The 111072-nt window shown below is 60.4% G+C and carries 104 protein-coding genes, 1 other RNA gene and 4 pseudogenes (2 of these 109 only partly in view); 62 read left to right on the plus strand and 47 right to left on the minus strand.

What is annotated here, in order from left to right; all coding sequences use genetic code 11:
• The 6 genes from pal to ybgC form a co-directional block, all read right to left on the minus strand.
• Positions 1-473 carry the 5' portion of a peptidoglycan-associated lipoprotein Pal gene (gene pal, locus A3C3_RS0116835; protein WP_022715753.1) on the minus strand. It extends 55 nt beyond the left edge of the window, so 473 of the gene's 528 nt are visible here — the first part of the coding sequence; its start codon is at positions 471-473; its stop codon lies off the left edge, out of view.
• Between the two features lie 155 nt (positions 474-628).
• A complete protein-coding gene (gene tolB / locus A3C3_RS0116840) occupies positions 629-1939 on the minus strand; it encodes a Tol-Pal system beta propeller repeat protein TolB (protein WP_028739716.1) in 1311 nt (436 codons plus the stop codon).
• Positions 1940-1960: 21 nt separating this feature from the next.
• Complete coding sequence (locus tag A3C3_RS0116845; protein ID WP_022715755.1) at positions 1961-3088, minus strand: hypothetical protein; 1128 nt, start codon at positions 3086-3088, stop codon at positions 1961-1963.
• An 8-nt stretch (positions 3089-3096) separates the two neighbouring features.
• Complete coding sequence (gene tolR, locus A3C3_RS0116850) at positions 3097-3552, minus strand: protein TolR (protein ID WP_022715756.1); 456 nt, start codon at positions 3550-3552, stop codon at positions 3097-3099.
• A gap of 19 nt (positions 3553-3571) precedes the next feature.
• The gene (gene tolQ / locus A3C3_RS0116855) at positions 3572-4291 is read right to left on the minus strand and encodes a protein TolQ (RefSeq protein WP_022715757.1); all 720 of its coding nucleotides are present in this window, start codon (positions 4289-4291) and stop codon (positions 3572-3574) included.
• A gap of 389 nt (positions 4292-4680) precedes the next feature.
• Positions 4681-5136, minus strand: a complete 456-nt coding sequence (gene ybgC, locus A3C3_RS0116860) for a tol-pal system-associated acyl-CoA thioesterase (RefSeq protein ID WP_022715758.1) — start codon at positions 5134-5136, stop codon at positions 4681-4683.
• A gap of 115 nt (positions 5137-5251) precedes the next feature.
• Between ybgC and A3C3_RS0116865 the strand changes: the two genes are divergently transcribed.
• The 6 genes from A3C3_RS0116865 (at position 5252) to A3C3_RS0116890 (ending at position 10659) form a co-directional block, all read left to right on the plus strand.
• The gene (locus tag A3C3_RS0116865; protein ID WP_022715759.1) at positions 5252-6472 is read left to right on the plus strand and encodes an NAD-dependent epimerase/dehydratase family protein; all 1221 of its coding nucleotides are present in this window, start codon (positions 5252-5254) and stop codon (positions 6470-6472) included.
• A gap of 2 nt (positions 6473-6474) precedes the next feature.
• A complete protein-coding gene (locus A3C3_RS0116870) occupies positions 6475-7332 on the plus strand; it encodes a glycosyltransferase (RefSeq protein WP_022715760.1) in 858 nt (285 codons plus the stop codon).
• A complete protein-coding gene (locus A3C3_RS0116875; RefSeq protein ID WP_022715761.1) occupies positions 7329-8228 on the plus strand; it encodes an NAD-dependent epimerase/dehydratase family protein in 900 nt (299 codons plus the stop codon). Before A3C3_RS0116870 ends, A3C3_RS0116875 begins: the two co-directional genes overlap by 4 nt.
• Before the next feature lie 56 nt (positions 8229-8284).
• Complete coding sequence (locus A3C3_RS0116880; protein ID WP_028739718.1) at positions 8285-8881, plus strand: 5-formyltetrahydrofolate cyclo-ligase; 597 nt, start codon at positions 8285-8287, stop codon at positions 8879-8881.
• Positions 8882-8884: 3 nt separating this feature from the next.
• A complete protein-coding gene (locus tag A3C3_RS0116885) occupies positions 8885-9709 on the plus strand; it encodes a TIGR00282 family metallophosphoesterase (protein WP_022715763.1) in 825 nt (274 codons plus the stop codon).
• A 110-nt stretch (positions 9710-9819) separates the two neighbouring features.
• Positions 9820-10659: an MBL fold metallo-hydrolase gene (locus tag A3C3_RS0116890; protein WP_022715764.1), complete on the plus strand. Its 840-nt coding sequence runs from the start codon at positions 9820-9822 to the stop codon at positions 10657-10659.
• Positions 10660-10699: 40 nt separating this feature from the next.
• On the opposite strand, the gene A3C3_RS0116895 is transcribed toward A3C3_RS0116890, so the two are convergent.
• Positions 10700-11203, minus strand: a complete 504-nt coding sequence (locus tag A3C3_RS0116895) for a pyridoxamine 5'-phosphate oxidase family protein (RefSeq protein WP_022715765.1) — start codon at positions 11201-11203, stop codon at positions 10700-10702.
• Positions 11204-11378: 175 nt separating this feature from the next.
• On the opposite strand from A3C3_RS0116895, the gene A3C3_RS0116900 reads away from it, so the two are divergent.
• Entirely contained in the window at positions 11379-12125 is a 747-nt protein-coding gene (locus A3C3_RS0116900; RefSeq protein ID WP_022715766.1) for a YebC/PmpR family DNA-binding transcriptional regulator, read from the plus strand.
• Positions 12126-12310: 185 nt separating this feature from the next.
• Here A3C3_RS0116900 and A3C3_RS0116905 read toward each other — a convergent pair whose 3' ends face one another.
• Both A3C3_RS0116905 and A3C3_RS0116910 read right to left on the minus strand, forming a co-directional pair.
• Complete coding sequence (locus A3C3_RS0116905) at positions 12311-13312, minus strand: LLM class flavin-dependent oxidoreductase (protein ID WP_022715767.1); 1002 nt, start codon at positions 13310-13312, stop codon at positions 12311-12313.
• A gap of 127 nt (positions 13313-13439) precedes the next feature.
• Positions 13440-15758 carry a methyl-accepting chemotaxis protein gene (locus A3C3_RS0116910; protein ID WP_022715768.1) on the minus strand — a complete coding sequence of 773 codons (2319 nt, stop codon included), beginning with the start codon at positions 15756-15758 and terminating at the stop codon, positions 13440-13442.
• A 235-nt stretch (positions 15759-15993) separates the two neighbouring features.
• Here A3C3_RS0116910 and ruvC point away from each other — a divergent pair, with 235 nt between their 5' ends.
• From ruvC to A3C3_RS0116950, 7 genes and pseudogenes are all read left to right on the plus strand, one after another.
• Complete coding sequence (gene ruvC, locus A3C3_RS0116915) at positions 15994-16506, plus strand: crossover junction endodeoxyribonuclease RuvC (protein WP_022715769.1); 513 nt, start codon at positions 15994-15996, stop codon at positions 16504-16506.
• A gap of 231 nt (positions 16507-16737) precedes the next feature.
• Entirely contained in the window at positions 16738-17148 is a 411-nt protein-coding gene (locus A3C3_RS0116925; RefSeq protein WP_022715770.1) for a type II toxin-antitoxin system VapC family toxin, read from the plus strand.
• Positions 17149-17160: 12 nt separating this feature from the next.
• Entirely contained in the window at positions 17161-17775 is a 615-nt protein-coding gene (gene ruvA, locus A3C3_RS0116930; RefSeq protein ID WP_022715771.1) for a Holliday junction branch migration protein RuvA, read from the plus strand.
• A 76-nt stretch (positions 17776-17851) separates the two neighbouring features.
• Positions 17852-18892, plus strand: a complete 1041-nt coding sequence (ruvB, locus tag A3C3_RS0116935; RefSeq protein ID WP_022715772.1) for a Holliday junction branch migration DNA helicase RuvB — start codon at positions 17852-17854, stop codon at positions 18890-18892.
• Positions 18893-18991, plus strand: a pseudogene (locus tag A3C3_RS46120) (metallophosphoesterase); the annotation flags it as partial.
• A pseudogene (locus A3C3_RS47100) lies at positions 18976-19242 on the plus strand (NUDIX hydrolase); the annotation flags it as partial. The pseudogenes A3C3_RS46120 and A3C3_RS47100, both read left to right, overlap by 16 nt.
• Before the next feature lie 45 nt (positions 19243-19287).
• On the plus strand, positions 19288-19851 hold the full coding sequence (locus tag A3C3_RS0116950; protein ID WP_022715775.1) for a DinB family protein: 564 nt from the start codon (positions 19288-19290) through the stop codon (positions 19849-19851).
• Here the strand turns inward: A3C3_RS0116950 and A3C3_RS0116955 are convergent.
• The 5 genes from A3C3_RS0116955 to A3C3_RS0116975 all read right to left on the minus strand — a co-directional run bounded on the left by A3C3_RS0116955 (position 19848) and on the right by A3C3_RS0116975 (position 27992).
• On the minus strand, positions 19848-21227 hold the full coding sequence (locus A3C3_RS0116955; RefSeq protein ID WP_022715776.1) for a virulence factor family protein: 1380 nt from the start codon (positions 21225-21227) through the stop codon (positions 19848-19850). The genes A3C3_RS0116950 and A3C3_RS0116955 overlap by 4 nt on opposite strands.
• A complete protein-coding gene (gene mprF / locus A3C3_RS0116960; RefSeq protein ID WP_028739719.1) occupies positions 21224-23827 on the minus strand; it encodes a bifunctional lysylphosphatidylglycerol flippase/synthetase MprF in 2604 nt (867 codons plus the stop codon). The genes A3C3_RS0116955 and mprF overlap by 4 nt, the downstream gene beginning before the upstream one ends.
• A gap of 251 nt (positions 23828-24078) precedes the next feature.
• On the minus strand, positions 24079-26205 hold the full coding sequence (locus A3C3_RS0116965) for a mechanosensitive ion channel family protein (protein ID WP_022715778.1): 2127 nt from the start codon (positions 26203-26205) through the stop codon (positions 24079-24081).
• 152 nt (positions 26206-26357) lie between these two features.
• The gene (gene gnd, locus A3C3_RS0116970; protein ID WP_022715779.1) at positions 26358-27377 is read right to left on the minus strand and encodes a phosphogluconate dehydrogenase (NAD(+)-dependent, decarboxylating); all 1020 of its coding nucleotides are present in this window, start codon (positions 27375-27377) and stop codon (positions 26358-26360) included.
• Positions 27378-27497: 120 nt separating this feature from the next.
• Positions 27498-27992 carry an SRPBCC domain-containing protein gene (locus A3C3_RS0116975; RefSeq protein ID WP_022715780.1) on the minus strand — a complete coding sequence of 165 codons (495 nt, stop codon included), beginning with the start codon at positions 27990-27992 and terminating at the stop codon, positions 27498-27500.
• Between the two features lie 56 nt (positions 27993-28048).
• On the opposite strand from A3C3_RS0116975, the gene A3C3_RS0116980 reads away from it, so the two are divergent.
• Positions 28049-28372 (plus strand): ArsR/SmtB family transcription factor, encoded by a 324-nt coding sequence (locus tag A3C3_RS0116980; RefSeq protein ID WP_022715781.1) that lies wholly within the window; start codon positions 28049-28051, stop codon positions 28370-28372.
• 48 nt (positions 28373-28420) lie between these two features.
• Here A3C3_RS0116980 and A3C3_RS0116985 read toward each other — a convergent pair whose 3' ends face one another.
• The 5 genes from A3C3_RS0116985 to A3C3_RS0117005 form a co-directional block, all read right to left on the minus strand.
• Complete coding sequence (locus tag A3C3_RS0116985) at positions 28421-29614, minus strand: MFS transporter (protein ID WP_022715782.1); 1194 nt, start codon at positions 29612-29614, stop codon at positions 28421-28423.
• 131 nt (positions 29615-29745) lie between these two features.
• Positions 29746-30669 (minus strand): LysR substrate-binding domain-containing protein, encoded by a 924-nt coding sequence (locus A3C3_RS0116990; protein ID WP_022715783.1) that lies wholly within the window; start codon positions 30667-30669, stop codon positions 29746-29748.
• 257 nt (positions 30670-30926) lie between these two features.
• A non-coding RNA gene (gene ssrS / locus A3C3_RS43750) (6S RNA) lies at positions 30927-31085 on the minus strand.
• 59 nt (positions 31086-31144) lie between these two features.
• A complete protein-coding gene (locus A3C3_RS0117000; RefSeq protein WP_022715785.1) occupies positions 31145-31522 on the minus strand; it encodes a cell division protein ZapA in 378 nt (125 codons plus the stop codon).
• Between the two features lie 15 nt (positions 31523-31537).
• Positions 31538-31813 carry a DUF4164 domain-containing protein gene (locus A3C3_RS0117005; RefSeq protein WP_022715786.1) on the minus strand — a complete coding sequence of 92 codons (276 nt, stop codon included), beginning with the start codon at positions 31811-31813 and terminating at the stop codon, positions 31538-31540.
• Positions 31814-32152: 339 nt separating this feature from the next.
• Between A3C3_RS0117005 and tkt the strand changes: the two genes are divergently transcribed.
• From tkt to A3C3_RS0117040, 7 genes are all read left to right on the plus strand, one after another.
• Positions 32153-34126 (plus strand): transketolase, encoded by a 1974-nt coding sequence (tkt, locus tag A3C3_RS0117010; RefSeq protein WP_028739720.1) that lies wholly within the window; start codon positions 32153-32155, stop codon positions 34124-34126.
• A 62-nt stretch (positions 34127-34188) separates the two neighbouring features.
• Positions 34189-35199, plus strand: a complete 1011-nt coding sequence (gene gap, locus A3C3_RS0117015) for a type I glyceraldehyde-3-phosphate dehydrogenase (protein WP_022715788.1) — start codon at positions 34189-34191, stop codon at positions 35197-35199.
• Between the two features lie 190 nt (positions 35200-35389).
• Positions 35390-35845: a GNAT family N-acetyltransferase gene (locus tag A3C3_RS0117020; RefSeq protein WP_051154486.1), complete on the plus strand. Its 456-nt coding sequence runs from the start codon at positions 35390-35392 to the stop codon at positions 35843-35845.
• 283 nt (positions 35846-36128) lie between these two features.
• Entirely contained in the window at positions 36129-37991 is a 1863-nt protein-coding gene (locus A3C3_RS0117025; RefSeq protein WP_033419703.1) for a potassium/proton antiporter, read from the plus strand.
• Between the two features lie 71 nt (positions 37992-38062).
• The gene (locus tag A3C3_RS0117030; protein ID WP_022715791.1) at positions 38063-39262 is read left to right on the plus strand and encodes a phosphoglycerate kinase; all 1200 of its coding nucleotides are present in this window, start codon (positions 38063-38065) and stop codon (positions 39260-39262) included.
• A gap of 224 nt (positions 39263-39486) precedes the next feature.
• On the plus strand, positions 39487-40512 hold the full coding sequence (locus tag A3C3_RS0117035) for a class I fructose-bisphosphate aldolase (protein WP_022715792.1): 1026 nt from the start codon (positions 39487-39489) through the stop codon (positions 40510-40512).
• Between the two features lie 280 nt (positions 40513-40792).
• Positions 40793-41710 carry a PhzF family phenazine biosynthesis protein gene (locus A3C3_RS0117040; protein WP_028739721.1) on the plus strand — a complete coding sequence of 306 codons (918 nt, stop codon included), beginning with the start codon at positions 40793-40795 and terminating at the stop codon, positions 41708-41710.
• On the opposite strand, the gene A3C3_RS46125 is transcribed toward A3C3_RS0117040, so the two are convergent.
• On the minus strand, positions 41707-41871 hold the full coding sequence (locus A3C3_RS46125) for a hypothetical protein (RefSeq protein ID WP_022715794.1): 165 nt from the start codon (positions 41869-41871) through the stop codon (positions 41707-41709). The two genes, A3C3_RS0117040 and A3C3_RS46125, sit on opposite strands and share 4 nt — an antisense overlap.
• A 171-nt stretch (positions 41872-42042) precedes the next feature.
• On the opposite strand from A3C3_RS46125, the gene A3C3_RS0117050 reads away from it, so the two are divergent.
• The 3 genes from A3C3_RS0117050 to rcdA all read left to right on the plus strand — a co-directional run bounded on the left by A3C3_RS0117050 (position 42043) and on the right by rcdA (position 44426).
• Positions 42043-43323, plus strand: coding sequence for an MFS transporter (locus tag A3C3_RS0117050; RefSeq protein ID WP_022715795.1), 1281 nt, complete (start codon positions 42043-42045; stop codon positions 43321-43323).
• A gap of 21 nt (positions 43324-43344) precedes the next feature.
• Complete coding sequence (locus A3C3_RS0117055; RefSeq protein ID WP_022715796.1) at positions 43345-43533, plus strand: DUF1192 domain-containing protein; 189 nt, start codon at positions 43345-43347, stop codon at positions 43531-43533.
• Positions 43534-43910: 377 nt separating this feature from the next.
• Positions 43911-44426 (plus strand): protease adaptor protein RcdA, encoded by a 516-nt coding sequence (rcdA, locus tag A3C3_RS0117060; RefSeq protein ID WP_022715797.1) that lies wholly within the window; start codon positions 43911-43913, stop codon positions 44424-44426.
• A gap of 553 nt (positions 44427-44979) precedes the next feature.
• Here the strand turns inward: rcdA and rpmE are convergent.
• On the minus strand, positions 44980-45201 hold the full coding sequence (gene rpmE, locus A3C3_RS0117065) for a 50S ribosomal protein L31 (protein ID WP_027508080.1): 222 nt from the start codon (positions 45199-45201) through the stop codon (positions 44980-44982).
• Positions 45202-45393: 192 nt separating this feature from the next.
• Here rpmE and A3C3_RS0117070 point away from each other — a divergent pair, with 192 nt between their 5' ends.
• Positions 45394-47196, plus strand: a complete 1803-nt coding sequence (locus A3C3_RS0117070) for an ABC transporter transmembrane domain-containing protein (protein ID WP_028739722.1) — start codon at positions 45394-45396, stop codon at positions 47194-47196.
• A gap of 3 nt (positions 47197-47199) precedes the next feature.
• Here A3C3_RS0117070 and A3C3_RS0117075 read toward each other — a convergent pair whose 3' ends face one another.
• Positions 47200-48417, minus strand: a complete 1218-nt coding sequence (locus tag A3C3_RS0117075) for an adenylate/guanylate cyclase domain-containing protein (protein WP_028739723.1) — start codon at positions 48415-48417, stop codon at positions 47200-47202.
• Between the two features lie 235 nt (positions 48418-48652).
• On the opposite strand from A3C3_RS0117075, the gene A3C3_RS0117080 reads away from it, so the two are divergent.
• Together A3C3_RS0117080 and A3C3_RS0117085 are read left to right on the plus strand one after the other, a co-directional pair.
• Entirely contained in the window at positions 48653-49636 is a 984-nt protein-coding gene (locus A3C3_RS0117080) for a Bug family tripartite tricarboxylate transporter substrate binding protein (protein ID WP_022715801.1), read from the plus strand.
• A 66-nt stretch (positions 49637-49702) separates the two neighbouring features.
• Positions 49703-49891 carry a YegP family protein gene (locus A3C3_RS0117085; RefSeq protein ID WP_022715802.1) on the plus strand — a complete coding sequence of 63 codons (189 nt, stop codon included), beginning with the start codon at positions 49703-49705 and terminating at the stop codon, positions 49889-49891.
• Between the two features lie 30 nt (positions 49892-49921).
• On the opposite strand, the gene A3C3_RS0117090 is transcribed toward A3C3_RS0117085, so the two are convergent.
• The 6 genes from A3C3_RS0117090 to A3C3_RS0117115 form a co-directional block, all read right to left on the minus strand.
• On the minus strand, positions 49922-51559 hold the full coding sequence (locus A3C3_RS0117090) for an FAD-binding dehydrogenase (protein WP_022715803.1): 1638 nt from the start codon (positions 51557-51559) through the stop codon (positions 49922-49924).
• Positions 51560-51732: 173 nt separating this feature from the next.
• The gene (locus A3C3_RS0117095) at positions 51733-52764 is read right to left on the minus strand and encodes a peptidoglycan -binding protein (RefSeq protein WP_022715804.1); all 1032 of its coding nucleotides are present in this window, start codon (positions 52762-52764) and stop codon (positions 51733-51735) included.
• Positions 52765-52767: 3 nt separating this feature from the next.
• On the minus strand, positions 52768-53862 hold the full coding sequence (locus A3C3_RS0117100; protein WP_022715805.1) for a hypothetical protein: 1095 nt from the start codon (positions 53860-53862) through the stop codon (positions 52768-52770).
• A 114-nt stretch (positions 53863-53976) separates the two neighbouring features.
• Positions 53977-54777, minus strand: coding sequence for an inositol monophosphatase family protein (locus tag A3C3_RS0117105; RefSeq protein ID WP_022715806.1), 801 nt, complete (start codon positions 54775-54777; stop codon positions 53977-53979).
• Between the two features lie 197 nt (positions 54778-54974).
• Complete coding sequence (locus A3C3_RS0117110) at positions 54975-56054, minus strand: tetratricopeptide repeat protein (RefSeq protein WP_028739724.1); 1080 nt, start codon at positions 56052-56054, stop codon at positions 54975-54977.
• A 10-nt stretch (positions 56055-56064) separates the two neighbouring features.
• On the minus strand, positions 56065-56718 hold the full coding sequence (locus A3C3_RS0117115) for a thiamine phosphate synthase (protein WP_028739725.1): 654 nt from the start codon (positions 56716-56718) through the stop codon (positions 56065-56067).
• 107 nt (positions 56719-56825) lie between these two features.
• Here A3C3_RS0117115 and A3C3_RS0117120 point away from each other — a divergent pair, with 107 nt between their 5' ends.
• Positions 56826-57590: a sulfite exporter TauE/SafE family protein gene (locus A3C3_RS0117120; protein WP_028739726.1), complete on the plus strand. Its 765-nt coding sequence runs from the start codon at positions 56826-56828 to the stop codon at positions 57588-57590.
• An 80-nt stretch (positions 57591-57670) separates the two neighbouring features.
• Entirely contained in the window at positions 57671-57931 is a 261-nt protein-coding gene (locus A3C3_RS0117125) for an ArsR/SmtB family transcription factor (RefSeq protein ID WP_022715809.1), read from the plus strand.
• A 160-nt stretch (positions 57932-58091) separates the two neighbouring features.
• On the opposite strand, the gene A3C3_RS43755 is transcribed toward A3C3_RS0117125, so the two are convergent.
• Positions 58092-58265 carry a YdcH family protein gene (locus tag A3C3_RS43755; RefSeq protein ID WP_022715810.1) on the minus strand — a complete coding sequence of 58 codons (174 nt, stop codon included), beginning with the start codon at positions 58263-58265 and terminating at the stop codon, positions 58092-58094.
• Positions 58266-58493: 228 nt separating this feature from the next.
• Between A3C3_RS43755 and A3C3_RS0117135 the strand changes: the two genes are divergently transcribed.
• The 7 genes from A3C3_RS0117135 (at position 58494) to ggt (ending at position 64174) form a co-directional block, all read left to right on the plus strand.
• Entirely contained in the window at positions 58494-58697 is a 204-nt protein-coding gene (locus A3C3_RS0117135; RefSeq protein ID WP_027508067.1) for a YdcH family protein, read from the plus strand.
• 19 nt (positions 58698-58716) lie between these two features.
• The gene (gene purE, locus A3C3_RS0117140) at positions 58717-59211 is read left to right on the plus strand and encodes a 5-(carboxyamino)imidazole ribonucleotide mutase (RefSeq protein WP_028739727.1); all 495 of its coding nucleotides are present in this window, start codon (positions 58717-58719) and stop codon (positions 59209-59211) included.
• Positions 59208-60272 (plus strand): 5-(carboxyamino)imidazole ribonucleotide synthase, encoded by a 1065-nt coding sequence (locus A3C3_RS0117145; protein WP_022715811.1) that lies wholly within the window; start codon positions 59208-59210, stop codon positions 60270-60272. Before purE ends, A3C3_RS0117145 begins: the two co-directional genes overlap by 4 nt.
• Before the next feature lie 157 nt (positions 60273-60429).
• Positions 60430-60555, plus strand: a complete 126-nt coding sequence (gene ykgO, locus A3C3_RS0117150) for a type B 50S ribosomal protein L36 (RefSeq protein WP_003582204.1) — start codon at positions 60430-60432, stop codon at positions 60553-60555.
• Positions 60556-60668: 113 nt separating this feature from the next.
• Positions 60669-61283, plus strand: coding sequence for a tetratricopeptide repeat protein (locus A3C3_RS0117155; protein ID WP_022715812.1), 615 nt, complete (start codon positions 60669-60671; stop codon positions 61281-61283).
• A gap of 66 nt (positions 61284-61349) precedes the next feature.
• Positions 61350-62360, plus strand: a complete 1011-nt coding sequence (locus A3C3_RS38615) for an alpha/beta hydrolase (RefSeq protein ID WP_022715813.1) — start codon at positions 61350-61352, stop codon at positions 62358-62360.
• A 68-nt stretch (positions 62361-62428) separates the two neighbouring features.
• Complete coding sequence (gene ggt, locus A3C3_RS0117165) at positions 62429-64174, plus strand: gamma-glutamyltransferase (protein ID WP_022715814.1); 1746 nt, start codon at positions 62429-62431, stop codon at positions 64172-64174.
• A 12-nt stretch (positions 64175-64186) separates the two neighbouring features.
• Here the strand turns inward: ggt and A3C3_RS0117170 are convergent, their stop codons facing one another.
• A complete protein-coding gene (locus A3C3_RS0117170; RefSeq protein ID WP_022715815.1) occupies positions 64187-64894 on the minus strand; it encodes a hypothetical protein in 708 nt (235 codons plus the stop codon).
• A gap of 158 nt (positions 64895-65052) precedes the next feature.
• On the opposite strand from A3C3_RS0117170, the gene A3C3_RS38620 reads away from it, so the two are divergent.
• Both A3C3_RS38620 and A3C3_RS0117180 read left to right on the plus strand, forming a co-directional pair.
• On the plus strand, positions 65053-66123 hold the full coding sequence (locus A3C3_RS38620; protein WP_022715816.1) for a helix-turn-helix domain-containing protein: 1071 nt from the start codon (positions 65053-65055) through the stop codon (positions 66121-66123).
• 70 nt (positions 66124-66193) lie between these two features.
• Positions 66194-67168: a threonine ammonia-lyase gene (locus A3C3_RS0117180; RefSeq protein ID WP_022715817.1), complete on the plus strand. Its 975-nt coding sequence runs from the start codon at positions 66194-66196 to the stop codon at positions 67166-67168.
• 17 nt (positions 67169-67185) lie between these two features.
• On the opposite strand, the gene A3C3_RS0117185 is transcribed toward A3C3_RS0117180, so the two are convergent.
• Positions 67186-68103 carry a LysR substrate-binding domain-containing protein gene (locus A3C3_RS0117185; RefSeq protein WP_028739728.1) on the minus strand — a complete coding sequence of 306 codons (918 nt, stop codon included), beginning with the start codon at positions 68101-68103 and terminating at the stop codon, positions 67186-67188.
• A 115-nt stretch (positions 68104-68218) separates the two neighbouring features.
• On the opposite strand from A3C3_RS0117185, the gene A3C3_RS0117190 reads away from it, so the two are divergent.
• Together A3C3_RS0117190 and A3C3_RS0117195 are read left to right on the plus strand one after the other, a co-directional pair.
• Entirely contained in the window at positions 68219-68647 is a 429-nt protein-coding gene (locus A3C3_RS0117190; RefSeq protein ID WP_022715819.1) for a tautomerase family protein, read from the plus strand.
• Positions 68644-69192 carry a DUF4865 family protein gene (locus tag A3C3_RS0117195; protein WP_022715820.1) on the plus strand — a complete coding sequence of 183 codons (549 nt, stop codon included), beginning with the start codon at positions 68644-68646 and terminating at the stop codon, positions 69190-69192. Before A3C3_RS0117190 ends, A3C3_RS0117195 begins: the two co-directional genes overlap by 4 nt.
• A gap of 1 nt (position 69193) precedes the next feature.
• On the opposite strand, the gene A3C3_RS0117200 is transcribed toward A3C3_RS0117195, so the two are convergent.
• The 3 genes from A3C3_RS0117200 to A3C3_RS0117210 form a co-directional block, all read right to left on the minus strand.
• Positions 69194-69829 (minus strand): LysE family translocator, encoded by a 636-nt coding sequence (locus tag A3C3_RS0117200; protein WP_022715821.1) that lies wholly within the window; start codon positions 69827-69829, stop codon positions 69194-69196.
• 114 nt (positions 69830-69943) lie between these two features.
• Entirely contained in the window at positions 69944-71383 is a 1440-nt protein-coding gene (gene pyk / locus A3C3_RS0117205) for a pyruvate kinase (RefSeq protein ID WP_022715822.1), read from the minus strand.
• Positions 71383-71850, minus strand: a complete 468-nt coding sequence (locus A3C3_RS0117210) for a DUF1036 domain-containing protein (protein WP_022715823.1) — start codon at positions 71848-71850, stop codon at positions 71383-71385. Before A3C3_RS0117210 ends, pyk begins: the two co-directional genes overlap by 1 nt.
• Before the next feature lie 218 nt (positions 71851-72068).
• On the opposite strand from A3C3_RS0117210, the gene A3C3_RS0117215 reads away from it, so the two are divergent.
• The 4 genes from A3C3_RS0117215 (at position 72069) to A3C3_RS0117230 (ending at position 74708) form a co-directional block, all read left to right on the plus strand.
• On the plus strand, positions 72069-72860 hold the full coding sequence (locus A3C3_RS0117215) for an N-formylglutamate amidohydrolase (protein WP_028739730.1): 792 nt from the start codon (positions 72069-72071) through the stop codon (positions 72858-72860).
• Positions 72861-72871: 11 nt separating this feature from the next.
• Positions 72872-73177, plus strand: coding sequence for a DUF1244 domain-containing protein (locus tag A3C3_RS0117220; protein WP_022715825.1), 306 nt, complete (start codon positions 72872-72874; stop codon positions 73175-73177).
• Between the two features lie 90 nt (positions 73178-73267).
• Positions 73268-73531, plus strand: a complete 264-nt coding sequence (locus A3C3_RS0117225) for a DUF2312 domain-containing protein (RefSeq protein ID WP_003585771.1) — start codon at positions 73268-73270, stop codon at positions 73529-73531.
• 355 nt (positions 73532-73886) lie between these two features.
• Positions 73887-74708, plus strand: a complete 822-nt coding sequence (locus A3C3_RS0117230; RefSeq protein ID WP_022715826.1) for an alpha/beta fold hydrolase — start codon at positions 73887-73889, stop codon at positions 74706-74708.
• Positions 74709-74817: 109 nt separating this feature from the next.
• On the opposite strand, the gene A3C3_RS0117235 is transcribed toward A3C3_RS0117230, so the two are convergent.
• The 3 genes and pseudogenes from A3C3_RS0117235 to A3C3_RS0117240 all read right to left on the minus strand — a co-directional run.
• Positions 74818-76641, minus strand: a complete 1824-nt coding sequence (locus A3C3_RS0117235; protein WP_028739731.1) for a peptidoglycan L,D-endopeptidase MepK — start codon at positions 76639-76641, stop codon at positions 74818-74820.
• Between the two features lie 179 nt (positions 76642-76820).
• A pseudogene (locus A3C3_RS48605) lies at positions 76821-77036 on the minus strand (helix-turn-helix domain-containing protein); the annotation flags it as partial.
• A gap of 74 nt (positions 77037-77110) precedes the next feature.
• Positions 77111-78368: pseudogene (locus A3C3_RS0117240) on the minus strand (sigma-54-dependent transcriptional regulator); the annotation flags it as partial.
• Positions 78369-78575: 207 nt separating this feature from the next.
• On the opposite strand from A3C3_RS0117240, the gene A3C3_RS0117245 reads away from it, so the two are divergent.
• The 10 genes from A3C3_RS0117245 (at position 78576) to A3C3_RS0117290 (ending at position 89973) form a co-directional block, all read left to right on the plus strand.
• Entirely contained in the window at positions 78576-80429 is a 1854-nt protein-coding gene (locus A3C3_RS0117245; protein WP_028739733.1) for a M3 family oligoendopeptidase, read from the plus strand.
• 291 nt (positions 80430-80720) lie between these two features.
• Positions 80721-81881 (plus strand): aminodeoxychorismate synthase component I, encoded by a 1161-nt coding sequence (locus tag A3C3_RS0117250; protein ID WP_022715830.1) that lies wholly within the window; start codon positions 80721-80723, stop codon positions 81879-81881.
• Positions 81878-82504, plus strand: a complete 627-nt coding sequence (locus tag A3C3_RS0117255; RefSeq protein WP_022715831.1) for an aminotransferase class IV family protein — start codon at positions 81878-81880, stop codon at positions 82502-82504. Before A3C3_RS0117250 ends, A3C3_RS0117255 begins: the two co-directional genes overlap by 4 nt.
• Positions 82505-82593: 89 nt before the next feature.
• Positions 82594-82878, plus strand: coding sequence for a YciI family protein (locus tag A3C3_RS0117260; protein ID WP_022715832.1), 285 nt, complete (start codon positions 82594-82596; stop codon positions 82876-82878).
• Positions 82879-83088: 210 nt separating this feature from the next.
• The gene (locus A3C3_RS0117265; RefSeq protein ID WP_022715833.1) at positions 83089-84543 is read left to right on the plus strand and encodes a homospermidine synthase; all 1455 of its coding nucleotides are present in this window, start codon (positions 83089-83091) and stop codon (positions 84541-84543) included.
• Positions 84544-84712: 169 nt separating this feature from the next.
• Positions 84713-85075, plus strand: a complete 363-nt coding sequence (gene omp10 / locus A3C3_RS0117270) for an outer membrane lipoprotein Omp10 (protein WP_022715834.1) — start codon at positions 84713-84715, stop codon at positions 85073-85075.
• 206 nt (positions 85076-85281) lie between these two features.
• Positions 85282-87219: a 5'-nucleotidase C-terminal domain-containing protein gene (locus A3C3_RS0117275; protein ID WP_022715835.1), complete on the plus strand. Its 1938-nt coding sequence runs from the start codon at positions 85282-85284 to the stop codon at positions 87217-87219.
• A gap of 85 nt (positions 87220-87304) precedes the next feature.
• Positions 87305-88375, plus strand: a complete 1071-nt coding sequence (hemH, locus tag A3C3_RS0117280; RefSeq protein WP_376774929.1) for a ferrochelatase — start codon at positions 87305-87307, stop codon at positions 88373-88375.
• 128 nt (positions 88376-88503) lie between these two features.
• A complete protein-coding gene (locus A3C3_RS0117285; protein ID WP_022715837.1) occupies positions 88504-89514 on the plus strand; it encodes an SPFH domain-containing protein in 1011 nt (336 codons plus the stop codon).
• A 3-nt stretch (positions 89515-89517) separates the two neighbouring features.
• Positions 89518-89973, plus strand: a complete 456-nt coding sequence (locus A3C3_RS0117290; RefSeq protein ID WP_022715838.1) for an NfeD family protein — start codon at positions 89518-89520, stop codon at positions 89971-89973.
• Here the strand turns inward: A3C3_RS0117290 and A3C3_RS0117295 are convergent, their stop codons facing one another.
• The gene (locus A3C3_RS0117295) at positions 89974-90966 is read right to left on the minus strand and encodes a KpsF/GutQ family sugar-phosphate isomerase (protein ID WP_022715839.1); all 993 of its coding nucleotides are present in this window, start codon (positions 90964-90966) and stop codon (positions 89974-89976) included.
• Between the two features lie 145 nt (positions 90967-91111).
• On the opposite strand from A3C3_RS0117295, the gene A3C3_RS0117300 reads away from it, so the two are divergent.
• Positions 91112-92686: an outer membrane beta-barrel protein gene (locus tag A3C3_RS0117300; protein ID WP_022715840.1), complete on the plus strand. Its 1575-nt coding sequence runs from the start codon at positions 91112-91114 to the stop codon at positions 92684-92686.
• A 2-nt stretch (positions 92687-92688) separates the two neighbouring features.
• Here the strand turns inward: A3C3_RS0117300 and galU are convergent, their stop codons facing one another.
• A complete protein-coding gene (galU, locus tag A3C3_RS0117305; protein ID WP_022715841.1) occupies positions 92689-93576 on the minus strand; it encodes a UTP--glucose-1-phosphate uridylyltransferase GalU in 888 nt (295 codons plus the stop codon).
• Positions 93577-93779: 203 nt separating this feature from the next.
• Between galU and A3C3_RS0117310 the strand changes: the two genes are divergently transcribed.
• Together A3C3_RS0117310 and A3C3_RS0117315 are read left to right on the plus strand one after the other, a co-directional pair.
• The gene (locus A3C3_RS0117310) at positions 93780-95003 is read left to right on the plus strand and encodes a lytic murein transglycosylase (RefSeq protein ID WP_022715842.1); all 1224 of its coding nucleotides are present in this window, start codon (positions 93780-93782) and stop codon (positions 95001-95003) included.
• Between the two features lie 88 nt (positions 95004-95091).
• On the plus strand, positions 95092-96303 hold the full coding sequence (locus tag A3C3_RS0117315) for an SGNH/GDSL hydrolase family protein (protein ID WP_028739734.1): 1212 nt from the start codon (positions 95092-95094) through the stop codon (positions 96301-96303).
• 194 nt (positions 96304-96497) lie between these two features.
• Here A3C3_RS0117315 and A3C3_RS0117320 read toward each other — a convergent pair whose 3' ends face one another.
• From A3C3_RS0117320 to gltB, 3 genes are all read right to left on the minus strand, one after another.
• Positions 96498-97952 (minus strand): glutamate synthase subunit beta, encoded by a 1455-nt coding sequence (locus A3C3_RS0117320; protein ID WP_028739735.1) that lies wholly within the window; start codon positions 97950-97952, stop codon positions 96498-96500.
• A 19-nt stretch (positions 97953-97971) separates the two neighbouring features.
• The gene (locus tag A3C3_RS46480; RefSeq protein ID WP_022715844.1) at positions 97972-98145 is read right to left on the minus strand and encodes a hypothetical protein; all 174 of its coding nucleotides are present in this window, start codon (positions 98143-98145) and stop codon (positions 97972-97974) included.
• 64 nt (positions 98146-98209) lie between these two features.
• Complete coding sequence (gene gltB / locus A3C3_RS0117330; protein ID WP_022715845.1) at positions 98210-102931, minus strand: glutamate synthase large subunit; 4722 nt, start codon at positions 102929-102931, stop codon at positions 98210-98212.
• 524 nt (positions 102932-103455) lie between these two features.
• On the opposite strand from gltB, the gene A3C3_RS0117340 reads away from it, so the two are divergent.
• Positions 103456-104508 (plus strand): threonine aldolase family protein, encoded by a 1053-nt coding sequence (locus A3C3_RS0117340; protein ID WP_022715847.1) that lies wholly within the window; start codon positions 103456-103458, stop codon positions 104506-104508.
• 13 nt (positions 104509-104521) lie between these two features.
• Here the strand turns inward: A3C3_RS0117340 and A3C3_RS47935 are convergent, their stop codons facing one another.
• On the minus strand, positions 104522-104650 hold the full coding sequence (locus A3C3_RS47935) for a hypothetical protein (protein WP_267285075.1): 129 nt from the start codon (positions 104648-104650) through the stop codon (positions 104522-104524).
• A gap of 209 nt (positions 104651-104859) precedes the next feature.
• On the opposite strand from A3C3_RS47935, the gene A3C3_RS0117350 reads away from it, so the two are divergent.
• Positions 104860-105345 carry a BA14K family protein gene (locus tag A3C3_RS0117350; RefSeq protein ID WP_022715849.1) on the plus strand — a complete coding sequence of 162 codons (486 nt, stop codon included), beginning with the start codon at positions 104860-104862 and terminating at the stop codon, positions 105343-105345.
• Between the two features lie 36 nt (positions 105346-105381).
• Here A3C3_RS0117350 and A3C3_RS0117355 read toward each other — a convergent pair whose 3' ends face one another.
• The gene (locus A3C3_RS0117355; protein ID WP_022715850.1) at positions 105382-106245 is read right to left on the minus strand and encodes a LysR family transcriptional regulator; all 864 of its coding nucleotides are present in this window, start codon (positions 106243-106245) and stop codon (positions 105382-105384) included.
• Between the two features lie 95 nt (positions 106246-106340).
• Here A3C3_RS0117355 and A3C3_RS0117360 point away from each other — a divergent pair, with 95 nt between their 5' ends.
• Positions 106341-107345 carry a bile acid:sodium symporter family protein gene (locus A3C3_RS0117360; protein WP_022715851.1) on the plus strand — a complete coding sequence of 335 codons (1005 nt, stop codon included), beginning with the start codon at positions 106341-106343 and terminating at the stop codon, positions 107343-107345.
• A gap of 69 nt (positions 107346-107414) precedes the next feature.
• On the opposite strand, the gene A3C3_RS0117365 is transcribed toward A3C3_RS0117360, so the two are convergent.
• Complete coding sequence (locus A3C3_RS0117365) at positions 107415-107882, minus strand: Hsp20 family protein (RefSeq protein ID WP_028739736.1); 468 nt, start codon at positions 107880-107882, stop codon at positions 107415-107417.
• 404 nt (positions 107883-108286) lie between these two features.
• On the opposite strand from A3C3_RS0117365, the gene A3C3_RS0117375 reads away from it, so the two are divergent.
• On the plus strand, positions 108287-109261 hold the full coding sequence (locus A3C3_RS0117375) for an alpha/beta fold hydrolase (protein WP_022715852.1): 975 nt from the start codon (positions 108287-108289) through the stop codon (positions 109259-109261).
• A gap of 12 nt (positions 109262-109273) precedes the next feature.
• Here A3C3_RS0117375 and hisN read toward each other — a convergent pair whose 3' ends face one another.
• Both hisN and A3C3_RS0117385 read right to left on the minus strand, forming a co-directional pair.
• Positions 109274-110047 carry a histidinol-phosphatase gene (gene hisN, locus A3C3_RS0117380; RefSeq protein ID WP_022715853.1) on the minus strand — a complete coding sequence of 258 codons (774 nt, stop codon included), beginning with the start codon at positions 110045-110047 and terminating at the stop codon, positions 109274-109276.
• 253 nt (positions 110048-110300) lie between these two features.
• Positions 110301-111072, minus strand: the 3' portion of a protein-coding gene (locus tag A3C3_RS0117385) for an N-formylglutamate amidohydrolase (protein WP_022715854.1). Its footprint extends 110 nt past the window's final position; the window shows 772 of its 882 coding nt (coding positions 111-882); the start codon falls outside the window, past its right edge; the stop codon is at positions 110301-110303.

Consider the following 111072-nt stretch of genomic DNA (forward strand, 5'->3'; position numbering starts at 1 on the left):
GAAATATCGTCGCAGACGGCGACCGGGCGTTCCTTGCCGTAGGAGATCGTCTTCATGCGCTGAGCCGGAACGCCGCGCGAAGCAAGGTAATCCTTGGTGGCGGCAGCACGGCGGGCGCCGAGAGCGAGGTTGTATTCGCGCGTGCCGCGTTCGTCGGCATGGCCTTCGACGGTGATCGCATAGTTCGGGTAGCGAGCCAGCCACTGTGCCTGGCGGTCGAGGGTCTGGGCAGCGTCGGCACGGATCGAGGTAGAGTCAGTGTCGAAGAAGATGCGGTCGCCGACGTTGACGGTGAAGTCCTGAGCCGAACCCGGCGTTGCGGCACCTGCACCGAGGCCGAGCTCGCCAGCACTGTTCGGCGTCTTCTTGTTGGCGCAGCCAGCAAGCGCCAGACCGGCAACGAGTGCGATCATGACAGGGTTGCGGGCGAAATTCTGCATACGGCTCATTGCCGGGGTGTGAATTCGGCTCATGGCCGGGTCTCCTTGCGATTTATCAGGGTTGCCGGACTGTAACCGTACTCGGTTAATCGGCGCTCAAGAATTATGGTTAATAAATTATTGATTGTCCCTGCATCGGCCAATTCCAGCACTTTGCGGCGACAAGAAGGCGAAATCCGGCTCATCCACTACTCAAGCAGCGGCGACCAGGCCGGGTCAGATGCGTAGGTCGGCGTCTTGATGACCTGCTCGTTGTAACCCGTCAGATCGATCGAATAGAGCTGCGGGCCGCCTGCACCGGCCGGCTGGCGGAAGAACATCAGCACACGCCCGTTCGGCGCCCAGGTCGGGCCTTCGTTGTGGAAGCCCGTAGTCAGGATGCGCTCGCCCGAACCGTCCGGCTTCATGACGCCGATCGAGAATTTCCCGCCCGATTGCTTGGTGAAGGCGATCAGATCGCCGCGTGGCGACCAGACCGGCGTCGAATAGTTGCCGTCGCCGAAGGAGATACGCGTCTGGCCGGAGCCGTCGGCATTCATCACGTAAATCTGCTGCTTGCCGCCGCGGTCGCTTTCGAAAACGATCCGGCCGCCATCCGGCGAATAGGATGGCGAAGTATCGATCGCGGCTGTCGACGTCAGGCGCGTCGTCGTGCGCGAGCGCAGATCCATCGTGTAGATATTGGCGTTCCCTTCCTGCTGAAGGCTCATCACCACTTTTTGGCCATCCGGCGAGAAGCGCGGCGAAAAGGTCATGCCCGGGAAGTTGCCGACAACTTCACGCTGTCCGGTTTCGAGCTGCAACAGGTAGACGCGCGGCTGCTGGTTGGCGAAGGACATGTAGGTCACTTCCTGCCGGTTCGGCGAGAAGCGCGGCGTCAGAACGAGGTCGCTGCCATCGGTCAGCGTGCGCACGTTGAAGCCATCCTGGTCCATGATCGCGAGCTGGCGTTTGCGCTGCTGCTTCGTGCCAGACTCGGAGACAAAGACGACGCGGGTATCGAAATAGCCCTCTTCGCCGGTGATCTGCTTATAGATCGCATCGGCAATGATGTGGGCAACGCGGCGCCAGTTTTCCGGCTGCGTATAGAATTGCTGGCCGGTCATCTGCTGACCGGCGAAGGAATCCCAGAGACGGAACTCGGCGCGAAGACGGCCATCGCCTTCCTGCGTGACGCGGCCGGTGACGAGCGCCTGCGCGTTGATGACCTTCCAGTCCTCGAAACGCGGTGCCGCATCGGGATTGGAAATCTTCTCGATGAAGGCGTTCTTGTTGATCGGCGCAAAGAGGCCGGAGCGCTGCAGATCGGCGGCGATCACCTGAGAGACCTGCGCGCCCATGTCGCCTTGCAGGAAATCGGTAATGGCGATCGGCAGCGGCTCGACGTTACCCTTGTTGATGTTGATCTCGACAAGCGCGTGCGCAGGCGTCGCGATAGCCGCTGTCACAGCCATGCCGAGAGCCACCATGAAGGCGCGGATGAGGGAACACTTGGTCATGAGGAGCAAGCCTTTCAGCATTTAAAGGGCCATCTGACTGGGGTCGAAGTTCACGATGACTTCGCTCCACGCGTCATATTTGTCTTTCGGAAGGTTGGTGAACGGCGCAGACCGTTTGACGGCACGATAGGCACCGCCGGCAAGTGCACGGCGTGTGGATTCGTTGCCGCCGGTCGCTTCGACCTCGGGATCTCCGATGATCTCGCCATTCTCGTCCAGCTTCATGTGGACGGTGATGCGGACCTGGTCCATGTCCGCAAGGCCGGGAATGATCTGCCAGTTGCCGGCAATCGCATTACGCAGTGCATCCATCTCGCTCATGCTGAGCTTGGCGCCGGTGTTATTCGACTTCTTGGCGCCCAGAGAAGCGACTTCGGTCGAGCGCTTGGCGCCGCCGTTGGAAGGCTCCTGCTTGTTCAGCAGTGCTGCGATGTCGTCGGCGTTGAAATCGCTCTGCTTCGAGGACGAGGCCTTGGCCTTTTCCTGGGCCTTGTCGGCTTTCTTCTTGTCCGGCTGCTTGTCGGCCGTCTTCTGCTGGTCCTGCGTTTTTTCCGGCGGCTTTTCAGCGGGTTTCTGCTCGGGCGGCTTCACCTGCGGCTTGGCGACCGGCGTCGGAACGTTGTCCGGCAGCGCTTCGGCTTCCGGCTTCGGCGGCTCGGCCTGTTCGGCAGGCATTTCTTGCGGCTTCGGCGGGGTCGGCGCAATTTCCGGCTTGGTTTCCGGAATCGATGCGACTTCCTTCGGCTCATCGACCACGGTGTCCTCCTTCATGATCTCCTTCACCTCGTTGGGGACGGGATCATTCTGGGGAAGCGGCTTCTCGGCGGCTTTGGGCGCGGCAGTGCTTTCGTTGTTGTTGGGCTTGGCGTTCGGGATCGGCGGCGTCTTCAGATCGATCTTGTTGTCGCCGAGGTTTTCGGCGTCTGCAACATCAGCGGGTTTTGACGTCGGCTTCGGCGCCGGCTTGTCGTTGGGCTTTGCCGTCTTGTCACCCTGCTGCATCTGGGTGATGGATTCGACCGGCACCAGATCGACCGGCATCGCTTCGAAATCATCGACCTTGAACGATTCCGGCGAACCAATGGTCACCAGAGCCGCGGCGAGCACCAAGCCGTGCAGAACAGCAGATGTGACGACGCTGGTCTTCATCTTGCTTTCTACTGGTCCTTCTTCTGCTGCGTGACGAGACCGATATTCTTGAAGCCCGCGCCCTGGATGCGCGCCATGACGTCGGCGATCACGCCGTAGGGCGCCGTCGCATCACCACGCACGAAGATGCGTTCATTGTAGCCGGTGGTCGCGATCGCTTCGAGCTTGGCGGCGATCTCTTCGGCCGGGATCGGCGTTTCCTGCAGGAACACCGCACCGTCATTCTTGACGGAAATGGTGATCGGCTGCGTTTCGGAATTGAGCGCCTTGGCTTGCGTTTCCGGCAGGTCGATCGGCACGCCGACGGTCATCATCGGGGCCGCCACCATGAAGATGATGAGCAGCACGAGCATGACGTCGACGAGCGGCGTCACGTTTATCTCGGAAATAACGCCTTTGTTCCGGCCACCACGGCGGCGGCGTCCTCCGCCTCCGCCGTTATTGCCTCCAACAGCCATACCCATAATCGTGTACTCCGTTGGTTTACTGCGCGGCCTGACGCGGCTGCAGCTTCTCGTCGATCTGGCGCGAAAGTATGGCGGAGAATTCGTCCGCAAAGCCTTCCATGCGGCCAGAGAGTTTGCCGGCATCCGCGGAGAACTTGTTGTAGGCGATAACCGCCGGGATAGCTGCAACGAGGCCGATCGCAGTGGCGAGAAGCGCCTCGGCGATACCGGGGGCAACGACTGCGAGATTGGTCGACTTCGAACCGGCGATTGCCTGGAACGAAGTCATGATACCGACGACCGTACCGAACAGACCGATGAACGGACCGGCCGAACCGATCGTCGCGAGCGAGCCGAGGCGGGCGGAAAGATATTCGGTCTCACGGGCGAGCGTCACATCCATTGCCCGGTCGATACGCATCTGCAGGCCGATCGGCGAGCGTGCGCCGCGCTCGAAGGACTTCTTCCACTCGCGCATGGCTGCGACGAAGATCGAAGCAAGCCCGGTATTGTTGCGTTCGGAAAGTGTCCTGTAGAGCTCTTCCAGCGACTGACCCGACCAGAAAACCTGTTCGAACTTGTCGAACTGGCGCCGGGCACGCCCATAGGCCAGATATTTGTCGATGACGATCGCCCAGGTCCAGACGGAGGCTGCTATCAGCCCGAGCATGACCAGCTTGACGACGATGCCTGCCTGCATGAACAGCGACCAGAGGCTGACGTCGGCCGTTGCTGCTGCCAATCCTACTTGTTCCATTTATCAAAATCCCCGAATCCAAACGCCCGGTGCTTGACCGGGCGGCGCAGAAAGTGATCTCGCAAGAATTGCTTGGCGACCGCCGCCCAAAGCCCTGGTCAAGCTTAAAGGTCTTCTTCCGCCTTCCTTGCCGTCAAATTTGGTCAAAGGAAGGCGTGCACCGCACAATCTCCGACTTTCAGAGTAAGACACTATTATGGTTAATAGATCGTTAGTGCCAGAGTATGACCGCAAAGCTTTACCAACTGAATTTTTCTTCCCGGCTTGGCACGAAGAGACCGAAGTCCGACGACGGAATACCGCGCAATCCTTGCAACGCCGAATTCCTTCACATAAATCATGTTTTTAAGGCTTGCGTTTGGTCGTTCCTGCGTGTCTCGGATGCATCTTCAGCCCTCCTGCGTCTCGATTTGCATCTGCTTTGCCAGCGCCTCGGGCAACCGCCGCGGTCTTCCCTTCGCGTTGATGACGGCAATGATGACCTTGGCGGCGATAAGCGGCGTTTCGCCACGGCGGATGTCCTGTTGCAGCACCATCTTCGCGCCGCCTGCCTTCTCGGTGCGCGTGACGATGGTAAGAACATCGTCCATGCGCGCCGGATTCCTGAAGTCGATCTCCATGCGGTGAACGACGAAAACGAGCCCTTCCTCGTCGGCTGTGATCAGCTCGCGCTGCTCGACGCCCAGGCAGCGAAGATAATCGGTGCGGCCGCGCTCGAGGAAATGCAGATAGCGCGCGTGATAGACGAGGCCGGAGAAATCGGTGTCTTCGTAATAGACGCGCTGGATCAGTTGGTGGCCCGTCTCCGTCAGTGCGCCAGAAATCGAAAAGCCGTTATCCGACATAATTTTCTCCAAACTCGCATGCCTGTTGGCGAGGCGCAGCAATGCCCTAGCTTTGAACAATCGTCACAGTACTTGAGTATTCCCGATAGTGGATGAACATGCAGGAGGCAATGCGATGAAGATTGCGGTGATGGGCGGAGATGGGTTCATTGGCTGGCCGACATCACTGCATCTCTCAGACGCGGGGCACGACGTCCACATTCTCGACAATCTCTCGCGGCGCTGGATCGACACCGAACTGGGCGTGCAATCGCTGACGCCGATGGATTCCATTCAGGAGCGAACCCGCATCTGGCATGCCGAAACCGGGCGGCGCATCCATTTCAATCTGATCGACCTCGCCAAGGACTACGAGCTTCTCAAGAAGTGGCTTGCCGAAAACCGGCCGGACGCCATCGTCCATTTCGCCGAGCAGCGCGCAGCACCCTATTCGATGAAGAGCGACCGGCACAAGAACTACACCGTCAACAACAATGTCAGCGCTACGCATAACCTTTTGAATGCGCTCGTCGAATTACAGCTCGACGCCCATCTGATCCACCTCGGCACGATGGGCGTCTACGGCTATTCGACCGTCGGCGCCGCGATCCCAGAGGGCTACCTGACCGTCGGCGTCGAAACGGCGGATGGCGACACGGCGCAACAGGAAATCCTCTATCCGTCCAATCCCGGCTCGATCTACCATATGACGAAGTGCCTGGATCAGCTGCTCCTGCAGTTCTATGCGAAGAACGATGCGCTGCGCATCACCGACCTGCACCAGGGCATCGTATGGGGCACACACACGGAGCAGACCTGCCGCCATCCCCAGCTGATCAACCGTTTCGACTATGACGGCGATTACGGCACCGTGCTGAACCGCTTTCTCATCCAGGCCGCGATCGGCTACCCGCTGACCGTGCACGGCACAGGCGGTCAGACGCGCGCCTTCATCCATATCCAGGATTCGGTTCGCTGCATCGAGCTTGCGCTGAAGAACCCACCTGCGCGCGGCTCCCGTGTCGAGATCTTTAACCAGATGACCGAGACGCATCGTGTGCGTGACCTTGCCGAGATGATCTCCAGGATGAGCGGCGCGAAGATCGCCTGGCTTCCCAATCCGCGCAAGGAAGCGCCGGAAAACGATCTGATCGTCAGGAACGAGAAATTCCGCGATCTGGGGCTCGATCCGATCACGCTCGAGGCGGGCTTGCTCAGCGAGATCGTCGACGTCGCCAGGAAATTCGCTTACCGCGTCGACCGCTCCCGCGTTCCTGCCGTCTCCGCGTGGACGAAGGACATCGCCGCCACGATCGACCGCGACCCGGAAGGCAAGCGGCTGAAATCGGTGTCGTGAGCATGGACGTGACCGAGACCGGAGCGGCCACCTCATTAGAAGGCTCGCCTCAGCGCCACGCCTACATCACCCTCGTCACGAATGCCGACTATGCCAAGGGTGCGACCGCGCTTGTGCGCTCCCTGCGGCTCACGAAAACGTCGGCCGATATCGTCGTGCTGCATACCGGCGGCGTTGAGGAAAGCGCCCTCGCCCCGCTTGGCCATCTTGGCTGCCGCCTCATCGCAGTCGCGCACCTGCCGCTTTCCAGCGCCTTCAACGAGCGTCATGCCCGCGGCAAGCTTCATTCCGCCGCCCCCTTCACGAAGGGCCGCAAGCCGGATTTTCATTCGCCGCTCGACAATTTCTGCAAGCTGCGCCTCTGGCAGCTGACCGAATATGAGCGCACCGTCTTCATCGATGCCGATGCTATCGTTTTGAAGAATATCGACAGACTCTTCGGCTACCCCGAATTCTCCGCAGCACCGAATGTCTATGAAACGCTTGCCGACTTCCGCCGCTTGAATTCCGGCGTCTTCGTCGCAAGGCCTTCCGAAGAAACCTTTGGCCGGATGCTCGCCTTGCTCGACCAGCCGGATGCATTCTGGCGACGGACCGACCAGACCTTCCTCGAAGCCTTCTTCCCGGATTGGCACGGCCTCCCCGTCTATTTCAACATGCTGCAATATGTATGGTTCACCATGCCCGCGCTTTGGGACTGGAAGAGTATTTCGGTCCTGCATTACCAGTATGAAAAGCCATGGGAGAAGGATCATCCGAAGGCGGCCAGGCTCAAGCCGCTGATCGATCTCTGGCACTGCGTCCATGCCGGCAATGACCTGCCGGACCTTGCGTCTATGATGAACCCGGAGGCGAAATGAAGGTATTGGTATCCGGCGGAACAGGCTTGGTGGGACGCTATATCGTCGAGGAGCTGCTTGCCGCCGGGTATTCGGTCATCATCGGCGGACGGCGTGCGCCATTGCCACGCCTCTTCTCCCGTCCCGTCGAATTCGCACCGCTTTCGCTCGATCCCGACAAGGACCATATCGAGGCCTTCGACGATGCCTATTTCTTCGTGCATGCCGCGCTCAGCCACCTACCCGGCAAATATCGTGGCGGCGAAGGTGATGATCCGGGTGGCTTCCGTCGGCTAAACCTCGACGGCACTGTGAAGCTATTCGAAACCGCCAAGCGCGCCGGTACCCGCCGCTGCATCTTCATCTCCAGCCGCGCCGCCTATCAGGATGCAGCGCCCGGCACTGTTCTCGCGGAAGACATGCTGCCGGAGCCGGATACGCTTTACGGAGAGTTGAAGCTCGCCGGCGAGCGAGCGCTCGCCGATCTGGCCGGACCGGGCTTTACAACGGCCAGCTTGCGCGCCACGGGAGTCTACGGCGACCTGCTCCCGAACAAATGGACGGCTCTCATCGAGGATTACCTGAGCGGCAGGCCGGCGCCCGTTCGAGCCGGAACGGAAGTTCACGGCCGCGACCTTGGCCGCGCCGTGCGGCTGATGCTGGAGACGGAAAGCGCCCGCGTCTCCGGCGAGGTCTTCAATGTTTCCGATCTTCTTGCCGATACCCGCGATATCTTGTCGGTCGTGCAACAGGAAACCGGCTGTCCCAATCCTCTGCCTGCCTCGGCAGACAAGGCTGCCATCAATCGGATGAGCACCGAAAAGTTGCAAGCACTCGGCTGGCTGCCGGGCGGCAAGGCCCTGTTCGAACAGACGGTCCGGCAACTGGTGGCCCCATTGCAGCACTGGCGACAGTAAACTCCAGCCGCTTTCACGGGATTGCAATGGCCCACCAGCCGTTTATGGTTGGCATTATGCAGCAGACGATATCCAAAGAACAAAAAGCCCAGATGCGCGCCGAACGGCTTGCGCTGCGCGACGCAATCCCCCCAGAGACGCGAATCGAGAAAAGCCTGGCGATGGCGGAGCACGCCGGCGAGGCCGTGGCTTTCGATCCCGGCACGATCATTTCGGGCTTCATGCCCATCCGCTCGGAGGCCGATATCCGGCCGTTGATGGCGCGCTTTGAGGCACGCGGCGCCCGCCTGTGCGTTCCTGCCATCCTCGACAGGCAGACGATCGTCTTCCGTGAGCTCCTGCGCAGCGCGCCGCTGGTTGCAACAGGCTTCGGCACTGCTGGACCGGGACAGGAGGCCACGGTTCTCGATCCGGAAATCATGCTCGTGCCGCTGTCGGCCTTCGACGATCGCGGCCATCGCATCGGCTATGGCGCCGGCCACTACGACCGCGCGATCGGCCGTTTGCGGCAAAAAGGCATGCATCCGAAGCTGATCGGCATTGCATTCGACTGCCAGGAAGTGGCACATGTGCCCGACGAGCCGCATGACATAAGCCTGGATGCCATCCTGACAGAAAGCGGCCTTCGCTTTTTTGCTTCTTGGATCGGATAAGGAATGCGTCTGCTTTTTCTGGGTGACATGGTCGGCAAGACGGGGCGCACGGCTGTATGGGATCGCCTGCCCGGCTTGGTTTCAGACCTGAAACTCGACTTCGTGATCGTCAACGGCGAAAATGCTGCCGGCGGTTTCGGCATCACGGAGGACATCTTCCTCGAGACGATCAATGCCGGCGCCGACGTCGTCACCACCGGAAACCACGTCTGGGACCAGAAGGACGCGGTCGCCTTCGCGGGCCGCCACGACCAGTTCCTGCGCCCGGCGAACTATCCGCAGGGAACGCCCGGCCGCGGTTCAGGGCTCTTTTATGCGCGAAGCGGAGCACGCGTGCTCGTGGCAAACATTATGGGCCGCGTCTTCATGCATCCCGAGCTCGACGATCCTTTCAAATCCGCCGAAGCGATCCTCGATGCCTGCCCGCTGAAGGAACAGGCCGATGCGATCATCTTCGATTTCCATGCGGAGGCCACCAGCGAGAAGCAGTGCTTCGGCCATTTCGTCGATGGACGCGCCAGCTTCGTCGTCGGCACGCATACCCATGTGCCGACCGCCGACCACCAGATCCTCAACGGAGGCACGGCCTATATGTCGGATGCCGGCATGTGCGGCGACTACGACTCCTCACTCGGCATGGACAAGGAAGAGCCCCTCAACCGCTTCATTTCCAAGATGCCGAAGGGACGTATGGAAGCCGCCACTGGCCCTGCCACGATCTGCGGTGTAGGCGTGGAGATTTCCGACTCCACGGGGCTTGCTGAAAAGATCGCGCCACTGCGGATAGGCCCGCGGCTTTCCGAGACCATCCCGGAGTTCTGGCGCTGAGAACACCCGCCGGCAACACGCAATTGTGAGCGGCCCTGCCTGATTTCGGTCTGGACCGATGCGTCCCCTTGTCGCATCCTCGCCGCTCCGTGAAAGCGCCGGAGGGTGGCATGAAGCCGCAATTGCTTATCCTCGCTATCGCATGCCTTGCGCCTCTTGCCCTGCCCCGTGCAGCCGCCGCACAAGGGGAACGGAAGCCCGTTAGCCAATGCCAGGCGATCGCACAGGCAATCCCCAAGGCCAGATTTGCAAGCTTTTCCGGTGAGACGCCGATCGTGCCCGCGGTTTCGGAAGGCGATGACGTCAAGCTGACCTTCCTAGGACATTCCACCTTCGAAATCGAAACGCCGGGCGGCATCGTCATCGCAACGGATTTCAACGGCTGGTACCGGCCGGTCGTGACACCCGACGTGGTGACGATGAACCGGGCGCACTCCACGCATTACACGCTGACCCCGGATCCGGCGATCAAGCAGGTGCTGCACGGCTGGAGCGATGTGCCCGGAGAAAAGGCCGACATCGACCTGATGGTCGGCGATACCTATATCCGCAACGTCACGACGGATATCCGCGGTGGCTACGGCGCGGCGCAACAGGATGGAAATTCGATCTTCATCTTCGAGATCGCCGGGCTCTGCATCGGCCATCTCGGCCATCTGCACTATGAGCTGACCGATGCCCACTACACCGAGATCGGCCGCCTGGACATCGTCATGGTACCGGTCGATGGCGGCCTGACCATGGGCGCCGACAGCATGAGCCGCATCATCAAGCGGCTGCGCTCGTCGCTGATACTGCCGATGCACCGCCGCGGTCCGCCGGTCGAGCGCTTCGTGTCGATGTTCGGCAAGGATTTCGATATCAGCTACGCGCCGGACGACACGATCACCGTTTCCATGCGCTCCCTGCCCAAGAAGCCGCTCATTTATGTGATGAAGGGCGCGCAATAGAAAAGACCCGAAAGCCTGAGACTTCCGCATTTTGCCCGTATCAGGCAAATTGCAGATGACGCTTGATGCCCACTTCCGGCATCTTGTCATCGCTGAGGTTGGCCTTCGCGATCTCCCAGCCGAACTTCAGCTTGCTGCCGGTCGAAACCCAGATTTCGGCGTCGTCCACATGCATGACGAGCATCGTCAGCTTGGGATCTTTCTTGCCCTCCTCGTACCAGGCGGCAACCACCGAATTCCAATATTGCTCGATCCTCGAAGGATCCGGCCGGACCTCGATCTTGCCTGCCAGGCATGCGTGGTAGTCGTGATCCTTGCCGATGACGCAGAAATGCGCACGCGTTCCCGGTTTGACGGCGCGGGCGATGTCGGCATCCGATTTGGTATAGAACCAGATGGTATTGGTTTTCGGATCCGCATGTGGAGCCATCGGCTGCATGTGCATGTCGGCACCATCGATGCCGAGCATTCCTGCGGAAACATCGTTTACCTGATCCCAAAGCTGCCGTGCCGGATGATCGCGCGCTTCACTAAAGCTTGCCATGGCCTTCCCCTTCCGTTCGGGCTTTTCAAGCGTTCAAACGTCACGTCTGCGGCTTTGTTCCGTAGCTTTTCGCCTTCCTGGGGACACAGAGACAAGCTGCTTTCCCCTTGAATGCAGCCCGCTTCGCTCTTATAAGGCCGTCCATTCCGAACAATGAGACGTGAACAGGGGTGCCATGGCTGGCCATTCACAGTTTAAAAATATCATGCATCGCAAAGGCCGTCAGGATGCCGTGCGGTCGAAAATGTTCTCCAAGCTTGCGCGCGAAATCACCGTTGCCGCCAAGGCCGGCCTGCCCGACCCGACGATGAACGCCCGCCTGCGCCTGGCAATCCAGAACGCCAAGGCACAGTCCATGCCGAGGGACAACATCGACCGCGCCATCAAGAAGGCCACAGGTGCCGATAGCGAGAATTACGAAGAAGTCCGCTACGAGGGTTACGGTCCGGGAGGCACGGCGATCATCGTCGAGGCGCTGACCGACAACCGCAACCGCACCGCATCCAACGTCCGCTCGATCTTCACGAAGGCCGGCGGCGCGCTCGGCGAAACCGGCTCGGTTTCCTTCTCCTTCGACCACGTCGGTGAGATCACCTACAAGCCATCCGCCGGCGATCCCGACACGGTCATGGAAGCCGCGATCGAAGCCGGCGCCGATGACGTCGAGACCGACGAGGAAGGCCACACCATCACCTGCGCCTTCGAATCCCTCGGCGAGGTCGCCAAGGCCCTGGAAGGCGCGCTTGGCGAAGCTGAAACCGTCAAGGCCGTCTGGCGCTCCCAGAACAACGTGCCAGTGGACGAAGAAAGGGCCCAGTCGCTGATGAAGCTCATCGACAGCCTGGAAGACGACGACGACGTGCAGAACGTCTATTCGAACTTCGAGGTTTCCGAGGAAGTGCTCGCCAAGCTTTCGGCCTGAGCATTCGAACGAACGAACAAAAGACCCGGCTGCGGAAACGCTGCCGGATCTTTTTGCTTTCAGGCGTGATGTTGGGCGCCGAGCAACGCAGCCGATATATGCAACCACCCGCTACTTCTTGGGCGCGTAAGACTCATTCACAGAAATGAGGGAAGAAGCCGGGGAGGCTTCGCAGCTCCAGGACCTTAAGCCGCAACACGCATGAAATTCCCCATTCCCGCAAACAGCTCGACCGACTTCAGCCGCGCCTCGATGTCGTGGATCGGCATGGAGATGATGAGTTCGTCCGCCCCTGTCTCCTTCAGGAATTCGGTGAGCTTCGCCTCGGACGTCTTCGGCGAACCCACGACCGCATAGCGCAGCGTGTGCTCGACATTCAGTTTCTCCATCTGCGACCAGAAGCCTTCCATGTCCTCGACCGGCCGCGGGAACGGGCCACGGACGTTGCGGCGCAGGTTGACGAACTGCTGCTGGGCAGAGGTGAAATGATATTGCGCCTCCTCGTCCGTCGACGCGACGGAACCCATGACGCCGGCCATGACGTAAGGCTGGTCGAGCGAGGCTGAGGGTTGGAACTTGCTGCGGTAGATATCGATCGCATCGAGCAGCGAATCCGGCGCGAAATGCGAGGCGAAGGCATAGGGCAGGCCGAGCATCGCCGCGAGCTGGGCGCTATAAAGACTGGAGCCGAGAAGCCAGATCGGCACATGCGAATTGTGGCCCGGAACGGCAAGGATCGCCTGGTTCTCGACCGGCGCGCCTAATAGCTGCTGCAGCTCGACGATATCGTTCGGAAAGTTGTGGGCGCCTGTCTCCAGATTTCGGCGGAGCGCCTGTGCCGTGCGCATATCCGTACCCGGTGCGCGGCCGAGCCCGAGATCGACCCGGCCCGGAAAAAGCGCCGCCAATGTGCCGAACTGCTCGGCGATCACCAGCGGTGAGTGATTGGGCAGCATGATTCCGCCCGAGCCGATACGGATCCGTTTCGTTGCGGCACCGACATGGCCGATGACCACCGCAGTCGCGGCACTTGCAACCCCCGGCATGCCGTGATGCTCCGCCAGCCAGAAGCGCTTGTAGCCGCACTCCTCCGCCTTCTGGGCCATGCGCGCCGAGCCTTCGAAGGATTGCTGGATCGTCGTGCCTTCGGCAACGGGCGAAAGATCGAGAATGGAAAAGGGAACCATAGGAAAAACCTGCCGGTGATTGGAAGGACAGGTCTATGTAGGTTCTGGAATCGCTCATTCCAAATCCCGCGGACGAAGAAAAGGGCCGGTTTCCCGACCCCCGATCTCTTCGCTTCGCTTGCTCCGTTTATCGGCGTTGCCGGAGAACATGAACCTCGGCGCTGTGATGGTAATGGTCTTGAGGCAGCGTGAAGTTGCCGAGCTGACGGTCCATCTCCACAGCCTCGGCCGCAAGGCGGTGGATCGCGGCTGTCGTTTCCTCGACCATGGCGGCATTCTGCTGCGTCATCGAATCGAGCTCGGAAACGGACGTGTTGATCTGGCGGAGCGTATCCGCCTCTTCGCGGGTCGATTCCATAATCTCGTTGATTTGGCCGTTGATCGCTTCCACATGGCTGCCGATGCCGGTCAGAGCCACCCCTGCCCGCTCGACAAGCGCCACGCCGGTCTCGACTTCGCGGGTCGACTTCTGCAGCAGGCTCGCGATTTCCTTGGCTGCGCTCGAGGAGCGCTGCGCCAGCTCGCGCACTTCCATTGCCACAACTGCGAACCCCTTGCCGGATTCCCCCGCGCGGGCGGCTTCGACGCCGGCATTAAGCGCCAGCAGGTTGGTCTGGAAGGCGATGTCGTCGATGACGGAGATGATCGTATTGATCTGCCGCGAGGAGGATTGGATTGCTTCCATCGCTGCGATTGTCTCGCGCATGATCTGGCTGGAGCCGGTGGTCTCCTTCTTCGCGTCGCGGGCAATGCGCTCCGCCTGTTCGGCGCGTTGGATCTGGACACGAACGGACTGGGTGATCGCGTCGATCGCATTGGCCGTTTCGGTGATCGAAGCAGCCTGGCGCTCGGTGCGTCCGGCGAGGTCGTCGGCTCCGGTCCGCATCTCTTCCGAGCCCGACCGTACAGCCATAGAGTTGCCGCCGATCGCCGTCATCGTTTCGCTGAGCGTGGCGAGCGCCTCGTTGAAGTTGACGCGCAGGCTTTCAAGCTCGTTGGGGAAGCGTGTTTCGATCTGGTAGGCAAGATCGCCGTTCGCCAGATGGTGCAGACCCTCGTCCAGTGCCTGGACGACATCCTGCAAGGTTCTCGCTTCCGCTTCGCGCAGAGCAAGGTTTTCCTGACGGTCGCGCTCGGCGCGGGCGCGGGTTTCGGCGCTTGCCGCTTCCAGCTCGCGGCTTTCGATCAGTGATTGCCTGAAGCGGGCGAGCGCCTTGGCCATCGTGCCGATTTCGTCCTGGCGGGTCTGGCTGCCGATCTCGACATCCAGCTTGCCGTCGGCCACATCGCGGGTATTTCCAGCGAGGCGGGAGAGTGGCGAGAAGAGCAGCTTGGTGATGAGGCCGGTGGCGATCGCCATGACGACAAGCGCTGCAAGGCCGATCATGGTCAGCAGCGTCGCGATCTCGATCGAACCAGCATTGAGCTCGCTGACGAGCACGCTTTCGACGACGAGGAACCGCTCGCCCTGATAGGTGATAGAGCGGACATAGGCCCGGGCGGTGCCGTCGGGGCGCGCAAAGTCGTCGACCGTCATGCCGTTGCTGCTTGCAAGCGCATCCTTCATGAAGGTGAACGGCGCCGTGTCGAGCGTCGCAAGCCGGCCTTCGGCATTGAGCCCCACGGCAGAACCGTCACTGGAAATAATGGCCGCCTGAGCCGTGCTGCCGGAAACGATCCCCTTTTCCAGGATGCTGGTGATGATATCATCGCGCACCTTGAAGAGGATGATGCCCTTCGGCTGACCGAGCTTGATGATCGGCACTGCGTAGAAGATCGCCGACTTGCCGTTGGAGGCATCAACGCGCAGGCCCGAAAATGCAGTCGGCGCGGAATCGTCCGTTGCCTTCCCCGTGTTCTCGATCGCCTTTGCAAACGCAATACCCGCACCTGTCGCCTTCCATGCATCAGCCTTCAGGTTTTCGGCAAAATTGTCGTCCTTTTTGTAGGAATAGAGAACCGAGCCATCGAGATCGGCGATCAGCAGGTCGCTGAAGGCGGTGTTCTCCAGGTCGCGCGCAACTTCGCCCTGCGTCTTTTCGTGGTTGGAGTAGTAGAAGCCGCTTGGTCCTTCCGGCTTCATCAGCTTTTCACGCTGATCGGCCGGGTTCGGATTGTTGGTGATGAATACCTCCTTGAGTTCGCCGCGCGCGTCGCCCGACGATTTTTCGATCGTCTTCCAGCCGCTCTTCAGGCTGGTGATCGACATCTGCAGCGCCTCGATGCGCGCGATGGAACTCGCCTGATTTTCGAGCTGTTCCAGTTGGTCCTGCAGCATGTCGCCGCGGAAGATGAGAACGCTTTCTTTGGCCTTCAGCGCCTGCGCATCTGAAATGCGGCTGCTGGTGAAATAGCCGAGAACACTGATCGTGCTCACAGCCAGTGCCGTAAGCAGGATGAATGTCGCGATAACCTTAAAGGACAGGGACTGAAATCTCTGAGCCATGACAACGAACCCTTCCGGAGCGGCTTGGCGGCAGCGCAAACCCGCCACCTTGACCGAAAACAGAACACGGGGAGCCTTAACCCTTTGCAAAAAGGCAGCTCCTCTCACATTTGAACGGGTAGCTTTCAGGCATTGGATTTAATTCGTGGTAAACGGCGCCTTATAAAGGGACGTAATGTTTTTGTTTTGTTCACATATCGGTGGCAGTTATTTTGCAACCGCAATAAGGTGAGCCATGCAAAATACGATTCGCATCATCGGCATCGACCCGGGCCTTCGCCGCACCGGCTGGGGAATTATCGACACACTCGGCAATTCGCTACGCTTCGTGGCCTCCGGAACGGTGACCTCGGACGGCGAGATGGACCTCGCCTCCCGCCTCTGCCAGCTGCATGACGGGCTCGCCGAAATCGTGCATGGCTACAAGCCGGATGAGGCGGCGGTCGAGCAGACCTTCGTCAACAAGGATGCGGTTGCGACGCTGAAGCTCGGTCAGGCCCGCGGCATCGCGATGCTCGTGCCGGCACGCGCCGGGCTCCAGGTATCGGAATATGCACCCAACGCCGTCAAGAAGGCCGTCATCGGCGTCGGCCACGGCGAGAAGCAGCAAATCCACATGATGCTGAAAATCCTGATGCCGAAAGTCGAATTCAAGGGCAACGACGCCGCTGACGCGCTTGCCATCGCCATCTGCCACGCCCATAACCGCGGCAGCAGCCGGATGCGCCAAGCGGCATTGGCCGGCTGACATGCGTTCTTGACTTGTTCTCTTTTTCAGTTAGGTAATACACACGGGGATCGGCCCTGGATCGGAAGTGGATTTCATCGCCTCCGGAGCGTGGGCCGTAATCGTCAAGATTGAGAACGGCGGAGCAAATCCGATTCGCAATTTCGGTGATTGGGCGCGCCGCGTTCAAGGAACGGTTGATCTCGGCGGAAGGACGACGGATGAGTATATCGAATGGTTGAGGGGCCCCACGTGACGATCTCGACCCTCGTTGACACCAATATCTTTATCGACATCCTGGGGCCCGATACCGCCGAACGGCAATGGTCGCTGAAGTCCCTGAAGCAATGCGTGATTGACGGTGATCTGGTAACGAACGTCGTTATCTGGTCGGAACTCGCCGCCTCGCCTCTGTCCGAGGAGCAGTTGACGTCTGCTTTGTCCTGGCTCGATGTGAAGCGTGAAGCCGTGCCTTTCGAGGCGGCCGGCAAAGCACACCGCCTGTATCGGCGAGCCGGCGGTCAGCGCGAAAGGATACTTCCCGATTTTCTGGTCGGGGCTCATGCCGATTGGCGCCGGCATCGGCTGCTGACCCGTGACGCTGTCCGTTACCTTTCCTATTTCCCATCGCTCGATCTCATCACCCCCGAAACCCATCCCTGACGGACCCCTTTCATGATCGGCAAGCTCAAAGGCACCATCGAAGAAATCGGCGACGACCATGTGCTCGTCGACGTGCACGGCGTCTGCTACGCCGCCCATTGCTCCGGCCGTACGCTATCGAGACTCGGTTCGCCGGGGGAGGCTTGCGTGCTCTTCATCGAGACCTATGTGCGCGAAGACCAGCTGAAGCTCTTCGGCTTCATGACCGCGCTGGAACGCGAATGGTTCAACCTGCTGCAAAGCGTCCAGGGTGTCGGCGCGAAGGTCGCGCTCGCCATTCTCTCCATCCTGACGCCAAGCGAGCTGGCCAATGCGATCGCCCTGCAGGACAAAACCGCCGTCTCCCGCGCACAGGGGGTCGGCCCGAAGGTTGCGGTCCGTATCGTCACCGAATTGAAGAACAAGGCGCCCGCCTTTGCCGGCGAGGCGATCAATATCGGCCTCAAGCAGGAACTCGGTGAAGGTGTTGCTTCGGCCCCGGTCTCCGATGCCGTCTCGGCGCTGACGAACCTTGGCTATTCACGTGATCAGGCCGCCAACGCCGTCGCTGCGGCCATGAAGACGGCAGGCGAAGGTGCTGACAGTGCCAAGCTGATCAGGTTGGGTCTCAAGGAGCTCGCGCGTTAAATCCGCCGTGATTTGATGCAAAAGCGGACTGCGTCATGTATGGGTTGAATCCCTATCAAACTGGAAGATTGCCAAGATGAGTGAACCCGCGCGCCTGATATCGCCGGAAAAGCGGGGCGAAGACCTGGATGTGACGCTACGCCCGCAATCGCTGGACGAGTTCACCGGCCAGGCGGAGGCGCGTGCGAACCTGAAGGTCTTCATCGAGGCCGCCAAGAACCGCGGCGAGGCGCTGGACCATGTCCTCTTCGTGGGGCCGCCGGGCCTCGGCAAGACGACGCTCGCGCAGATCATGGCCAAGGAGCTTGGCGTCAACTTCCGCTCCACCTCGGGTCCGGTCATCGCCAAGGCAGGCGACCTTGCCGCGCTGCTGACGAATCTCGAAGAGCGCGACGTCCTCTTCATCGATGAAATCCACCGCCTGAATCCGGCCGTCGAGGAAATTCTCTATCCGGCGATGGAAGACTTCCAGCTGGACCTTATCATCGGCGAAGGCCCGGCCGCCCGCTCGGTGAAGATCGATCTCTCGAAATTCACCCTCGTCGCCGCGACCACGCGTCTCGGCCTCTTGACCACGCCGCTCCGCGACCGCTTCGGCATTCCGGTGCGGCTGAGCTTCTATACGGTGGAAGAACTGGAACTGATCGTGCGCCGCGGCGCCCGTCTCATGAACCTGCCGATCGTCGACGACGGCGCCCGCGAAATTGCGCGGCGCGCCCGCGGCACGCCGCGCATCGCCGGCCGCCTGCTTCGCCGCGTGCGCGATTTCGCCGAAGTCGCCAAGGCCGAAGCCGTTACCCGCGAGATAGCCGACGAAGCGCTCACCCGCCTGCTTGTCGACAGTGTCGGCCTCGACCAGCTCGACAAGCGCTATCTCAACATGATCGCCGTCAATTTCGGCGGCGGCCCCGTCGGCATCGAGACGATCGCCGCCGGCCTTTCCGAACCGCGCGACGCGATCGAGGACATCATCGAGCCCTACATGATCCAGCAGGGCTTCATCCAGCGCACGCCGCGTGGCCGCGTGCTGACGGCAACCGCCTGGAAGCATCTCGGCCTGCAGCCACCGAAGGACCTGGAAGCCGCGCAGTTCCGGCTGTTTCAAGAAGACGATTGAGTGATCGCGCGACGCGGATTTCTGAAGATTCTCGGCGGCAGTGTCGCGGGCGTCGCGGCGCTTGGTGGTTATGCCTATGAGCCTGGCACGAGCTTGGCGTTTGTTACCTGATGGAAATCCCGCCCAAGTTTCCATTCAAGTCCGGCGCGATCATCCACCGGATCGAGGATGGCGGCAATTATCTCGAGTTCAAATGGGTGCCTGCGACACGCGGAGCCCTGTCCGCGCTGGATATTCCGCCTATTTCATCGCTGAAGAAATGGAGGGTTGCCTCGCCGCACCATCGTGTCTGGCGCGATTGGAATCTGGATGGCAACGATCAAGCAGACCGCAAAATTGACGCCACATAGATCGGCGCCCTAGCTACGCCCCATTCGCAATGAGGAGGACGCGCCATGCCGAGTTTCGATCCGAGCCGGGTGTTCCGCAAGCTTTCCTATAACAACGCGCTTGCGAACCATCGCCTACTGGCTGCCTGTGCGTCCCTGCATCCGGGCGAGTTCGAGGCGAAGCGCGTGAGCTTCTTTCCCTCGATCAAGTCGACGCTCAACCACATTATCACCGTTGACTGGTTCTATGTCGACGCGCTCGAGGGCGGCACGCTTGGTCCGAAAGCCTGGGAGGTCGAAGAGCCCTTCGATACGGTCGGCTCGCTTGCTGCCGAGCAGCGCAAGGTCGATCAGCGCCTCGTTGCCTTTTGCGAAGCCCTGACCCCGGAAGGGCTTGCAGCGGTGATCGATCTCCAGCGCGCCAGCCGCCTCCAGAAAGAGCGGGTGGACGACGTGCTGAGCCACCTCTTCCAGCATCAGACGCATCATCGCGGCCAGGTGCATGCGATGCTCGCTGGAACCTGCGTAAAGCCGCCGCAGCTCGACGAGTTTATCGTCGATGACGACGCGAAGTTCCGCGGTGTTGAGATTGCCGCCCTCGGCTGGAGCGAAGAGGCGCTGATGCGTTAATCGGCAAGCTGCCCCTTCAGCCGATCGACGATCGTCTTGGTCAGCAGATCGTAGTTCTCGTCGAAATGGTGATCGCCCGGCAGCTCGACGACGTCGGCGGCGCTATTCTTCAATGCGGGGCAGGCAACCTCGTCATCGTCGTCCTTGCCGTAGATGCATTGCACAAGCTTGGGGTCGATGGCTTTCAGATCATCAACCGGGTCGCCGGCAGCACCCTCCGTCTTCTGGCCGAGCCAGCCCATGACGGAAATCACGTAGTCCACCTCGTGGGAGAGCGAGAGCAGCGACACCTGGGCGATCGCCGCTTTGTCCGCGGCTTTGAGCCTGTTGTAGGTGGCGGGCACGATATCGGCACCGAAAGAGTAACCGATCAGAAGAACGTGCTTCACCTTCCATTGCTTGCGATAAAATTCGATAATCTTCGCCAGATCGTCGGCCGTCTCCTGGGGTTGGCGCTCTGACCAGAAATAGTGAAGCGAGTCGACACCGATGACGGGAATGCCCTCTTTCTGCAGTGCCGCACCGACTTCCTTGTCGATATCGCGCCAGCCGCCATCGCCGGAATAGATGATGGCCATGGTGTTCATGGACGGCTTGGCCTCGAGCACGGCAAGCGGCAGTCCGAGCGGATTGTCCGCGCTTCCGGAGGCGGCGATCAGGTCGTCCAGAGTGTCAGAAAGAGCCGTTTCGGCATCATCCCCGACATCGCGGATCTCAATGTCCGGATGATCCTTCTTCAGTGCCTCGGCATGCGCACGGCCATCTTTCGTTGCAGCGGACGTGAAGGCAGCGGTGATGGGGTTCGGAAGGCTGCCTTCGGTGAGGCCGTAGACCATCCGGTCACCCACCGTCTGTTTCGATGCCGGCGTGCAGAGCTGCTGGGTCAGAGGAATGCCGGCAACCGGATCCACGACCAGCGTTTGGCCAATCGTCGCATCCGGCGTCTGCGCAGCAATCGCCAGCGCCAATGCGCCGCCCTCGCTGATACCGGCGATGATCGGCAGATGATAGGCGCTGTTGCCGGCCGCCCGCTGCACCTGCTGGCTGAGCGACTCGATGTCGGAAACCAGATAGATGCAGCCGTCATTCTCGCTGACGTCATATTCGCGGAGGGCATCCATATAGGACGGGAAGTCGACACCGATTACGACGGCTCCCTCCTGCACCAGACTGTCGGCCTCCGCCTTTTCCTTGTCGCCCCAGCCAGCGCCATCCGAAATCAGCATCACCGCGCCTTTGACATCGCCGTCCGGCAAAAAGATGTGCGGTGAAGGAATAAGCCCGGTTTCAAAGCGTTGCGTGGTTTCCTCGGCAGCGACGGCCGGCGCCGTCAGCGCGAAAGCGCACACGGCCGACAGCAGATATCTTCTGATCATTTCCTGACGACTCCCTTCAATCCGCCGCCGATGAGGAGTGTCGCGTCCATCAACGCGATCATCGGATTTCCCCCTCCTGAAACCGCAAGATAGCGCGGCTGCCAGTGCGGATGAAACTTTGATTTGAATGCCCGAAGGCCTTTGAAATTGTAAAAGCGCTCGCCGTGTTCGAAGACGGTGCTGCCGATCCGGTCCCAGACGGGTGCCGTCTCGCGCTTGGACATGCCCGAAAGCGGCGCCATGCCAAGGTTGAAGTGCGTGTAGCCTTCACCGCGCAGATACTCCATGATCCGTACGAAGAGGAAGTCCATCGATCCCTTGGGCGCCTCCGGCGAAAAGCGCATGAGGTCAATCGTACCTTCCGACTTCGTTTCGGTGACGAGGATATTGGCAAAGGCAACGATCCTACCGTCCTTCTTCAAGACGCCGACCGGCTGGACGCTGACGTAGTCCGCCTCGAAGGCACCGAGCGAGAAGCCTTTCTCCTTGGCGTTGTGATGTTCGAGCCAGGCGTTGGAAACCGCAGAGAGCTCGTCGATGACACCCGCTACCTCCTCGGGGGGGATAACTTCGAATTCCAGCCCGTCTCGCTGCGCGCGCGCCGCCGTCTGCCGCAGGTTAGCCCATTTGCCGCCCTTCAGTTCAAAATTCATCAGATCGGCAACGGCCAGTTCGCCGAGCTTGAACGCACGCAGGCCCGCATCGGCGCAGTGGGAGAGAAGCGCTGGAGAAATCTGGTAGAACACGGCCCGGCAACCGGCAGCGCGCGCCGCCTCGACGAAGCGCCAGACGAGTTCCGGCCTTGCGTGCTTTGCCCCTATGGGATCAAAGAGTGCGATCCAGGAGCGCCCCTGCCGGCCATACATGATGAAGGCATCGCCCTCCTCGGAAAACATGATGCTCTTGTCGCCCATGCGCACGAGATTTGCATCGGCATCGTTCTGCGTCCTGACGATCTCGACCGCGCGCCGGAGCGCCTCCTCCGTCGCAGGCTCCGGCTTGAAGGCGGCGGGGCGCAGCAGGCTGAAGATCGCGATTGCCGACGAAATGATCGTGAGGCCGAGAACGGCACGCAGCCCGCGCGGCGCCTCGCCGGCGAATTCGAACTGCCACCAGAGCTCGTTGCTGTATTCCACATCGCGGTAGACGAAGAGCAGGATGACGACCGCGCCCACACAGATCACCGCGATCGCCGTCAACCATGATGCTGTCAGCGTCTGGTTAAGCAGTGAGGCATGACGGGTGAAGAGCCGGCGGCTGACAAAGAGGCTGGAAATAAGGAAGGCAAGGAACACCGCTTCGACAAGCGCTACGGCCTTGAGCAGCGAAAGCGCTAGCGCAGCAAGTGCGGCGATAACCGCCACCAGCCAGGCGCCATCGAGCCGCTGGCCAAGACCGCGCGCGGCGACGAGTAGCGCGAGTCCCATCAGGCTGGAGAGGAAATGCGCTCCTTCGACGATCGGCAGCGGCAGATAGCTGGCGAGGAATTCCAGGTTCTGGTCCGGCGTCGGCGTGACGCTCGAAAAGATCAGCATGACGCCGAGCAGCAGCGTCAGCGCCGAAAGCAGTTGCGGCGTCAGCCGTCCGCCGATGCGCCGGATGCTGGACGCCGCCGGATGATCGGCAAAGCGCCGAAATTCGGTTGCCGACACCGCAAGCACGGCAATCAGAAGCGGCAGCACATGATAGATCAGCCGGTAAAGGACCAGCGAGCCGAGAACCGCGTCGATATTCACCGCGCTGCCGAGCGACGCGATGATGACGGTCTCGAAAACACCGAGACCCGCCGGAACATGACTCAGCACCCCGAGCCCGACAGCAATCGCATAGACGGCAAGGAACACCGGCCAGCCGATCGCCGTTTGCGGCAGCAGAACATAAAGAACCGTGGCTGAAGCCGCGATATCGAAGGCGGTCACTAGGAACTGGCGCGACCATGTGCGCGAATCCGGCAGGCGGATTGCTATCGGACCGATGTGCATCGCCCGACCGTCGCGTCCAAGCACGAGAAGCGCGCCAAGAGCCGCGATGATCACGCCCGCGACCAGCCGGAGCAGCAATGCGCTCGTTCCCACCAGAGGTGCGATTTCATCGGCGATGATCATCAATGCGATCGATGCGACCCCTGCCAGGCCAAGCCCGAAAGACAGCGTGACGAACGCAATGACGCGGCCGATATCTTCCGGCGTCAGGCCGAGACGCGAATAAGCGCGATAGCGGATCGCCCCGCCGCTCAACGCGCCGAAGCCCGCCGTGTTGCCGACCGCATAAGCGCTGAAAGCCGTCAGGGCTACATGCGGAAATGGCAGCCTCTTGCCGATGTAGTCGATGGCATTGAGATCGTAGACAATCAGCGCCAGGAAGCTCAATCCGGTAAAGAGAAGCGCAAGCAGAATGGCGCTGGGGCGCGTATTGGCGAGCGCTGCGACGACGTCCTCGTAGCGCACCTCATCCGTAAGCTGGACGACGGCATATCCGACGATGCAGAAAACAAGAAGCGTGGCGAGCGCCACCAGGTGGGGCCGATAACGCCGCAGGAACCCGCGCGCACCCCGGCTCTCCGCGACTTCGATCTCTTCCAAGCTGCCGTCACTCGCCATCTCTACCTGCCGCTTTGCCGTCTGGCGGATCATTCCGGGAGACGAAGCATACGCGGCATTCAAGCTCTGCGAGCTAATACCGGACGATACCCCACCGCCGTCATTTGCCTCTCACTCGGCTTGAATTGGGGCAGAATTAGCGCCGTGAAACGCAATGGAACATTGCATTTTCGTAAGGTTTGACAATCCAAGAGCAAGATCAGTCAAGGCCTGCGTCCGTGCCGCACTGCCCGACACAAGCCTCGGAATATTCAGCTCACGGCCTCGCTCGCAGTATCCGGCTTTTGCGTCACATGGCGCGCCGCCGCCGCACGCGCCTCGGCCTCGCGCCCATCGCCGGCGACCTGTACGGTCGGCACTGCGAATTCAATGCCATTCTCCTTGAAGGCATTGCGGATCATCGCCAGTGCGTTGCGGCGGATGACGAATTGCTCGCCCGGCTTGGTCATCATCGACAGCCGGAGCTCAATCGCGAATTCTCCGAATTGCTCGACGCCCTTCATCTTCAGCGTCTCGATGATATGCGGCCCGAATTCGGGATTCTCGAGCAATTGCTGTCCGATCTGCTTGATGACCTTCTTCGCTTTGACGAGGTCAGTATCGTAGGTCACGTTGAGACTGATCTTGTCGATCGTCCAGTCGCGGTTGAGGTTCTTGACCGCGCCGAGTTCGCCGAAGGGCACGGTCGTCAGTGGTCCGCGGTGATGGCGGAGTTTCACTGAGCGCAGGCTGAAGGCCTCGACCACGCCCTTGTGGCTGCCGCTCTCGATATACTCGCCGACGCGGAAGGCATCGTCCCACAGATAGAACATGCCACTGATGACATCCTTGACGATCGCTTGCGCTCCAAAACCCACCGCAACGCCGACGACGCCGGCACCGGCGATCAAGGGCGCGATCTGGATGCTGAGACCGGCGAGCACCATCAAGACGGCGATAACGGCGATAACGACAGCAAGGATGTTACGAAAAATCGGCAGCAGCGTTTGCAGCCGCGCGCGCCTCGCCTTTTCCTCATCCGTGGCGCCATCGGCAAGCGGGGCATCCGCAAGCTTGCTGTTGATAAAGGCCTTCACGAGATGCCAGAACAGATCGGCTGCAAGCAGAATGACGACACCACCGATGACGCCGCGAGCGATGCGATCCACCATCGTCTCGCCGGCGGCCATCGTATCGGCTCCAACGCCAATCATCCGCCCCAGCCACACAGCTGCCAACGCGATGATGACCGCCCTGACGCCGCGGTCAAGCAACACTGCTGCCATGCTGCGCTTTGCAAGGAAACCCGCTTCAGCCTGATGCAGCGCACGGACAGAAATCGTGGCGATGGCGAGCACTTTCGGCAATATCAGCGCATAGATGCCGAGCCAAAGCAACCCGGCGAAGCCGGTGACCCACAGCACCCAAAGCAAGACGAAATAAAGCGTCAGCGCCCACGATGTCGCAGGACTGCGGCGTGCACCGCCTGCCGGTCGCGACCAAACAGCCTCGGTGGCAATCAGAAACAATCCGATACCAAGAACATAGGCAACGAAATAGCGCGATGCGCTGGAAAAGCCGAGCGGCGCCAACACCTGGATGACGGCCCACCCGAAGGCGAAATAGATGACGAATACCGCCGAGCGCCGGAACCAGAAAAGCGCTTCTGCGCGAGAGACCTCGCGTTCACCATCGGCCCTTGGAAGCGTCACCAAAGCAACCAGCAGCCTTCCAAGCGAGATAACAAAGCGTGCGGCCACCAGCGCAATCGTCACGGCGATGGCCATCGACTGACTGACCGGCGGCCAGTTCAACACAAGAAGGGCGACGAGCGTTGCGATCATGAAGACGATAGCTGGTACGAGGCGATAGAACAGATTGACCCCTGCGTGATAAAGCCCCGCCGGCTCCTCGGCATCCACGCGCCGAATGCGCGGGCGCGGTGCAACCGCACGGAAAAGCAATTCAGCCAGGGGACCTGCAAGGAAAAGAGCCACGGTCTGAACCAGGATCCGGCCGACGCCTACGGGCTCCACCTCCCGGTCGACAATACCGGATGCGCTTGCGACCTCGTCCGGCAGGGCCATTGGGGCTTGCGACACCATCTCGACATGACGGCGTACGTGCTCGAGCAAATCCGAAAGCACGGACATCTGCTCTTCAGGCGCTGCTGCGGCTGGAGCAGATGGCGCCGCATTCGTCTGCGCCGACATCCATTTCTGGACTTCGGGGGCCTGCATCAGTTCCATTATCTGGCGCACTTTGTCCGGCGGCGGCCCGGCCGGATCCGCGGCAGGTGCTGGCGTTTGTCCACTAGTCGCGCCGGAAAAGGCCGTCAAAATCACCAAAGAGAGAAGAAACGCCCAAAGACCGCGCCCCACGAACCTTGAACCCGACATGATGCCGCCCCTCCGGTGTGATCCCGCATCAACCATATCGCGTGCACAGCCATAGGCAATGGGCCCATGAAAACCCCCCCGAAGGTTGTTGTCCAACTTTATGGGATCAGTTCACCGGGGATGCGGGCTTGTCGCGCTTGAGGCTTGGGGCCTCAGGCTTTCGGCTTTTCCACATGGCCGCCGAAGCCGGCGCGCATGGCGGAAAGCACCTTGTTGGCGAACTCGTCATTGTCGCGCGAGGAAAATCGGCCATAGAGCGCAGCGCTCAGCACCGGCGTCGGCACGCTTTCGTCGATAGCTGCCATGATCGTCCAGCGGCCTTCGCCTGAATCCGAAACGCGGCCGGCAAATTTCATCAGCGCCGGATCGGCATGCAGCGCGTCCGAGGTCAAATCGAGAAGCCACGAGGTGATGACGCTGCCGCGCCGCCATACTTCGGCGACATCCTGCAGGTTGAAGTCGTAACGATAGTGCTCCGGGTGGGAGAGAGGCGCGGTTTCGGCATCCGCTTCATGCGCCGCAGCACCGATATTCGCGCGCTTCAGGATGTTCAGCCCCTCTGCATAAGCGGCCATCAGGCCGTATTCGATGCCGTTGTGAACCATCTTGACGAAATGGCCTGCGCCGTGAGCACCGCAATGCAGATAGCCCTGCTCCGCCGTGCTGTTCGGGTCAGGCGCGCGGTTTGCCGACGGCGGCGTGCTGCCGGCACCAGGGGCCAGCGAGGCGAAGATCGGCGAAAGGCTCTGCACGATGCCCTTTTCGCCGCCGATCATCAGGCAATAGCCGCGCTCCAGACCGAAGACGCCGCCGCTGGTGCCCACATCGACATAGTGGATGCCCTTAGTGATCAGCTCGGCGCCGCGGCGGATATCGTCGTGATAATAAGAATTGCCGCCATCGACGATAATATCGTCGTCGTGCAGCAGTGGCACGAGCTGGGCAATCACCTTGTCGGTGATGGCCGCCGGCAGCATCAGCCAGACGGCGCGCGGGCGGGAAAGCTTCGAGACGAACTCCTCGAGAGAGGCGCTGCCGACCGCGCCTTTTGCGACGAGATCGGCGACGCTCTCCGGCTTCGTGTCATAGACGACGCATTCATGGCCGTCGCGCATCAAGCGCTGGACCATATAATTGCCCATACGGCCCAAACCCACCATGCCAAGCTGCATCTGAAATCTCCTGGAATCCAATCAATTCAACAATTCCGGAAACTAGCACCCACAGTGCAGCAGGCAAGCGACGTCTCTATCACATTAAGGCGAAGGCGGCTCCGATGTTGGCTGGTATTGTCATTGGAGCGCCTCGTAGTCTGGAGCCTCCGCAGGCTCGCCGCGCATCTCGCTGAGGAACATGCCCTCCCGAAGATTGATGCCGTATTCGACGAAGGCCTTCATGCAGCAGAGCATGTTGGCCCAGCCCTCGCAGTTGAGGTAGGTGCCGCGCCGGCCGGCCTCGTCTTCCTGCCAGCCATTCTCGGAGATCGTCACCATCGTTCCGCCGTCCTCCAGCGGATCGAATTTCATCTCGACCGTCGTTTTGTAGCGAACCTTGTTCTCGTCCGTGCCACCATCCCAGCGCAGTAAGATCAGGCGCTCGGGAACGAGATCGATCACTTCGACCGGCGAGTCCTTCCACCAGGTTACCGTCGTACCCTTGACGAGCGGTGCGCTCGCCCCGCCGATGGTCGTGAAATAGCTCGAGAGCTTCTTCGGATTGACCACCGCATCGAAAACTTCTGCGACCGGACGTCCGATCCGTCCGCCGACACGAATACTGAGGGACATTGCACTTCCTCCCCTTTTCGATTGTGATAAGCGCCATTATGTTATAAAAACGTAACATGTCAAGCGAATCGGATAACGACCCTGTTTTCAAGGCACTGGCCCACTATCGGCGCCGTGAAATTCTCGACATTCTGAAAGACGGTCCGCGCACCACCGGCATGCTCTGCGAAGCCTTCGCAGACATGGATCGCTGCACAGTCATGCAGCATCTGAAGGTTCTCGAAGAAGCCGACCTCGTTGTCCCGAAGAAGGAGGGCCGCGAGCGCTGGAACCACCTCAACAGCCTGCCAATCAAGCATATCTACGACCGCTGGATCAGTACTTATGCGGGACATGCGCTATCGATACTGGACAGGCTGAAGGGCGATCTGGAGGGATAAACTCGAAACGAAACGGGCGCCGAAGCGCCCGTTTCGCTAAGGACCAGTTCAAGCGGCCTTGCGCAAAGGCGCGGCAAGCGGCGCAGAGCGGCGGTCGAGCGCACCGCTCGTGAGGTTGAGGACAAGAGCCGCGGCAACGAGGATCGCGCCGACCCAAGGCGTGGCGACGAGCCCGAGCGAGGATTCGACGACCAATCCGCCGATCCAGGCGCCCGCCGCAATCCCGAGGTTGAAGGCAGCAATGTTGAGCGCCGAAGCAACATCGACGGCGGCCGGACGGACCTGCCTTGCCAGTTGCACGACATAGAGCTGCAGGCCCGGCACGTTTGCAAAGGAGAGAAAGCCGAGCGCAGCCAGCGTCGGGACCGTCAGCCATGGCGAAACAGCCGTGAAGCTGAAGAGAACAAGCACGATCGCCTGGGCGATGAAGAGCCCGGTCAGCGCCCTCACCGGATCACGATTGGCAATCTGCCCGCCGATGATGTTGCCGATGGCGATCGCGATACCGTAAAGCACGAGGATCAGGCTGACGGCAGACGCGGAAAAGCCGGTGATCTCCTGCAAGATCGACGCAAGAAAGGTGAAGGCAACGAAGGTTCCGCCATAACCGAGAGCGGTCGTGGCAAAGACGATCAGCAACCGGCCGCTGCCAAGCGCGCGAACCTGATCCTTGATGCTCGCGGGCGGCGCTTTCTTGAGGTTGGAGGGAAGCAGGAGCGCGATACCGGCAAAGGCCACGACGCCGAGCCCCGCGACGGCGGCAAAGGTCGCCCGCCAGCCGAATGTCTGGCCGATGAAAGTGCCAAGCGGCACGCCGGTCACGATCGCGACAGTCAGTCCCATGAACATCATGGCAATGGCCGAGGCGCGGCGGTCCTCCGGCACGAGATCGGCAGCGATCGTCGAACCGACGGAGAAAAATACGCCATGCGCAAAAGCCGAGAGCACGCGCGCAACCAAGAGCGGTGTGTAACCGGGGCTGAACGCGGCCATGGCATTGCCGATGATGAAGAGCGCCATGAGCCCGAGCAGCAGCGGCTTGCGCGCGATCCGGCCGGTCAGTGCTGTCAGGATCGGCGCGCCGAAAGTCACGCCAAGCGCGTAGACGCTGACAATGAGACCTGCGAGCGGCAAAGTGATGTGAAGATCATTGGCAACGGTCGGCAGCAGGCCGACGATGACGAATTCCGTGGTTCCGATCGCATAGGCGGCGATCGTCAAGGCAAAAAGAGCAAGTGGCATGAGATGACCCGTGATGATGTGCCCAGAGTTCGGGCGCGGTTATTGTTCGGGTCCAGATATGGATGCGCGGCACCGCGTCGATAATCCGATGGAGCGGCCCAGGACTTGTGAATTGAATTCAAGATAGGCGGCTAAGAATGTTCCGTCTCGCTGATAAGCCATTTCCGAAAGAGCGCCAACGACGACTTTTCCAGGGCTCCGGCGGGATAGAGCATCGCGTAGTTCAGGGCTGCAGGCTGGCGCTCGACAAAACAGCGCACAAGTCTTGCGGCGGCAATATGCTCGGCAACCAGCGAACTGCGCACCAGCGCAAAACCCTGTCCCCTGCTGCAAGCTTGCAGCATCTCCTCGAAGGAATCGAAGACCGGCGCTTCATCGACCGCTCTTGCGATGTCGAAGCCGGCAAGCGGCTCGACGTTCGGATCGTCTCGGACAGTCACCTGTTCGTACCATCGCTGCCAGTCGAGCACAGTGTGCCGCATGCCGCGATAGAGCAACAACGGCGCGGCGCGAATGGCACCACGGCTTGGAAGCCTGCTTGAGAGAGTCGGCGCGCAGACGACGAATTCCTCGTCGAGCAGAAGCGGCTCCGTCACAAGGTCCGGGCCGCCTTGACCAAGCCAGATCGCCAAATCGACACTTGAAAAGTCCGGTCGCTGATAGCCGACGGCGGTGCGGACTTCGATTTTCGGATAGCGACGGCAGAAAGCCTCGAGACGCGGAGCAAGCCATTGGCTTGAAAATTCCGGTGTCGTCGCGATCGTCAGCGACGGACTGGCGCTTGCCTCCCGTGCCTGATGCAAAGCGCTTTCAAGCGAAGCAAGCGCGCTCGCGATCTCGGGATGAAGCCTGAGACCGAGCGGTGAAGGCCGGGCGCCGTGCCGCCCGCGATCGAAGAGCCGGCCGCCCATCCAGCCTTCCAGCTGTGCGATCTGATGGCTGACGGCTGTCTGTGTCAGCCCTAGCCGCTCCGCGGCACGCCCAAAGCCTCCTGTCTCCGCAATAGCACAGAAGGCCTGCAGGGTCGAAAGCGGCGGCAACGGACGATCTGCCATGAAAATCTCTCATGATAAAAACAATCGAGTTTCATTATACAGCGGTGCAAAGCAATAATAAATTGACCGCATGGGAGATAAGCCATGAGGTTTTCGATAAGAATTCTGAATGCATTGCTGCCGTTTAGCAGCCTCGCCGCTCCAGCGCAGCAGCAAAGATCCACAGCCCCGCCGCAGCCGGCAACCGCACTGAACGCGCATATGCAGAGAGATATCGGAATAGACGAGGGGCAGAGCCCATGCCTTCGAAAAAAGTAGTGCGATCCGCGGCAGCCGATGGAGATTTACGATCCTGGGCGCCTACAAACGTAGGTGGGCACCGTGTGTCCAGGCCCACGAGCCTGGTCAGGGACAGCTCCCTTTGGATCGAGTATGGCCCCAGGGATTGTGGTTCCTGTCGAGAGGCGCAGATCGCAGCACGATATATAAGGCCGTTCACAAAGCTGCGCCAGAGGGACATGCATGCTGCGCAAATTTAATTAAGCTCGGCAGGCGCCCGGCCGTTGAGCTTGTCGGTGATGCCGCGAATGCGGCTCGTTACCTCTCCGAGCACTTCGGCGAGGTTTTCCTCCGTCCGGGCGGTCGCAGCGAGAACGGTGTCTCGATTGCCCCGCAGCGTTTCGAGCTCAGCTTCCAGCTCAGCCACGCGGCGGCTCAGCTCGGAAATTTCGTCCATCACCATGATCCCGGCCATGACGGTGATCCTCAGGTCGCCGATTTCGCCGAACTGACCCTTGAGATGGCCGACATAGCGGTCGAAGCGGTTGGCGAGGTCGGTCAGGTGGTCTTCCTGTCCTTCCTCGCAGGCCATTCGATAGGCCTTCCCGTCAATCGTTACCGTCACCTGTGCCATGTCACTGTCTTTCCATTAGCGGTCCAGAACCGCGCGGATCGTCTCCATCGCCGTTACCAGCCGCCGCGAAACCTCGCGGTTGACCTCTTCCAGCCGGTTGGCACGGAATTCTGCCTGGTCGAGTTCCTGCGCGAGTTTGGAGCGATCGGCGTGCACGCGGCGAACCTCGCCCTCGATGTCGCCCTGCTCGCGCTGGCGTTCGATTCGCATATCCACGGCGTTTTCCAAGCCGGAAATCGCCTGCTTCAGCTCGTTGAGGGCCGCTTCCATGGATTTGCCTGTGGGCGTCATGTCGCTGTCCGGTTCTCCCGCGCAAGACCTCTCGAATCGGCAGGCCTTGCCGGTCCAGTGATTTCAACAGGATATGCAGCTAGCCGACGGCGCGTCAATAAAAGCCGTACCGGCGCATGGGCCCTATTCTGTGGATGACTGAAATACACGCACCTGAAGCAGCAGATTCGTCTTTTGCAAAACTCAACGATCAAATGTCAAAAATCGTCGCACCCCGCCCGGATATGGCCCGCAATTTATTGACTTGGCCGTTCCAACTGCTATGTCTCACCCGCTTTCATCGATGGCCTTCAGAAGGCTCGAGGCCATCTCCCGACACCGGAAACCCGTGGAAAAGCCATGACCTCTCCCGAACAACATGACCGGATGGCGAATGCGATCCGTTTTCTCTCCATGGATGCCGTCGAAAAGGCAAACTCGGGCCATCCGGGCCTGCCGATGGGCATGGCGGATGTCGCCACCGTTCTCTTTACGAAATATCTGAACTTCGATCCCAAGCAGCCGCACTGGCCGAACCGCGACCGCTTCGTGCTGTCGGCCGGTCATGGCTCCATGCTGCTTTATTCGCTGCTTTACTTGACCGGCTATCCGGACATGTCGATCGAGGACATCAAGAATTTCCGCCAGCTCGGCTATAAGACAGCCGGCCATCCTGAATACGGCCATGCAACCGGTATCGAGACCACCACCGGCCCGCTCGGCCAGGGCATCGCGAATTCGGTCGGCATGGCGATCGCCGAGCGCAAACTGCGCGAGGAGTTCGGCCCCGACCTGCTCGACCACTACACCTATGTGATCGCCGGCGACGGCTGCCTCATGGAAGGCGTCAGCCAGGAAGCCATCGCGCTCGCCGGCCACCTGAAGCTCAACAAGCTCATCGTCTTCTGGGACAACAATTCGATCACCATCGACGGCGCAGTATCGCTGTCGGATTCGACCGACCAGGTCGCGCGCTTTAAGGCAGTGCACTGGAACACGATCGAAGTCGATGGTCACGACCAGGCTGCCGTTGCCGCCGCTATCGAAGCCGCGCAGAAATCCGACCGTCCGACACTGATCGCCTGCAAGACGATCATCGGCTTCGGCGCGCCGAACAAGCAGGGCACCCACAAGGTGCACGGCAACCCGCTCGGCGCAGATGAAATCGCCGCTACCCGCGAGGCACTGAACTGGGACGCCGAAGCCTTCACCGTCCCGGCCGACATTCTGGAAGCCTGGCGCAAGGCGGGCACCCGTTCTGCCGAGACCATCACGGCCTGGGAGGGCCGCCTCGCTGCCTCCGACAAGAAGGCCGAGTTCACCCGCCGCTTTGCCGGCGAATTGCCGCCCGGCTTCGATGCAGCGATCAGCGAATACAAGAAGAAGCTTGCCGAAACCAAGCCGACGGTCGCGACCCGCAAGGCTTCGGAAGATGCCCTCGAAGTTATCAACGGCTTCCTGCCAGAAACGCTCGGCGGCTCCGCCGACCTGACGCCTTCGAACAACACCAAGACGAGCCAGATGAGGTCGATTACCCCGACCGACTTCTCCGGCCGCTACATGCATTACGGCATCCGCGAACACGGCATGGCTGCCGCCATGAACGGTATCTCGCTGCACGGCGGCCTGATCCCCTACGGCGGCGGCTTCCTGATCTTCTCCGATTATTGCCGCCCGCCGATCCGCCTCGCCTCGCTGATGGGCATCCGCGTTATCCACGTGCTGACGCATGACTCGATCGGCCTCGGGGAAGATGGCCCGACGCACCAGCCGGTCGAACAGCTCGCCGCACTGCGCGCCGTTCCAAACCTGATGGTCTTCCGCCCTGCTGATGCCACGGAAACCGCCGAATGCTGGCAGATCGCCATCACGACGCCAAACCGTCCGTCGGGCCTGGCGCTCACCCGCCAGAACCTCTCGACCGTGCGCACCGAATACAGCGAGAAGAACCTCTCGGCTAAGGGCGCCTACACGCTCGCCGGCTCCGATGATGCCAAGGTCACGATCTTCGCATCGGGCTCCGAGGTCGAGATCGCCATCGCCGCTCGCACCACGCTGGAAGGCAAGGGCATTTCCACGCGCGTCGTCTCCGTTCCCTGCACCGAACTCTTCTTCGAGCAGCCCGAAGCCTACCGCAATGCGGTCCTCGGCAAGTCGCCGGTCAAGATCGCCGTCGAAGCCGCCGTCCGCGAAGGCTGGGACGCGTTTATCGGCCCGGAAGGCACCTTTATCGGCATGAAGAGCTTCGGCGCGTCCGGCCCATACAAGGAACTCTACAAGCATTTCGGCATCACGGCGGAAGCCGTCGTCGCCGCAGCAGAAGCCAAGCTCTAAAGGGGGAGCGTTCCGACGCTCTCCACTCATCCGCAAGCCCCATATCTAGGGAGTGAATGCAAATGACTGTAAAGGTTGCCATCAATGGCTTTGGCCGCATCGGCCGCAATGTTCTCCGTGCGATCGTCGAATCTGGCCGCACTGACATCGAGGTGGTCGCGATCAACGACCTCGGCCCTGTCGAAACCAATGCCCACCTGCTGCGCTATGACTCGATCCACGGCCGCTTCCCCGCAGCCGTCAAGGTCGAAGGCGACACGATCATCGTCGCCAATGGCAAGCCGATCAAGGTGACGGCGATCAAGGACCCGGCAACGCTTCCGCACCGGGAACTCGGCGTCGACATCGCGATGGAATGCACCGGCATCTTCACCGCGCGCGACAAGGCCGCAGCCCACCTCACCGCCGGCGCCAAGCGCGTCCTTATCTCGGCGCCTGCTGACGGTGCTGACCTGACCGTCGTCTACGGCGTCAACCACGACCAGCTCACCAAGGAGCATATGGTCATCTCCAACGCATCCTGCACGACGAACTGCCTGGTTCCGGTCGTCAAGGTGCTGAACGACGCCGTCGGCATCGACCACGGCTTCATGACGACCATCCACTCCTACACCAACGACCAGCCGTCGCTTGACCAGATGCACAAGGATCTGTACCGCGCCCGCGCTGCCGCACTCTCGATGATTCCGACCTCGACCGGTGCGGCAAAAGCCGTCGGCCTCGTCTTGCCGGAACTGAAGGGTAAACTCGACGGCACGTCGATCCGCGTCCCGACCCCGAACGTCTCCGTCGTCGACTTCAAGTTCGTCGCCAAGAAGGCAACCACGGTTCAGGAAATCAACGAAGCCATCAAGGCTGCCGCCAACGGCAAGCTGAAGGGCGTTCTCGGCTACACCGAGGAGCCGCTGGTTTCCCGCGACTTCAACCACGACAGCCAATCCTCGATCTTCGCAATCGACCAGACCAAGGTCATGGAAGGCAATTTCGTGCGAATCCTCACTTGGTACGACAACGAGTGGGGCTTCTCCAACCGCATGGCCGACACGGCCGTTGCGTTTGCGAAGCTCATCTAGGTTTTGCGAAGCGGATTTTAGGAAGGCGGCCTGCGAAAGCGGGCCGCTTTTGTTTTGAGCACTGCCCGAGCTATGACGTCCCTTGCGACAACAACGGCAAGCATCTGCCCATGCCGGCAAGACGAGGAAGAAGATCGTGGTATATCTCGATATTCGAAAGGCAAGCGCAGGCGACGCAGAGGAGCTCTGTATGCTCCTCAACGAGATAATCGAAGCTGGCGGCACCACGGCTCTGGAGGAGCCTCTATCAGTAATGGAACTGACCGACTGGTTCATCACCGGCAAGTTCGCACTGACATGCCACGTCGCGCAGGCCGGGCCTGACATTGCAGGATTTCAGTTCCTGAGCCTTTACGAAAACCTGCCGGAAGGGTGGGCCGACATCGGAACCTTTGCTCGCCTGAGCCCGAAGATACCCGGCGTCGGTACCCAGCTCTTCGCCGCGACCTTGTCCGCCGCCGAAGAGCGCGGCGTCGCATTCATCAATGCAACCATCCGCGCCGATAACACTGGCGGGCTCGCCTACTACGAGAAGATGGGCTTCCGGACATATAAGACGATTGATAAGGTGCCGCTCCGCGATGGCACGCTCGTGGATAGAATCCAGAAGTGCTTCGCGGTAAAGAAAAATTTGAGCGGCGTCTAAGGACCCTTTGAAAAACAAAAAATTGCAGTCCTCTTCTCCTTGCCCTGCTCTTGCCTGATTTACCTATAAATTCTTCATAGAGAATCTCTCCCGTAGCATCCTCCACCGGCAGCCGTCCGGCGCGCCGTTCAGCAGCATGAAGCCGCAGGCAAGCGAGGTTAAGCCGCAAGGCCTACCCTTCCGACCTGTTTTGCCGTTTACTGATGCAGGCGGAATGAAGCGTGGAGGGCGGAAATAGCTACATGCCGGGGTGGGTTGCGGCGGGCAATGAAAGGGGTTGGACGTGGAAGCATTCTACATCGTCGTACTGGTATCGACGGCGCTTGTGCTTCTTGCGGCCTTCTCGAGCCTGCTCGCCTTCCGCTTCGGCGCTCCCTTGCTTCTGCTTTTCCTGGCAATCGGCCTGATTGCGGGCGTAGACGGGCTCGGCATCGAGTTCAGCAACAATTATCTCGCCTATATCCTCGGCTCGATCGCACTTGCCATCATTCTCTTCGATTCCGGCTTCGGCACGCCGATTCAGGCCTTCAAGCTCGCGGCTATACCTTCGCTGACGCTTGCCTCCGTTGGCGTGCTGATGACCGCCGGCCTCTTTGCCGTCGTCGCCATGTGGCTGCTGAATTTTACCTGGCTCGAGGGCCTGCTGCTCGGCTCGATCGTCGCCTCCACGGATGCGGCCGCCGTCTTCTTCCTGCTGCGCATCGGTGGCATCAACATCCGCGACAAGGTGCGCTCGACGCTCGAAGTGGAATCCGGCACGAATGATCCGATGGCGATCTTCCTCACCATCGCCCTCGTCGAACTGCTTGCCAGCGGCGAAGGCTATGCCGGCATCAATATCGGCATGCTCGCGGTGTTCATTCAGGAAATGGGCCTTGGCGTCATCCTCGGGCTGCTCGGCGGCATGATGATTGCGCAGGTCGTCGGCCGTCTGGACACTGACCGCGGCCTCACGCCGATCTTCGTGCTCGGCCTTGCCATGCTGGTGTTTTCCTTCGCAGGCGCCGTCGGCGGCAGCGGTTTCCTGGCCGTCTATGTCGCCGGCATCTATGCCGGAAACCGCAAGCTTCCGGCGCTGGGATCGATCAAGCGTTTTCAAGACGGCATGACCTGGCTCGCGCAGATCATCATGTTCCTCGTGCTCGGCCTGCTCGCGACGCCCTCGCAGTTTCCGGCAATCATCCTCCCAGCGGTTGCACTGGCGCTGTTCCTGATCTTCGTTGCCCGTCCGCTCGCCATCTGGCTTTCGCTCCTGCCTTTCGACTATACGCAGCAGGAGATCGGCTTCGTCGCCTGGGTCGGGCTTCGCGGCGCAGTTTCGATCCTGCTCGCCATCATGCCGATCCTCGGCGGGCTGCCGAACGGGCAGATCTATTTCAACACCGCCTTCATTATCGTGCTGGTCTCGCTGCTGATTCAGGGCTGGACGATCAAGCCGGTGGCCAAGAAACTCGGCCTCATCATTCCCCCGCGCATGGGTGCCGTCGACAAGGTCGAGGTCGACCTGCCGGGTGCGGCAAACCACGAGCTGCTTTCCTATCGCGTCATCAAGGACAGCCCGATCCTTCGCGGTGAGCGCATCCCGCGCTGGGCAACGCCTTCGCTCGTCATCCGCGACGGCAAGTCGATGCGTTATCAATATGCCGGGCGGCTGCGCGAGAACGATCTCGTCTATCTATTCATCGTGCCGAGCCATTCGCGTCTGCTTGACCGGCTTTTCGCCAGTCGCGCGCCAGTGGACGCCGACGATGCCGAGTTCTTTGGTGCCTTCGCGCTCTCTCCTGCCCGCCCTGCAGCCGATCTCGATGCTGCCTACGGCCCGGGCCTGCTGAATGAATCCGAGAAGGGGTTGACGATCGCCGAACTGATGAAGCAGCGCCTTGGCGGCAAGGCGGACTATGCCGATCGCGTCCGGCTCGGCTCGATCATCCTGATCGTTCGCGACCTCGACGACCAGGCCCATATCACCTCGGTCGGCATGTCGCTCGAGGCGGTCGAGCCTGCCATCACGCTGCCGATCTTCATCAATCTGCATGACATCGTCCAGCGTATCCGCGAACGCCTCAAGGGTCGCAAAAACCCGGAAGCCGCAACGGCCAAGGGCGTGCCGGACCGTGAGGAAAACGCGCGTGAAAACCACGGTTGAACGCCTTGCGTCTTGAGGCATCCTTGCTATGGTCGGCCACTTTCCAAGGCAAATAACGAACGGATAGTCTCATGCCAGCTTTCAAGACTCTCGACGACCTCAGCGGCATCGCCGGAAAGCGTGTTCTCGTCCGCGTCGACCTCAACGTGCCCGTGAAAGACGGCAAGGTGACCGACACGACGCGCATTGAACGCGTTGCGCCGACGATCCTCGAACTGTCGAAGAAGGGGGCCAAGGTTGTTCTGCTTGCGCATTTCGGCCGCCCGAAAGAAGGCCCCTCACCGGACCTCTCGTTCTCGCTGATCGCGCCGGACGTTGCAAAGGTGCTCGGCAAGCCGGTTGCCACGGCATCGGACTCGATCGGCGAAGCCGCTGCTTCGGCAGTCGCCGGAATGAAGGATGGCGATATCCTGCTTCTCGAAAACACCCGCTTCCACAAAGGTGAGGAAAAGAACGACGCGGAGTTCACCAAGGCGCTCGCTGCCAATGGCGACATCTATGTGAACGACGCTTTCTCCGCCGCGCATCGCGCCCATGCTTCCACCGAGGGCCTTGCCCACCTGCTTCCTGCTTATGCCGGCCGCACGATGCAGCAGGAGCTCGAAGCGCTCGAAAAAGGCCTCGGCAGTCCGGTACGCCCGGTCGTTGCCATCGTCGGCGGCGCCAAGGTTTCCACCAAGATCGATCTGCTCATGAACCTCGTCAAGAAGGTCGACGCCCTGGTGATCGGCGGCGGCATGGCCAATACCTTCCTCGCCGCCCGCGGCACCAATGTCGGCAAGTCGCTCTGCGAGCATGACCTTGGCGAAACCGCAAAGCAGATCATGATCGAAGCCGCGACAGCCGGCTGCGCGATCATTCTGCCGGAAGACGGCGTTGTCGCGCGCGAGTTCAAGGCAGGTGCCGCCAACCAGACCGTCGACATCAACGCCATCCCCGACGATGCCATGGTCCTCGACGTCGGTCCGAAGTCGGTCGAGGTGGTCAAGGCCTGGATCGAGCGCGCCCAGACGCTGGTCTGGAACGGGCCGCTCGGCGCCTTCGAAATCGAGCCTTTCGATAAGGCGACGGTCGCAGCGGCCAAATACGCTGCCGAACGCACCAAGGCTGGCAAGCTCACCTCCGTCGCAGGCGGCGGCGATACTGTCTCGGCACTGAACCATGCCGGTGCCGCTGATGACTTCAGCTATGTTTCGACCGCAGGCGGCGCCTTCCTCGAATGGATGGAAGGCAAGGTCCTGCCGGGCGTTGCCGTCCTTTCCGGCAAGTGACCGCCCGGCTGATTTTGTAATCTTTACATGCGGATAGACCGCTGAAGCTTGCGGGCCTCGGCGGTCTTTTGCTCACGCATCGAAAAAACTCTCAAAGTTTCAAACGATTGAAACGATTTCAATCGTTTCAATGACTTAGCGCTCCATTCTCCTGCCTATAAACTTCTGTTATCGCCGACCTATATGCATGGTTGCCGATTTTCTTGTCGTGGAGAGAGTAAAAAATGAGCGAACGCCTGGAAGACATTGCAGCAAAGATCGTAGCGGGTGGCCGGGGGCTGCTTGCCGCCGATGAATCGACCGGTACGATTGGAAAGCGGTTCGATACGATCGGCCTGGAATCCACTGAAACAAGCCGCCGCGATTATCGCGAAATGCTCTTCCGCTCCGAAGAGGCTATGAAGAAGTATATCTCGGGCGTGATCCTCTATGAAGAGACGCTTTATCAGAAGGCGGCCGACGGCACGCCCTTCGTCGACATCATCAAGGCTGCAGACAGCATTTCCGGCATCAAGGTCGATATCGGCGCCAAGCCGATGGCGAAGTATCCGGGCGAAACGATTACCGAAGGCCTCGACGGCCTCGCCGACCGCCTTGCCAAATATTATGAAGCCGGAGCCCGCTTCGCCAAGTGGCGCGGCGTGATCGCCATCTCCTCCTCGCTGCCGACCTGGGGTTCGATGAAAGCAAACGCCCATGCGCTCGCCCGCTACGCCGTGCTCTGCCAGCAAACCGGTATCGTGCCGATCGTCGAGCCGGAATGCCTGATGGACGGCAAGCCGGGCGACCACAATATCGACCGCTGCGCCGAAGTCACCGAATGGACGCTGCGCACCGTCTTCGAAGAACTTGCCGATGCCCGCGTCAGCCTGGAAGGGATGATCCTGAAGCCAAACATGGTCATTGACGGCAAGAACGCCCGCAAGGCATCCGTCGCGGAAGTCGCCGAACGCACCGTCCAGGTTTTGAAGCGCACGGTTCCGTCCGCCGTTCCCGGAATTGCCTTCCTTTCCGGCGGTCAATCCACCGAAGAAGCAACAGCTCACCTCTCGGCGATCAATTCCGGATTCGAATTGCCTTGGAAGGTCACCTTCTCCTATGGCCGCGCGCTGCAGGATACGGCACTGAAGGCGTGGGGCGGAAAACAGGAAAACGTCGCCGCCGGCCAGCGCGCCTTCAGCCACCGCGCCGAAATGAACAGCCTTGCGGCCAAGGGCAGCTGGAAACAGGAACTTGAAAACGCGGCGTAGCCGCCACTTAGCGCCTTTGCGACGAGTCCTCCTGCCGTGCGCTTTCCACCGGGATCCAGCCGCGCCATGTCCATGGCGCGAATGACTCGAAAACGAATGATGAAAGAACCATCCACGGCGCGGACGCGCCGTGGCTTCAGTCCTGTGACAGCACATGAATGACGAAGGGCGGCGCAAGCTCGCCAAGCTCAATTCTCCGCATTGTCACGGCGACAAGATTGCGCTTTGGCGATCGAAGGACGTGACACATTATTGCGGCTTCCAAAATATCGGAGCCGCAATGACTGTCCTTTCTTATACGACCGTCGACGTTTTCACTTCCAACCGTTTTGAAGGCAATCCGCTCGCCGTCGTCACCGGCGCAGAGCAGCTCAGCACCAAGACGATGCAGAAGATCGCAGCGGAATTCAAATATTCCGAAATCACCTTCGTCCTGCCGCCCAAGGATCCCACCAACACAGCGAATGTCCGAATCTTCACGCCGACGATGGAGGTGCCTTTCGCAGGCCATCCGAATGTCGGCACAGCTTATGTTCTCGGCCAGCAGCGGGAGATCTTCGGCAGGCCGATCGGCGACACGCTGCGTTTCGAAGAGAAGGCCGGTCTGGTTGAAGTGGCGCTTCGGCGTACCGAAGGTCGAGTCACTGCTGCAACGATCCGTGCGCCTCGGCCTCTGGATATCGGGACTGCCGTGTGCGAAGAAACCATTGCGCGCTGCATCGGCATCGACCGCAGCGCGATCTTCAAATCGACCCACCAACCGGTATTCGTCTCCGTCGGCCTTACCTTTGCTGTTGCCGAACTCGACGGCCTGGCATCGCTGGGCGCTGCCCGACCGAATCTCACGCATTTCCAAGAGGCTGCCGGCCCGAACGCTGAAAGCAATCACGATTTCTCGCTCTTCGTCTATGTCCGTTCTCCGGACGAGCCTTGGACGATCCGCGCCCGCATGTTCGCGCCACTAGACAACGTCGCCGAAGATCCGGCGACAGGCAGCGCTTCTGCGGCACTCTGCGCCTATCTCGTCTCACTCGCACCGGAGCAAACCATGAGCCGGCGTGTGACGATCGAGCAAGGTGTCGAGATGGGCCGGCGCAGCATCATCGACGTCGATGTCATCAAGAAAGATGGCGTCGTGACGGACGTCACGATTTCCGGCAGTTGCGTGCCGGTCATGCGCGGCGAGATCACCGTCTAGGCGATCAGGTCGCGGCCAAGAAGCGCAACCGCCCAAACGGCAAACGCAATCAGCGCAATCTTCCAGAAGTCCATCCGTTGCCGCAAACCGGGCAGCCCCAGCGGCTTGATGATCTGTATAACCATGGCAAGGACGAGCAACAGCGCCAGCAGCTTTGTCATGGCATTATTTTTCCAATATTTCAGAATGTCACAGGACGGACATTATTCCGCGCGAACACAGCACTTCTTCATGCCGTAACGGCATTCCGAGCCATAATCAACACCATTGGGACAGGACGGGCAGCGTCTTGTCTTATGACTTTTTAAATCGAACTTGCCGAGAATGTGGAAATGAGAAGAAATCTGCTGTCCGTCGCCGCGCTGCTTTTCGGAACGCTTTTCCTCTTCATGGGCAATGGCCTGCAGGGCATCCTGCTTCCCGTCCGCGGCAACCTCGAAGGTTATGCCACGACCACGCTCGGCCTGCTCGGCACGTCCTGGGCGGCAGGCTTTGTCGTCGGCTGCCTCGTCGCCCCCAAACTGGTGCGGCGCGTCGGCCATGTGCGCGCCTTCTCCGGCTTCATTTCGATCATCGCCATTATCGCCCTTGTGAGCGGCATCATCATCGATCCGATCTGGTGGATCGCGCTGCGCGCCGTCACGGGCTTCTCGACCGCCGGCACCTCGATGATCATCGAAAGCTGGCTGAACGAGCGGGCCACGAACGAAAGCCGCGGTGCAATCTTCTCGCTCTATATCGGCATCACCCTTCTCGGCGTCGTCGGCGGCCAGATGATGATCCCGCTCGAAGACGTGCGAACGCCGTTGCTCTTCATGGTCTGCGGCATCTTCTACTGCATCGCCATGCTGCCCACGACGCTTTCGACCGCAGCCTCGCCGCAGCCGCTGAAGGCCGTGAAGCTCGACCTGCCTGCGCTCTACCGCAATTCGCCCGTCTCCTGCCTCGGCATCTTGATGGTCGGCATCGCCAATGGTGCCTACGGCACGCTCGGAGCGGTTTTCGGGGCAGGTGCGGGACTTTCCGATGCCAGCATCGCAATCATGATGAGCGCCACCATTTTCGCCGGTGCGCTGATGCAGCTTCCGGCCGGCCGCCTTTCCGATCGTATCGACCGCCGCTATGTTCTGGCAGTGATGTCGGCGATTGCCGCGGTCGCTGGCCTTCTGATCGTGGTGCTGCATCCCTCTTCGCCCGCGCTTCTGATCGGCCTTGTCATCCTCTACGGTGCAGTTGCCAACACGCTCTATCCGATCGCCGTAGCGCATGCGAACGACTTCGCCTCCGCCGAGGATTTCGTGAAGGTTTCCGGCGGGCTCCTGCTGCTCTATGGTATCGGGACGGTGATCGGACCAACGATCGGCGGCCCTGTGATGGCGATGACAAGCCCGCACGCGCTCTTCCTCGTCACGGCGCTGTCGCATGTCTTCATCACCGCTTACGCAATCATCCGCAGCCGCATTCGCGCCGCAGTGCCGGCAAGCGAACGCGACACTTACACGACGATGCCGACCGGCACCTCGCAGATGCTGACGCCCGAGAGCATGTCGCTTGTCGAGCCCATGTCGAACAAGCCTCCCGAAAGCGACGATCCTGCTGTAAAATACGGCTGAGAACCGGACGGAGGATTGCTCATGAGTTTCATTGACGATGATCTGCCTAAGAAGGCGGCTTACGAAATCGGATCCGATCTCTCCATGCTTTCCGTGGACGAGCTGAAGGAGCGTGTCGAACAGCTGAAGGCGGAGATTACCCGCATAGAGGCCGAAGTCACGAGGAAAGCTTCAGGCCGCGCCGCAGCCGAAAGCCTTTTTCGCTCCTAGCGTTCGATCAAAGGCGACAGGCAAGCGAATAACCGCTGCCGGAAGTCTTAATACGAAACAATGTTAATAGAATATTAAGCTTTATGAGATATTACTGTTCTTATCCAGATTTCGTCTGGATCTCAGACAGTTTTCCATGCGGCGAATTGGTCTGATTTTTCTCCCTGTTTTACCTTGAGAGCCGCTTTTGCGGCTCTTCTTTTTGCGCCGGCGCCGATTTCCCACGAAACTGTGGAAGTTAACCTTTTCTTAAGAAACGCCTTGCGCATCTGGGCTAAAGATACCATCCTAAAGACATAAAGACAGACCTCTGAAACTTTTGTTTCAGGCTGGCGTTACCTGAACATATGTAGACGCGTGCAACAGGAACCATTTGAATGTCGGAACTCGGTTTGAACACAATCAGTTTTGCGGGCCGCGTTGCCGCATCCTCGCAGTTCAAGACTCTGTACGCGGAAGGCATGTCGCTGGTCGAGGAAACTGCCGCCTATCTGGATGGCAATGGCCGCGCCGCATCCAAGGTTCTACCCCGCATGGCTTCTGTTCTCTACGCTGCCGAATCGATGCGCCTCACGACCCGCCTGATGCAGATGGCGTCCTGGCTGCTCCTGCAGCGTGCCGTCAATAACGGCGAGATGTCACGAGACCAGGTTCTCGCTGAAAAGAACAAGGTCCGCCTCGACGGGTTCAACGTGGACCGCAATGCTCCAGGCTGGGGCGATCTGCCGGAAGCCTTCCGCGATCTCGTCGAACGCTCGCTGCGCCTACAGAACCGCGTTGCCCTTCTCGACCGTGAAATCTATCGCCCGAATGAAGCGCCAATCGTTCCCGACAATCAGAACAGCGTCCAGGCACAACTGAGCCTGCTGCAAACGGCTTTCGGCAACAACTGAGAGCTTGCATAGACTAAAGATGGAACCGGCTGCGTGATACGCGGCCGGTTTTTTGTTGCATACTCCATGTTGTAGCTACATCCAGGAGGAAGGCGAGAAGGCGACTGCCGTTCTCGAGGCGATGGGGTTTCTGACGCAATCCGTCTTCTGATGATGCGGGTGCCGACGAGCATCGCCTACGCTTCGAAGTCAACGTGCCGAAGCGTTCACTGAAAAAACAATGAAGGAACTGGAAGAAGGCAAAGCCAAGCGGTTCGAAATGCCGACGCCCTCTTCGACGGTCTGTGCTGACGCCTGTTCAATCCGGAAAGTTCAAACGGGAGGTCAAGCGCATGGAAAAGCGCCGCAGGAACATCCGCTAGTTAGAGATGCCTGCTTTTCATGATCAAAGAACGCCGAGCACTCAGATCATCCGTTGTGCGGCAATTGGTTGCTGCTCTATCTCATCGAGGTTCGTGAACCTTTGCAGGTCCCGGCACTCATTCAGACTGATTCAAGCAATAAAAAAGCCCGGAAACCCGGGCTCTTTTCAAATTCGGTACCGCAGAAGCGATTAGAGGCCGAGGCCGCCGAAGCGCTTGTTGAACTTGGACACGCGGCCGCCGCGGTCCATGAGCTGCTGGTTGCCGCCGGTCCAGGCCGGGTGGGACTTGGAATCGATTTCGAGGTTCATGACAGCGCCTTCCGAACCCCAGGTCGAGCGGGTTTCGTATTCGGTGCCATCGGTCATCACCACCTTGATGACGTGGTAGTCGGGATGGATATCAGCCTTCATAACAATCTTCCTGCGATGCCAGGGTCCAATTTGACGCAAGTCATTGCGGCAAGAGAACCGATTGAATAAATGAAGCCGCAGTCGCTAAGGCTACGGCTTCCCATTCGGATGCGGTGCCTATACATGAAGGCCGCCCGGATAACAAGGGCCTACAAGCCGCTGTTCAGCGGTATTGGGGCGATTGGAGATGATTTGGCAAACGCAGTGCAGACCGCGGAAAAGAAGTCGCGTTCCTTGAAGCCGCTGGCAAGGCTGGCGCCCTATGTGAAGCGTTACCGGGGCATCGTCGCAGGCGCGCTGGTTTCGCTTATCGTTGCCGCCGTGACATCGCTCACGCTTCCGCTTGCCGTGCGCCGCATGATCGATCATGGCTTCACGCAAGCTGACGGCACCTTCATCAACAGCTACTTTGCCATGTTGTTGGTCATCGCCGTCATACTCGCGGCCGCAAGCGCCTTTCGCTACTATTTCGTCATCACGCTCGGCGAACGCATCGTCTCGGATCTGCGCCGGGATGTCTTTGCTCATGTCACGCGGCTTTCTCCCTCCTTCTTCGATGTCAACCAGTCCGGCGAGATTGTGTCACGCCTGACGGCCGATACCACGCAGATCAAATCGGCTGTCGGTGCCACCGCCTCGGTGGCGCTTCGCAATCTGATCCTCTGCCTCGGTGCCATGGGCATGATGATCGTCACCTCGCCGAAGCTTTCAAGTCTTGTGCTCGGCGCAATCCCGCTGATCGTCTTCCCGCTCGTCGGCTTCGGGCGGTCCGTGCGCAAGCGCTCCCGAGCCGCGCAGGATACCCTCGCCGAAGCTTCCGCTTTTGCCAACGAGACGATTGCTGCCACGCGCACCGTCCAGGCCTTCAACGGCGAGGATGCGGCCGCAAGCCGCTACGGCGCTGCCGTCGAATCCGCCTATGAGGCAGCACGCTCCGCCATCCGCTCGCGCGCGCTTTTGACAGGCATTGCGATCACCTTGATCTTCGGCAGCGTCGTTGCTGTCCTTTGGGTTGGCGCGCACAATGTTCTGACGGGAACGCTGTCTGCCGGTACGCTCGGGCAGTTCCTGCTCTATTCGGTCATCGCCGCCGGCTCTCTCGGCGCTTTGTCGGAAGTCTGGGGAGAACTCTCGCAAGCGGCAGGCGCCGCCGACCGGCTGACCGAGCTGCTGGACGAAGTCTCGACGATCGCAGCACCGGAAAAGCCCGAGACCCTGCCCGTTCCGACCCGGGGACGCGTCGAATTCTCGAACGTGCACTTCGCCTATCCGTCACGCCCCGGAAAATCGGCGCTGCATGGCCTGAGCTTCAATGTGACGCCGGGCGAAACCGTCGCCATTGTCGGCCCATCAGGCGCCGGCAAGAGCACCGTCTTCTCTCTGCTGCTCCGCTTCTACGATCCGCAGCAGGGCAGCGTCGGGATCGATGGTATCGATGCGCGCGAAGTAACGCCCGGCGATCTGCGCGAACGCATGGCGATCGTGCCGCAGGACGTCACCATCTTTGCCGCTTCAATCCACGACAACATCGCCTTCAGCCGCCCCGGCGCGACGCGCGAGGACGTACGCGCCGCAGCGATTGCCGCCCAGGCCGATGAATTCATCGCGAGGTTGGACAAGGGCTACGACACCGAGGTCGGCGAGCGCGGCATTACCCTTTCCGGCGGCCAGCGCCAACGTATCGCCATCGCCCGCGCGATCCTGAAGAACGCCCCGATCCTCCTGCTCGATGAAGCGACGTCAGCCCTTGACGCCGAGAGTGAAACGCTGGTGCAGAAGGCGCTCGACGGCCTCATGCACGGCCGCACGACGCTCGTCATCGCCCATCGCCTTGCGACCGTTTTGAAAGCCGACCGCATCCTCGTCATGGATCAGGGCCGCATCATCGAGGAAGGCACGCATCAGAGCCTGATCCGCCACGGCGGCATCTATGCCAAGCTGGCAAAGCTGCAGTTCGATGCAGGTGCAGAAGAGTTCCTGGCGACCGTCAAATAGACGTTACCCCTGAGGAAACGCGTAGACATCCACAGGCACATCCAAGCCGCGCAGCGGGTGGGATCCGAGGCTCTCCAGGTCGCTTTCGCACCCTGCCATTTCGACGAAGGCTTTCGACAGCAGCACAGGACGCTTAATTTCCTTGGTCAGGCTCTCCAGCCGCGATGCAATGTTGACGGCCGGGCCGATGACGGTGAAATCGAGTCGCTTGCGCGAGCCGATATTGCCGTACATAACATCCCCCACATGCACGCCGACGCCATAGCGCAGCTCCACATGTCCCCGTTCCGCGTTGAAGAGATTGAGCTCGGTCATCGCCGCTTGCGCTTCCTTGATCGCCCGGAGAAGATTGATGCAGGCATCCGGATTGGTCAGCGGAAATATGGCGAGCAAGCCGTCGCCCATGAATTTCAGGATTTCGCCGCCGTGCTTTTCGATTGGCTCCGACATGGCATCAAAATAGGCGTTGAGCAGTTCGATGACATCGTCGCGCGGCCATAAGTCGGAGATCGTCGTGAAGTCGCGCAAGTCGCAGATGAGGATCGCGGCGCCGACCGTCGCGCCGCTGCCGCGGGTCGTGGCGCCTGCAAGAATCTGCTCGCTGGCATGCGGCCCGACATAGGTCTGCAGCAGCGTGCGGGCAAGAATGTTCTTGATGCGGATTTCGGTGACAAGCGTGAGCGCCGGTAAAAGGTCCTTGAGGAAGGTCAGATGGTCTTCCTTAAAGCCGCCTGGCCTGTCGCTTGAGAAGGTAATCACGTGCCGTTTTCCGAGTGTGTGCTCCATCGGCCATGCCACATAGTCCGTCAGCCCCTCACCCTGCAACTCGCCATAGAGCGGATAGGAAGCAACTTCTCCTTCGAGGTTCTGCCGCACTTCCCTACCGCCGCTGAAGATCTCGTTCATCGGGCTGTTCAGGAATTGCGACGTTGTCTCGACGCCGTAACCGAAGGTGGTGATCTTTGCTTCCTGCAAGCCGGGATGCCAGAGGATGCGCGCGCCGAGCCATTGAGGATGCAACGTCCGGAAATGCATCGTCGCGCGGGCGACGGGAACGCCCGAAGCTCGCAGCCGCTCGCACATCTCCACTAAAATATTGTCGATGAACCGCTGGTTGCGCGTTTCATTGATCAGCCAGTCGAGGATCTTGTGCCGGCGCACCGGCCAAAGACCGTCCTCCTCGTTCTCAACTGCCGGAAATGGATTGGATACCGGCTGCATGTCAAACTCCACGATCTCGTCCCGCCAAGCGTACAAATTCGATTGCGTCTTTCGCATAGATGGTTATCGGAGGACGGATTGTAATATCAATAGTCGGATAGTTTACCTCAGCGACTAAAGTTGCAATTCCATGCGGCCGCTTTCGGTTGCTTTTATCCTCCTCCGCCCTACCCTCCTTTTGCCTGATTTGATGCAATTGGGAAACATCATCGCTGAATTCCGGGAGGAGAATCGAATGGCACTTTTCAATATGACCCGCCGCATGGCACTCGGCCTCGGCATGCTTGCGGCCTTGGGCGCCGGAGCCGCGCATGCCGAAGGGTTTCCGGAGCGCGCGGTTACGCTGGTCGTTCCATTTGCCGCCGGCGGGTCGACCGATGTCGTGGCGCGCATCATCGCCGAGAAGATGTCGGAAGACCTTGGTCAGCAGGTGATCGTCCAGAACGTCGCCGGTGCGGGCGGCAATCTCGGTGCGGGCAATGTGGCTCGCGCTGAACCGGACGGCTACACCATCCTGATGGGAACGGTCGCGACGCACGCGCTGAACCCGCTAATCCTTAAATCCACGCCTTACGATCCGGAAAAGGATTTCGCGCCGGTTTCACTGCTCGTCATCGTGCCCAACGTGCTCGTCGTCAATCCGGAGCTGCCTGCAAAGAACGTACAGGAACTGATCGCGCTGCTGAAGGCCGAGCCGGACAAATGGAGCTATGCTTCCTCCGGCAACGGCACGCCGCTTCATCTTTCCGGCGAATTGTTCAATTCGATGGCCGGCGTCAAGATGCAGCACATCCCCTACAAGGGTGCGGGCCCGGCGCTGACCGATCTGCTGGGCAATCAGGTATCGATCATGTTCGACAACCTGCCGTCGTCGTCCAGCCACATCAAATCCGGCAAGCTGCGGGCGCTGGCGGTCACTACGGCGAAACGTGCTCCATCCTTCCCGGATATTCCGACCATCGCTGAGTCCGGCGTTCCTGGTTACGAGACCTATACCTGGAACGCGCTCTTCGCGCCGGCGAATACACCCGCGGATGTTGTGGCAAAGCTCAACGCGTCCGCCAACAAGGCCCTGAAGGACCCGGCCGTTGCCGAGCGCATGAAAGACTTCAGCGCCACGATCGTCGGCTCCACGCCGGAGGAACTTGGCGCACATGTGAAGGCCGAACTGGCCAAGTGGGGACCCATCGTCAAGGGTGCGAATATCCAGATGGAATAGACTCAACTTTTGCACTAGGTTGTCTCCCGTTACCGAGGCAACTTCCTGATAATTGGGAGATAATCGATGTATAAGTTTGAAGTGTACAAGGATAAGGCTGGCGAATTCCGTTTCCGCTTCAAGGCTTCGAACGGCGAATCCATGTTCAGCTCGGAGGGCTACAAGGCCAAGGCGTCCGCGCTGAGCGCCATTGAATCCATCAAGAAGAATGCGCCCGACGCAACGGTCGACGACCAGACCAAGGCAACGGCTTAACCAGACTGGCGGCGCTTCAAAGGCGCCGCCTCATACGGCTCTTCCCGCCACCCGGCCCGAAAAGATGCAACCGCCGAGAAAGGTTCCTTCAAGGGCTTTGTAGCCGTGCATGCCGCCTCCGCCGAAACCGGCGACCTCACCGGCGGCATAGAGACCCGGCACCGCATCACCATTGATACTGATCACCCGCGCCGAAAGATCCGTTTGCAGACCGCCCAGCGACTTTCGCGTCAGGATATGCAGCCGCACGGCGATCAACGGCCCCGCCTTGGTATCCAGCAGCCGGTGCGGCTTTGCCGTGCGCAACAACTTGTCGCCAATATAATTTCGGGTGCCGCGAATGGCAGTTACCTGTGCATCCTTGGAATAGGCATTGTCGATTTCCCGGTCGCGCGCCTCGATCTGCCCACGCAGATGCGCAATGTCGAGCCGGTTTTCTCCAGTCAGCGCATTCATGCCTTCGACCAGTTCTTCGAGCGTCTTGCGGACGATGAAATCTTCGCCCTTCTCCATGAAGGCCTGCACCGGCCCGGGCGGGTTCTTGCCGAGCCGTTTCAAAAGCAACGGAATATCCTTACCGGTGATGTCAGGGTTCTGCTCCGAACCCGAAAGCGCGAACTCCTTCTTGATGATCGCCTTGGTGAGAATGAACCAGCTATAATCATGTCCGCTGACGAGGATCGCCTTCAAGCTGGCAAGCGTGTCAAAGCCTGGCATCGCCGGCGGAGCAAAACGGCTGCCGTCGGCATCGCACCAGAAGGACGACGGACCGGGAAGGATGCGGATGCCGTGGTTCGCCCAGATCGGATCCCAGTTCCTCAGGCCTTCCGTATAGTGCCACATGCGGTCGCTGTTGATGATGCTCGCGCCGGCACGCTCGCCGATCGCCAACATGCGGCCGTCGACATGGGCGGGAACGCCCGCAACCATCGACGCAGGCGCAGGACCAAGACGCTCTGCCGGCCAGTTCCGGCGCACCAGATCGTGGTTGCCGCCGATGCCGCCGGAAGTGACGATGACGGCGCCCGCGCGGAATTCGAATGTTCCGGCAGCCATGCGAACCGTTGCCTTGCCACGCGGCGCGGCATCGGGCTCGAGGATCGTCCCCTGCACGCCGCAGACGGCGCCATTTTCGACCATGAGCTCGTCCACGCAGTGGCGAAAGGCAAATGTGACGCGGCCTCTCGCCCCTGCCTCCCGAACGCGCCGGATAAATGGTGCAAGCACGGCGGGCCCCGTGCCCCAGGTCAGATGGAAGCGCGGCACGGAATTGCCGTGACCATGCGCCATCCCGCCGCCACGCTCCGCCCAACCGACGACCGGAAACCAGCGCATGCCCTGTTGATGCAGAAAGGAGCGTTTCTCGCCCGCCGCAAAATCGAGATAGGCATCCGCCCAAAGCCGCGGCCAGTAATCCTCGGGCCGGTCGAAGCCAGCCGAACCCGCCCAATCCTGCCTGGCAAGATCGAGGCTGTCGCGAATGCCGAGGCGGCGCTGCTCGGGACTATCAACGAAAAAAAGGCCGCCCAACGACCAGAAGGCCTGCCCGCCGAGGCTCTGTTCGCCCTCCTGGTCGAGAATGCAGACCTTGCGTCCCCGATCTGCCGCTTCCGCCGCGGCCACAAGCCCGGCAAGACCCGCACCCACGACCAGCACGTCATATTCCATCCCGAACGCCTCCCCGCATCGATCGGCATGAAATTACGCACACGTAAACGTCAATGCAACCACAGGACTTCCCATCGCGAATTTTTCGTTGATGATTTCGAATGGATGGCAGAACCCTTGGTGGGGCCGCCCGCCCCTTGCGGCTGGAAAAGGCAGGCGTGCCCTACCAGCGACTATTTCTCGGTCAGCTTGAGCTCGATGCGGCGGTTGGTGGCGCGGGCTTCTGGGGTATCGCCGGGCGTGATCGGCTGGAATTCACCAAAACCTGCCGCAACGAGGCGGTCGGAAGGCACGCCCTGCGAAATCAGGTATTTGACGACGGAGATGGCACGCGCCGAGGAAAGCTCCCAGTTGTCGCGAAAGCGGCCGGCCCCGGAAAGCGCCACATTGTCGGTATGGCCGTCGACCCGGAGCACCCAGTTGATTTCCGGCGGTATTTCCCTGGAAAGATCAAGCAGCGCAGTGGCAAGTTTCGTCATCTCCGTCGTGCCTTCAGGATTGAGATCGGAACTGCCGGAAGGGAACAGAACCTCTGACTGGAAGACGAAACGGTCGCCGACGATGCGGATGTTTTCGCGGTCGGACAGGATCTCGCGCAGGCGGCCGAAGAAGTCGGAGCGGTAGCGATTGAGTTCCTGAACCCGCTGTGCCAGCGCGACATTCAGCCGCCGGCCCAGATCGGCGATCTTCGCCTGCGAACTCTGGTCCTTCTGCTCCGATGCCTGAAGCGCCGCCTCGACGGCTGCGATCTGGCTGCGCAGGGCCGCAATCTGCTGGTTGAGAATTTCGACCTGGCTGAGCGCCCGGTCGCTTAACTGCTTCTGTTCGTCGAGTTCCTTTGTCAGGCCGCCGATGCGCTGTTGTGCCGCATCCTTTCCGCCGGAACCGGCATCGAGCAATGCCTGCAGCCGCGAGCGGTCACCTTCAGCGGTCGCGAGAGATGCCTGCAGATTGGCAACGGAATCCTCGAGATCCTGCTTGCTGCCCTTCTCCAGCGCGAGCAGCTGCGTCAGTTCGTTAATCTGGCTGTTGAGGCGGGTCAGCACTTCGTCGCGACCGGAAATCTCGCGGCTTAGAATGAACTGGCCGACGACGAAAACCGTCAGCAGGAACATGATGGCGATCAGCAGCGTCGACAGTGCGTCGACGAAACCCGGCCAGTAGTTCATTTCGCCGTGGCGGCGGCGGTTTCGGGCGAGCGCCATGGCTTACTTGCCCTCGGTCTTTTCGGTCTGGCTGACGCGGTGGCTTCTCTCGGCGCCACTCTGCTTTTCCTGCGTGCCGATGCGTTCGGCCAGCCGATCGAGCGTGCGACGCATGGCCTTTGCCTCGTCCTGCTGCGCTTCGATCCAGTCGCGCAGCATCTGCTGTTCGTTGCGCATGTTCTTGACCAGACCCTGAATGCCTTCGGCAAGGCTCGCCATCGCGGCAACCGAGCGCTGGCTGCCGGCTCCACCTTCTTCGGCAACCTTCTTTAGATAGTCCGACATCGCGCGAAGGTCCTCGGAAGACGTACCCGAGTCGAGCGCTGGAACGGCAATATCCGACCCGACGTCGGTCACCGAGGAAAGCCAGTTTTCGAGTTCCGTGTAGAAGCGAGTCTGCGCCCGGCCGGCCTGAAGATCGAGGAAGCCGAGAATGAGCGACCCGGAAAGGCCGAGCAGCGAAGACGAGAAGGCTTGTCCCATACCGGAAAGCGGCAAGGACAGACCTTCTTTGAGCGTGGTCAGCACGTCGCCGGTGCCGTTCGAGCCTGCATCCAGCGACTGAATGACGCCGCTGATAGAGCCGATCGTGCCGATGAGACCCCAGAAGGTACCGAGAAGACCGAGGAAGACGAGAAGGCCGATGAGGTAACGCGACGTATCACGCGATTCATCGAGGCGGGTGGCGATCGAATCCAGAATAGAGCGTAGCGCGGTGGTCGAAAGCGTCGCCGTTGACTTACGGTTACCGATCAGCGCCCGCATGGGGGCAAGCAGTCTCGGATTACGGTTTACCTTGTCCGCACTGCCGGCTGCGCGAAAGGAATTGAACCAGCGCACTTCCGGACGAAGCGACAGCACATGGCTGAAGACCAGGATGATGCCGACCGCAAGCACGCCGACGATGAGGCCGTTGAGGCCCGGATTGTGCATGAACGCTGTCTGCGTCTGCCGGAAAAGGATGGCGGCGATGAAGCCGACGATGACCAGGAACAGGAGCATCGTCCAGAGGAACGGCATCGGGCTGGAGAGTTTATAGACATAGTTGCTGCTCGGTTTTTCGGTCGAGCCGAATTCCGCCGCATTCACATTTTCCATGGTTGCGCAGCCCTCCGGATTGCTTGCAGCCGAAGACTAGATCAACATTGTGCCGAATTGAAGTGCGCGGGCAGAGAAAACCGTGTCTTTACAACAGTCGGTTTCCGACGTGTCTCACTTCGCAGGGATGGGGCGCTTGATGGTCTCGATCAGCGCCTTGTGAATATATTCATTGCCGGCGACGATGGCGCCGCCATCGAGGATATCCGTGCCGCCGTTCCAATCGGTCGCATACCCGCCAGCTTCGCGGATAAGCAGGATGCCGGCTGCCATGTCCCAGGGCGACAATCCCATTTCCCAAAAGCCGTCGAAGCGGCCAGCTGCAACATAAGCGAGATCGAGCGAGGCAGCGCCCATGCGGCGGATGCCGGCCACTTCGCCCATCACATGACGAAGCTCGACGAGGAACTTGCCGTGGTTGCCGCGGCCGAGATGCGGCACGCCGCAGCCGATGACGGAATCCGAAAGAACGCGGCGCGCACCGACGCGCAGCCGGCGGTCGTTCAAGAAGGCGCCGCCACCGCGCTCGGCAGTATAGAGCTCGTCCATCGCCGGATTGAAGACGACGCCCGCAACGACTTCGCCATTGCGCTCAAGCGCGATCGACACCGCAAATGTCGGAATCCCGTGTAGGAAGTTGGTCGTGCCATCGAGCGGATCGACGATCCAGCGGTGGGCACCGTCCGTGCCCTTGATCTCTTCGCTCTCCTCTCCAAGGAACCCATAAGTCGGACGCGCCTTCAGGAGCTCGTCCCTGACGATCTTTTCAGCTTTCCGGTCAGCATTGGAAACGAAATCGCCAGGCCCCTTCACCGAAACCTGCAGGTTCTGGACTTCCCCGAAATCACGCCCCAGCGACTTTCCTGCCTTGACGGCAGCCTGAACCATGACATTGAGAAGAGCAGAACGGGCCATTGGGGCATTTTCCTTGGAACTGGTACGGGGTGCGCTGTCAGGGCGGGAAAGGTCCCTGATCGCCGGAAAGGGCAGCGCTCTTAATTAGATGGCGGCCTCAAGACCACAAAATCAGGCAAATTTCAAGGGGAGAGCGTTGCAGAGGCTGAAAGAGGTCGCCGGCACCGAAGGCGTGGCCGACGCCCTGTTTGTGAACCTCAGGGCAGGCGGCGGAACTTGTTGGCGCGGTCGATCGCCTGCTTTTGCTGAGCGTCCTCGATACCGAGATAGAAATCCTCAAGCTCCGGATCGGACAACCCTGCCCGGCGGGAGAGCACGTACCATTTCGCCGCTTCGACCGGGTCCGGCTTGGTGCCGAGCGCACCGATATAAAGATGTGCGAGCTTGTTCTGCGCCGCGACGTTACCGCGATTGGCAGCGAGCTTCATCCACTGAAAGCCCTTCACGAAGTCCCGCGGTCCGTTTGTGCCATTGACGAGCCAGACGCCGAGATCGAGCTGCGCGGTGTCGTAACCTGCGCGCGCTGCGCGGGCGAGCCATTCGCGCGCCAGCTTCTTTTTCTGCTTCGGTAGATCGGCAAGCACGGAATAGATTTGCGCCACGGCATATTGGGCATCGGCAATGCCCTGCTGGGCGGACTTCTCATAGTAGGGAAGCGCGAGCTTCAGTCCTTCGGGGCCGGGATGATCGGTCGTCAGCAACTGCCCCCAATTGAATTGCGCTGAAGAATTGCCGCCGTCGGCCGCCCGGCGCATGTAATCGTCCGCCTTCGCCTTATCGCGCGGCACGAGCTCTCCCGCCATCAGGATCAGCGAATATTTGAACATCGCCGCCACATCGCCGCCTTCGGCGGCCTTGCCGTACCAGAATGCCGCGCTCTTCAGATCGCGGCGAACACCGAGCCCGGCATACTGCATTTCCGCAATGAGCGTCTGCGCTGCCGGATCCCCGAGCTGCGCGCGCGGCAGCGCCAGCTGCATGGCCGTCAGGTAATAACCACGCTGATAGGCGCCGTAAGCCGTATCGATCGGCCCTTTGTAATCCTTCTCCGGCGGCAGGTCGGGCAGTTTGGCGCCCATGCGATCCAGCACGCCGAGACCGGTCGAGGGCTGCGCTCCTTCCGACGGCCGGTTGGTCTTGAACGGTTCGGCTTTAGAACCCAGCGGACGTGTCACGACGTTGTCGACCGTCTGCGCCGAAGCGCCATACGGCAAAACAGCCGCGAAAACGGCGGCAGACAGGAGGGATCGGCGCAAACTGGCGGAGAGGATCGGCATGGCCGCGATATCAATCCCCAAACCGTGGCGCTTTTTCGTCAAGAAGTGCGTTGACCCGAGCGACGACTGACGGGGCCAGCCCCGGCTCGCCAAACACCGCCAGGCGCAATGCCACGAACTCGGCACCGGTGTCGGCGACGACAAGGGCAGAAGCCGGATCGGTCCCGCCCATGACGATGCAGGGAATTTCGATCATCGAGGCCCACCATTCGCCGAGCGCCACGTTCTTCGGATGCGCCTCCGGCTTGATGTCGCCATCCAGTTTGCCGAAGAAAATATAGTCCGGCCGCGCCTCGCCGATCTCCAAAGCCGTGTGGCGGTCGGTCGCTTTACCGCCGCCGATGATCAGCTTGCCGGCATGTTTGTCGATCGCCTCGGCGATTTCGGCGGCTGAACCCGTCAAATGCAAACCGTCTGCCTTCGAGCGTCCGGCGACGCGGCTGTCGCCCGCAATCAGCGCCGCTGCCCCTGCATTCTGGATGATCGGAACAAGTTTCTCGGCATGTTTTTGAAACGCGCCGGCATCGAGCCCGTATTGCGGCACGATCACCGAGGCAACGTCGCCGCCCTTCAGCGCGTCGGCGACAATATTTGCCTGCTCGTCGGCATCCGCGATGTCCGGGACGATCAGGACAAGGCGGCAGCGGTTTTCCGGTCCGGTCATGAACTCTTTCCATTTTCAGCGGATTTCGCCAGTAGGCGGCAAATCCACACTCGTTTTGTGTGAGTAATTCCGTTAGACGGGGCTGGCAAGGGGAGGACTTGAAAAGCATGCTGCCGGAACTGTCATTCTTTTATGCCGCGGTGCCGGCCGTGCTGCTCGTCGGCCTCGCCAAGGGCGGCATGGGCGACGCACTGGCCTTGATCGGCGTCCCTATTTTAGCCCTGGTTGTCTCGCCTGTCGAAGCAGCCGCCATCCTGCTGCCGATCCTGATCTTCATGGACATGATCTCGCTTGTTGTCTGGCGCAAGCACGGCGACTGGACGACGCTGAAGATCATGCTGCCGGGTGCCCTCTTCGGCATCGCGGTCGGCTGGGCGACATCCGCACTGGTGCCCGGCAGTGTCCTGCGCGTGGTCATCGGTGCAGTCACCGTACTCTTCTGCGCCCGCTATTTCTGGAACAATTTCGGCCCCGGCGCAGGAGAGGTCGTCCTGCCGCGCGGCCAGCGTCCCTTGCTTGCGAGCGCCTGGGGCACGCTTTCCGGCTATGGCAGTTTCGTCGCCCATGCCGGTGGCGCGCCGTTTCAGATCTACGCCCTGCCCTTGAAACTGCCGCCACGCGAATTCACCGGCACCGGCGTGCGTTTCTTTGCCATCCTGAACGCGGTGAAACTCATTCCTTACTTTGCGCTCGGCCAGCTCGATACCAAGAATCTCGTGACATCGGCGACATTGCTTCCTTTCGCCCCGTTTGCGACCATTGCTGGCGCCTGGTGCGTGAAGCGCATGAAGCCGGAGATATTCTACCCGTTCATGTATGCGATGGCACTGATCGCAGCGCTTCTGATCATTCACGAAGGGCTTGGATTCTAGGTCCTGACGCCGGCAAGGGCCGCCCGGTTGCGGCGCACAATTTCCTTGCCCGGAAGCTGCCTTTGACGTAGCTTTTCGCCATGTCGACCACCGACCCTTTCGCCGCGATATCAGATCCGAACCGGCGGTTCCTGCTGGAGCAGTTGCGGCGCGCGCCACGAACGGTCAACGAGCTCGCCGAAAGCCTGCCGATCAGCCGGCCGGCGGTCTCGCAGCATCTGAAGGCGCTGCTTGACAGCAACCTCGTGTCGGTAACCTCCGAAGGCACGAGGCGCATCTATGCGGTCAACAACCGCGGCTTCGACAAACTCAATCTGTGGCTTGATCAATTCTGGGCGTGAAGCCTTCGTCCAAAAGAAATGCGCCAGCCCAACTCCGCACTGTTTGGGACTGGCGCATGATTTTTCTCAAAAATCGCCGGTTATAACTAACCCATTTGAAAGATTGGATTTTATCCTCTTTATGCTGCAGGATCAGCACGCCGGCAATCGGCATTATCGCTTAGTGAACGGATGATTTCAGACGTTGGATTTCGTCTTTGATGCGCAGCTTTCTGCGCTTGCAATCCGCAATGTCGGTGTCTTTTCTGGAGGGGGATGCCATCAGCGAATGTAACTCCTCCTCAAGAGCTACATGCTTTTTTTCGAGTGACTCAAGATGAGCTTGAACAGTCATTTGACCCTTCCTTCCTCTTGCCTTCCCCAGCCATCCATCGCTGGAGTTCTAGGCGTCAACTTTTGGAATGTGACATATTTTTACATCCTTGTCGAAGGCGAAAACGTGCTCAGTCCATGGCAAATTCATGTTCAACACTAACTAGCCGCTGCCGCTATTTGGTGATAGGAGCTTGCGGAAATCATCGGCAGGCCGGACAACGTCCGAAGACGATTATGGGGAACACGAATGGCCGATCAGGAACAGGCGGAAATCAGGCTCATGGCAGCGCGCTTGCGTCAGGAGCACGAGGATTACGACGCCGCGATCAACGCCATGATTGCCATGGGATGCGACGCGCTGCGCATCCAGCGCATGAAAAAGAAGAAGCTCGCCATCAAGGACAAGCTGACTAAGCTGGAAGACCAGATCATTCCGGATATCATCGCCTGAAAGGGTAATGCCGTTGACGCTGACAGACAGACCGCCCGTCGCCATCATCATGGGCAGCCAGTCCGACTGGGAGACCATGAAAAACGCCGCCGACACGCTGGAGGCGCTGGAGATTCCTTATGAAGCGCGCATTATTTCGGCGCATCGGACGCCCGAGCGCATGGTGAATTTTGCCAAGACCGCGCGCGACGAGGGCTTCAAGGTGATCATCGCCGGTGCGGGCGGCGCCGCCCACCTTCCCGGCATGACGGCCGCGCTGACGCCGCTTCCGGTTTTCGGCGTTCCCGTCCAGTCGAAGACGATGTCCGGCCAGGACAGCCTTCTTTCCATCGTCCAGATGCCGGGTGGCATTCCCGTCGGCACCCTTGCGATCGGCAAGGCAGGTGCAATCAACGCAGCACTCTTGGCCGCCGCCGTTCTTGCGCTTTCGGACGAGGATATCGCCGAGCGTCTCGATGAATATCGCGAACGGCAAAGCGCCTCGATTGCCGAATATCCCATGGACAACCTATGACGGCAAAGACGATCGGCATCATCGGCGGCGGCCAGCTCGGCCGCATGCTTGCGATGGCCGCAGCACGGCTGAACTTCCGCACGATCATCCTGGAACCGCAGGCCGATTGTCCCGCCGCGCAGGCCGCCAACCGCCAGATCGTTGCGGCCTATGACGATCCCGCCGCGCTGGCCGAACTTGCAAAGGTCTGTGACGTCGTGACCTACGAGTTCGAGAATGTGCCGGTTTCCGCAGCCGAGGCCTTGGGAAGAGATGTTCCCGTCTACCCCCCGCCTAAGGCGTTGGAAGTGGCACAAGACCGTCTTGTCGAAAAGCGCTTCATCAATGAATGCGGCATCCCGACCGCGCGCTTTCACGCGGTCGACAGCCAAAGCGAGCTTGACACGGCCCTGAAGCACTTCGGCGGCCAGGGCGTGCTGAAGACGCGCCGCTTCGGCTATGACGGCAAGGGCCAGAAGGTATTCCGTTCCGCTGCCGACAGCGCAGAAGGCGTCTATGCCGGCCTCGGCGGCGTGCCGCTGATTCTGGAGAGCTTCGTCACCTTCGAGCGCGAGATTTCGGTCATCGCCGCCCGCGCGGCGAGCGGCACCGTCGTCGCCTTTGATCCGGCGGAGAACGTGCATCGCAACGGCATTCTGCACACATCGACGGTGCCCGCGTCGATCTCGGAGGCGACCGCTGCGGCTGCACACCAGGCGGCGGAAGCAATCCTCTCCTCGCTCGGCTATGTCGGCGTCATCGGCATCGAATTCTTCGTTCTCGCAGACGGCAGCCTGATCGCCAACGAGATGGCCCCGCGCGTCCACAACTCCGGCCACTGGACCGAGGCAGCTTGCGTTGTCTCGCAGTTCGAGCAGCACATCCGTGCCGTCGGCGGCCTGCCGCTCGGCAACGCGGACCGTCATTCCGAATGCGTGATGCAGAACCTCATCGGTGACGATATCTTGAGCCTGCCGGACTGGCTGAAACGCCGCGATACCTTCGTCCACCTCTATGGCAAGACCGAATCCCGCCCCGGCCGCAAGATGGGGCATGTGACGGTACTAACGGGGAAAGCCTAGGTTTTTGCCCGAGAAAAAGCCTTCATGTGGTTGACACAGACATGAGGCCGGGTTATCTGCACGCCCAACCTAAAGAGCGCGCACAGACGCGCTTTTTGATTGTTTAAAAGATACGGGCGAATGTGAAATTCCCCCACAGAGATCGCGGATCAGAAAAATGAAGATCAAGAATTCGCTCAAGTCGCTCAAGGCTCGCCACCGTGACAACCGTCTGGTTCGCCGCAAGGGCCGCATCTACATCATCAACAAGCTCAACCCGCGCTACAAGGCTCGTCAGGGCTGATCATAGCGTGAGCCGGATTGCGCCTGCGCGTTTATGTGCTGCGGGCTTTTCCGGTAGGGTCGCTGCGGTGATCACATCAAATTTTCTTTGATCTTCGGCGCTGGCGGGCTACATTGTCCGCCATGCGCTTTTTTGCTTTGACCTGCGCGGCTCTGCCGCTTGCTCTCGGTTTCCTTGCTCCTGCTTTCCCTGCCGCTGCCGCGGAGAAGGAAGTTATTGTCGAGCAGCCGGATGCCAATGCCTCTCCGAAACAGCATCTCGACAATCTCTATGCCCAGCTGAAGCGCGAGCGCGATCCGGACAAGGCGAGCGGCATTGCGGAGGAAATCCGCCTCGAGTGGAATAATTCCGGCAGCGCCACCGTGAACTTGCTGATGCAGTGGGCCGACAAGGCGATCGAGGAAAAGCGCAGTCCTGCAGCCCTTGATTTCCTCGATCAGGCGATCGCGCTGAAGCCTGACTACGCCGAAAGCTGGAACCGCCGCGCAACGCTGAATTACGCCATGGGCAATTACCGGAAGTCGATGTCCGACATTGAGCACGTGCTCGATCTCGAGCCGCGCCACTTCGGTGCACTCTCGGGATTGGCGACGATTCTCAATATGTCGGGCAATGACCAACTCACCTTGAAAGCCTGGGAGCGCTTCCTGGAGGTCTACCCGGCAAACCGCGCGGCGCAGCAGCAGGCGAATACCCTCTCCGAAAAACTCGCCGGAAGCCGGACCTGATCTTGACGCCGAACCGGCATGCGCAATCTTACGGCTCCGTGCCGTAACTGTTGCCGGTTCAAAGCCATGCTTGCCGAAATTTCCGCCATTCTCGTCCCCATCGCTGCCGCTATCGGCTATTCGTCCTACAAAGCCCGGCAGTTTGAACAGGCATTTCCCAATATCGGCGAACTGGCCGATATCGACGGCTACAGGATGAACGCCGTGCACATCCCCCGCCCCGACACCGCCGACCTACCGCCCCTGGTCTTTATCCATGGCGCGAGCGGCAATCTGCTCGACCAGATCGGCGCCTTCCTACTGCCGCTCGAAGGGCGCGCGGAAATGCTCTTCGTCGACCGTCCCGGACATGGCTATTCGGAACGCGGAGGACCGGAGAACGCATTTCCTTCCGGCCAAGCGGATGCGATCGCAAAGCTCATGGAAAAGCGCGGGATTGAAAAGGCGATCATCGTCGGTCACTCCTTCGGCGGTGCGATCGCCGCGGCCTTCGGCGTGCACCATCCGGAAAAGGCCGCCGGTCTCCTCTTCCTTGCCCCGGCGACGCATCCGTGGCCGGGCGGCATCGACTGGTATTATCATATCACGACCGTGCCGCTGATCGGCTGGCTCTTTAGTCGAGTTGTTGTCGTGCCACTGGGCCTGTGGCGGCTGGAGCAGGTTACGCTTAACGTCTTCCGGCCCAATCCGCGCCCGGCTGATTACATCTTAAAGACTGGGCCGTCCCTGGTGTTGCGGCCGAAGACGTTTCATGCCAACGCCACCGATTTCATCAGGTTGCTTGAATATCTGAAGGCGCAGTCGCCCTTCTATACCCGCATCACGGCGCCGACCGTCATCATTACCGGCGACAGCGACGGCATCGTCTGGGAGCACCTGCATTCTCAAGGCCTTGCCCGCGACATCGCCGGCTCCAAACTGCTGAAGATCAAGGGCGTCGGCCATAAGCCTGACTATCTCGCGACCGATGTCGCCATCGCCGCACTGGAAAATATCGCCGGAATGCCGCGCGATCTTGAGGCCGCCGTGCGGGTTGCCGAAGAAAGGTTGTCAGGCGGCAAAGCAATTGCCGCCTGAGCGGACTTGCGCACCGCCAAAACGAAACCATATCCCTCCGAATAATTTGATGGTTTGGAGGGGACGTGATGGCACGCTTGCGCATTAAAGCCATTTCGCTATTGACCGCTTTTGCCTTTGTCGTCTTTCCACTCGCACCGGCTTTCGCCGCCTCGCCTGCGCCCGTCGAAGCCGAACATGGCATGGTCGTAACCGCACAGCATCTGGCGACGGATGTCGGTGTCGAAATTTTGAAGAGCGGCGGCAATGCCGTGGATGCGGCAGTGGCGGTCGGCTACGCGCTGGCAGTCGTCTATCCGACGGCGGGCAATATTGGCGGCGGCGGCTTCATGACGATCCGGCTGAAGGACGGCAAGACGACCTTCCTCGATTTTCGTGAGCGCGCGCCGCTTGCCGCCACCAAGACCATGTATCTCGATGCCAAAGGCGATATCGTTCCGCGCGCCAGTTTGGACGGCTATCTCGCCGTCGGCGTACCGGGCTCGATCATGGGCTTCGAAACGGCGCGCGAGCGATATGGCACCAAACCGCGCGCCGAGTTGCTGGCGCCGGCGATCCGCTTTGCCAAGGACGGCTTTACGTTGGAACAGGGCGACGCGGCGACTTTCGCCTCAAGCGCAAAGCGCCTCGCAAAAGATGAAGCTGCCGCAAAGATCTTCCTGAAGCCGGATGGCAAACCTTATTCCGCGGGAGAAAAGCTCGTGCAGCCCGAACTCGCCGCGGTGCTGTCCGGTATTTCCGAGAAGGGCACGGACGCCTTCTACAAGGCCGCACCTGCCGAGGCGATCGTGAAGGCAAGCCAGGCGAAAGGCGGCGTTCTCGCCAAGGAAGATTTCGAGCAATACAGCGTGCGCGAATTAAAGCCGGTCGAATGCAACTACCGTGGCTACGACATCGTCTCCTCGCCGCCGCCCTCTTCCGGCGGCGTCATCATCTGCGAGATCCTGAACGTGCTGGAGGGCTACCCGCTTTCCTACATGGGTTATGGTTCGTCCGAGACAGTCCGGGCCATGGTCGAGGCCATGCGTTACGCCTACGTCGACCGCAACGCCGCGCTTGGTGATCCGGACTTCGTCGACAACCCGGTTTCGAGGCTTCTGGACAAAGGCTATGCCAAGGAAATCCGCGAGAAGATCGATCCCTACAAGGCCGGTAAATCCGACAACCTGAAGCCGCTCGGCGCCAAGGAAAGCGTCGAAACCACCCATTATTCGATCATCGACGACGAGGGCAACGCGGTCGCCGTCACTTATACGCTGAACGGCTCCTTCGGTGCAGGCGTGGTGGCCCCCGGCACCGGCATCCTGCTCAACAACGAAATGGACGACTTCACCTCGAAGCCGGGCGTGCCGAACCTCTACGGGCTCGTCCAGGGCGAGGCCAACGCCATCGCGCCGAAGAAGACGCCGCTCTCCTCCATGAGCCCGACGATCATCTCCAGGGACGGCAAGCCCTTCATGGTGATCGGCAGCCCCGGCGGCTCGCGCATCATCACCATCACGCTGGAAGCGATCCTGAACGTCATCGATTTCGGCATGGACATCAGCCAGGCCGTCAATGCACCGCGCATCCATCATCAATGGCAGCCGGACAAGATCTATCTCGAACCCTATACCCTGTCTCCGGATACGATAAAGACGCTCGCCGCGATGGGCTACAGCTTCGACGATGGCAGTGGTCCGCCCCAATGGGGCCAGGCGGCCGGCATCCTTGTCGGCGGCAAGAGCCTTGCCGATATCGAGAAGGGTGGCGGCGCGCGCTATTATGGTGCGATGGATAGCCGTGCCACCGAGGGTTCGGCAAAGGGATATTGAGCGCCGGCTGGGCTACCGGATCCGGGCGCGTACGTAATCTCCCTTGATGTTCACCACCGGGCGCGCGCCCGGGACGCTTGGAACGAGGCTGTCAATGTAGGACGCCTTGGCGGTCACGGTGTAATCGACTGGGACATCCTTGCCGAATCCGAGATAGGCATCGAGTGACTGTGCGGCGATCTTGATCTTTTCGTCGTGTTTGACGGCATCGTAGGTGAGGTTTGCGCGAACGGCGGCGCCGGAGATATCGACACTGGAAGCGTGGCCGTCGAGCGTGATGTCCGCCGCCTTTCCCGATGTGCCAAGACTTGCGAAGTCGCCGTTCAGTTTCGCCACGAATACCTGCTGCTCGATGCGCACGGCGCTGCCGGGCGGGACATTCGCCGATACTTCCGGCGAGCAATCGGCAATGTCGCTAAAGGCCGACATCGCTACGTCGATCGTCAATGTCGCTCCGTCGATTTCTGCCCGGCTCTCGTCCTTGCAGATATTGAAGAACCAGCTCGAATACCAGGATGAAAACCAGCCGTTCCGGCGGCCGCTGGTTGCTGCACGATAGGGCTCATCCGATTTCGTCGTGATCTTGATTGAGCTTGCATCGCCAATGATCACGATCGTGCGAATGCTGGAAACATCAAAGGTCTCGCCGAGCGGCCTCACATCAGCGAAACCGGATATCAGCATCATGAAAAACAGGGGAACGGACAGGACTATCGACATCGGGCGTTCTCCTTGATGGTGCCGTCGAAATGACCGGCCATATCAGGTTGCCTTCCAGTCCTCTTTGTTGAGACCTCAATCATGTTCCGGGTCGCCCGCAATTGCGATTGAGGCCATTCTCGTGCTGATATCGCACCATCGAATCCGGACGTCACCTCATGATCTTTGTTCCGCTTCCCTTCGTCGTTGCCCTGCTGCTCTTCATCGTCCAGACCCGCCTGCTGCGGCAGGAGGACTGGCGTGCGCCGGAAAAGCGGCCGTTCCTGCTTCTCATCGGCATCTATGCGCTGCAGTCCGTGCTGATCGGAATTCGCTGGGGCTACGACGTCCTCGCGATGATGCCGGCCCAAGTCATTCTGGCAGCAATGATTGCCGCACTCGCCTGGGTCAGCTTCCGGAGCCTGACGCTGGAAGGGCCGCTTTCATTCGCTCACCTGTGGCCGCATGCCCTTCCAACGGTTCTCATCGCCGCCCTGCTGGTATTTTGGCGCGAGCCGATGGGCGTTGCTTTGACCCTCATCTTCCTTGGCTATGGAGCGGCCCTGCTCTGGCTCGCGCGCCATGGCCCGGACGGACTTATCGCGTCGCGGCTGGACGGCGCACTCCTTTCCTATCGTTCGCTCCTGATCACCGCAGCGGCGCTCATTGCTGGCGCGGTCGCCGATATCTACATCAGCCTGGACTTCGACCGCACCGGCGGCACACATGGCGGCGCCATCGTGGCACTCGGCAATGTCATCACGCTCCTCGTTCTCGGGGGCGCCGCGTCCATCGCCAGCAGCGGCCAACCGGCGGAAGAGCAGCGCCTGGAAACATCCTCCACCCCGCCGCTAATGGCGACGGAAGAGGACAGCACAGTTGCCGCCTCCCTCGATGCACTGATGCAATCCCGCGAGATCTATCGCGATCCCGAGCTCAACCTTAACCGAATTGCGCGAAAGATGAGCCTGCCTGCCCGCCGCGTATCGATTGCCGTCAACCGCATCCACGGCGTCAGCGTCTCGCAATATGTCAATGAGTTCCGCATCCGTTCGGCCTGCGATCAACTGATCAAGACGGATGAACCGGTGACGCGCGTGATGTTCGATTCCGGCTTCATCAGCAAATCGAACTTCAATCGCGAGTTCCTGCGCGTGACCGGCACGAGCCCGACCGACTTCCGGCGCCGGCGCATCGGCGGCATGGCTGACACCGCTGATGCGAAAGCGCCGGCTTTTGTGTCACGGTGACAAAGTCTGCGTTCACAAGTGAAGGCGCGCATCATATTCATGGAAGACCCATCAGCCGAAAGAGCTCATAATGGCCAGCATTGAAATGATCGTCGCCGCTCGCGCCCGTCTCCGGGGCCATGCACGGCGAACGCCGCTTCTTTCTTCCCCATTCCTCAACGAGATCGCCCGAAGGCAAGTCTTCGTAAAGGCCGAATGTCTGCAGCATTCGGGCTCGTTCAAGTTCCGCGGCGGCTGGTCGGCCGTTTCCGGCCTTGATCCTACAGTGCGTGCGAAAGGCGTTATCGCCTTTTCGTCCGGCAACCACGCGCAGGGCGTTGCCCTTGCCGCAAAGCTTCACGGCATTCCCTCCGTTATTATCATGCCGTCCGATGCGCCGTCGCTGAAGATCGACAATACCCGCGCTTTCGGTGCCGAAGTGGTGCTTTACGACCGCGCAAATGGGGATCGCGATGCGATCGGCGGCCGGTTTTCGGCCGAGCGCGGCCTCACTCTGATCAGGCCTTTCGACGAGCCGTTGGTGATTGCCGGCCAGGGCACGACCGGGCTTGAAATTGCCGAACAGGCAGAAGAGGAAGGGATTAAGTCGGCAGAAGTCCTTGTTCCCTGCGGCGGCGGCGGGCTGGCGTCCGGCATCGCGCTGGCGCTCGAAGCAAGTGCGCCGGGCTTCACCGTGCGGCCCTGCGAGCCGAAAGACTTCGACGACACCACGCGTTCACTGGCCTCCGGCAGAATCGAACGCAACTGGGCGATGACGGGCACGATCTGCGATGCGATCATGACACCGGAACCCGGCAAGATCACCTTCCCGATCCTGCAGCGGCTCGCAGGCGCGGGCATTGTCGTCACCGACGAAGAGGCGCTGCGCGCCATGGCGCTCGCATTCAAACGGCTGAAGATCGTCGTCGAGCCCGGCGGGGCGGTTGCGCTTGCCGCTGCGCTCTTCCATGGCGACGCCCTCGAAAGCGACAACGTCATCGCCGTGACCTCGGGCGGCAATGTCGACGCGGATATCTTTGCCGCCGCTCTCGAGAAATACGGCTAACCCAGCGAAGTCATCGCCTACGCATTCTCCGATACCCGTTGCGGCATGAAATCCGAGATCGCCTCGCCTACCGCCCGCAGCAAGATCGAAGCGAGCCGTGCCGTCGCCGGATCAGGATCAGCTTCCGCGCGGTGAAGCACAAGGCCCAGCGACGGCAGTTCCGGCAATCCAAGTTCGGCGGGCTTCAGCGGCCTGACCTTTGCCGGCAAGCCGATCGGCGTGCGTATTGTCACGCCCAACCCGGCCGCGGTCGCAGCCCACAGCCCGCCGAGGCTCGGGCTGACGAAGGCAAGCCGCCAGGCAATATTGGCCCTGTCCAGCGCATTGGTCGCGGCGGTTCGCAGCAGACAGGGCGCCTCCAGCGAGGCGAGTGGCAGCGGCTCGCCGCTTGCGGCGTTCCAGCCGGGCTCACCTGCGGCAGGACCGATCCAGCGCATCGGCACCTCGCCGATCTTTTCGCAATGGGCGGTCAGGGTTGCATCGCTCCAAGCGAGTGCCAGATCGAGTTTTCCCGTTGTGACCCGCTCGAGGAGTTCCGCGTTGCGCACGACTCGCGCCTCGATCCGCACCTTCGGATGGGCACGGGCGAAACGGCCGAGAACATCGGGAAGAAGATTTTCGCCGAAGTCCTCTTGTAGGCCAAGCCGGACCCAGCCTTCCAACTCGACGCTTTGGACGGCCACTGCCGCTTCGTCGTTAAGTTCAAGCAGCCGCCGGGCGTAAGCGAGCATCGTCTCGCCCGCCTCCGTCAACGCCAGGCCACGGCCCGCCTTGCGGAATATCGGCGTACCGGCCTGCTCCTCCAGTTTCTTGAGCTGTGCACTGACGGCCGAGGTGGAGCGCCCAAGCCGATCCGCCGCCTTTGCAAAGTTCCCGAGTTCCATTCCAGTCGCGAAGGTTCGCAGCACATCGAGGTCGAAGACCATCCTACGCATCGTTTAATCCTGTTTTTCAGGACATTTAATCCACAAAATTCTGATTTTCTGCATCATCGTGACGTGCAAGGATTATGAAGTCAAGGTTGGATTAGCAAGGAAAAGGAGGCTCCAAATGCCTTTCGTTCGAATCTCTCTGCTGAAAGGCAAGTCGCCGGATTATCTCCGTGCGCTCGCAGACAACATTCATCGTGCCATGGTCGAGACGTTCGACGTGCCTCCGAATGACCGCTTTCAGGTCATTCATCAGCATGAGCCTGGTGAACTGATCTTCGACCGCCACTATCTCGGGGGCCCGCGTTCGGACGATTTCGTGCTCTTTTCCATCACCGCGGGCAAGCCCCGCACGACCGCGATGCGCAAGGCCTTTTACCGGCGCGCGGCCGATCTGCTCGGACAATCTCCGGGCCTGAGGCCTGAAGATGTGATGATCGTGGTCAATACCACCTCTCCGGAAGAATGGTCCTTCGCCAATGGCGAAGCCTCGATGGCGGACCCAGATTGGCAAATCCGAGCGCTCGCGCCCATGGAGCCACCCCAATGATCGCCATGCAATACAGCTTCACGCTGCCTTCGGATTACGACATGACGATCATCGATCGCCGGATCCGCGACAAGGGGCCAATGCTGGACGGCTTTTCGAATCTTGGATTCAAGGCCTACCTCAGCGCTCGCAAGGGCGAATTCGGCAGCCGGGAGAACCTCTATGCCCCATTCTATCTTTGGAAGCAGCCGGAAGGCGCCAGCGATTTCCTCACCGGACCCGGTTTTAACGGGCTGACCCAGTCATTCGGCTGGCCGCAGGTAAGGCACTGGATGGTATGGAATGCCGAGGTCGCGGACTTGCGAGACGCAAAGTTTGCAAGCTGCGATATCCTGCCGATCCCTGCCTACGCGCCGCTTGCCGAAATCCGCAAGGAGGAGGTCACGCGGTCACATGCTGAAGCGGCGCGACGCGGCGTGCTGGCCTCGATATCCGCCTTCGAGCCGTCCGGCTGGAGCCTTGTGCGCTTCACGCTTTTTCGCGACATGCCGTTGATCTCCAACGGAGACCAGATCTACCGCGTCGGCCATGTCTCCTTGCCGTAGGTCAGGCGGTCGCGCGCCGATAAAATGCCAACGACCCGGCAAGCGCGATGAGTGCGCCGCCGCTGATACGGTCAAGCCACATGGCGCCGGAGTTCTTGAGCAGACGGACAGCCTGCGCGCCGAAGGCGGCGTATCCGAACATGATCACGAAATCGATCGAGGCGAAGATGACGGCAAGCACCACATACTGAGCAGGCTGCGGCAGTGCCGGATCGATGAACTGGGGCAGGAAGGCCGAGAAGAACAGGTAGCCCTTGGGATTCGTGACTGCCACCATGAAGCTTTTCAGCCCGATCGCAAAGGCTGAAGCGGCGCCGCCGGCGCTTTCCACCTTCATTGCCGTTTCGATCGTCCCTTGAGAGCGCAGCATCATGACGCCGAGAAAGGCAAGATAGGCGGCACCCAAGTATTTCAGCACGGAGAACCAGAATTCGGAGGCCGCAAGCAGCGCGCCGAGACCGATCGCCACAGCACCGATCAGAACGATATCCGAAAGTACGGCACCCAGCATGCCGGCAATCGCCCGACGAGCGCCGTAACGCGAACCGTTGGTCAGCGCCAGGAGCACGGTCGGCCCCGGCGTTGCGATACCCACAAAGGAAACCGCAGCGAAAGCAAGAAGCGTGACGATATCCATAAGTCCCTCCAGAGCTTGGATATCGGAAGCTTGCATTTGCCGGGACAGCGATCAAGCCGAAAACGAAAAGCCCGTTTCCTTCCGAGGCAGCGCGCTCAAGCCAACGCGAACGGATCACATGCCGCTTTGGCCGTCCGAGCCGATATAGGCGATGCGGAGCATGTTGGTGGCGCCCGGCGTTCCGAGCGGCACGCCTGCCGAAATGATGATACGGTCGCCCGGCTTGCCGAAACCCTCGCCGGCGACGATGCGGCAGGCCCGGTTGACCATGTCGTCGAGATCGGTCGCGTCATGCGTGACGACACAGTGCAGGCCCCAGACGATCGCCAGCCGGCGGGCTGTCTTGATGATCGGCGAGAGCGCCAGAACCGGCACCTGTGGGCGCTCGCGCGAAGCGCGCAGGCCCGTGGTGCCCGACGAGGTGTAACAGACGATCGCCGAAAGCTTCAGCGTCTCGGCGATCTGGCGGGCGGCGAGCGAAATCGCATCGGCACCGGTTGCTTCCGGCTGGGCGCGCTGGGCATAGATGATGCCCGGATAATGCGGTTCGCGCTCGATGGCGCTGGCAATCGACGCCATTGTCGCGACGGCTTCGACCGGATAGTCGCCCGAAGCGGATTCAGCCGAAAGCATGACGGCATCCGCGCCTTCGAAAACGGCGGTCGCGACGTCCGAGACTTCGGCGCGTGTCGGCACCGGCGCGGAGATCATCGATTCCAGCATCTGGGTCGCGACGACGACCGGCTTGCCGGAGCGGCGGCAGGCGCGGATCAGCTGCTTTTGGATGCCCGGAACGGATTCGAGCGGCATCTCGACGCCGAGATCGCCGCGGGCGACCATCAAGGCATCCGAGAGTTCGATGATTTCTTCGATGCGCTCGATTGCCTGGGGCTTCTCGATCTTCGACATCAGGCCGACCCGACCCCTGGCGATCTTGCGGACCTCCGCGAGATCTTCCGGGCGCTGGACGAAAGAGAGCGCGACCCAGTCGACGTCATCGGTCGCCAGAACGGCATCGAGATCGGTACGGTCCTTGTCCGTCAGAACGCCGACGCCGAGCAGTGTGTCGGGAAGGCTGATGCCCTTGCGGTCCGAGATCTTCGTGCCGGAAATGACCGTCGTAACGATGCTCTTGCCGTCGCACTTTTCGGCGCGCAATGCGAGCTTGCCATCATCGATCAGCAGACGGTGGCCGGGCTTGACGGCTTCGAGAATTTCCGGATGCGGCAGGAAGACACGGCTTGCATCACCGGGTGCGTCATTGTTGTCGAGCGTAAAGGTCTGGCCCGGCTTGAGTTCAACCTTGGTTTCCGCAAACTTGCCGACACGAAGCTTCGGCCCCTGCAAATCGGCCAGGATGCCGATCGGACGACCGGAGCGCGCCTCGACGGCGCGAATACGCTGGATCAGAGTGCGCATCAGATCATGGCTTGCATGGCTCATGTTGATACGGAAAACGTCGGCACCGGCCTGGTGCAGCTTTTCGATCATCGCTTCTTCGCTCGAGGCGGGGCCGAGCGTCGCGAGGATTTTCACTTTGCGGTTACGCTTCATCAATTCGGACTTTCTTGCGTGCCGGGAGTGTCGGAAAGTTGGACCATCCAGCTGCCCTGGCGGCCCGTGTCATATTCCTTGAATCCCATCCTCTGGTAACCGCGGGCATAGCAGTCCTGCACGCCCGCGATCTTGAACTCGTTTTCCGCTACGCACATCTGGATGTCACCCGTCCAACGTCCCCCCCGGGCGGCATCCTCTGCGTAGAGGTAATAGTATCGCGACTGCAATTCTCCTTCGATCAGCGTCGCGCAGGTCGTTGCCGGGACCTGCCACCAGCCTTCAGTGATCCACCCGTCCTTGGCACGGTATCCGATCGCCACACCCACAAGGTTCTGCGTGCCGTTGCAGACGCGAAAATCGGCGCGGGCAACATCGGCAGCGAAAAACGGTGAGAGGGCAGCGAATGCAAATAAGGCGAAACGGGCAATCCCGGACCGGGTGAGGAAACTTGGTGCGGCTTGCATCAACACGGCTTCCGAATGGCTCCCACGGTTATTCGTTGTCCGTGCCTTCTTGCGCCGCCATCAAACGAATGTCAACGCGATGCTAATCGATTATATTCCTTTCATAACCTGCTCGTGATCACTGACTTGCCGCGGGCTGGGGCGCATTGCGCTTGAAGCTGCAGCATGTGCATGCGATCAGTGACGACGAGCGCCAAATGACGATCGGCAATTCCCTGATGAATCCCTTCCAATCCTTCGAAATTCTACCTGGAAATCATGACAGCGGCATGGTGATTCTAGGCGATCACGCGATGAACCGCCTGCCTGAACGGTATGGTAGGCTCGGGCTTCCCGAATCCGCCTTCTCCCGCCATATCGCCTATGACATAGGCATAGAAGGCTTGGTGCGGGAGCTCTCTGCGAGGCTGGGGGTTCCGGCCGTTCTTGGCGGTTTTTCGCGGCTTCTAATCGACCCGAACCGCGGCGAGGACGACCCGACGCTGATCATGAAGATTTCCGACGGCGCGATCATTCCTGGCAATCATCCGATCACGGATGAGGAGTGGAACTACCGCATCGAGGCGTTCCACCGGCCCTATCACAGTGCCGTCTCCAAGACGATCGACAAGGTCGCCAACGCGACCGGCAAGGCGCCGCTCGTGCTCTCGCTTCATTCCTATACGCCTGCCTGGAAAGGCGTAGCGCGGCCATGGCACGCCGCCGTCCTCTGGGACAGCGACCACCGCGCCGTCGCCCCTCTGCTTGACATGCTGAGCCGCGATCCCGATCTGATGGTCGGCGACAACGAACCGTATGACGGCGCACTCAAAGGCGATACGATGTACCGGCACTGCATGGTCACCGGCATACCGCATGCGCTGCTCGAGATCCGTCAGGACCTGATCGGAAACGAGGCGGGCATTTGCGAATGGACCGAACGCCTGGCTCCGATCTTCTTGGCCATGAATGCCGATCCGGCGCTGCACGAATACAATGTCCATGTGTCGCGCACCGGCCCTTACGAATGAAGGAGAGCGAGATGACCGCACTCAGCAAGGAACAGCAGACCGAATTCGAAGCCGCCGCCTTCCGCCGCCTTGTCGCGCATTTGCGCGAACGGACCGACGTTCAGAATGTCGACCTGATGAATCTCGCGGGTTTTTGCCGCAACTGCCTGTCGAACTGGTATCGCCAAGCCGCCGAGGCCGAGGGCGTGCCGCTGTCGAAGGACGAATCGCGCGAGATCGTCTACGGCATGCCCTACGAAGACTGGAAAAACCTGCACCAGAACGAGGCCTCAGACGCACAAAAAACTGCATTTGAACTGAACAAGCCGCACAAATAGGTCCATGATGCCCGATTGGACTTGACCGCGGCGCAGCTTCGCGGCAGTCACTCCCCACCGAATTCAAGACGAGAAAATCAGGAGAACACGATGTCCGATGCTCATGGCGTCGCCCGCGATCAGCTTCGCGCTTTCATCGAGCGCATTGAACGGCTGGAAGAAGAAAAGAAGACCATTGCCGACGATATCAAGGACGTCTACGGCGAAGCAAAGGGCATGGGTTTCGACACCAAGATCCTGAAGAAGGTCGTCGCCCTTCGCAAGAAGGACGAGCAAGAGCGTATGGAAGAGGAAGCCATCCTCGATACCTATCTGCACGCGCTCGGCATGATCGAGTCCCCGCCGGAAGGCTGAGGATTGCCGTTGGCAGTTTTCAAAGCCGCCGGATTTGCCCCGGCGGCTTTTTGAATCATGCTTTGGAATTAGCCCGCTGTTTTCCCATTGTGCTTTGCATCCGGCGCGATAATATCCCTCCGCCGCATACTGGAGCCGCGTCCGGTTCCGCTTAGTATTCAGTTATTTGACTTGATTGTAGCGAGCGGCTGCCCGTTGTTCTCAACACTCTGAGCGTCGCGCAGCACAAATGCACGCATTCCTATTCAGGAGTGAGCGAAGCCGCGAGCTTCGCTCACTCCCATCCGGTGCCTCGCATGGCGCCGAGATCAAAGCCGAAGGTGAAAATCAAGCCTGCTCAAGAGGAACTCAGATCATGTCGATGATGACCGCGAAGGACGGAACGGCGATTTTCTACAAGGATTGGGGCAAGGGCCAGCCTATTCTTTTCTCCCACGGCTGGCCGCTTTCGGCCGATGCCTGGGATGCGCAGATGGTCTTCTTCGGCAATAACGGCTACCGCGTCATCGCCCATGACCGTCGCAGCCACGGCCGTTCGAGCCAGACCTGGGACGGCAACCACATGGACCAGTACGCCGACGACCTGGCCGAACTGATCGAGAAGCTCGACCTCAAGGACCTGATCATGATCGGCCACTCCACGGGTGGCGGCGAAGTCACCCATTATCTCGGCCGCCACGGCACGAAGCGCGTTGCCAAGGTCGTGCTGGTAGGCGCCGTGCCGCCGCTGATGGTCAAGACGGACAAGAATCCAGGCGGCCTACCGCTTGCAGTCTTTGATGACATCCGCAAGGGCACGCTCGAAAACCGCTCGCAGTTCTACAAGGATCTCGTGACGCCCTTCTACAGCTATAATCGCGATGGCGCGAAGTTATCCGAAGGCATCCGCGACAGTTTCTGGATGCAGGCAATGATGGGCGGATTGAAGGGGCAGCTGGATTGCATCCACGAATTCTCCGAGGTCGACTACACCGACGACCTCAAGAAGATCGACAAGCCGACGCTCATCATTCATGGCGACGATGATCAGATCGTGCCGATCGGTGCTTCCGCATTGGAGTCCTCGAAGATCGTCGAGGGCTCTGTTCTCAAGGTCTATCAGGGCGCTCCCCACGGTCTTGCTCAGACGCATACCGACCGGTTCAACAAGGACGTACTCGACTTCCTGAAGGCCTGATCTTCGGGCCATCAATCTTCCCGCCTGCAGTGCGGGAGGATGTGCCCAGCGCAAAAACAAAGACCGCCGGATTTCTCCGGCGGCCTGTCGTTCATTCTGATTGATTCCCTCAGTTCGTATTGAACTTGCGCACTTCCATGAAGTTCACCGCCGAGCCGCTGAACCGGGCCGGATCGATGGAAGCGGTCTTGACGTTGAAGCCTTCGGCGTAGACGGCGGTCGGCTGGGCGCGAAGCGTCTGGCTGACGAAACGGGGTGCCTTGACCGGCTTCGTGATCATTTCCATGCGGGAATTGGTGAGCGCCCACTGCGAAATTATCTTCTGGGTCAGCTTCGGCTCGGTACGGACTGTCGCGCGGCTTGCGTCAGCAGCGGCAGCAGCCTCCTTCGTCGGGCGCCCGCCCTTGGTCGCAACGCCATTGGCATTGGAGTCTTCGGTAATCTGCTGTAGGTCGAAGGCGTCGCCGAAGCTTGCGGATTTGACAGGAGCGAGTGCGGCAAGTTGCACCGGTGCCTTATTTTCAGCCGGCTTGGCCGCAGGCATTGCTGCGCTGATGGCCTGCTCGACGGTGGCCGGCGCAAGGGCAGCCACCCGCCTATCGACTGCATTGTTCTGATCAAGCGCTTGAGCCAGCGCCGGAGAAATCCGGTCCGCTTCGGCCTCGTCAGCATCCGCTTGCCGATCGATTGCTGCCGCCGCAAGCAGATTTTCGGCGACCGCCGGACGTTCGGCCGGGGTCGGAACCATCGGATCGTTGGATGCCACTTCCGCGTCACCCGGCGCGTTGCGCGGACCCAGCAGCGAGGGAACCGGCACGTGATAGGTGCTGAGATCGGCGAACTGCTGCGGCTGGCCTTGCTCTTCGGTGGCAGCGGCAAGTGCCTGCTGTGCAGCATTGCCGGAATTCGGCGAAACGAGGGCATTTGCAACTTCGCCGCCGGCAAGCTGACCGGCAAAGGCTGGACGAACCTGCGGCACCGGTGCATTCACGGCGGCAACCTCAGTCGGCTGCGGCTCAGCCGCGGCAGCAGGCGCTTCGGCCTTCGGCGGCGTTGCCCTTGCAACGGCGACCGGAGCGGTATCCTCCACGCTATCCTCTTCGTCGTCTGCGCCGCCGCCAAAGAGCGCAGCGAACAATGTCTTCGGCTTTCTGGTCTCGGCATCACTGCCGCTTGCCATGACAAGCTGATTGGTGCTCACCCGGCGCTTATACTCGGCCATCGCCTGCTGGTAGCCCGGCAGGGGCTTGCCGTCCGACGGGATATGAATGGTGTTGCCGTTCGGGAAAAGCTGCGCCAGCTCCTGGCGGCTCATGCGCGGCCAGGCGCGAACGCCGCCGACATCCATGTGCACGAAGGGAGAACCGGACTTCGGATAGAAGCCAACGCCGCCGACCTGCATTTTCATGCCGATCGCACGCAGCTTTGCAAGCTTCACATCCGGAATGAAGAAGTCCATCGCCTTGCCGAGCATATGCTGGCTCTTCTCGGCAACGCCGGAATTGCGCGAACGGGACTTGAGCATTGAATTGGTGGCGGGCGAACGGAAGCCGCAGACAACGTTGATGTAGTCCCTGGAACCGCTCTGGCGGTAGACTTCCCAGATCAGATCGAAAAGATGGGGGTCCATCTTCGTCGGCTGGTTCTTGCGCCAGTCGCGAAGGAATCGGTTCAGCTGCCCAAGACCCTTCGGGTCGAACCTGCCATTGCGTTTGTAGGTGATGACGGCCTTTTCGCCGGTATGGATGAAGTAGAGTTTCAGACTGCGCGTTTCGCCCGCTGCCTCGGACGGCGTGCCAACGAATACTGGTGAGGAAACCGCGAGTGCGAGAAGGACAGCCATGCCCGTCCTGACCGCCTTTCCGCCAATGTCGGCGCACACCGTACGCCAGCTCAAGCGCGAAGGCTTGGTGTTCTCATTCAGATCCGGCAAACTCAATCCCCGTCAGACTGCCCAGGTCCCCGAACTGTCCCAATGACTGTCAATTGCGGTGACACGATGGCAAAAATGCCACACACGATCAACCTTTTCTTTACATAGTCAACGATCGACTAACAAGTGGTTTATATCGGGTAACAAAACATGCTTGCGGGATTATTAATGGAACGCGGCTATGCCGCATCTTTCTGGGGATTGTCGGGATCGATGCCGTAATCCTTGAGCTTTCTGTAAAGCGTTGAGCGTCCGATGCCGAGTTTTCTGGCCACTTGACTCATCTGGCCGCGATAGAATTTAAGCGCGAATCGAATCAATTCTTCCTCGACATCGGCAAGTTTGCGCACCTCGCCGGCCGGATTGACGCTTGCGATCGCATTCTCCGGCATCTCATCGTGGTGCCCGCGCGTGTCGCTCGCAGAGACCTGCGGAACGTGAAATTCCGCAAACTCCACCTCGTGCTCGCGATATGTATTGTCGGCAACCAGCGCCAGATGATCGACCACGTCATATTGCGGCAATTGGGCAGCGATCTGCGGAAAATCCGCTTCGCTGAGCTCCTGGCCTTCGGCGAGCACGACGGCGCGGAAGATCGCATTCTCGAGCTGGCGGATGTTGCCCGGCCAGTCATAGGCCGTCAGCAATGCCAACGCACCCGCGCTGACCGTCATGCGATGGCCATTTTTCTGTTCGGACGAGAAGCGATCGGCAAAGACGCGCACCAGATGCGGAATGTCCTCCTTGCGCTTGCGCAGCGCCGGAATGGTGATCGGAAAGACGTTGAGGCGATAATAGAGGTCTTCGCGGAAGTGGCCGTTTTTCACTTCCTCGATCAGGTCCTTGTTCGTCGCGGAAATGAGCCGGACATTGACCTTGTGCGCCGTGCGTGCGCCGACGGTCTCGACTTCACCCTGCTGCACGGCTCGCAGCAGCTTGACCTGCACGTCGAGCGGCAGATCGCCGATTTCATCGAGGAAGATCGTGCCGCCGTCAGCCTCCATGAACTTGCCCGTATGGCGCTCGGTTGCACCGGTGAACGCGCCCTTTTCATGGCCGAAGAGGATGCTCTCGACGAGGTTGTGCGGAATGGCGCCGCAGTTCACCGTGACGAAGGGCTTACCCGAGCGGTCGCCGCCGGATTGGATGGCACGCGCGACCAGCTCCTTGCCGACGCCGGACTCGCCTTCGAGCACCACCGGAATGTTGGATTGCGCCGCACGCTGCGCCAGATCGATGACGCGGATCATCGCCGGGCTCGCCGAAACAATGTCGTCGAAGCCGACGAGGCCGGAGCGCGAACGGCGGCCCGAGCGGGCCCGCACTTCGCGCTGGTCCAGCTTCATTGCGTTGCCGATCGAGGTTGCGATGCGCTCCGGTGAAACGGGCTTGACCACGAAATCGAAGGCGCCGGCACGCATGGCCTGCACCACCGTTTCAATGCCGCCCTGCCCCGTCTGCACGATCACCGGGATCTGCGTGCCGAGTTCATGGAGCGCTTCGAGGAATTCGAGGCCGGTCATTTCCGGCATCATCAGGTCGAGAAGGATGACGTTGAAGAGACCGCTGTCGCGCTTCACCATCTCCAGGCCGATGCGGCCGTTCTCAGCCTGATGGACGACATGCCCGTGACGCTCGATTGCGTTCTTCAGCAGACGGCGTTGTACCGGGTCGTCCTCGACCACGAGAATCTGCCCTGCACCCTTGAGCTCACTATAACCGGTCATTGTCGCCTCACTTCATGCGAAACCTGCGGGCACTCTGGCAGAAAGGCTTGAACATCCAGTTTTGAGAAATAATTGCATTTTAACGATTGTGGCGATACCGAATCCGTATCGAAGCGGGGCCTCCATCATCCCGAAAGCCCCTTGATACGGGGCCTTCCGGCGCTTAGACAGTCAGACCTGTTCGAAATGAGGAAGAGGAACCCAGCCATGAATTTCGTGCTCCACGGCGCCGGTCTTAATTTTTCGGCAACAGTTGCCTCGGCCGCGGCTGATCCGGCGCTCGGCGAGCTCCCGGTCTGGAAGCTGCAGGATCTCTACCCTTCCGCCACCTCGACCGCCTTCACCAGCGACATGGAAAAGGCGGGCCGGAACGCGCTCGCCTTCGAGGAAAAATGGAAGGGCAAACTTGCCGATGCAGCGGCCCAAAAAGGCGCTGGAGGCATTGGCGAGGCGCTGAAGGAATACGAGGCGCTGGACGATCTCATCGGCCGTCTCGGCTCTTTTGCAGGCCTCACCTATTTCTCCGATACGACCAACCCGGTAAACGGCAAGCTCTACGGCGACGTCCAGGCGAAGATCACCGAATTCTCCGGTCACCTTCTCTTCTTCGCGCTGGAGCTGAACCGCATCGACGACGCGGTGATGGACGCATGCATGGCGAATGACCCTGAGGCCGGCCACTACCGCCCCTGGCTGATCGACCTGCGCAAGGACAAGCCCTACCAGCTGGAAGACAAGCTGGAACAACTCTTTCTCGAAAAGTCGATGACGAGTGCGGCTGCGTTCAACCGCCTCTTCGACGAGACCATGGCCGAGCTCCGCTACAATATCGACGGCGAGAAAGTGCCGCTCGAAGTCGCGCTCAATCTTTTGCAGGACAAGGATCCGGAAGCCCGCCGCAAGGCGGCAATGGCGCTCGCCGAAACCTTCAAGGCGAATATCCGCACCTTCACGTTGATCACCAATACGCTTGCCAAGGACAAGGATATTTCCGACCGCTGGCGCGGCTTCGAGGATATCGCCGACAGCCGTCATCTGGCAAACCGCGTCGAGCGCGACGTGGTCGATGCGCTGGCAGCTGCCGTCAAGCAGGCCTATCCGCGCCTCTCGCATCGCTATTACAAGATGAAGGCGAAGTGGCTCGGAATGGACCAGATGAATTTCTGGGACCGCAATGCGCCCTTGCCGGAAACCTCCAATGCAGTGATTTCCTGGGCCGAAGCGAAGGACACCGTTCTTTCGGCCTACGGCAATTTCGCGCCGGAAATGGCGGCCATCGCCAAGCGCTTCTTCGACGAGCAGTGGATCGACGCGCCCGTGCGTCCCGGCAAGGCGCCCGGCGCCTTCTCTCACCCCACGGTTCCCTCAGCCCATCCCTATGTGCTGGTCAACTACATGGGCAAGCCGCGCGATGTGATGACGCTTGCCCATGAACTCGGCCACGGGGTTCATCAGGTGCTGGCAGGTGCACAGGGCGCTCTGATGTGCCAGACCCCGCTGACGCTTGCCGAAACCGCATCCGTCTTCGGCGAGATGCTGACTTTCCGCGCACTGCTTGACAAGACGACGGACAAGCGCGAACGCAAGGCAATGCTCGCCCAAAAGGTCGAGGACATGATCAACACGGTCGTGCGCCAGATCGCCTTCTACGAATTCGAACGCGAGCTTCACACGGCCCGCAAGGCAGGCGAACTGACTGCCGAAGATATCGGCGAACTCTGGCTTTCGGTTCAATCGGAAAGTCTCGGTCCGGCGATCAGGATCTCCGAGGGATACGAGACCTACTGGGCCTATATCCCCCACTTCATCCACTCACCCTTCTATGTCTACGCCTATGCCTTCGGCGACTGCCTGGTGAACTCGCTTTATGCCGTCTACCAGAAAGCCGACAAGGGCTTCCAGGACAAATATTTCGAGCTTCTGAAGGCCGGCGGCACCAAGCATCATTCTGAACTCCTGAAGCCTTTCGGACTCGACGCCACCGATCCGTCGTTCTGGGGCAAGGGCCTGTCGATGATTGAGGGGCTGATCGATGAATTGGAAGCGCTTGATACGGCTTAAGACGCAACTCCGGGTCACGGGCTGACCGAGAGCCCTGACCTTGAGCTTCGGCTGTCGGTGCAAGTCGCCAGGCGGCATTGTGCAACGCTTACGAGGAACGATGAAGGCAACCCCTTCTCCCTCATTCCTGTGCTTGTCACAGGAATCCAGTGCGCCCAAGTCCTTGGGCGCGGGGGACGCTTTGAAACGAAGCAAGTCATTCGCGGCGCGGATGCGCCGTGGCTGGAACCCTGTGACAAGCACGGCAATGAGGAAATCCGGAGCGACCGGTCTCAGCAAACGGGAGCGCGGATGACAATTTCTCAGTCTTGCATCCTCTTCCGCGACGACACGACCGGCGAAGTCATGCTCTTTGCCGATCCCGCCGAGATCATCATCGCCCGGACGCGCACCGAATTCTTCGCAGGACTCGCGCGGATGGAGACGGCCAAGACGGAAGGAAAGTGGCTGGCAGGATATCTGTCTTACGAAGCGGGCTATCTCTTCGAGGAAAAACTCGCGGGCTTCGTGGAAGAAAACAGGCAGACGCCGTTGCTCTGCTTCGGCATCTTCGACGCCCCGCAGAAGGACGGTTGTCCGCTCGCGCAGCCGAAACAGCGTCTCGAAAACGAGGAATTCCTGACAGCGCCCAAAGCCGCCTGGGCATTCCCCGCATACAAAGAGCGCTTCGACCGATTGCATCGGCATCTGCGCCAGGGCGATTGCTATCAAGCAAACCTCACCATGCCCATCGAAGCACGTTGGAATGGAGATCCGCGCGCGGCCTTCTGGTCGCTGATCGAACGTCAGCCGGTAAAATACGGTGCGCTCGTCGATATCGGCGGCCCCGTCATCCTGTCACGCTCTCCCGAACTCTTCTTCCGGACGGACGAGGAAGGCTGGATCGAGACGCATCCGATGAAAGGCACCGCCAAGCGTGGCGCCGATGCGGCCGAAGATGCCGCCATTGTCGCGGCGATGCGGCACGATATAAAGACACAAGCCGAAAACCGGATGATCGTCGACCTGCTTCGCAATGACATCTCGCGCATCACGGAGGTCGGTACGCTCGATGTTCCGAAGCTCTTCGAGATCGAGACCTACCCCACGCTGCACCAAATGGTAAGCCATGTGCAGGCGAAGCTTCTTCCCGACCTTTCCATCCGCGATATCTTCGCCGCCCTCTTCCCCTGCGGCTCGATCACCGGCGCACCGAAGCTCAGCGCCATGCACATCCTGCACGAACTCGAAGACACGCCACGCGACGCCTATTGCGGCGCGATCGGCATGATCTCTCCGGCAGGCGCCATGCGCTTTTCGGTTGCGATCCGCACGGTCAGCCTTTTTGAGGACGGCAAGGCAATCTTCAATGTCGGTGGCGGCATCGTCTTCGATTCCACTGCGCAAGCCGAATATGAAGAATGCCTGCTCAAGGCGCGTTTCGCGATCGGCGACCAGGAAATCGCGCGATGAGCGACTTCTTACTGATCGAGACACTGCGGTGGGAACCGGAGAGCGGCTTCATGCGCCTGCGGCTGCATCTTGCCCGTCTGACGCGTTCGGCCCGGCGGATCGGCTTTTCCGAGCCGCGACATGCGCTCGACGAACTCAATGCCTCCGTCCAAGGCGCGACGGGCGCTCTGCGCGTCCGGCTGACCTTCGATGCTCAGGGCTGCATAGAAGTCACGACCGCGCCCTTCACACCGCTTGCGCCCGGCACGGCGTGGAACATCCGCATCGCTTCGACCCGCCTCGACAGCGCCGACAAGCTGCTGCGGATCAAGACCACCCGCCGCACGGTCTACGAAGCCGCCCGCGCCGAATACACGCCGCAGCAGGCGGACGAAGTGCTGATGCTGAACGAACGCGGCGACGTCTGCGAAGGCACGATCACTTCAGTCTTCCTAAGCGATGGTACCGGCATCCTTCGCACCCCGCCGATTTCCTGCGGCCTGCTCGCTGGCGTGCTGCGCACCGAGTTGATCTGTCAGCGCAAAGCCCGTGTCGGTCGCATCCGGCTGGACGATTTGAACAGCGGCCAGATCTACGTTGGAAATTCGCTTCGCGGCCTCATCCCTGCACGGCTTGTCATCTAAGCCGCGCAAAATCCTAAAAAGAAGATGGATGGCAAGGTGCTAATTGAATATTCAACAGGTTCGCAACGATAGGCCGGAAGGATTTTGCCATGTTCATGCTGGCGCTCACCTATGTGAAGCCGAACGAAGAGGCCGATAAGCACATGGAGCCCCATATGGCCTGGGTCAAGGAAGGCTATGCCAAAGGCTGGTTCCTTGCCTCCGGCCGCAAGGTTCCCCGCACCGGCGGCGTCATCCTCGCTATCGGCAATCGTGCCGAGATCGAGGCCTATGTCGCCGCCGATCCATTCATGGTTCACGGCGTTGCAGAATATGAGATCACAGAAGTCGCGGTGACGACGGTGGCCGCGGGGCTGGATATCCTGAAAGAATAGAGTCACCGACAAAGGGGCTGACGCTGCACAAGGCCAAGCTCGTTGCGGAGCTTGCGCATGTTCGCGCGCCTGATAAATCCATTTCCGGCCCAAACGCTCTTTATTGTGACGCCGATTTATGATTAGAGCCGGTCACCTCGCATTTCTCGCGCCATTTCAGAAGAATTCTTAAAGGTTCATCGCCTTCGTCGCCTTCCATAGGAGAAAAGAATGACGGAACAGACCCACCCGGTATATGCCGAAATTACCGGTCCGATCGTGATGATCGGCTTTGGCTCCATCGGTCGCGGCACGCTGCCGCTGATCGAGCGCCACTTCAAATTCGACAAGAGCCGGATGGTTGTCATCGACCCGCGCGACGAGCCGGCCGACATGGAGATCCTGAAGAAGTACGGTGTCCTCCACATCAAAGAATACGTGACGAAGGACAATTACAAGGATCTCCTGAAGCCGCTTCTGACCAAAGGCGGCGGTCAAGGCTTCTGCGTCAATCTGTCGGTCGATACCGGCTCGCTCGACATCATGAAGCTCTGCCGCAAGCTCGACGTACTCTATATCGACACCGTCGTGGAACCCTGGCTCGGCTTCTATTTCGACAAGAACATGAAGAACGCCGACCGCACCAACTATGCGCTGCGCGAAACCGTCCGCAAGGAAAAGGCGAAGAACCCTGGCGGCGCAACGGCCGTTTCCACCTGCGGCGCAAACCCCGGCATGGTGTCCTGGTTCGTCAAGCAGGCGCTCGTCAACCTCGCCAACGAGATCGGCGTGAAGTTCGATGAGCCGAACCAGCACGACCGTGAAGGCTGGGCGAAGCTGATGAAGAAGGTCGGCGTCAAGGGCATCCACATTGCCGAACGCGACACGCAGCGCACCAAGCATCCGAAGCCGCTCAACGTCTTCTGGAACACCTGGTCGGTCGAAGGCTTCATTTCCGAAGGCATGCAGCCCGCCGAGCTCGGCTGGGGCACCCATGAAAACTGGATGCCGAAGAACGCCAAGAAGCAAAAGAAGGGCTGCAAGGCCGCGATCTATCTGGAGCAGCCGGGCGCCAATACCCGCGTCCGCACCTGGTGCCCGACACCTGGCCCGCAATACGGTTTCCTCGTCACTCACAACGAGTCGATTTCGATCGCCGATTATTTCACGGTCCGCGACAAGGATGGCGAAGTCACGTTCCGCCCGACCTGCCACTATGCCTACCATCCGGCCAACGATGCGATCCTGTCGCTGCATGAGATGTTCGGCAACGGCGGCACGCCGCAGCCGGTCCACCACGTTCTCGACGAAGACGAGCTTGAGGACGGCATCGACGAACTCGGTGTGCTCCTCTACGGCCACGAGAAGAACGCCTACTGGTTCGGCTCGCGCCTGTCGCTCGAAGAAACCCGCCGCATCGCGCCCTATCAGAATGCGACCGGCCTGCAGGTGACCTCTGCCGTTCTCGCAGGCATGGTCTGGGCTCTCGAACATCCAAAGGCCGGTATCGTCGAAGCCGACGAGATCGACTACAAGCGCTGCCTCGAAGTGCAGCTGCCTTATCTCGGCCCGGTTGAAGGTCACTACACCGACTGGACGCCGCTTGATGGTCGTCCGGGCCTCTTCCCGGAAGACATCGACACCAAGGATCCCTGGCAGTTCAAGAACATCCTGGTTCGTTCGTAACCGGACATACAAATCCGCATCGATGCCCGCCGAAAGGCGGGCATTTTTGTAACGCCTGCCGCGTAATTTCGCTTCATCGTTGCAGGAGGCTTGCCATGCCGGCGGGCTCGCGCCATGTTTTTCAAGACTTTCGCGGATAGAGTCCGCTCCGAATCGCCGGGAGAACCATATGACGTTCAGAAACATTCTCGTCCTTGCGGCTGCAGCAGCAGCACTTGCCGCCTGCGTCTCAGACCGCCCCATGCCGGTAGCGACACGCGCTGCGCCGTCCGGCGTCGAGGGTTCCTGGGCCGATCCGAACGGCATCATTTCTACCTTCCAGGCAGGCACCTTCACCACCCGTACGACCGACAGCAACCAGCTGCTCGCGTCCGGCACCTATATCACCACCTCGCCGTCACTCGTCGAAATCAGCATGACATCGCTGGTTCGCAAGACTCAGTCCAAGGTCAATTGCGCGCTTGTCAACCAAAGTCAGCTGAACTGCACCTCGGATGCAGGTTCGCAATTCACGTTGACGCGCCGCATGTAAATCCCCGGCCCTGAATGAAGAAGCTCTCCTTCGCGGGAGCTTTTTTCGTTTTTGCCTCTTGGAAAGCACCCCGAGAACAACAGCTTTTTTGCACTTGCGGTCGGTCATCGTTGATGAAAACATCCGCCGGCCGGGTAGCCGCCAAACGATAAAGGGAAGGACGAAGTCAGGGGTACGGGGCTTCGCCATTAAATCAGGAGAACAGTATGACCAAGTCATTTAGCTTCGGTCTGTTGACCGCATCGATGCTGGCGCTCAGCGCTGGCGCAGCCTTCGCGGACTACCAGCTCAATATTCTTCATATCAATGATTTCCATTCACGCATCGAGTCGATCAACAAGTTCGATTCCACCTGCTCGGCGGAGGACGAAGGCAAGAACGCGTGCTTCGGCGGCGCCGCCCGCTTGAAGACCGCGATCGACCAGCGCCGTCAGGCGCTCTCCGGCCAGAACGTCCTGCTTTTGAACGCCGGCGACAACTTTCAGGGTTCGCTCTTCTACACGACCTACAAAGGTACCGCGGAAGCCGAGATGCTGAACGCCATGAAGTTCGATGTGATGACCGTCGGCAACCATGAATTTGACGACAGCGAGGACGGCCTCGCCGCCTTCCTCGACAAGGTTCAGTTCCCGGTTATTTCCGCAAACGTCCTTGCCGCCGACGGCTCGAAGCTCGGCGATCGCATCAAGCCTTCTCTGGTGCTCGATGTCGGCGGGCAGAAGATCGGCATCGTCGGTGCCGTGGCCAATGATACCGAAGAGCTTTCCTCTCCCGGCCCCAAAGTGATGATTGCCGAGGACGTCCAGACGATCAGCGCAGCCGTCCAGGAATTGAAGGCCCAGGGTATCAACAAGATCATCGCGCTCACCCATGTCGGCTATCCGCGCGATCTCGCAGCCATCGCCAAGATTCCGGATGTCGATGTCGTCGTTGGCGGCCACTCGCACAGCCTGCTTTCGAACACCGATCCGAAGGCGGAAGGCCCCTACCCGACGTTGGTGGACAATCCGGGCGGCTACAAGGTGCCCGTCGTGCAGGCGGCCTCCTACAGCAAGTATCTCGGTGATCTCGTCGTCGACTTCGACGACAGCGGCGTCGTCAAGACCGCCAAGGGCGATCCGATCCTGATCGACTCCTCCTTCACGCCCGACCCGGCCCTTGTTGCCCGTATCCAGGAACTGGCGAAACCGATTGATGAACTCCGCAAGAAGGTCATCGGCTCGTCCGAAGCCCCGATCGAGGGCGACCGCACCGTTTGCCGCGTCAAGGAGTGCTCGATGGGCAACCTCGTTGCCGATGCCATGCTCGACCGCACGAAGAACCAGGGCATTCAGATCGCCATCCAGAACGGCGGCGGCCTTCGCGCCTCGATTGACGGCGGCGATATCACCCAAGGCGAAGTCATCACCGTGCTGCCGTTCCAGAACACGGTGGCCACCTTCCAGCTGACGGGCGCAGACATCGTCACGGCGCTAGAAAACGGTGTCAGCCAGATCGACGAGGGCGCAGGCCGCTTCCCGCAGGTCGCGGGCCTGAAGTACAGCTTCGACAAGTCGAAGCCTGCGGGCAGCCGTGTCAGCGGCGTTGAGGTCAAGGAGGGTGACAAATTCGCACCGATCGATCCGGCCAAGACCTACGGCGTCGTCACCAACAATTTCATGCGCGCCGGCGGGGATGGCTATTCGATCTTCGAAACAGCCGGCAAGAATGCCTATGACTTCGGTCCGGATCTCGCCGACGTGACGGTCGAATATCTGGCAGCCCATAACCCTTACAAGCCCTACACCGACGGCCGCATTGCGGAAGCCGCCCCGACTGCGACCGCTGCACCTGCCGCGCCGGCTGCTCCATCCGCTCAAGCTCCAGCCGCAACTGCGCCGGCTGCTCCATCCGCTCAAGCTCCAGCCGCAACTGCGCCGGCTGCTCCATCCGCTCAAGCTCCAGCCGCAACTGCGCCAGCTGCCAGCGCACCGACTGCGGCGACGCCGGCAAGCCATGTCATCGCAGCAGGTGATACCCTTTGGGATCTTGCCAAGCAGTTTTACGGCGATGGCGAACTCTGGAAGAGAATTTCCGAAGCCAACGGCAATCCCGATCCGCGTCGCCTGATGGTCGGCAAGGAGCTGCAGGTTCCCGCGAAGTAAGGCGATTGTCTGGATGTTGAAGACCGGTCCGGGGTTTCCCGGGCCGGTTTTTCCACTTATAGGGATACCATCGCGCCGGCTGCCTATGAGCGGAAAGAGACGATCAAACGTTGGGGCCAAGATGACCATTGCACCTTCATACCTCCCGGCCGAGCATCCTCCGGTCAAATTCGGCAAGGTCGGAGTCCTTCTCGTCAATCTCGGCACGCCTGACGGCACCGACTACACGTCGATGCGGCGCTATCTGCGTGAATTCCTGACCGACCGGCGCGTCATCGAATGGTCACCGTTGAAATGGTACCCGATCCTCTTCGGCATCGTCCTGAACACCCGCCCGCAGAAGGTCGGCAAGGCCTACGAGACGATCTGGAACAAGGATAAGAACGAGAGCTATCTGCGCACCTATACGCGCAACCAGTCCGATCTCATGGGCGCGCGTCTGAAGGACCTGCCGAATGTAAGGGTAGACTGGGCTATGCGTTACGGCACGCCCTCCATCGCTTCGCGCATCAACGCACTGAAAGACGAAGGCTGCGACCGCATCGTTCTTTTCCCGCTCTATCCGCAATATGCGGCAGCGACGACCGCTACAGTCAACGACAAGGCATTCCAGCATCTATTGAAGATGCGCTGGCAGCCGGCATTGCGCACGGTGCCGGACTATCACGACGACGAAACCTATATCGAAGCGCTCGCCAATTCGGTGACAAAGCATCTTGCGGGGCTCGACTGGGAACCGGAGGTGATCCTCGCCTCGTTTCACGGCATCCCGCTCTCCTATTCCGAGCAGGGCGATCCCTACTTCTTCCAATGCCAGAAGACAGGCCACCTGCTTCGCGAAATGCTCGGCCTTGCGAAGGAGAAGTTCATGATCACCTTCCAGTCCCGCTTCGGGCCGGAAGAATGGCTGCAGCCCTATACCGACAAGACGGTCGAAAAGCTGGCGCAGGACGGCGTCAAACGCATCGCCGTTCTCAATCCCGGTTTCGTCTCCGACTGCCTGGAAACGCTGGAAGAGATTGCCGAGCAGGCGGCCCATTCCTTTCATGAAAACGGAGGCGAGAAATTTGCGCATATTCCGTGCCTCAACGACAGTGAGGACGGAATGCGCGTGCTGGAGAAGGTCGTGCGCCGCGAACTGCTGGGTTGGGTCTGAGACCGACGTCGGCTGCCAGCCGCGCCCGGTCTTCGGGCTGCTGTTTAAAACCTTGGCGTGCGCTTGTGAATATCCCGCTCGTTGAATAGGATCGCCGCGATCATGGGCCTGTTGAAGGAGAGAGAGTGATGATTTTAGGCGGGTTCGATATCGTCGTTATTGCTCTCGTCGTCTTCGTCATCCTTGTGCTTTTTGCAGGCATCAAGACGGTGCCGCAGGGCTATCGCTATACGATCGAGCGCTTCGGCCGCTATACGCGCACACTGGAGCCAGGCCTCAACATCATCACGCCCTTCATCGAGCGCATCGGCGCCCGCATGAATGTGATGGAGCAGGTGCTCGACGTACCCACCCAGGAAGTCATCACCCGGGACAACGCCTCGGTGGCCGCCGATGCCGTGGCCTTCTATCAGGTCCTGAATGCCGCGCAGGCCGCCTATCAGGTCTCCAATCTCGAAAACGCCGTTCTTAACCTGACGATGACCAATATCCGCTCCGTCATGGGCTCTATGGACCTCGACGAGCTTCTGTCCAACCGCGATGCGATCAATGACCGGCTGCTGCGGGTCGTCGATGATGCCGTGCAGCCGTGGGGCATCAAGGTCACCCGTATCGAGATCAAGGATATCCGTCCGCCGACCGATCTCGTCGACGCCATGGCGCGGCAGATGAAGGCCGAGCGTGAGAAGCGTGCCCAAATTCTGGAAGCCGAAGGTTCGCGCAACGCTCAGATCCTTCGCGCCGAAGGTGCCAAGCAATCGGCGATCCTGGAGGCAGAAGGCCAGCGCGAGGCAGCGTTCCGCGAAGCGGAAGCCCGCGAGCGTCTGGCCGAGGCGGAAGCCAAGGCGACAAAGATGGTCTCCGAAGCGATCGCCGCCGGCGACGTGCAGGCGATCAACTATTTCGTCGCGCAGAAATATACAGAGGCGCTGTCTGCCATCGGTACGGCCGGCAATTCCAAGATTGTCCTGATGCCGATGGAGGCCTCATCCATTATCGGCTCGCTGAGCGGTATCGGTGCAATCGCTAAGGAGGTCTTCGGCGACGGCAACAATCCGCCCTCCCCGCCGCGGCCGCGTCAAGTGCCGCCGCGCACAACCCCGCCGGTCAATCCCTTCAACCAGCCCCCGGAGCGCTGACGAATGCTGACACGCGTCGTTGCCGAACTGGGACCATGGACCTGGTGGATTGTGGGGCTGGCGCTGCTTGCCGCCGAAATGATGGTGCCGGGCTTTTTCCTCGTCTGGATCGGTCTTGCCGCGCTCGCTGTCGGCATTCTGTCGCTGCTGCTTTGGAATGCCGCCTTCTGGATCTGGGAAACGCAGCTCATCCTTTTTGCCATCCTGGCCGTCGCTGCGACGTTCCTTGGCCGCCGGCTGACGCTTCGCCATGATACGACCGACGAACCCTTCCTCAATCAGCGGGGCGCAAGTCTCGTCGGCCGGACGGCAACGCTCTTAGAACCGATCGCCGAAGGCCGCGGCCGCATCCGCATCGATGATACGATCTGGCGGGTGACAGGCCCGAACCTCCCGGTCGGAACGCAGGTGAAGGTGGTCGCAAGCAACGGGCGCGACCTGACGGTCGAGCCGCTCTGATCAGGCGACGCCGATCCGCAAGAGATCATGAAAATGCACCAGGCCGGCCGGCTTGTTATCGTCATCGATCACGATCAGCGCGCCGATTTGATACTGCTCCAGCAATGCCAGCGCGCTTGTCGCAAGCGCCGTCGGCCTGACCGTCTTTGGCGTGCGCGTCATGATGTCATCGACGCAAAGCTCGGACAGGTTGCGCGTCAAATTACGGGCAATGTCGCCTTCGGTAACGATGCCGCCGAGCCGCCCGTCCTCGTCCAGGACGCCGACGCAGCCGAAATGCTTGCGCGACAGCACGTGGATCGCCTCCGGCATCGGTGTCCCCTTCGCCACCAGCGGGACGCGGTCGCCGGTATGCATGACGTCGCCGACATGCATCAGGCTGGCACCGAGCTTGCCACCCGGGTGGAAGACATGGAAATCCCGCGCCGTGAAGCCGCGTGCTTCAAGCAGCGCGATCGCGAGCGCATCCCCGAGGGCGAGCTGCATCAATGTCGATGTCGTTGGCGCAAGGCCGTTCGGGCATGCTTCCTGCTCGTTCGGGATCAGCAGCACGATGTCGGATGCCGTCGCCAGCGACGAGTGTTCGCTGCATGTGAGGGCGACCAGGGGGATGGAAAATCGGCGCGTATAGGCAATGATGCTGCGCAGTTCCGCGCTCTCGCCGCCCTTGGAGATGGCGAGCACAAGATCGTCGCTCGCGATCATCCCAAGGTCGCCGTGATTGGCTTCGGCAGCGTGAACGAAAAACGCAGGCGTGCCCGTCGAAGCAAGGGTAGCAGCCAGTTTCGTTCCGATATGTCCACTTTTGCCGACGCCCGTTACGATGACACGACCCTTGATACTGCCGATCGTCTCTACCGTTTGAGAAAACGGCTCCGACAGACCGTCGCTCAAGGCGCGCTCCAGCGCTTCCAGTCCGCGTCTCTCCGTCTCGATCGTCCGCTTGGCGGATTCGAGCACACCGTTCTCAACAAGTCTAACTGCTTTCCTCATGGTCCTGCGTTAGCGCTTTTCATTTCAGGTGTCTACCCACGTCGCCTTGCAACCTGTGAACAAAGCCTCGCGGCCGCAACGAATGATTAACCACGAGGCTTTACGTTCGGGTAACGAATTGAAGCATGCCACGCGCGGAATCCGGATGGCCAAGGAAAGAGAGACGAGCAGTTTGGCGCCGCTCTGCGCGGCGCGTTTTGCCGTGTCTTCTATCGCTCTCTTCGGATTGTTTCTTCACCCTCACCCCGGTTTTGCTCAGTCTGCGCGGAACAGCACCGGCAGCGGCACATCCGGCTATTCGTCAGCATCTAGCTCGCAGTCTAACAGCAGTTCGTCGAATGCCCAGCAATTGCCCGCCAATGGCGCGGTCGACGGTAGCGATATCGCAAATCCCTCCGCCGATGGAATGAGCGGCACGCCGCCCAGCTCAAACCAACAAGCCGGAACAACGATGGCAACGGGGACGACTGATCAGGATCCGTCCGGCGAGACGACCGGCTCCATTCTCGATGAGGACATTCGTCGCCTGAATACCCGCGAACCGGCAATCGATGACAGAAGGGCGCCACGCAAACCGGAGGAAAACCTCTCAGGTCAGGAGACGCCGGGCATCCGCATCGGCACCTTCGTGCTGCGCCCTTCCGTTACCCAGTCGATCAACACCGAAACGACGAAGGACGGAGGGACAAAGGAGACGCGCGCCTTCCTCCAAACCGACGCCCACGCAACGCTGACCTCCGACTGGGCGCTCCATCAACTGATCGTCACGAGTGAGGGCACCTGGCAGCGCAATGTCAGCGGTACCGGCGAAGAACAGCCCGCCTTCGACATCGACGGGGACCTTCGCCTCGACCTGCCGGACGATACGGTCGCTCATATCAAGGGCGGATACCGGTTTTATCGGGAAGACACCGACGATCCTGACGCGATCGCCGATGCCGAGCAGCAATCGGATGTGCAGGAGTTCTCAGCAGGCGCATCCGTCGAGCGCGATTTCGGCATCCTGCGCGGTACCGCGGCACTCGATCTGACCCGGACCATCTACTCCGACGCGGTGCTTCCGAACGGCACGAGGATCTCGCTCAGCGACCGCGACCAGACGTCCGGCACATTTCGCGCCCGTGTCGGCTATGAGCTTTCGCCTGCACTCATTCCCTTCGTCGAGGCCTCGGTCGGTAAGACTGTCTACGACGAAACCCGGGATTCGGCGGGTTTTGCGCGCTCCGGCAACAGCTACGGCGCCAAAGCTGGCGTCGAGGTCGATCTTGGAGAAAAGTTGAGGGGTGAAGTCGGTCTCGGCTACGAAACCGCAACCTTTGACGATAGCCGCCTCGATTCGATCAATACTGCAACCGTCGATGCAAACCTTTTCTGGTCGCCGCTGCGTGGAACCGACGTTCGTTTTGATCTATCGACCAGCATCCAACCCTCAACGACAGCTGGTCAGAGCGGTTATATCTCGCACGTACTGACAACGGCGGTCACGCATCAGCTGCGCGACAATCTCCAGGCAACGGTGCTGGGTGGGGTGACTTTGCGGGACTATCCGTCCGGCGGCAGCAGCGACGAGACTGTCTATACGGCGAGCGGCGGTCTCACCTGGAACATCAACCGCTATCTCGATTTCACCAGCACGCTGGGTTACGAGCTGACGACGCGCGATGTGGGCGCCGACTCGCAGCAATGGCGAGCCGGCGTCGGTCTCAAGCTGAAGCGCTAGGCTCAAAGGCCTTTCAGCAGTGCCTTGAAACCGTCTTCGACGGTCGGGCGGATATCCGCACGTTCGAGTGCGAAGGCAACATTGGCAAGGATGAAGCCATCCTTCGCGCCGCAGTCATAGGTCGTGCCGCGGAAATGGTAGCCGGCAAAATCCTGTTCCTTGAGCAGCTTCAGCATGCCGTCGGTCAGCTGGATTTCGTTGCCGGCGCCGCGCTCCTGCGTCTCGAGGATCTTGAATATCTCCGGCTGCAGGATGTAGCGGCCGTTGATGAAGAAGTTGGAAGGTGCCGTTCCCTTGGCCGGTTTCTCGACCATGCCGGTGATGCGGAAGCCCTCGCCGATCGGTTCGCCGGCTCCCACGATGCCGTATTTATGCGCTTGATCGGGAGCACATTCCTCGACGGCGATGATGTTGCCGCCGCTCTGGGCATAGAGATCGATCATGCCCTTCATGCAGCCCTTGCCTTCATTCTTCATGATCATGTCCGGCAGCAGCAGCGCGAAAGGTTCGTCGCCGACGATCTCACGGGCGCACCATACTGCGTGGCCGAGGCCGAGTGGCTCCTGTTGGCGGGTGAAGCTGACCGTGCCTGCCTTGGGAAGCTGATTGGCGAGCAGCGTCATTTCCGCCTGCTTGCTGCGTTCGCGCAGCGTCTGCTCGAGCTCGAAATGAATGTCGAAATAGTCTTCGATGATATGCTTGTTGCGCCCGGTCACGAAAACGAAGTGTTCAATGCCGGCTTCAAGAGCCTCGTCGATCACATACTGAATGATCGGTTTATCGACGACAGTCAGCATTTCCTTCGGAACGGCTTTGGTGGCCGGGAGGAAGCGTGTCCCCAAACCTGCAACCGGGAATACCGCTTTACGAACTTTCTTCTGCTGTCCCACTTAGACCTCCTAGGGGGGCTGGATCGCTTTTACACTCAAGCTATTTAGGGTGAACTAGATTAGAATCGCTACCGTTTTGCAAAGGATGACGGGAGAAGCCGGTCATGGTAAAGAATTTGTTGACTCCGTTCCGGTAGTGTCGGGTTTGGCCGGAAACTGCAACTCCGCCGCACGTGCAACGAAGATGACGGATACGACTGCCGATGACCCAGAACCGCAAATACTCCCTTCGTGGTCTTGCTCTCGCCCTCATGGTGACCGCTTCCGCAGGTCTGGCTCCCCATAGCGCGGCGGCCGACCAGCGGTTCCAGAAGTGGATCGCGGACTTTTATCAAACTGCCGCGCAAAATGGCATCAGCAAGGCAACCTATCGGAAAGCTTTCGCGGACGTGACAGAACCGGACCCGACAGTCCTTGAAAAGGCGACCTTTCAGCCGGAATTCACGACCAAGATTTGGGACTATGTGGACTCCCGCGTGAACCCCTACACAGCCGAGATCGGCCGCAAAATGGCCACAAAGCATGCGGCGACTCTGACGGCGATCGAACGGCATTTCGGCGTCGACAAGAACATCATCCTGGCGATCTGGTCGATGGAATCGAACTACGGCGCAGTCCTCACAAAGGACGACCGGCTGCACTATGTGCCACGCGCGCTTGCAACCCTTGCCTACGCGGACGACCGCCGAGCCAAATATGCCAAGAAGCAGCTCGTCGCTGCGCTGAAGATCCTGCAGAACGGTGATATCTCTGCCGATGGCATGACGGGATCCTGGGCAGGCGCCATGGGCCATACGCAGTTCATCCCGACAAGCTATCTGCTCTATGCCGTCGATGCCGACCGCAATGGTCATCGCGACATCTGGAATTCCGTGCCGGATGCACTTGCGACCTCCGCCAACCTTCTTGCAAAGAACGGCTGGGACACCGGCAGGACCTGGGGCTACGAAGTCTCGGTTCCGGCGAGCCTCGCAAAGCAGGTAGGCAAGACACATACGATCGCGCAATGGGCAGCGATGGGCCTCACCCGCCCGAGCGGCAAGGGTTTTCGAGACGGCTCAACAAGGGCCGTGCTGAAGATGCCGGCTGGCGCCGGCGGTCCCGGCTTCCTGATGACCGCGAACTTTTTCACGATCAAGAAATACAACGCTTCCGACAGCTATGCGCTCGCCGTTGGCCTGCTTGCCGATGAAATTGCCGGTTATGGTGGTATGAAACAGCGCTGGCCGCGCCCGGAGGGCACGCTCGACATGAAGGAAAAATTCGAGCTGCAAAATCGCTTGAAGACGCTCGGCTATTACAACGGCGAGGTCGACGGCAATTTCGGGTCAGGTTCGAAAGCCGCAATTTCGGCGGTTCAAGAACGTCTCGGCATGCAGGCCGATGGCAAACCCTCGCTCCCGCTCCTGAACGCGCTCCGGCGCTAGAAAGGAGAAATCCGCGACATAGCTTTCATGGAGAGTGGACGTGTGTGTCCCCTCCATGCGAAAATGTCGCGAGATGCGGGGCATGACGATGCGTAGATCGGTTGACAGGCTGAAACGGGGCTGGAGGACGCTGCTTTCCGCCGCTCTTGTGCTTTCCTTCGGCATCACCGCGCCCGTTGATTTTGCCGACGCGCAGGAGCGCTATTACTACCGCCGCTCGATCTTCGATTTCTTCACCGGCCGCCGCTACATCAACGAAGATTATGCGCCGCCGCCCGAGGTTCGACGCCCGCCGCAGCGTCAGCGCAAACGGGCGCCGCTCGCCCCCAAACCCCCAACCGTCGCCACTGCGCGGCCTGTAGCGCCCGTCATTCAGGAGCCGGTGGTCCAGAAACTCGAGAATGCCCAAAAGATCCTGATCGTCGGCGATTTTCTCGCAAGCGGCCTGGGCGATGGCATGACGGAAGCATTCAAGACTTCGCCCGGCGTGATCGTAGAGGCCCGAGGCAACGTCTCTTCGGGCCTGGTGCGCGACGATTATTACGACTGGCCCGAACAGCTCCTGAAGATCATGGACGAACTGAAGCCGGCGATGGTCGTCGTCATGATCGGCGCCAACGACCGGCAGCAGATGGTAATCGGCGGCGCCAAGGAGAAGTTCCGCACCGACGCCTGGTATGGCGAATATCAGAAGCGTGTGCTGAACTTCGGCAAGGAAATAACGAACCGCAAGATCCCATTGCTTTGGGTCGGACTTCCTGCTTTCGAATCGCCCTCGATGACGGCCGACGCCGTCCAGATGAACCAGCTCTATCGCAAGCAGGTGGAAAGCATCGGCGGCGAATTCGTCGACATCTGGGATGGCTTCGTGGACGAGAACGGACAGTTCGTGGTGACGGGATCCGACATCAATGGTCAGCAGGTGCGCCTGCGCACTTCGGATGGCATCAATCTGACACAGGCCGGACGTCGCAAGGTCGCCTTCTATGTTGAAAAGCCGGCCCGCCGCCTTCTCGGCACGCAGGCAAGTCCCGACCTTGTGCGTCTCGACACCAGCAACCTGCCCCATCTCGGTCTGCCATCGGACCCGGTCGCGCATACGCAGCCAATCAGTCTTTCGGACCCCAATCTCGATGGAGGAGCTGAGCTTCTCGGCGGCAGGCAGCCTTCGGCCGCTTTGGCGAACTCGCCAAGAGACATGCTCGTGCAGGAGGGCAAGATGGAGCCGGCCCCGGCAGGACGCGTGGACGACTACAGTCTTCCGGCCTCGAAAGAGCCGAAACGGGTCTCGGCTAAATAAGCTTCAGTTCTTTGGCCGAGCGAGCGACAGTGCGCATGGCGACGAAATTTTCGTGACGCTCGCCTTCGGACTCGAAGTCGGTCGAGCCTCGCCTTTCGAAGCCCTTGAACGGATACCCGACAGGCTGCTCAATAGATCGGCCGCCCGCAACCTTTTGCGAGCAGCGCGTTCTGTTCGGCTTTAAGCGACCGCAATCAGCGCGGCAGAACCGTCGAGCCCATCAGCGCTTCATCGATCGCACGCGCTGCCTGGCGGCCTTCGCGGATCGCCCAGACGACCAGCGATTGGCCGCGGCGAACGTCGCCTGCCGTCCATAGCTTGTCGACCGAAGTCTTGTAGTCGTGGTCGTTGGCAACGACATTGGTCGAGCCACGGCGGTCGGTGTTGAGCGTCAGTTCGCCGTCCAGTTCCTTGAGCACGCTGTCAGTGAACGGTCCGCGAAAACCGATGGCGATGAAGGCAAGATCCGCCTTGATGACGAATTCCGTACCGGGAACCGGCTTGCGGCGCTCGTCGACTTCGCAGCACGTGACACCTGTCAGCACGCCGTCTTCGCCGATGAACTCCAGCGTCGCCACCTGGAACTCGCGCACGGCGCCTTCCGCCTGCGACGAAGAGGTGCGCATCTTGGTTGCCCAGAACGGCCAAACGGCGAGTTTGTCTTCCTTCTCCGGCGGCTGCGGACGAATGTCGAGTTGCGTAACCTTCACAGCGCCCTGACGGAACGCCGTGCCGACGCAGTCCGAAGCAGTATCGCCGCCACCGACGACGACCACATGCTTGGCGCCCGCCAGGATCGGGTCCGACGCCCAGCCGACGCTGTCGATGTTTTCGCGGCCGACACGCTTGTTCTGCTGCACGAGATAGGGCATCGCGTCATGGACGCCGGCAAGTTCGATACCGGGAATGCCGGCTTCGCGCGGCGTTTCGGAGCCGCCGCAGTAAAGCACGGCATCGTAGTCGGACAGTAACTGCTCTACCTTCATGTCGACGCCGACATTGACGCCGCAATGGAAGGTAACGCCCTCGCCCTTCATCTGCTCGACGCGGCGATCGATGAAGTTCTTCTCCATCTTGAAGTCGGGAATGCCGTAGCGCAGCAGGCCGCCCGGGCGGCTTTCGCGTTCGTAGACATGGACCTCATGGCCGGCGCGGCCGAGCTGCTGGGCAGCCGCCATACCAGCGGGACCGGAGCCGATGACCGCGACCTTCTTGCCGGTATGGACCGTTGCCGGCTGCGGACGGATGAAGCCGAGCTCGTAAGCCTTATCGGCAATCGCCTGCTCGACCGTCTTGATCGCAACCGGCGCATCTTCGAGGTTCAGCGTGCAGGCTTCCTCGCAGGGCGCCGGGCAGACACGGCCGGTGAACTCCGGGAAGTTGTTGGTCGAATGCAAGTTCTGGATCGCCGCTTCCCAATTGTTGTTGTAGACGAGGTCGTTCCAGTCCGGAATTTGGTTATGGATCGGGCAGCCGGTCGGGCCATGGCAATAGGGGATGCCACAGTCCATGCAGCGCGCGGCCTGTTTCTGCACTTCCTGGTCCGACATCGGGATCGTGAATTCGCGGAAATGCCGGATACGATCCGACGCCGGCTGATACTTCGCTACCTGCCGGTCGATTTCCAGAAACCCTGTGACCTTACCCATATTTTCGTCCCTCATCATCTTAAAGCCCAAGACCCAGGGGTCCCCAATACCAGTGGGCCAGTCCCATGACTGCGCCAAGGGCTACGAATTCCGTTTCAAGGCCGCCGCCGGCAAAAGAGGTTCCGGCGGAAACTGCGACGGCGAGGCACAGAGAGATGAAGGAATGAAGCAGAGAAAACCGATTTTTCATCATCGTTCTTACCAGCATCCTCCATGCCGCTTGTCGAAGCAGTGGCAGATTTAGCGATTTAGAGCACTCACTCCGCGGCGATCCCCATCCGGCTCCGCTCCATTTCCTCGAGCGCACGACGGTACTCGACTGGCATGACCTTGCGGAATTTCGGGCGGTAGTCGACCCAGTTGTCCAGGATCTGCTTGGCGCGGGTCGAGCCCGTGTAGTGCAGATGGTTGGAGATCAGCTGGTAAAGGCGCTCCTCGTCGTGACGCGTCATGTCGCCGGAGACATCAACGCGTCCCTTGTGCATGAGGTCGCCGCCGTGATGGTGCAGCTTCTCCAGCATGTCGTCCTCTTCCGGAACCGGTTCGAGTTCGACCATCGCCATGTTGCAGCGCTTGGCGAAGTCGCCGGCCTCGTCGAGAACGTAGGCGACGCCGCCGGACATGCCGGCCGCAAAGTTGCGGCCCGTTGCGCCGAGCACGACCACCACGCCGCCCGTCATGTATTCGCAGCCGTGGTCGCCCACGCCCTCGACAACGGCAATGGCGCCTGAGTTGCGCACCGCGAAACGCTCGCCCGCGACACCGCGGAAGTAGCACTCGCCTTCAGTCGCACCGTAAAGCACGGTGTTGCCGACGATGATGGAATCTTCAGCGACGATCTTCGAGTTCTCCGGGGGCCGGATGATGATCTTGCCGCCGGAAAGGCCCTTGCCGACATAGTCGTTGCCATCGCCGATGAGGGTGAAGGTGACGCCGCGCGCGAGGAACGCACCGAACGACTGACCGGCTGTCCCCTTGAGTGTGACGTTGATTGTGTCGTCCTTCAGGCCGCGGTGGTTGTAGCGCTTGGCAACCTCGCCAGAGAGCATGGCGCCCGCCGAACGGTCGACATTCTTGATATCGACTTCGAAGGCGACCGGCGTCTTCGACGACAGCGCAGGCTCGGCCTTCTCGATCAGCTTGCGGTCGAGAATGTCGTCGATCGGGTGCTTCTGACGCGCCGTCCAGTAGGTCTCTTCCTTTGCTGCATCAACCTTGTGGAAGATACGGCTGAAGTCGAGCCCCTTGGCCTTCCAGTGCGCCAGCATCTCGTCCTTCTCAAGCAGTTCCGAAGCGCCGATGATGTCATCGAGCTTGGTAAAGCCGAGCGAGGCCAGGATTTCGCGCACTTCGTTGGCGACGAAGAAGAAGTAGTTGATGACGTGCTCGGGCGTGCCCTTGAAGCGCTTGCGCAGAACCGGGTCCTGCGTCGCAACCCCTACCGGACAGGTGTTGAGGTGGCACTTGCGCATCATGATGCAGCCCGCGGCAATCAGCGGCGCGGTTGCGAAGCCGAACTCGTCGGCGCCCAGCAGCGCGCCGATGATGACATCGCGGCCGGTCTTCAGGCCGCCGTCCACCTGCAGCGCGACACGCGAGCGCAGCCCGTTCAGCACCAGCGTCTGCTGGGTTTCGGCGAGGCCGATTTCCCAAGGGCTGCCGGCATGCTTCAGCGAAGTGAGCGGCGACGCACCCGTGCCGCCGTCAAAGCCGGCAACGGTGATGTGGTCGGCGCGCGCCTTGGCAACACCGGCGGCGACCGTGCCGACGCCGACTTCCGAGACGAGCTTGACCGAGACGTCGGACGTCGGGTTGACGTTCTTCAGGTCGTAGATGAGCTGCGCCAGATCTTCGATCGAATAAATGTCATGATGCGGCGGCGGCGAAATCAGCCCGACGCCGGGCGTCGAGTGACGGGTCTTGGCGACCGTCGCATCGACCTTGTGACCCGGCAGCTGGCCGCCTTCGCCGGGCTTTGCACCCTGCGCGACCTTGATCTGCAGCACGTCGGCATTGACAAGATATTCGGTCGTCACCCCGAAGCGTCCCGAAGCGATCTGCTTGATCGCCGAGCGTTCCGGGTTCATCGAGCCGTCGCGCAGCGGCATGTAGCGGTCGGACTCTTCGCCGCCTTCGCCGGTGTTCGACTTGCCGCCGATCCTGTTCATGGCGATTGCGAGCGTCGTGTGCGCCTCTCGGCTGATCGAGCCGAAGGACATCGCACCCGTCGAGAAGCGCCTGACGATATCTGCAGCCGGTTCGACCTCGTCGATCGATACCGGCTTGCGGCCGAGCTGCTCTGCGCTCTTGACCTTGAACAGGCCGCGGATGGTGTTCATGCGCAGCGCCGTCGTGTTCACCATTTCGGAGAATTCGCGGTAACGATCCTCGGCATTGCCGCGAACGGCATGCTGAAGGGCTGCAACAGCGTCCGGCGTCCAGGCATGGCTTTCACCACGCATGCGAAAAGCATATTCGCCGCCAATGTCGAGCGTGCTTGCAAGCAACGGGTCGCGGCCGAAGGCGGCCGTATGGCGAGCAACGGTTTCCGTGGCGATCTCTTCCAGCCCGACGCCTTCGATCATCGTGGCGGTGCCGAAGAAATACTTGTCGACGAATTCCGACTGCAGTCCGATCGCGTCGAAGATCTGCGCACCGCAATAGGATTGATAGGTCGAGATGCCCATCTTTGACATGACCTTGAGGATGCCTTTTCCGACGGCCTTGATGTAGCGGTAGACGATTTCGCTGGCGTCCACTTCCTTCGGAAACTCGCCCTTGGCATGCATGTCGAGCAGCGTGTCGAAGGCGAGATAAGGGTTGATCGCTTCAGCACCATAGCCCGCGAGCAGGCAGAAGTGATGCACTTCGCGCGGCTCGCCGGTTTCGACGACAAGACCGACCGAGGTTCGAAGCCCCTTGCGGATCAGGTGATGGTGGACGGCAGCGGTCGCAAGCAGCGCCGGGATCGCGATGCGATCTGGCCCGATCTGACGGTCGGAGAGTACGATGATGTTGTAGCCACCCTTGACTGCCGCTTCGGCGCGCTCGCAGAGACGGTCGAGCATATCCGGCATGCCTTCGGCACCACGCTCGACATCGTAGGTGAAGTCGAGTGTCTTGGTATCGAAACGGTCTTCCGTGTGACCGATCGAGCGGATCTTTTCGAGATCGCCGTTGGTCAGGATCGGCTGGCGCACTTCGAGGCGCTTGGCGTTCGCCATGCCCGTATGGTCGAGGATGTTCGGCCGCGGCCCGATGAAGGAAACCAGGCTCATGACAAGCTCTTCGCGGATCGGATCGATCGGCGGGTTCGTGACTTGGGCGAAGTTCTGCTTGAAGTAGGTGTAGAGCAGCTTCGACTTGTCGGACATCGCCGAAATCGGCGTATCCGTACCCATCGAGCCGATCGCTTCCTGACCCGTCGTCGCCATCGGCGACATCAAGATTCTCGTGTCTTCAGTTGTGTAGCCGAAGGCCTGCTGGCGGTTGAGCAGCGAAACATCGCGGCGCAGCGCACGCGGCTCGACCGGCTTCAGGTCTTCCAGGATAAGCTGAGTACGGTCGAGCCAGCTGCGATAGGGATGCTGGGTCGCAAGTTGCGACTTCACCTCGTCATCCGAGATGATGCGGCCTTCTTCCATATCGATCAGCAGCATCTTGCCGGGCTGCAGGCGCCACTTCTGGACGATGTTTTCTTCCGGAACCGGCAGCACACCCGCTTCCGACGCCATGATGACACGATCGTCATTGGTGACGAGATAGCGCGCCGGACGAAGGCCGTTGCGGTCGAGCGTCGCGCCGATCTGCTTGCCGTCGGTGAAGGCGACAGCAGCCGGCCCGTCCCATGGTTCCATCAGGGCAGCGTGGTATTCGTAGAATGCCTTGCGCTCAGCCGCCATCGACTGGTTGCCGGCCCAGGCTTCGGGGATCAGCATCATCACCGCATGCGACAACGAATAGCCGCCGCGCACGAGGAATTCGAGCGCGTTATCGAAACAGGCTGTGTCCGACTGGCCTTCGTAGGAGATTGGCCAGAGTTTGGAAATGTCCTCGCCGAAGAGGGGCGAAGACACCGACGCCTGACGCGCCGCCATCCAGTTGACGTTGCCGCGCAGCGTGTTGATTTCGCCGTTGTGGGCAACCATGCGATAGGGATGCGCCAGCTTCCAGGACGGGAAGGTGTTGGTCGAGAACCGCTGGTGCACGAGGGCAACCGCGCTTTCGAACCGCGGGTCCGACAAGTCCTTATAATAAGCGCCGACCTGATAGGCGAGGAACATGCCCTTATAGACGACGGTCGATGACGAAAGCGACACAGGATAAAAGTTGCTCTCCTCGCCTTCGAACTCGTCGTAGATGCGGTTGGAGATCACCTTGCGGAGCGTGAAGAGGCGGCGCTCGAACTCGTCGTTCGTCGCGGCATCCTCGCCGGCACCGATGAAGACCTGAACATGATGCGGTTCGGTGGCGGCGATATCCGGCGCCTTGGAGAGCGACGAGTTGTCGACCGGCACGTCGCGGAAGCCGAGGAAGACCTGGCCTTCCTCGGTGATCACATCCTGGATCACTTTCTTGAAGTGCTCGATCTGCTGCTCGTCGCGCGGCATGAAGATATGGCCCATGCCGTATTCACCGGCCTTCGGCAGGATGACGCCCTGCTTTGCCATTTCCTCGCGGAAGAAACGGTCGGGAATCTGCACGAGAAGACCGGCGCCATCGCCCATCAGCGGGTCAGCACCGACGGCACCGCGATGCGTCAGGTTTTCGAGAATGAATAGGCCGTCCTTGACGATCTGGTGCGACTTCTGGCCCTTCATATGCGCGACGAAGCCGACGCCGCAGGCGTCATGTTCGTTGCGCGGATCGTAAAGACCCTGTTTTCGCGGCAATCCGGAGGCGGATTTACGCGTATTGGCCGTTGCGCGCACGTCGGCTGCTGCGAACTGGTCAAAACCCGTGGATGGCGTCTTCGTCATCTTTCCCTCCTGTCAAAACCCGCGAGCGGGCGTCTCTTTGTCGCGCGCCGTCCCTTGATACGGGGTTCGGCGCGTGACAGCGCTGTTGCATTATCGAAGATCCGGTCGCGTTGGCCCGCCAAAAGCGAGCCGCCGCGCTCCGCGCCTGCCAGTCGCCGCAGCGCTGCCAAGGCCGCGCTCGAGTGGACTATAGCGTGAAACCCTGCAAAGGTCAGGGCTTTCGGCGCCTCTTCGGCCGCAAAGGCCAAAATAGGACAGCAACACTGTCCTAATTCATCAGTTCTATGCCAGAAACCTATGCGCTCCGCAAGAGCGCGCGATTAAAAAATCGTCGATTTGCGACGGAAGATTGCCAATCTGACGAAAATGACGAAATTAAATTACACGGTGCCGTACTATTTTGTTTATTGATTGCGGAATTCAATTTTTGTGATGCATTGCGAGGCAGATGTTTGATCGCGTGAAGCTTTGGCGTAATGTCCCTGCCGAACTTGCCAACCCCACATTTTTCTAACGGTTCTTCCATGTATTTTGCTTCCGACAACTGGGCTGGCGCCCATCAATCTATTGCCCAACGCCTGCTCGAGGCTTCCGCCGGTTTCGCGTCCGCATACGGCACCAGCGATCTCGATAAAAAAGTCGAGGCACGCTTTTGCGAAGTCTTCGAGCGTGAAGTCGCCGTCTTCTTTGTCGCCACCGGTACGGCTGCGAATTCCCTTTCGCTCGCCAGCGTCCAGCGCCCCGGCGGCGTCACCTTCTGTCATTCGGAAGCCCATGTCATCGAGGACGAATGTGGCGCACCGGAATTTTTCTCCGGCTCCGCTCGCCTTGTTGCCGTGCCCGGCGAGTCCGGCAAGATCGATCCGGCAAGGCTTTCGGCGAAGATTTCAAGCTTCCCTGAGGACGCCGTACATCACGGCCGCGCCAGCGCCATCACCATCACCCAGGCAACCGAAATCGGCACGGTCTACTCGTTGCCGGAAATCGGTGAGATTTCAGCCATCGCAAAAAAGAGGAGCCTTGCCCTTCACATGGATGGAGCACGTTTTGCCAACGCGCTCGTCGCGCTCGGCGCAACGCCTGCCGAAATGACATGGAAACGCGGGGTGGACATGCTTTCCTTCGGCGGCACCAAGAACGGTTGCTGGTGCGCGGAGGCGATCGTCTTCTTTAATCCGGATCGGGCCAAAGAAATGCCTTTTATCCGCAAGCGTGCGGCACAGCTCTTCTCCAAGTCGCGCTTCATCGCCGCCCAGTTCGACGCTTATTTCAAGAACGATCTCTGGCTCGATCTTGCCCGCCATGCGAACAGCATGGCCGATGGCCTGCGTGGCGGCATCGGCGCCAGCAATTGCGCCAGGCTCGCCTGGCCCACCGCCTCCAACGAAGTCTTCGCCGTCGTCACCAAGAGCGCGGCGAGAACTGCTGAAAACAGGGGGGCGACATTCTACGAGTGGCCGGTTCCGGCCGCAACGCCTGACCTCGTCGAAGGCAACGAGACGCTGATCCGCCTCGTCACCAGCTTCGCCACGACAAAAGCCGATGTTGACGGCTTCCTGAAGTGTCTGGCGACTTAAAGCCCGGCAGCACCTAGTTCTGATGGCCATAGACGGCGGATTGCGGGGCACCGTGATCCGCCTTTTCCGCTTCGTGCCCGATCACCAGGATCATCATTACACAGGCCACCAGCCCGGATACGAATAGTGCGCCATACATCATCGGTGCGTCCTTTCTTGCCCCGAACGACGACCATATTGGTTCCTACCGTAGGAGCCGGAATATCACCAAAAAGCTAAGCGACAAGGTTGAGAGGGGCTTAAAATGGCAGGTAACCGGTTAACCGACTGACTGCGACCGCCGTTTAAAATTCGTCCGTCGCTGGAACTTTTCAGGAACAACTTCATTGATAGCTAGAAAGGTGAAAAGCCATGAAAACGTTAGCTGTCGTGTTCATCTCAGCTGTGACTGCCTTGACCAGCGTACCGCCTGCCGAGGCATTTCCTGCGATCAATCTCGAAAAGCCGAAAGTCGTGTCGAACATAGAGCAGGTTCGGGATCGCGACTGGAGCGGATGGAGCAATTTTGCGAGGCGCCGCTATCTTAAGAGTGTGCGCAGCCATGGCGGCTCATACTATGGCGGTCATCGTGGTTATCGCTACAACAGATATTATGGCCGCCGGTACCGCGATTATGACAATGACAACGACGCCGCCGCAATTATCGGCGGATTGGCGCTCGGCGCGATCGTCGGCGGTGCGTTGGCTCAGCCACGCTACTATGGCCCGTCCTCCTATGCTTATGGCGGTAACGGTCATACGAGCTGGTGCTACAGCCGATATCGCTCCTATAGGGCTTGGGATAATACGTTCCAGCCGTACTATGGCCCGCGCCGACAGTGCGTTTCGCCGTATTGATCGGCCAGCAACCGAAACCCGCCGCCCGGCGGGTTTCTATTTTTGTGCGCCCGATCGCAGACCCCGCACCTTCCCAAGAATGTCCTCCGAAAGCGCCGACACCAGCGCCTGATCGGCCCCTTTGCGCGGCACGAGTACGAATTCCACATCCTCCAGCAGCGGCAGCCTTGCCGTGCCGATCTCTTTCAATCCCGAGGGGGCCATGCTGCGCGGCTGCACCAGTACTCCCATTCCTGCCCGCGCCGCGGCCGTAAGCCCGCTCAGGCTGCCGCAGGTGCAGACGATCCGCCAAGGCACCTGCATTCGGCCGAGGGCCTCGAGCGCAATGCTGCGAGTGACACTTGGCGGCGGGAAGGCGATCAGCGGCAGCGGTCCTTGTGCAAGCACATGCTCCGGATCGCGCGCCAGCCAGACCAGCGGCTCGCGATAGACAAGCCGGCCGCGGGCATCACCGAGCCGGCGCTTGGCAAGCACCAGATCGATCTCGCCATTGTCCTGCATCTCGTAAAGCGCTCCGGAAAGCGCTACCGTCAATTCCAGATCGACCGATGGATGCGACCGCACGAAATCCTCCAGCACGGCCGGAAGCTGGCTGGTCACAAAGTCTTCCGACACGCCGAGGCGGAGGCGGCCGCGCAGACTGTTCTCCTTGAAAAGCGATTGAACCTGCCCTTCGATCGAAAGCATCAGGCGCGCATGCGAAAGCAGCGCTTCGCCATCTCCGGTGAGCACGACCTTGTGAGTGTCGCGCGCCAGGAGCTTTCGCCGAAGTGATGTTTCCAGCCGCTGGATATGTTGGCTGACGGTCGATTGACCGAGGCCAAGCCGCTCAGCTGCGAGCGTGAAACTGCCCATTTGCTCGACGGCAACGAAGCTGCGCAATTGCGTGAGATCGAGCATCGATATATCCTGATTTGCGATAACTGTTATTTCTTGCATCCTGATTCATAATGAGCGACAAAACAACGAAATTCTGAAAATGCCGAGAAAGCATCATGCGCCGCTTCTTGCCCGATACCTTCACGATCCTCCTCGTCTGCACCGTCATTCTTGCCTCGCTGCTTCCGGCAAGCGGCATTTTTGCGGATTATTTCGGCGTTGCCACCGGTCTTGCCATTGCCCTGCTGTTCTTCCTGCATGGCGCCCGGCTATCCAGCGACGTCGTCATTGCCGGCATCCTGCACTGGCGGCTGCACCTCGTCATTCTACTGACGACATTCGTCATCTTTCCGCTGCTCGGCATGGCGCTCGGCCTCATCCCGGATTCGATCCTGCCGCAGCCGCTTTACCTCGGCATCCTTTTTCTGTGCGTCCTGCCATCCACGGTGCAATCCTCGATCGCCTTCACCTCGATGGCAGGCGGCAATGTGCCCGCCGCCATCTGCTCGGCCTCCGCTTCCAACATCTTCGGCATGTTCCTGACGCCGCTGCTCGTCGGCCTGCTCTTTTCCGTCGGCGGCCATGGCGGCTTTTCCTGGGACGCGCTGGAGCAGATCCTGCTGCAATTGCTTGCTCCCTTCGTGGCAGGCCAGATCCTGCAGCCCTGGATCGGCGGCTGGATCCGGGCGAAGAAGAAAATCCTGATGCCGGTCGATCGCGGATCGATTCTGATGGTCGTCTATCTGGCCTTCAGCACCGCGGTCGTCGAGGGCCTGTGGCACACCTTCTCGGTAAGAGACATCGCGGTCGTCGTCGTGCTCGACATGTTGCTGCTCGCAATCGTCGTGCTGCTCACCATGCATGGCAGCCGCCTACTCGGCTTCAACAAGGCCGACGAGATCACCATCACCTTCTGCGGCTCGAAGAAGAGCCTGGCAAGTGGCGTGCCGATGGCAAGCGTCATCTTCGCCGGCCAGTCGATCGGCGCCATCGTCCTGCCGCTGATGCTCTTCCACCAGATCCAGCTGATGGTCTGCGCGGTGATCGCGCAAAAATATGCCGCAGCGGCTGCGCATCGGATCACAAAAGAGGAAGCCGACGAGGCTGCGAGCCCAGCCTGATCCGCAGCCAACAAAAAGCGGCGCCCCAACGGAGCGCCGCCTGTCTTTTCCTATCCTGGGAGGGATCGGTTAGTTGGCGACCTGCGCCTCGATAGCCTTCGGCGCGCTTACCGGCTCTGCGGCAATCGCGATCTTGCGCGGCTTCATGGCTTCGGGGATGCTGCGAAGAAGGTCGATATGAAGCAGGCCGTTCTTCAGCGAAGCGGCGGTCACCTCGACATGATCGGCAAGCTGGAAGCGGCGCTCGAAGGCGCGCTTGGCAATGCCGCGATAGAGGAACTCACTGCCCTCGGCGTTCTCTTCGCTCTTGACGCCCTTGACGGTCAGCGCGTGAGCTTGAGCCTCGATCAAGATTTCGCTTTCATCGAAACCGGCAACGGCCATGGTGATGCGGTAAGTGTTCTCACCGGTGCGCTCGATATTGTAGGGCGGATAGGTATTGCCCTGATCCGGCTGAGCCAGGCTGTCGAGCATGGTGAAGAGACGGTCGAAACCGACGGTCGAACGATAAAGTGGAGAAAAGTCGACGTGACGCATGATGTCCTCCTTAAGGAAGCGACGTGTTGCGATATATGTCCCTGAATCCCCATGTTCGGCAGCTTCGGGACGGTTCAGCGGACCCGTTTGGCACCCGCAGAATTCAGATGGTGATCGACTTTGCGCAGTTCAAGACCCTTTTGAAGCTCGGTGAACGGGGCATGAACGCGAGGTTCGGCATGCGTTCAGCAGCATGTCTGTAGAAGTAGTAATTGTCGGGTGATTAAACCGCCCGATGGCTGAAGTGCATCGTCCCTTCTTCTTCAGTCCGATTTTACGGCCGGCGCCGGGCATCCCTCAAATCGCCCCGCCGGTCCCTTTTTATTCGCTCCGCGCTTAACAGTTGATTTTCCGTCTCCGTGCATTATCCCCTACACTCAAGGCGGCATCGAAAGCAGCGGCTCATGGACAGCGTCCTTATTTCGACACCTGACAATCCGGTCCCGGAAAACCGTACCGAAGGCTATTTCGAGACGCATGACGGCTGGAAGCTGCGCTATGCGGTGTTCCGGTCCGATGCCTCCGTTGCAAAAGGTACGGTCGTCATCCTGCAGGGACGCAACGAATATATCGAGAAATATTTCGAGACGATCCGCGATCTAACGGCGAAGGACTTCTGGGTTGCGATCTTCGATCTTCGTGGCCAGGGTGGTTCGCCACGGCTGATCAAGAAGCGGCAGCATGGCCATGTGAGGCGCTTTTCCGATTACGAGCGAGACCTCGACACCTTTCTGGAAAAGGTGGTGCTGCCCGACACCCGCCTGCCCTTCTACCTGCTCGGCCATTCGACCGGTGGCCTGATTGCGCTTTCGGCCGCCCCCTATCTTGCAACACGCATCGAACGCATGGTGCTTTCCGCGCCCTTCATCGGCCTGATCGGCCAGGCAGCGTCAGCCTCGACCATCCGCCGCCTGGCCGCAACGGCTTGCTCGCTCGGCCTTGGCTCGCTGCCATTGAGCCGCAAGCTACGGGAGCTTCCTTTCCAGGACAATCCGCTGACATCGGACGAGGTGCGTTTCGAGCGCAACATTGCAATGATGAGGGAGCATCCGGAACTGATGCTCGGCCCGCCGACCGCGCGCTGGGTCCATGAATCCTTCAAGGCGATCGACAAGGTACTCATGCCGAGCCACCTCTTTTCGATTACCATCCCGACGATCGTCATTGCCCCGACCCGCGACGGCGTTGTGCCCTATATCGCGCAGGAACGGCTTTCGCGCTATTTCCGCGCCGCCCAGCTCGTGCCCATCAATGGCGCGCGGCACGAGATTTTTCAGGAGCGCGACGCCTACCGCGCAGCAGCGCTCGCCGCGTTCCATGCGTTTATTCCCGGCAGCGACGCCGAGGCCGCTGAAGAGGTCGAAGGATTCGGCGTCTAAACGGATGGCGACTTAGCGCTGCAGGATCGCAAGTGCCTGGTCGTAAACAGCACGGCTGCCGGCGGCGATGATCGAGCCACCGTTTTCCGGCCGCCCGCCGTCCCAGGTCGTGATGATGCCGCCCGCATTTTCGATCACCGGAATGATCCCGCCGACATCGTAGGGCTTGAGGCCGTTTTCGATCACGAGATCGACATGGCCGGCCGCGAGAAGGGCGTAGGCATAGCAATCCGTGCCATAGCGGAAGAGCCGGACCTGGCGTTCGATCTCGCGATATTTCTCCATTTCCAAGCCGGTGAAGAGATGCGGCGAAGTGGTGAAGAGGATCGCGTTCGAAAGCGTGCCGCAATCGCGTGTCTTCAAGCGCCGTTCGCCCTCCGGTCCGGAATAGGTCGAGCCGTTCTGATCCGCGAAATAGCGCTCGCCGGTAAAGGGCTGCTCGATCATGCCCATGATCGCCCGGCCGTTCTTCTGTAGCCCGATCAGCGTTCCCCATACCGGCACGCCGGAAATGAAGGCCCGCGTGCCGTCGATAGGATCGATGATCCAGACGTAATCACGGTCCAGGCCAACATCGCCGTGTTCCTCGCCAAGAATGCCATGATTGGGAAAATGCTCTTCAATCAGCTTGCGGATGGCCGCTTCCGCTGCCCGATCGCCCTCGGTAACGGGATCAAAGCCACTTGAAAGCTTGTTCGTCACATCGAGGCCGGATCGGAATCGCGGCAGTGTCTCGGCCTTGGCGGCTTCCGCCAGGCGATTGAAGAACGAGCGGTCAGGAAGCATGGATGATTCCGTTTTTCTGGGCCGTGTGGCACGCATTTCTTAGCGGAATTGCGTTCGAATGCAAATCCACCAGGCATTTTCTCGATGTCTGCCTAAAGATTTTGCATTGCAAAATAATGATTGACAATTGTGCAACGCAGCAGTAGCGTCTTCATACAGTCTTCTGACTGTAAATACCCTCCTTGGGTGTTTCCTCCCTAGACTTAGCCGCGCTGAACAGCGCGGTTCTTTTTTGAGCGACTGTCCGGGGGGCTTATTCGGCAGCAAGCGCCGTATCGGTTGCAAACTGCTCCACGTAGCTCGCCATCTGCCGCATGAAGCCCGTGACGGCGTTGACGATCAGCGGAAAGTCCGTGTGCTTTTCCAGCGTCACTTCGTCCACGTAGATCGCCCGATTCACCTCGATCTGCAGCGCGTGCAGCCCGCGCGCCGGCCGGCCGTAATGCTCGGTGATGAAGCCGCCGGCATAAGGCTTGTTGCGGATGGCTGTGAAACCCATCTCCTCGAGAATACTGATCGCGGTACGCGAAAGTTCGGCCGATGCGCTGGTACCATACCGGTCACCGATGATGAAGTCGGGCCGTGCATTGCTGCCTGCGACGCGGACATTGCCCGGCATCGAGTGGCAATCGATCAGCACGCCGAAGCCGAACTGCACGTGGGTGCGCGCAATCAGCCGGCGCAGCGCGGCGTGGTAGGGTTTGTAGATGCTCTCGACCCGATCGAGACCTTCCTGCACCGGTAGCCGTCGGGCATAAATTTCCATATTCTCGGCAACGATGCGCGGAATGGTGCCGAGCCCGCCTGCGACACGCAGCGAATTGATGTTTGCATAAGGCGGCAACAGGCCATCGAACATGCGCGGGTCGAGTTCGTAAGGTTCGCGGTTCACATCCAGATAGGCGCGCGGGAAATTGGCGAGAAGCAGAGGGGCGCCAAGCAGGCTGGCGGCTGAAAAGAGCTCGTCGACATAGTGATCCTCCGAGCGGCGGATGGAAATGCCTTCGAGCCGCGACTGGGCGATA

Source organism: Rhizobium mongolense USDA 1844 (assembly GCF_000419765.1).
GTDB lineage: Bacteria > Pseudomonadota > Alphaproteobacteria > Rhizobiales > Rhizobiaceae > Rhizobium > Rhizobium mongolense.

What these genes read in the sequence shown, in the direction of transcription:
- tolB (WP_028739716.1), bottom strand. Translation starts at nt 1,939, where the DNA reads ATGACCAAGTGTTCCCTCATCCGCGCCTTCATGGTGGCTCTCGGCATG.
- A3C3_RS0116845 (WP_022715755.1), bottom strand. Translation starts at nt 3,088, where the DNA reads ATGAAGACCAGCGTCGTCACATCTGCTGTTCTGCACGGCTTGGTGCTC.
- tolR (WP_022715756.1), bottom strand. Translation starts at nt 3,552, where the DNA reads ATGGGTATGGCTGTTGGAGGCAATAACGGCGGAGGCGGAGGACGCCGC.
- tolQ (WP_022715757.1), bottom strand. Translation starts at nt 4,291, where the DNA reads ATGGAACAAGTAGGATTGGCAGCAGCAACGGCCGACGTCAGCCTCTGG.
- ybgC (WP_022715758.1), bottom strand. Translation starts at nt 5,136, where the DNA reads ATGTCGGATAACGGCTTTTCGATTTCTGGCGCACTGACGGAGACGGGC.
- A3C3_RS0116865 (WP_022715759.1), top strand. Translation starts at nt 5,252, where the DNA reads ATGAAGATTGCGGTGATGGGCGGAGATGGGTTCATTGGCTGGCCGACA.
- A3C3_RS0116870 (WP_022715760.1), top strand. Translation starts at nt 6,475, where the DNA reads ATGGACGTGACCGAGACCGGAGCGGCCACCTCATTAGAAGGCTCGCCT.
- A3C3_RS0116875 (WP_022715761.1), top strand. Translation starts at nt 7,329, where the DNA reads ATGAAGGTATTGGTATCCGGCGGAACAGGCTTGGTGGGACGCTATATC.
- A3C3_RS0116880 (WP_028739718.1), top strand. Translation starts at nt 8,285, where the DNA reads ATGCAGCAGACGATATCCAAAGAACAAAAAGCCCAGATGCGCGCCGAA.
- A3C3_RS0116885 (WP_022715763.1), top strand. Translation starts at nt 8,885, where the DNA reads ATGCGTCTGCTTTTTCTGGGTGACATGGTCGGCAAGACGGGGCGCACG.
- A3C3_RS0116890 (WP_022715764.1), top strand. Translation starts at nt 9,820, where the DNA reads ATGAAGCCGCAATTGCTTATCCTCGCTATCGCATGCCTTGCGCCTCTT.
- A3C3_RS0116895 (WP_022715765.1), bottom strand. Translation starts at nt 11,203, where the DNA reads ATGGCAAGCTTTAGTGAAGCGCGCGATCATCCGGCACGGCAGCTTTGG.
- A3C3_RS0116900 (WP_022715766.1), top strand. Translation starts at nt 11,379, where the DNA reads ATGGCTGGCCATTCACAGTTTAAAAATATCATGCATCGCAAAGGCCGT.
- A3C3_RS0116905 (WP_022715767.1), bottom strand. Translation starts at nt 13,312, where the DNA reads ATGGTTCCCTTTTCCATTCTCGATCTTTCGCCCGTTGCCGAAGGCACG.
- A3C3_RS0116910 (WP_022715768.1), bottom strand. Translation starts at nt 15,758, where the DNA reads ATGGCTCAGAGATTTCAGTCCCTGTCCTTTAAGGTTATCGCGACATTC.
- ruvC (WP_022715769.1), top strand. Translation starts at nt 15,994, where the DNA reads ATGCAAAATACGATTCGCATCATCGGCATCGACCCGGGCCTTCGCCGC.
- ruvA (WP_022715771.1), top strand. Translation starts at nt 17,161, where the DNA reads ATGATCGGCAAGCTCAAAGGCACCATCGAAGAAATCGGCGACGACCAT.
- ruvB (WP_022715772.1), top strand. Translation starts at nt 17,852, where the DNA reads ATGAGTGAACCCGCGCGCCTGATATCGCCGGAAAAGCGGGGCGAAGAC.
- A3C3_RS0116950 (WP_022715775.1), top strand. Translation starts at nt 19,288, where the DNA reads ATGCCGAGTTTCGATCCGAGCCGGGTGTTCCGCAAGCTTTCCTATAAC.
- A3C3_RS0116955 (WP_022715776.1), bottom strand. Translation starts at nt 21,227, where the DNA reads ATGATCAGAAGATATCTGCTGTCGGCCGTGTGCGCTTTCGCGCTGACG.
- mprF (WP_028739719.1), bottom strand. Translation starts at nt 23,827, where the DNA reads ATGGCGAGTGACGGCAGCTTGGAAGAGATCGAAGTCGCGGAGAGCCGG.
- A3C3_RS0116965 (WP_022715778.1), bottom strand. Translation starts at nt 26,205, where the DNA reads ATGTCGGGTTCAAGGTTCGTGGGGCGCGGTCTTTGGGCGTTTCTTCTC.
- gnd (WP_022715779.1), bottom strand. Translation starts at nt 27,377, where the DNA reads ATGCAGCTTGGCATGGTGGGTTTGGGCCGTATGGGCAATTATATGGTC.
- A3C3_RS0116975 (WP_022715780.1), bottom strand. Translation starts at nt 27,992, where the DNA reads ATGTCCCTCAGTATTCGTGTCGGCGGACGGATCGGACGTCCGGTCGCA.
- A3C3_RS0116980 (WP_022715781.1), top strand. Translation starts at nt 28,049, where the DNA reads ATGTCAAGCGAATCGGATAACGACCCTGTTTTCAAGGCACTGGCCCAC.
- A3C3_RS0116985 (WP_022715782.1), bottom strand. Translation starts at nt 29,614, where the DNA reads ATGCCACTTGCTCTTTTTGCCTTGACGATCGCCGCCTATGCGATCGGA.
- A3C3_RS0116990 (WP_022715783.1), bottom strand. Translation starts at nt 30,669, where the DNA reads ATGGCAGATCGTCCGTTGCCGCCGCTTTCGACCCTGCAGGCCTTCTGT.
- A3C3_RS0117000 (WP_022715785.1), bottom strand. Translation starts at nt 31,522, where the DNA reads ATGGCACAGGTGACGGTAACGATTGACGGGAAGGCCTATCGAATGGCC.
- A3C3_RS0117005 (WP_022715786.1), bottom strand. Translation starts at nt 31,813, where the DNA reads ATGACGCCCACAGGCAAATCCATGGAAGCGGCCCTCAACGAGCTGAAG.
- tkt (WP_028739720.1), top strand. Translation starts at nt 32,153, where the DNA reads ATGACCTCTCCCGAACAACATGACCGGATGGCGAATGCGATCCGTTTT.
- gap (WP_022715788.1), top strand. Translation starts at nt 34,189, where the DNA reads ATGACTGTAAAGGTTGCCATCAATGGCTTTGGCCGCATCGGCCGCAAT.
- A3C3_RS0117020 (WP_051154486.1), top strand. Translation starts at nt 35,390, where the DNA reads ATGCTCCTCAACGAGATAATCGAAGCTGGCGGCACCACGGCTCTGGAG.
- A3C3_RS0117030 (WP_022715791.1), top strand. Translation starts at nt 38,063, where the DNA reads ATGCCAGCTTTCAAGACTCTCGACGACCTCAGCGGCATCGCCGGAAAG.
- A3C3_RS0117035 (WP_022715792.1), top strand. Translation starts at nt 39,487, where the DNA reads ATGAGCGAACGCCTGGAAGACATTGCAGCAAAGATCGTAGCGGGTGGC.
- A3C3_RS0117040 (WP_028739721.1), top strand. Translation starts at nt 40,793, where the DNA reads ATGACTGTCCTTTCTTATACGACCGTCGACGTTTTCACTTCCAACCGT.
- A3C3_RS46125 (WP_022715794.1), bottom strand. Translation starts at nt 41,871, where the DNA reads ATGACAAAGCTGCTGGCGCTGTTGCTCGTCCTTGCCATGGTTATACAG.
- A3C3_RS0117050 (WP_022715795.1), top strand. Translation starts at nt 42,043, where the DNA reads ATGAGAAGAAATCTGCTGTCCGTCGCCGCGCTGCTTTTCGGAACGCTT.
- A3C3_RS0117055 (WP_022715796.1), top strand. Translation starts at nt 43,345, where the DNA reads ATGAGTTTCATTGACGATGATCTGCCTAAGAAGGCGGCTTACGAAATC.
- rcdA (WP_022715797.1), top strand. Translation starts at nt 43,911, where the DNA reads ATGTCGGAACTCGGTTTGAACACAATCAGTTTTGCGGGCCGCGTTGCC.
- rpmE (WP_027508080.1), bottom strand. Translation starts at nt 45,201, where the DNA reads ATGAAGGCTGATATCCATCCCGACTACCACGTCATCAAGGTGGTGATG.
- A3C3_RS0117075 (WP_028739723.1), bottom strand. Translation starts at nt 48,417, where the DNA reads ATGCAGCCGGTATCCAATCCATTTCCGGCAGTTGAGAACGAGGAGGAC.
- A3C3_RS0117080 (WP_022715801.1), top strand. Translation starts at nt 48,653, where the DNA reads ATGGCACTTTTCAATATGACCCGCCGCATGGCACTCGGCCTCGGCATG.
- A3C3_RS0117085 (WP_022715802.1), top strand. Translation starts at nt 49,703, where the DNA reads ATGTATAAGTTTGAAGTGTACAAGGATAAGGCTGGCGAATTCCGTTTC.
- A3C3_RS0117090 (WP_022715803.1), bottom strand. Translation starts at nt 51,559, where the DNA reads ATGGAATATGACGTGCTGGTCGTGGGTGCGGGTCTTGCCGGGCTTGTG.
- A3C3_RS0117095 (WP_022715804.1), bottom strand. Translation starts at nt 52,764, where the DNA reads ATGGCGCTCGCCCGAAACCGCCGCCGCCACGGCGAAATGAACTACTGG.
- A3C3_RS0117100 (WP_022715805.1), bottom strand. Translation starts at nt 53,862, where the DNA reads ATGGAAAATGTGAATGCGGCGGAATTCGGCTCGACCGAAAAACCGAGC.
- A3C3_RS0117105 (WP_022715806.1), bottom strand. Translation starts at nt 54,777, where the DNA reads ATGGCCCGTTCTGCTCTTCTCAATGTCATGGTTCAGGCTGCCGTCAAG.
- A3C3_RS0117110 (WP_028739724.1), bottom strand. Translation starts at nt 56,054, where the DNA reads ATGCCGATCCTCTCCGCCAGTTTGCGCCGATCCCTCCTGTCTGCCGCC.
- A3C3_RS0117115 (WP_028739725.1), bottom strand. Translation starts at nt 56,718, where the DNA reads ATGACCGGACCGGAAAACCGCTGCCGCCTTGTCCTGATCGTCCCGGAC.
- A3C3_RS0117120 (WP_028739726.1), top strand. Translation starts at nt 56,826, where the DNA reads ATGCTGCCGGAACTGTCATTCTTTTATGCCGCGGTGCCGGCCGTGCTG.
- A3C3_RS0117125 (WP_022715809.1), top strand. Translation starts at nt 57,671, where the DNA reads ATGTCGACCACCGACCCTTTCGCCGCGATATCAGATCCGAACCGGCGG.
- A3C3_RS43755 (WP_022715810.1), bottom strand. Translation starts at nt 58,265, where the DNA reads ATGACTGTTCAAGCTCATCTTGAGTCACTCGAAAAAAAGCATGTAGCT.
- A3C3_RS0117135 (WP_027508067.1), top strand. Translation starts at nt 58,494, where the DNA reads ATGGCCGATCAGGAACAGGCGGAAATCAGGCTCATGGCAGCGCGCTTG.
- A3C3_RS0117145 (WP_022715811.1), top strand. Translation starts at nt 59,208, where the DNA reads ATGACGGCAAAGACGATCGGCATCATCGGCGGCGGCCAGCTCGGCCGC.
- ykgO (WP_003582204.1), top strand. Translation starts at nt 60,430, where the DNA reads ATGAAGATCAAGAATTCGCTCAAGTCGCTCAAGGCTCGCCACCGTGAC.
- A3C3_RS38615 (WP_022715813.1), top strand. Translation starts at nt 61,350, where the DNA reads ATGCTTGCCGAAATTTCCGCCATTCTCGTCCCCATCGCTGCCGCTATC.
- ggt (WP_022715814.1), top strand. Translation starts at nt 62,429, where the DNA reads ATGGCACGCTTGCGCATTAAAGCCATTTCGCTATTGACCGCTTTTGCC.
- A3C3_RS0117170 (WP_022715815.1), bottom strand. Translation starts at nt 64,894, where the DNA reads ATGTCGATAGTCCTGTCCGTTCCCCTGTTTTTCATGATGCTGATATCC.
- A3C3_RS38620 (WP_022715816.1), top strand. Translation starts at nt 65,053, where the DNA reads ATGATCTTTGTTCCGCTTCCCTTCGTCGTTGCCCTGCTGCTCTTCATC.
- A3C3_RS0117180 (WP_022715817.1), top strand. Translation starts at nt 66,194, where the DNA reads ATGGCCAGCATTGAAATGATCGTCGCCGCTCGCGCCCGTCTCCGGGGC.
- A3C3_RS0117185 (WP_028739728.1), bottom strand. Translation starts at nt 68,103, where the DNA reads ATGCGTAGGATGGTCTTCGACCTCGATGTGCTGCGAACCTTCGCGACT.
- A3C3_RS0117190 (WP_022715819.1), top strand. Translation starts at nt 68,219, where the DNA reads ATGCCTTTCGTTCGAATCTCTCTGCTGAAAGGCAAGTCGCCGGATTAT.
- A3C3_RS0117195 (WP_022715820.1), top strand. Translation starts at nt 68,644, where the DNA reads ATGATCGCCATGCAATACAGCTTCACGCTGCCTTCGGATTACGACATG.
- A3C3_RS0117200 (WP_022715821.1), bottom strand. Translation starts at nt 69,829, where the DNA reads ATGGATATCGTCACGCTTCTTGCTTTCGCTGCGGTTTCCTTTGTGGGT.
- pyk (WP_022715822.1), bottom strand. Translation starts at nt 71,383, where the DNA reads ATGAAGCGTAACCGCAAAGTGAAAATCCTCGCGACGCTCGGCCCCGCC.
- A3C3_RS0117210 (WP_022715823.1), bottom strand. Translation starts at nt 71,850, where the DNA reads ATGCAAGCCGCACCAAGTTTCCTCACCCGGTCCGGGATTGCCCGTTTC.
- A3C3_RS0117215 (WP_028739730.1), top strand. Translation starts at nt 72,069, where the DNA reads ATGAATCCCTTCCAATCCTTCGAAATTCTACCTGGAAATCATGACAGC.
- A3C3_RS0117220 (WP_022715825.1), top strand. Translation starts at nt 72,872, where the DNA reads ATGACCGCACTCAGCAAGGAACAGCAGACCGAATTCGAAGCCGCCGCC.
- A3C3_RS0117225 (WP_003585771.1), top strand. Translation starts at nt 73,268, where the DNA reads ATGTCCGATGCTCATGGCGTCGCCCGCGATCAGCTTCGCGCTTTCATC.
- A3C3_RS0117230 (WP_022715826.1), top strand. Translation starts at nt 73,887, where the DNA reads ATGTCGATGATGACCGCGAAGGACGGAACGGCGATTTTCTACAAGGAT.
- A3C3_RS0117245 (WP_028739733.1), top strand. Translation starts at nt 78,576, where the DNA reads ATGAATTTCGTGCTCCACGGCGCCGGTCTTAATTTTTCGGCAACAGTT.
- A3C3_RS0117250 (WP_022715830.1), top strand. Translation starts at nt 80,721, where the DNA reads ATGACAATTTCTCAGTCTTGCATCCTCTTCCGCGACGACACGACCGGC.
- A3C3_RS0117255 (WP_022715831.1), top strand. Translation starts at nt 81,878, where the DNA reads ATGAGCGACTTCTTACTGATCGAGACACTGCGGTGGGAACCGGAGAGC.
- A3C3_RS0117260 (WP_022715832.1), top strand. Translation starts at nt 82,594, where the DNA reads ATGTTCATGCTGGCGCTCACCTATGTGAAGCCGAACGAAGAGGCCGAT.
- A3C3_RS0117265 (WP_022715833.1), top strand. Translation starts at nt 83,089, where the DNA reads ATGACGGAACAGACCCACCCGGTATATGCCGAAATTACCGGTCCGATC.
- omp10 (WP_022715834.1), top strand. Translation starts at nt 84,713, where the DNA reads ATGACGTTCAGAAACATTCTCGTCCTTGCGGCTGCAGCAGCAGCACTT.
- A3C3_RS0117275 (WP_022715835.1), top strand. Translation starts at nt 85,282, where the DNA reads ATGACCAAGTCATTTAGCTTCGGTCTGTTGACCGCATCGATGCTGGCG.
- hemH (WP_376774929.1), top strand. Translation starts at nt 87,305, where the DNA reads ATGAGCGGAAAGAGACGATCAAACGTTGGGGCCAAGATGACCATTGCA.
- A3C3_RS0117285 (WP_022715837.1), top strand. Translation starts at nt 88,504, where the DNA reads ATGATTTTAGGCGGGTTCGATATCGTCGTTATTGCTCTCGTCGTCTTC.
- A3C3_RS0117290 (WP_022715838.1), top strand. Translation starts at nt 89,518, where the DNA reads ATGCTGACACGCGTCGTTGCCGAACTGGGACCATGGACCTGGTGGATT.
- A3C3_RS0117295 (WP_022715839.1), bottom strand. Translation starts at nt 90,966, where the DNA reads ATGAGGAAAGCAGTTAGACTTGTTGAGAACGGTGTGCTCGAATCCGCC.
- A3C3_RS0117300 (WP_022715840.1), top strand. Translation starts at nt 91,112, where the DNA reads ATGGCCAAGGAAAGAGAGACGAGCAGTTTGGCGCCGCTCTGCGCGGCG.
- A3C3_RS0117310 (WP_022715842.1), top strand. Translation starts at nt 93,780, where the DNA reads ATGACCCAGAACCGCAAATACTCCCTTCGTGGTCTTGCTCTCGCCCTC.
- A3C3_RS0117315 (WP_028739734.1), top strand. Translation starts at nt 95,092, where the DNA reads ATGCGTAGATCGGTTGACAGGCTGAAACGGGGCTGGAGGACGCTGCTT.
- A3C3_RS0117320 (WP_028739735.1), bottom strand. Translation starts at nt 97,952, where the DNA reads ATGGGTAAGGTCACAGGGTTTCTGGAAATCGACCGGCAGGTAGCGAAG.
- A3C3_RS46480 (WP_022715844.1), bottom strand. Translation starts at nt 98,145, where the DNA reads ATGATGAAAAATCGGTTTTCTCTGCTTCATTCCTTCATCTCTCTGTGC.
- gltB (WP_022715845.1), bottom strand. Translation starts at nt 102,931, where the DNA reads ATGACGAAGACGCCATCCACGGGTTTTGACCAGTTCGCAGCAGCCGAC.
- A3C3_RS0117340 (WP_022715847.1), top strand. Translation starts at nt 103,456, where the DNA reads ATGTATTTTGCTTCCGACAACTGGGCTGGCGCCCATCAATCTATTGCC.
- A3C3_RS47935 (WP_267285075.1), bottom strand. Translation starts at nt 104,650, where the DNA reads ATGATGTATGGCGCACTATTCGTATCCGGGCTGGTGGCCTGTGTAATG.
- A3C3_RS0117350 (WP_022715849.1), top strand. Translation starts at nt 104,860, where the DNA reads ATGAAAACGTTAGCTGTCGTGTTCATCTCAGCTGTGACTGCCTTGACC.
- A3C3_RS0117355 (WP_022715850.1), bottom strand. Translation starts at nt 106,245, where the DNA reads ATGCTCGATCTCACGCAATTGCGCAGCTTCGTTGCCGTCGAGCAAATG.
- A3C3_RS0117360 (WP_022715851.1), top strand. Translation starts at nt 106,341, where the DNA reads ATGCGCCGCTTCTTGCCCGATACCTTCACGATCCTCCTCGTCTGCACC.
- A3C3_RS0117365 (WP_028739736.1), bottom strand. Translation starts at nt 107,882, where the DNA reads ATGCGTCACGTCGACTTTTCTCCACTTTATCGTTCGACCGTCGGTTTC.
- A3C3_RS0117375 (WP_022715852.1), top strand. Translation starts at nt 108,287, where the DNA reads ATGGACAGCGTCCTTATTTCGACACCTGACAATCCGGTCCCGGAAAAC.
- hisN (WP_022715853.1), bottom strand. Translation starts at nt 110,047, where the DNA reads ATGCTTCCTGACCGCTCGTTCTTCAATCGCCTGGCGGAAGCCGCCAAG.